The sequence below is a fragment of the Labilithrix sp. genome (genome assembly GCA_019637155.1).
Lineage (GTDB): Bacteria > Myxococcota_A > Polyangia > Polyangiales > Polyangiaceae > Labilithrix.
The window spans coordinates 225,554-340,896 of record JAHBWE010000007.1 but is presented as its reverse complement, the minus strand read 5'-3'; the positions used below and the strand labels follow the sequence as shown (position 1 = coordinate 340,896).

General features: G+C 71.1%; 103 protein-coding genes and 1 pseudogene (2 of these 104 running past the window's edge). 54 read left to right on the top strand and 50 right to left on the bottom strand.

Going from position 1 to position 115,343, the window contains the following annotated elements:
• The 3 genes in view from KF837_17240 to KF837_17230 are tightly spaced (at most 15 nt apart) and all read left to right on the top strand, a layout consistent with a single transcriptional unit that may run on beyond the window.
• A protein-coding gene (locus KF837_17240; GenBank protein ID MBX3229071.1) for a protein kinase crosses the window boundary here: on the top strand, positions 1-354 show its 3' end. It extends 1,110 nt beyond the left edge of the window; only the last 354 of its 1,464 coding nucleotides appear in the window; the start codon falls outside the window, past its left edge; the stop codon is at positions 352-354.
• On the top strand, positions 351-1,199 hold the full coding sequence (locus KF837_17235) for a PEGA domain-containing protein (protein ID MBX3229070.1): 849 nt from the start codon (positions 351-353) through the stop codon (positions 1,197-1,199). Before KF837_17240 ends, KF837_17235 begins: the two co-directional genes overlap by 4 nt.
• 15 nt (positions 1,200-1,214) lie before the next feature.
• Positions 1,215-3,155 carry a chitobiase/beta-hexosaminidase C-terminal domain-containing protein gene (locus KF837_17230; GenBank protein MBX3229069.1) on the top strand — a complete coding sequence of 647 codons (1,941 nt, stop codon included), beginning with the start codon at positions 1,215-1,217 and terminating at the stop codon, positions 3,153-3,155.
• On the opposite strand, the gene KF837_17225 is transcribed toward KF837_17230, so the two are convergent.
• Positions 3,152-3,955 carry a PhnD/SsuA/transferrin family substrate-binding protein gene (locus tag KF837_17225; protein MBX3229068.1) on the bottom strand — a complete coding sequence of 268 codons (804 nt, stop codon included), beginning with the start codon at positions 3,953-3,955 and terminating at the stop codon, positions 3,152-3,154. The two genes, KF837_17230 and KF837_17225, sit on opposite strands and share 4 nt — an antisense overlap.
• Positions 3,955-4,812: a fatty acid desaturase gene (locus KF837_17220; GenBank protein MBX3229067.1), complete on the bottom strand. Its 858-nt coding sequence runs from the start codon at positions 4,810-4,812 to the stop codon at positions 3,955-3,957. Before KF837_17220 ends, KF837_17225 begins: the two co-directional genes overlap by 1 nt.
• Before the next feature lie 136 nt (positions 4,813-4,948).
• Here KF837_17220 and KF837_17215 point away from each other — a divergent pair, with 136 nt between their 5' ends.
• Positions 4,949-5,830, top strand: coding sequence for a hypothetical protein (locus KF837_17215; protein MBX3229066.1), 882 nt, complete (start codon positions 4,949-4,951; stop codon positions 5,828-5,830).
• Positions 5,831-5,842: 12 nt separating this feature from the next.
• Here KF837_17215 and KF837_17210 read toward each other — a convergent pair whose 3' ends face one another.
• Positions 5,843-7,090: a hydroxymethylglutaryl-CoA synthase gene (locus tag KF837_17210; GenBank protein MBX3229065.1), complete on the bottom strand. Its 1,248-nt coding sequence runs from the start codon at positions 7,088-7,090 to the stop codon at positions 5,843-5,845.
• Between the two features lie 189 nt (positions 7,091-7,279).
• Between KF837_17210 and KF837_17205 the strand changes: the two genes are divergently transcribed.
• Together KF837_17205 and KF837_17200 are read left to right on the top strand one after the other, a co-directional pair.
• Positions 7,280-7,693: a response regulator gene (locus tag KF837_17205; protein ID MBX3229064.1), complete on the top strand. Its 414-nt coding sequence runs from the start codon at positions 7,280-7,282 to the stop codon at positions 7,691-7,693.
• A gap of 8 nt (positions 7,694-7,701) precedes the next feature.
• Entirely contained in the window at positions 7,702-9,492 is a 1,791-nt protein-coding gene (locus KF837_17200) for a response regulator (protein MBX3229063.1), read from the top strand.
• On the opposite strand, the gene KF837_17195 is transcribed toward KF837_17200, so the two are convergent.
• A complete protein-coding gene (locus tag KF837_17195) occupies positions 9,472-11,790 on the bottom strand; it encodes a response regulator (protein MBX3229062.1) in 2,319 nt (772 codons plus the stop codon). The genes KF837_17200 and KF837_17195 overlap by 21 nt on opposite strands.
• A gap of 69 nt (positions 11,791-11,859) precedes the next feature.
• The gene (locus KF837_17190; GenBank protein MBX3229061.1) at positions 11,860-13,020 is read right to left on the bottom strand and encodes a hypothetical protein; all 1,161 of its coding nucleotides are present in this window, start codon (positions 13,018-13,020) and stop codon (positions 11,860-11,862) included.
• 235 nt (positions 13,021-13,255) lie between these two features.
• Here KF837_17190 and KF837_17185 point away from each other — a divergent pair, with 235 nt between their 5' ends.
• On the top strand, positions 13,256-13,900 hold the full coding sequence (locus KF837_17185) for a hypothetical protein (GenBank protein ID MBX3229060.1): 645 nt from the start codon (positions 13,256-13,258) through the stop codon (positions 13,898-13,900).
• 17 nt (positions 13,901-13,917) lie between these two features.
• On the top strand, positions 13,918-14,325 hold the full coding sequence (locus KF837_17180) for a M23 family metallopeptidase (protein MBX3229059.1): 408 nt from the start codon (positions 13,918-13,920) through the stop codon (positions 14,323-14,325).
• Here KF837_17180 and KF837_17175 read toward each other — a convergent pair.
• The 5 genes from KF837_17175 to KF837_17155 form a co-directional block, all read right to left on the bottom strand.
• A complete protein-coding gene (locus KF837_17175; protein ID MBX3229058.1) occupies positions 14,276-15,304 on the bottom strand; it encodes a hypothetical protein in 1,029 nt (342 codons plus the stop codon). The genes KF837_17180 and KF837_17175 overlap by 50 nt on opposite strands.
• 614 nt (positions 15,305-15,918) lie before the next feature.
• Positions 15,919-17,220: a hypothetical protein gene (locus KF837_17170; GenBank protein MBX3229057.1), complete on the bottom strand. Its 1,302-nt coding sequence runs from the start codon at positions 17,218-17,220 to the stop codon at positions 15,919-15,921.
• Between the two features lie 13 nt (positions 17,221-17,233).
• A complete protein-coding gene (locus tag KF837_17165; protein MBX3229056.1) occupies positions 17,234-17,890 on the bottom strand; it encodes a hypothetical protein in 657 nt (218 codons plus the stop codon).
• A complete protein-coding gene (locus KF837_17160) occupies positions 17,887-19,131 on the bottom strand; it encodes an SUMF1/EgtB/PvdO family nonheme iron enzyme (GenBank protein ID MBX3229055.1) in 1,245 nt (414 codons plus the stop codon). The genes KF837_17165 and KF837_17160 overlap by 4 nt, the downstream gene beginning before the upstream one ends.
• A gap of 14 nt (positions 19,132-19,145) precedes the next feature.
• The gene (locus tag KF837_17155; protein MBX3229054.1) at positions 19,146-20,021 is read right to left on the bottom strand and encodes a hypothetical protein; all 876 of its coding nucleotides are present in this window, start codon (positions 20,019-20,021) and stop codon (positions 19,146-19,148) included.
• 130 nt (positions 20,022-20,151) lie between these two features.
• Between KF837_17155 and KF837_17150 the strand changes: the two genes are divergently transcribed.
• Positions 20,152-20,718, top strand: a complete 567-nt coding sequence (locus KF837_17150) for a hypothetical protein (protein MBX3229053.1) — start codon at positions 20,152-20,154, stop codon at positions 20,716-20,718.
• A 43-nt stretch (positions 20,719-20,761) separates the two neighbouring features.
• Positions 20,762-21,097, top strand: a complete 336-nt coding sequence (locus tag KF837_17145; protein ID MBX3229052.1) for a hypothetical protein — start codon at positions 20,762-20,764, stop codon at positions 21,095-21,097.
• Here the strand turns inward: KF837_17145 and KF837_17140 are convergent.
• Positions 21,091-22,446, bottom strand: a complete 1,356-nt coding sequence (locus tag KF837_17140; protein ID MBX3229051.1) for a hypothetical protein — start codon at positions 22,444-22,446, stop codon at positions 21,091-21,093. The two genes, KF837_17145 and KF837_17140, sit on opposite strands and share 7 nt — an antisense overlap.
• 140 nt (positions 22,447-22,586) lie before the next feature.
• Here KF837_17140 and KF837_17135 point away from each other — a divergent pair, with 140 nt between their 5' ends.
• Positions 22,587-23,528, top strand: a complete 942-nt coding sequence (locus KF837_17135) for a DUF2183 domain-containing protein (protein ID MBX3229050.1) — start codon at positions 22,587-22,589, stop codon at positions 23,526-23,528.
• Positions 23,525-23,941, top strand: a complete 417-nt coding sequence (locus KF837_17130; GenBank protein ID MBX3229049.1) for a pyridoxamine 5'-phosphate oxidase family protein — start codon at positions 23,525-23,527, stop codon at positions 23,939-23,941. The genes KF837_17135 and KF837_17130 overlap by 4 nt, the downstream gene beginning before the upstream one ends.
• Before the next feature lie 32 nt (positions 23,942-23,973).
• On the opposite strand, the gene KF837_17125 is transcribed toward KF837_17130, so the two are convergent.
• Genes KF837_17125 through KF837_17115 form a run of 3 tightly spaced genes read right to left on the bottom strand, consistent with a single transcriptional unit; the run spans position 23,974 to position 26,535 of the window.
• Complete coding sequence (locus KF837_17125) at positions 23,974-25,107, bottom strand: hypothetical protein (GenBank protein MBX3229048.1); 1,134 nt, start codon at positions 25,105-25,107, stop codon at positions 23,974-23,976.
• On the bottom strand, positions 25,107-25,922 hold the full coding sequence (locus KF837_17120) for a hypothetical protein (protein ID MBX3229047.1): 816 nt from the start codon (positions 25,920-25,922) through the stop codon (positions 25,107-25,109). The genes KF837_17125 and KF837_17120 overlap by 1 nt, the downstream gene beginning before the upstream one ends.
• A gap of 16 nt (positions 25,923-25,938) precedes the next feature.
• Entirely contained in the window at positions 25,939-26,535 is a 597-nt protein-coding gene (locus tag KF837_17115) for a hypothetical protein (protein MBX3229046.1), read from the bottom strand.
• Positions 26,536-26,824: 289 nt separating this feature from the next.
• On the opposite strand from KF837_17115, the gene KF837_17110 reads away from it, so the two are divergent.
• The gene (locus KF837_17110; protein MBX3229045.1) at positions 26,825-27,265 is read left to right on the top strand and encodes an Hsp20/alpha crystallin family protein; all 441 of its coding nucleotides are present in this window, start codon (positions 26,825-26,827) and stop codon (positions 27,263-27,265) included.
• 376 nt (positions 27,266-27,641) lie between these two features.
• Here KF837_17110 and KF837_17105 read toward each other — a convergent pair whose 3' ends face one another.
• Positions 27,642-29,465, bottom strand: a complete 1,824-nt coding sequence (locus KF837_17105; GenBank protein ID MBX3229044.1) for a hypothetical protein — start codon at positions 29,463-29,465, stop codon at positions 27,642-27,644.
• Positions 29,466-29,658: 193 nt separating this feature from the next.
• Between KF837_17105 and KF837_17100 the strand changes: the two genes are divergently transcribed.
• Complete coding sequence (locus tag KF837_17100) at positions 29,659-30,903, top strand: hypothetical protein (protein MBX3229043.1); 1,245 nt, start codon at positions 29,659-29,661, stop codon at positions 30,901-30,903.
• Positions 30,904-30,906: 3 nt separating this feature from the next.
• Here the strand turns inward: KF837_17100 and KF837_17095 are convergent, their stop codons facing one another.
• Entirely contained in the window at positions 30,907-31,749 is an 843-nt protein-coding gene (locus KF837_17095; protein ID MBX3229042.1) for an NAD(P)-dependent oxidoreductase, read from the bottom strand.
• A complete protein-coding gene (locus KF837_17090) occupies positions 31,746-34,442 on the bottom strand; it encodes an ERAP1-like C-terminal domain-containing protein (GenBank protein MBX3229041.1) in 2,697 nt (898 codons plus the stop codon). The genes KF837_17095 and KF837_17090 overlap by 4 nt, the downstream gene beginning before the upstream one ends.
• 82 nt (positions 34,443-34,524) lie before the next feature.
• On the opposite strand from KF837_17090, the gene KF837_17085 reads away from it, so the two are divergent.
• The 4 genes from KF837_17085 to KF837_17070 all read left to right on the top strand — a co-directional run bounded on the left by KF837_17085 (position 34,525) and on the right by KF837_17070 (position 40,021).
• Positions 34,525-35,673, top strand: a complete 1,149-nt coding sequence (locus KF837_17085) for a hypothetical protein (protein ID MBX3229040.1) — start codon at positions 34,525-34,527, stop codon at positions 35,671-35,673.
• The gene (locus KF837_17080) at positions 35,628-36,419 is read left to right on the top strand and encodes a cell surface protein (GenBank protein ID MBX3229039.1); all 792 of its coding nucleotides are present in this window, start codon (positions 35,628-35,630) and stop codon (positions 36,417-36,419) included. Before KF837_17085 ends, KF837_17080 begins: the two co-directional genes overlap by 46 nt.
• A 257-nt stretch (positions 36,420-36,676) precedes the next feature.
• A complete protein-coding gene (locus KF837_17075; GenBank protein ID MBX3229038.1) occupies positions 36,677-37,342 on the top strand; it encodes a hypothetical protein in 666 nt (221 codons plus the stop codon).
• Positions 37,343-37,528: 186 nt separating this feature from the next.
• Positions 37,529-40,021: a protein kinase gene (locus tag KF837_17070; GenBank protein MBX3229037.1), complete on the top strand. Its 2,493-nt coding sequence runs from the start codon at positions 37,529-37,531 to the stop codon at positions 40,019-40,021.
• 312 nt (positions 40,022-40,333) lie between these two features.
• Here KF837_17070 and KF837_17065 read toward each other — a convergent pair whose 3' ends face one another.
• Positions 40,334-40,573, bottom strand: a complete 240-nt coding sequence (locus KF837_17065; protein MBX3229036.1) for a hypothetical protein — start codon at positions 40,571-40,573, stop codon at positions 40,334-40,336.
• Between the two features lie 134 nt (positions 40,574-40,707).
• Complete coding sequence (locus KF837_17060; GenBank protein ID MBX3229035.1) at positions 40,708-41,598, bottom strand: hypothetical protein; 891 nt, start codon at positions 41,596-41,598, stop codon at positions 40,708-40,710.
• Between the two features lie 117 nt (positions 41,599-41,715).
• Here KF837_17060 and KF837_17055 point away from each other — a divergent pair, with 117 nt between their 5' ends.
• Both KF837_17055 and KF837_17050 read left to right on the top strand, forming a co-directional pair.
• Positions 41,716-42,387 carry an FHA domain-containing protein gene (locus KF837_17055; GenBank protein MBX3229034.1) on the top strand — a complete coding sequence of 224 codons (672 nt, stop codon included), beginning with the start codon at positions 41,716-41,718 and terminating at the stop codon, positions 42,385-42,387.
• Between the two features lie 78 nt (positions 42,388-42,465).
• Complete coding sequence (locus KF837_17050; GenBank protein MBX3229033.1) at positions 42,466-43,434, top strand: hypothetical protein; 969 nt, start codon at positions 42,466-42,468, stop codon at positions 43,432-43,434.
• A 9-nt stretch (positions 43,435-43,443) separates the two neighbouring features.
• Here KF837_17050 and KF837_17045 read toward each other — a convergent pair whose 3' ends face one another.
• The 6 genes from KF837_17045 to KF837_17020 all read right to left on the bottom strand — a co-directional run bounded on the left by KF837_17045 (position 43,444) and on the right by KF837_17020 (position 51,134).
• Complete coding sequence (locus KF837_17045) at positions 43,444-44,445, bottom strand: hypothetical protein (GenBank protein ID MBX3229032.1); 1,002 nt, start codon at positions 44,443-44,445, stop codon at positions 43,444-43,446.
• Positions 44,446-44,689: 244 nt separating this feature from the next.
• Entirely contained in the window at positions 44,690-46,555 is a 1,866-nt protein-coding gene (locus KF837_17040; protein MBX3229031.1) for a hypothetical protein, read from the bottom strand.
• 134 nt (positions 46,556-46,689) lie between these two features.
• A complete protein-coding gene (locus tag KF837_17035; protein MBX3229030.1) occupies positions 46,690-47,550 on the bottom strand; it encodes a hypothetical protein in 861 nt (286 codons plus the stop codon).
• An 18-nt stretch (positions 47,551-47,568) separates the two neighbouring features.
• On the bottom strand, positions 47,569-49,071 hold the full coding sequence (locus tag KF837_17030) for a serine/threonine protein kinase (GenBank protein MBX3229029.1): 1,503 nt from the start codon (positions 49,069-49,071) through the stop codon (positions 47,569-47,571).
• A gap of 3 nt (positions 49,072-49,074) precedes the next feature.
• Complete coding sequence (locus KF837_17025) at positions 49,075-49,755, bottom strand: C-type lectin domain-containing protein (protein ID MBX3229028.1); 681 nt, start codon at positions 49,753-49,755, stop codon at positions 49,075-49,077.
• Entirely contained in the window at positions 49,752-51,134 is a 1,383-nt protein-coding gene (locus KF837_17020; protein ID MBX3229027.1) for a sigma-54-dependent Fis family transcriptional regulator, read from the bottom strand. Before KF837_17020 ends, KF837_17025 begins: the two co-directional genes overlap by 4 nt.
• A gap of 162 nt (positions 51,135-51,296) precedes the next feature.
• Between KF837_17020 and KF837_17015 the strand changes: the two genes are divergently transcribed.
• The 4 genes from KF837_17015 to KF837_17000 are packed head-to-tail and all read left to right on the top strand — an operon-like array spanning position 51,297 to position 55,428.
• A complete protein-coding gene (locus tag KF837_17015; GenBank protein MBX3229026.1) occupies positions 51,297-51,596 on the top strand; it encodes a hypothetical protein in 300 nt (99 codons plus the stop codon).
• 10 nt (positions 51,597-51,606) lie between these two features.
• Positions 51,607-52,131 (top strand): DUF4136 domain-containing protein, encoded by a 525-nt coding sequence (locus KF837_17010; protein MBX3229025.1) that lies wholly within the window; start codon positions 51,607-51,609, stop codon positions 52,129-52,131.
• 12 nt (positions 52,132-52,143) lie between these two features.
• Positions 52,144-54,195 (top strand): NAD-dependent DNA ligase LigA, encoded by a 2,052-nt coding sequence (gene ligA / locus KF837_17005; GenBank protein MBX3229024.1) that lies wholly within the window; start codon positions 52,144-52,146, stop codon positions 54,193-54,195.
• 15 nt (positions 54,196-54,210) lie between these two features.
• Positions 54,211-55,428: an ATP-grasp domain-containing protein gene (locus KF837_17000; protein ID MBX3229023.1), complete on the top strand. Its 1,218-nt coding sequence runs from the start codon at positions 54,211-54,213 to the stop codon at positions 55,426-55,428.
• Between the two features lie 128 nt (positions 55,429-55,556).
• On the opposite strand, the gene KF837_16995 is transcribed toward KF837_17000, so the two are convergent.
• Complete coding sequence (locus tag KF837_16995; protein ID MBX3229022.1) at positions 55,557-55,763, bottom strand: hypothetical protein; 207 nt, start codon at positions 55,761-55,763, stop codon at positions 55,557-55,559.
• A gap of 322 nt (positions 55,764-56,085) precedes the next feature.
• On the opposite strand from KF837_16995, the gene KF837_16990 reads away from it, so the two are divergent.
• Positions 56,086-57,225 carry a beta-ketoacyl-ACP synthase III gene (locus KF837_16990; GenBank protein ID MBX3229021.1) on the top strand — a complete coding sequence of 380 codons (1,140 nt, stop codon included), beginning with the start codon at positions 56,086-56,088 and terminating at the stop codon, positions 57,223-57,225.
• A 127-nt stretch (positions 57,226-57,352) separates the two neighbouring features.
• On the opposite strand, the gene KF837_16985 is transcribed toward KF837_16990, so the two are convergent.
• The 4 genes from KF837_16985 to KF837_16970 are packed head-to-tail and all read right to left on the bottom strand — an operon-like array spanning position 57,353 to position 60,821.
• Positions 57,353-58,327 (bottom strand): matrixin family metalloprotease, encoded by a 975-nt coding sequence (locus KF837_16985; protein MBX3229020.1) that lies wholly within the window; start codon positions 58,325-58,327, stop codon positions 57,353-57,355.
• Positions 58,234-59,172: a matrixin family metalloprotease gene (locus KF837_16980; protein MBX3229019.1), complete on the bottom strand. Its 939-nt coding sequence runs from the start codon at positions 59,170-59,172 to the stop codon at positions 58,234-58,236. The genes KF837_16985 and KF837_16980 overlap by 94 nt, the downstream gene beginning before the upstream one ends.
• A 26-nt stretch (positions 59,173-59,198) precedes the next feature.
• A complete protein-coding gene (locus tag KF837_16975) occupies positions 59,199-60,203 on the bottom strand; it encodes a hypothetical protein (protein MBX3229018.1) in 1,005 nt (334 codons plus the stop codon).
• 12 nt (positions 60,204-60,215) lie between these two features.
• The gene (locus tag KF837_16970) at positions 60,216-60,821 is read right to left on the bottom strand and encodes a TetR/AcrR family transcriptional regulator (GenBank protein MBX3229017.1); all 606 of its coding nucleotides are present in this window, start codon (positions 60,819-60,821) and stop codon (positions 60,216-60,218) included.
• 258 nt (positions 60,822-61,079) lie between these two features.
• On the opposite strand from KF837_16970, the gene KF837_16965 reads away from it, so the two are divergent.
• Genes KF837_16965 through KF837_16955 form a run of 3 tightly spaced genes read left to right on the top strand, consistent with a single transcriptional unit; the run spans position 61,080 to position 62,609 of the window.
• Positions 61,080-61,523: a hypothetical protein gene (locus KF837_16965; protein ID MBX3229016.1), complete on the top strand. Its 444-nt coding sequence runs from the start codon at positions 61,080-61,082 to the stop codon at positions 61,521-61,523.
• A gap of 13 nt (positions 61,524-61,536) precedes the next feature.
• Positions 61,537-62,364, top strand: coding sequence for a YihY/virulence factor BrkB family protein (locus KF837_16960; GenBank protein ID MBX3229015.1), 828 nt, complete (start codon positions 61,537-61,539; stop codon positions 62,362-62,364).
• Positions 62,361-62,609, top strand: a complete 249-nt coding sequence (locus tag KF837_16955) for a hypothetical protein (protein MBX3229014.1) — start codon at positions 62,361-62,363, stop codon at positions 62,607-62,609. Before KF837_16960 ends, KF837_16955 begins: the two co-directional genes overlap by 4 nt.
• Here the strand turns inward: KF837_16955 and KF837_16950 are convergent.
• The 4 genes from KF837_16950 to KF837_16935 all read right to left on the bottom strand — a co-directional run bounded on the left by KF837_16950 (position 62,536) and on the right by KF837_16935 (position 65,985).
• Positions 62,536-63,567, bottom strand: coding sequence for an alpha/beta hydrolase (locus tag KF837_16950; protein MBX3229013.1), 1,032 nt, complete (start codon positions 63,565-63,567; stop codon positions 62,536-62,538). The genes KF837_16955 and KF837_16950 overlap by 74 nt on opposite strands.
• Positions 63,567-64,310 (bottom strand): hypothetical protein, encoded by a 744-nt coding sequence (locus tag KF837_16945; GenBank protein ID MBX3229012.1) that lies wholly within the window; start codon positions 64,308-64,310, stop codon positions 63,567-63,569. The genes KF837_16950 and KF837_16945 overlap by 1 nt, the downstream gene beginning before the upstream one ends.
• Positions 64,307-65,623: a hypothetical protein gene (locus KF837_16940; protein MBX3229011.1), complete on the bottom strand. Its 1,317-nt coding sequence runs from the start codon at positions 65,621-65,623 to the stop codon at positions 64,307-64,309. Before KF837_16940 ends, KF837_16945 begins: the two co-directional genes overlap by 4 nt.
• Positions 65,624-65,793: 170 nt before the next feature.
• Entirely contained in the window at positions 65,794-65,985 is a 192-nt protein-coding gene (locus tag KF837_16935; protein ID MBX3229010.1) for a hypothetical protein, read from the bottom strand.
• 202 nt (positions 65,986-66,187) lie between these two features.
• On the opposite strand from KF837_16935, the gene uvrA reads away from it, so the two are divergent.
• From uvrA to KF837_16920, 3 genes are all read left to right on the top strand, one after another.
• The gene (uvrA, locus tag KF837_16930; GenBank protein MBX3229009.1) at positions 66,188-69,136 is read left to right on the top strand and encodes an excinuclease ABC subunit UvrA; all 2,949 of its coding nucleotides are present in this window, start codon (positions 66,188-66,190) and stop codon (positions 69,134-69,136) included.
• Between the two features lie 42 nt (positions 69,137-69,178).
• Complete coding sequence (locus tag KF837_16925) at positions 69,179-69,691, top strand: hypothetical protein (GenBank protein ID MBX3229008.1); 513 nt, start codon at positions 69,179-69,181, stop codon at positions 69,689-69,691.
• A gap of 198 nt (positions 69,692-69,889) precedes the next feature.
• The gene (locus tag KF837_16920; protein ID MBX3229007.1) at positions 69,890-71,230 is read left to right on the top strand and encodes a prolyl oligopeptidase family serine peptidase; all 1,341 of its coding nucleotides are present in this window, start codon (positions 69,890-69,892) and stop codon (positions 71,228-71,230) included.
• A 2-nt stretch (positions 71,231-71,232) separates the two neighbouring features.
• Here KF837_16920 and KF837_16915 read toward each other — a convergent pair whose 3' ends face one another.
• A complete protein-coding gene (locus KF837_16915) occupies positions 71,233-72,066 on the bottom strand; it encodes an SDR family oxidoreductase (protein MBX3229006.1) in 834 nt (277 codons plus the stop codon).
• 29 nt (positions 72,067-72,095) lie between these two features.
• Between KF837_16915 and KF837_16910 the strand changes: the two genes are divergently transcribed.
• The 4 genes and pseudogenes from KF837_16910 (at position 72,096) to KF837_16895 (ending at position 76,118) form a co-directional block, all read left to right on the top strand.
• Positions 72,096-74,297: a M20/M25/M40 family metallo-hydrolase gene (locus KF837_16910; GenBank protein MBX3229005.1), complete on the top strand. Its 2,202-nt coding sequence runs from the start codon at positions 72,096-72,098 to the stop codon at positions 74,295-74,297.
• Between the two features lie 30 nt (positions 74,298-74,327).
• Positions 74,328-75,137 carry a hypothetical protein gene (locus tag KF837_16905; protein MBX3229004.1) on the top strand — a complete coding sequence of 270 codons (810 nt, stop codon included), beginning with the start codon at positions 74,328-74,330 and terminating at the stop codon, positions 75,135-75,137.
• A 52-nt stretch (positions 75,138-75,189) separates the two neighbouring features.
• Positions 75,190-75,642 (top strand): annotated as a pseudogene (locus tag KF837_16900) (hypothetical protein).
• Complete coding sequence (locus KF837_16895; GenBank protein MBX3229003.1) at positions 75,639-76,118, top strand: nucleotidyl transferase AbiEii/AbiGii toxin family protein; 480 nt, start codon at positions 75,639-75,641, stop codon at positions 76,116-76,118. Before KF837_16900 ends, KF837_16895 begins: the two are co-directional and overlap by 4 nt.
• Before the next feature lie 157 nt (positions 76,119-76,275).
• Here KF837_16895 and KF837_16890 read toward each other — a convergent pair whose 3' ends face one another.
• Positions 76,276-78,168, bottom strand: a complete 1,893-nt coding sequence (locus tag KF837_16890; protein ID MBX3229002.1) for a glycosyltransferase family 39 protein — start codon at positions 78,166-78,168, stop codon at positions 76,276-76,278.
• Entirely contained in the window at positions 78,165-79,094 is a 930-nt protein-coding gene (locus tag KF837_16885) for a hypothetical protein (GenBank protein MBX3229001.1), read from the bottom strand. The genes KF837_16890 and KF837_16885 overlap by 4 nt, the downstream gene beginning before the upstream one ends.
• A 57-nt stretch (positions 79,095-79,151) precedes the next feature.
• Between KF837_16885 and KF837_16880 the strand changes: the two genes are divergently transcribed.
• Genes KF837_16880 through pyrE form a run of 4 tightly spaced genes read left to right on the top strand, consistent with a single transcriptional unit; the run spans position 79,152 to position 80,965 of the window.
• Positions 79,152-79,481 (top strand): polymer-forming cytoskeletal protein, encoded by a 330-nt coding sequence (locus tag KF837_16880; GenBank protein ID MBX3229000.1) that lies wholly within the window; start codon positions 79,152-79,154, stop codon positions 79,479-79,481.
• Positions 79,482-79,525: 44 nt separating this feature from the next.
• The gene (locus KF837_16875) at positions 79,526-79,840 is read left to right on the top strand and encodes a polymer-forming cytoskeletal protein (GenBank protein MBX3228999.1); all 315 of its coding nucleotides are present in this window, start codon (positions 79,526-79,528) and stop codon (positions 79,838-79,840) included.
• 1 nt (position 79,841) lies between these two features.
• Entirely contained in the window at positions 79,842-80,414 is a 573-nt protein-coding gene (locus KF837_16870; GenBank protein MBX3228998.1) for a polymer-forming cytoskeletal protein, read from the top strand.
• A complete protein-coding gene (gene pyrE / locus KF837_16865) occupies positions 80,411-80,965 on the top strand; it encodes an orotate phosphoribosyltransferase (protein MBX3228997.1) in 555 nt (184 codons plus the stop codon). The genes KF837_16870 and pyrE overlap by 4 nt, the downstream gene beginning before the upstream one ends.
• A gap of 591 nt (positions 80,966-81,556) precedes the next feature.
• Here pyrE and KF837_16860 read toward each other — a convergent pair.
• Entirely contained in the window at positions 81,557-83,509 is a 1,953-nt protein-coding gene (locus tag KF837_16860; GenBank protein MBX3228996.1) for a hypothetical protein, read from the bottom strand.
• A 244-nt stretch (positions 83,510-83,753) separates the two neighbouring features.
• Between KF837_16860 and KF837_16855 the strand changes: the two genes are divergently transcribed.
• A complete protein-coding gene (locus KF837_16855; GenBank protein ID MBX3228995.1) occupies positions 83,754-84,602 on the top strand; it encodes a kinase/pyrophosphorylase in 849 nt (282 codons plus the stop codon).
• Between the two features lie 20 nt (positions 84,603-84,622).
• Here KF837_16855 and KF837_16850 read toward each other — a convergent pair whose 3' ends face one another.
• Positions 84,623-85,156 carry a hypothetical protein gene (locus tag KF837_16850; protein ID MBX3228994.1) on the bottom strand — a complete coding sequence of 178 codons (534 nt, stop codon included), beginning with the start codon at positions 85,154-85,156 and terminating at the stop codon, positions 84,623-84,625.
• 132 nt (positions 85,157-85,288) lie between these two features.
• Between KF837_16850 and KF837_16845 the strand changes: the two genes are divergently transcribed.
• The 4 genes from KF837_16845 to KF837_16830 all read left to right on the top strand — a co-directional run bounded on the left by KF837_16845 (position 85,289) and on the right by KF837_16830 (position 90,405).
• Positions 85,289-86,428 (top strand): hypothetical protein, encoded by a 1,140-nt coding sequence (locus KF837_16845; GenBank protein ID MBX3228993.1) that lies wholly within the window; start codon positions 85,289-85,291, stop codon positions 86,426-86,428.
• 6 nt (positions 86,429-86,434) lie between these two features.
• The gene (gene proC / locus KF837_16840) at positions 86,435-87,271 is read left to right on the top strand and encodes a pyrroline-5-carboxylate reductase (GenBank protein ID MBX3228992.1); all 837 of its coding nucleotides are present in this window, start codon (positions 86,435-86,437) and stop codon (positions 87,269-87,271) included.
• 67 nt (positions 87,272-87,338) lie between these two features.
• The gene (locus tag KF837_16835; protein ID MBX3228991.1) at positions 87,339-88,688 is read left to right on the top strand and encodes a hypothetical protein; all 1,350 of its coding nucleotides are present in this window, start codon (positions 87,339-87,341) and stop codon (positions 88,686-88,688) included.
• A complete protein-coding gene (locus KF837_16830) occupies positions 88,678-90,405 on the top strand; it encodes a hypothetical protein (protein MBX3228990.1) in 1,728 nt (575 codons plus the stop codon). The genes KF837_16835 and KF837_16830 overlap by 11 nt, the downstream gene beginning before the upstream one ends.
• Here KF837_16830 and KF837_16825 read toward each other — a convergent pair.
• A complete protein-coding gene (locus tag KF837_16825; GenBank protein MBX3228989.1) occupies positions 90,402-91,448 on the bottom strand; it encodes a site-2 protease family protein in 1,047 nt (348 codons plus the stop codon). The two genes, KF837_16830 and KF837_16825, sit on opposite strands and share 4 nt — an antisense overlap.
• Positions 91,449-91,513: 65 nt before the next feature.
• On the opposite strand from KF837_16825, the gene KF837_16820 reads away from it, so the two are divergent.
• The 5 genes from KF837_16820 (at position 91,514) to KF837_16800 (ending at position 99,584) form a co-directional block, all read left to right on the top strand.
• A complete protein-coding gene (locus KF837_16820) occupies positions 91,514-93,526 on the top strand; it encodes a TonB-dependent receptor (GenBank protein MBX3228988.1) in 2,013 nt (670 codons plus the stop codon).
• A gap of 328 nt (positions 93,527-93,854) precedes the next feature.
• Positions 93,855-94,952, top strand: coding sequence for a hypothetical protein (locus KF837_16815; GenBank protein ID MBX3228987.1), 1,098 nt, complete (start codon positions 93,855-93,857; stop codon positions 94,950-94,952).
• Between the two features lie 595 nt (positions 94,953-95,547).
• Positions 95,548-97,212, top strand: coding sequence for a serine/threonine protein kinase (locus KF837_16810; GenBank protein ID MBX3228986.1), 1,665 nt, complete (start codon positions 95,548-95,550; stop codon positions 97,210-97,212).
• A 49-nt stretch (positions 97,213-97,261) separates the two neighbouring features.
• Positions 97,262-98,164: a hypothetical protein gene (locus KF837_16805; protein ID MBX3228985.1), complete on the top strand. Its 903-nt coding sequence runs from the start codon at positions 97,262-97,264 to the stop codon at positions 98,162-98,164.
• Positions 98,165-98,267: 103 nt separating this feature from the next.
• A complete protein-coding gene (locus tag KF837_16800) occupies positions 98,268-99,584 on the top strand; it encodes a serine/threonine protein kinase (GenBank protein ID MBX3228984.1) in 1,317 nt (438 codons plus the stop codon).
• Here KF837_16800 and KF837_16795 read toward each other — a convergent pair.
• From KF837_16795 to KF837_16780, 4 genes are read right to left on the bottom strand one after another with little or no spacing between them, the layout of a single operon-like run.
• On the bottom strand, positions 99,572-100,558 hold the full coding sequence (locus KF837_16795) for an iron ABC transporter permease (GenBank protein ID MBX3228983.1): 987 nt from the start codon (positions 100,556-100,558) through the stop codon (positions 99,572-99,574). The two genes, KF837_16800 and KF837_16795, sit on opposite strands and share 13 nt — an antisense overlap.
• Positions 100,558-101,322: a type III pantothenate kinase gene (locus tag KF837_16790; GenBank protein ID MBX3228982.1), complete on the bottom strand. Its 765-nt coding sequence runs from the start codon at positions 101,320-101,322 to the stop codon at positions 100,558-100,560. The genes KF837_16795 and KF837_16790 overlap by 1 nt, the downstream gene beginning before the upstream one ends.
• A 14-nt stretch (positions 101,323-101,336) precedes the next feature.
• Positions 101,337-103,499, bottom strand: coding sequence for a peptidylprolyl isomerase (locus tag KF837_16785; protein ID MBX3228981.1), 2,163 nt, complete (start codon positions 103,497-103,499; stop codon positions 101,337-101,339).
• Positions 103,496-103,951 carry a YdcF family protein gene (locus KF837_16780; protein MBX3228980.1) on the bottom strand — a complete coding sequence of 152 codons (456 nt, stop codon included), beginning with the start codon at positions 103,949-103,951 and terminating at the stop codon, positions 103,496-103,498. The genes KF837_16785 and KF837_16780 overlap by 4 nt, the downstream gene beginning before the upstream one ends.
• Positions 103,952-104,008: 57 nt before the next feature.
• On the opposite strand from KF837_16780, the gene KF837_16775 reads away from it, so the two are divergent.
• The 3 genes from KF837_16775 to KF837_16765 all read left to right on the top strand — a co-directional run bounded on the left by KF837_16775 (position 104,009) and on the right by KF837_16765 (position 107,837).
• On the top strand, positions 104,009-104,848 hold the full coding sequence (locus KF837_16775) for an MBL fold metallo-hydrolase (protein ID MBX3228979.1): 840 nt from the start codon (positions 104,009-104,011) through the stop codon (positions 104,846-104,848).
• 225 nt (positions 104,849-105,073) lie between these two features.
• Positions 105,074-105,898 (top strand): sigma-70 family RNA polymerase sigma factor, encoded by an 825-nt coding sequence (locus KF837_16770; GenBank protein ID MBX3228978.1) that lies wholly within the window; start codon positions 105,074-105,076, stop codon positions 105,896-105,898.
• 70 nt (positions 105,899-105,968) lie between these two features.
• Positions 105,969-107,837, top strand: a complete 1,869-nt coding sequence (locus tag KF837_16765; protein ID MBX3228977.1) for a hypothetical protein — start codon at positions 105,969-105,971, stop codon at positions 107,835-107,837.
• A 6-nt stretch (positions 107,838-107,843) separates the two neighbouring features.
• On the opposite strand, the gene KF837_16760 is transcribed toward KF837_16765, so the two are convergent.
• Positions 107,844-108,593 (bottom strand): glycoside hydrolase family 104 protein, encoded by a 750-nt coding sequence (locus KF837_16760; protein MBX3228976.1) that lies wholly within the window; start codon positions 108,591-108,593, stop codon positions 107,844-107,846.
• Complete coding sequence (locus KF837_16755; protein MBX3228975.1) at positions 108,590-109,213, bottom strand: hypothetical protein; 624 nt, start codon at positions 109,211-109,213, stop codon at positions 108,590-108,592. The genes KF837_16760 and KF837_16755 overlap by 4 nt, the downstream gene beginning before the upstream one ends.
• A gap of 179 nt (positions 109,214-109,392) precedes the next feature.
• Here KF837_16755 and KF837_16750 point away from each other — a divergent pair, with 179 nt between their 5' ends.
• Positions 109,393-110,142 (top strand): hypothetical protein, encoded by a 750-nt coding sequence (locus KF837_16750; GenBank protein MBX3228974.1) that lies wholly within the window; start codon positions 109,393-109,395, stop codon positions 110,140-110,142.
• Positions 110,143-110,177: 35 nt separating this feature from the next.
• On the opposite strand, the gene KF837_16745 is transcribed toward KF837_16750, so the two are convergent.
• From KF837_16745 to KF837_16735, 3 genes are all read right to left on the bottom strand, one after another.
• On the bottom strand, positions 110,178-111,941 hold the full coding sequence (locus tag KF837_16745) for a protein kinase (protein MBX3228973.1): 1,764 nt from the start codon (positions 111,939-111,941) through the stop codon (positions 110,178-110,180).
• The gene (locus KF837_16740; GenBank protein ID MBX3228972.1) at positions 111,938-112,777 is read right to left on the bottom strand and encodes a hypothetical protein; all 840 of its coding nucleotides are present in this window, start codon (positions 112,775-112,777) and stop codon (positions 111,938-111,940) included. Before KF837_16740 ends, KF837_16745 begins: the two co-directional genes overlap by 4 nt.
• 69 nt (positions 112,778-112,846) lie before the next feature.
• The gene (locus KF837_16735) at positions 112,847-114,142 is read right to left on the bottom strand and encodes a sigma 54-interacting transcriptional regulator (GenBank protein MBX3228971.1); all 1,296 of its coding nucleotides are present in this window, start codon (positions 114,140-114,142) and stop codon (positions 112,847-112,849) included.
• Positions 114,143-114,337: 195 nt separating this feature from the next.
• Between KF837_16735 and KF837_16730 the strand changes: the two genes are divergently transcribed.
• Positions 114,338-114,976: a hypothetical protein gene (locus tag KF837_16730; protein ID MBX3228970.1), complete on the top strand. Its 639-nt coding sequence runs from the start codon at positions 114,338-114,340 to the stop codon at positions 114,974-114,976.
• 238 nt (positions 114,977-115,214) lie between these two features.
• Here the strand turns inward: KF837_16730 and KF837_16725 are convergent, their stop codons facing one another.
• Positions 115,215-115,343, bottom strand: the final stretch of a protein-coding gene (locus KF837_16725) for a hypothetical protein (GenBank protein ID MBX3228969.1). 1,128 nt of this gene lie beyond the right edge of the window; the window shows 129 of its 1,257 coding nt (coding positions 1,129-1,257); its start codon lies beyond the right edge, outside the window — the gene reads right to left on this strand; it ends in the stop codon at positions 115,215-115,217.

The window sequence follows — 115,343 nt, the reverse complement described above, 5'->3', positions numbered from 1 at the left end:
CTCGTCATCGCGCTCGTCGCGGCGGTCGCGGTGCTCACGACGATCGTCGTCATCTTCGTCGTCGTTCCGAAGCTCTCGCCGGCGCCCTCCGCGCACGACGCCGTCGCGTCGCCGAGCGTCGCGGTCGCGACCCCGCCGCCTCCCCCCGCCGCGCCGGTCGAGACCCCGACCGCGATCGCGAGCGCGTCCGCGCCGACCCCGGCGCCATCGCTCGCGCCGAAGCCGGCGGTGTCGGCGCGCCCTGCTCCGCCGCGCCCGCGCCCCGCCCCGGCGGCCGCCCAACCCGACTGCAACGTGCCTTACACCTACGACGCGAAGGGGAACAAGCGCTGGAAGCCGGAGTGTCTCAATTGAAGAAGCTGCTCGCGCTCGTCGTCGTCGTCGCCACGATCCTGCTCGTCGGCCGGTCGGCCCGCGCGGCCAACCCGACGAAGGCGCAGTGCATCTCCGCGAACGAAGAGGGCGACGCGCTGAAGAAGCGCGGCTCGCTGCGCGCTGCTCGCGCGTCGTTCCTCAAGTGCACGAACGCGGCGTGTCCGCGCCTCGTGCGCGACGACTGCAACCTGCGCGTCACCGAGCTCGAGGCCGCGATCCCCACCATCACGTTCACCGCTCGTGACGGCGCGCAGGACACGACCGCGGTGAGCGTGTCGATGGACGGCGAGTCGCTCGCGAAGGAGGTCGACGGCAAGCCGATCAGCGTCGACCCGGGCGAGCACACGTTCACGTTCGTCCTCGCCGGCTCTCCGCCGCAGACGGAGAAGCTCGTCTTGCGCGAGGGCGAGAAGAACCGCCAGGTCCTCATCCAGTTCGGTGAGGCGCCGAAGGCGGAGGGCGCGACGGGTCGCCTCGTCGTCGTGAGCGGCAGCGGCGCCGCGATCACGATCGACGGCAAGCCGACCGCGATCGGCCGCTTCGACGGCGCGGTCTCGGCCGGCAGCCACGAGGTGAAGGTCTCCGAGAGCGGCAAGATCACGTCGACGAGGACGGTCGAGGTGAAGAGCGGCGCGACCGAGACGCTCGACGTCACGCTCGAGCCGGAGAAGCGATCGATCGTGCCGTGGGTCGTCGGCGGCGCGGCCGTCGTCGTCGTCGCGGCGCTCGTCGTCGGCGGCGTCTTCCTGTTCTCGTCCGACGACAAGCAAGTGCCGCCGCCGCAAGGCACGCTCGGCGGCGTCCGGATGGCGACCTTTCGCTGAGGGAGGAGAAGAGAGATGCTGAAGCGCTTCGTCTTTCTCCTCGTGCTCTTGCTCACCGTGACGCTCGGGTTCTTCGCCTGCGGCGGCAGCACGACGAACGAGGGCGGGCTCGTCGTCATCATCACGACCGATCTCTCGATCGAGGACATGAACGCGTTCCGCGTCGAGATAAGCCAGGAGGTCACGCCGGGGACGTTCGGCGAGCCGCTGATCGCGAAGGACTACCGGATGCCGGCCGACGCCACGCTGCCGGCGACGATCACGATCGCGGCGGGCACCGCGCCGAGCCAGAACGCCCTCGTCCGCGTGATCGGGCGCAAGATCGACGCGGCGGGCGACACGCCGATCGTGCTGCGGGAGGCCGAGGTGCGCGTCCCCTCCGATCGCGTGCTCGCGCTGACGATGGTCCTCTCCGCGGCGTGCGCGTACCAGGTGGAGGTCGATCCGAGCGGCCGCTACGTCTCGACGTGCCCGCTCCCGCGCGAGAGCTGTCAGCCGGCGACGGGCCTGTGCGGCTCGTCGATCGTCGACGTCGACACCTTGCCGCCCTACGACCAGGTCGCGGGGCGCGACGCGGCGCTCCCGATCGTGCCGCTCGACGGATCGAGCGTGCCCGCCGGTCCGGGGGCGAAGGAGATCCTGTCCTTCGCCGTCGCCGGCGTCACGGGCACGATCGCGGGGAGCGACATCTTCGTGTCGCTCCCGCCGGGGACGAACGACAAAGGGCTCGTGCCGACGATCAAGTGGAGCGGCGCGAAGATCGAGCCCGACCCGTCCGTGGCGCAGGACTTCGACAAGAAGGTCCTGTACACGGTCACCGCCGCGGACGGCAGCGAGCGCGTCTACACCGTGCACGTGTCGATCGCGCTGCCGGACACGAAGCGGATCGAGTCGTTCGTCGTCCCCGGCGCCGTCACGCTCTACACCTTCGGCGCCGACGAGATCGACCTCGAGTTCCCGTACGGCGCCACCCCCGACCTCAAGAACCTCGTCCCGACGATCGCCTTCGTCGGAAAGAGCATCAGCCCCGCCAGCCTCCAGCCGCAAGACTTCACGAACCCGGTCACGTATACCGTCACCGCCTACGACGGCTCGACGCGCGACTACACGGTGACCGCGGTCATCGTCGACGCCGACGCGGCGGAGATCCGATCGTTCAAGATCAACGGCGTGGAGGGGATGGTCTCGACCTTGACGGAGTCCATCGACGTGAAGCTCGAGACCGGCGCCGATCTGACGAACCTCACCCCCGAGATCCAGTGGATCGGAAAGACGATCGATCCTCCGGCCGGCACGGCGCAGAACTTCACGAGCCCCGTCACGTACACCGTGACCTCGGGGGACGGCACGAAGACGGCCCGCTACGCCGTCACGGTGACGCGGCCGCGCGTGTCGAACGTCACCTTCAGCCCGCTCGGCGGGAACTACGGCCACACGATCGACGTCAAGCTCTCGTGCAAGACGCCGGGCGCGGAGGTCCGGTTCACGACCGACGCGAGCGAGCCGACGGCGTCGAGCACGCTCTACACGCCGGGCGCGATCAGCATCGGGGCCACCGTCATCAACCGCAACGTCAAGGCGCGCTGCTTCTCGTCGAGGTACGAGCCGGCCCAGATCACGCAGTTCCAGCTCTACAGCGTGACGGCGAACGCGTTCGACGGGCCGGACGAGGTCACGTTCGGCCCGACGAAGTGCGGGCAGCAGGCGGCGGCGAAGACGTTCTCGCTCTCGAACACGGGCGCGGCCACGACCTACTCGTCCGACACGCCGGCGAGCTTCACCGTCGCGCCCGCGAGCGGATCGATACAGGCCAACGCGACGATCACCGTCACCCCGAAGCCGGTGCCGGCGGCCCCGGACTCGCTCGACGACATCGCCGAGACCGTCAACTTCACCTTCGCTCCGAACAGCCTCGTCCGCACCGTCACGCTCCGCCAGACGATCACGTGCCCTTAGGCGTCGAAGACTCGGTCGGCGTTCGCGGCGACGGCGAGCGTGCCGTCGTAGGCGCTCGGGGCGAGGCGCTTCACGCCGACGAGCATGAGGGCGCGGCGGGCGTCGGCGGTGGACGGGTCGGCGAGGGCGTCGACGAGGGCGCGCGTGACGAGTGACGAGGCGACGTCGCCGCACGCGGAAGAGATGACGAAGGGCAGCGCCGGCGTTCGCCGCGTACGGTGGATGATCCGCGTCTCGGCGACCATCTCCGGGGCCGCGCGCGCGAGGTGAGCGAAGGAGACGCAGTCGATCGCCGCGACGTCGGCCGCGCACGCGGCGACCGACGCGAGGCTGCGCGCGTGACTCCCGCTCACCTCGACGCTCGCGAAGAAGCCGCGTGCGCCGCCCGCGGCGGCGATCGCGTCCCCGAGCAGGTGCCGCCCCGTCATCGACTCGACGTCGTTGATCACGGCGCGGGTCCCGCGGAGCGCGGAGAGGCTCCGCGCGGTGGAGCGGGCGTGGACGACGACGAAGGTCCGATGCCCGCTCTCGGTGCAGCCGGGCGCGGAGTATCGCGGGGTCGCGATCAGACGCAGCCGCCCGCGGAAGCGAGCGGCGAACGGGTAGCCGCAGGTCTGCCCCAACAGGAGGCGATCGCTCGACCAGACGTCGTCGAGCGCGCGATCGCGCTCGAGCCGGCGCGGGACCTCGCGCATGCCGAGGCGCTCGAGCCGGCGCGCGACGGCGCTCCAGAGCACGTCGTTCGCGGCGGCGAGCTCTCCGCCGTCGTACATCGCGAGGCTCGCGAGCCGCTCCGCCATCAGGCCGCCTCGTCCGTCCGTCGCAGCAGCCGCGCTCGGACGATCGCCGAGTATCCCGCGTGGATCAGGTCCGGCGCGCGGGCGGCGACCGAGGCTCGCTGCTCCGCCCAGAGGCGGGGGAGCTCGAACCAGGGCGCGCGCGGCGCGGCGTGGTGCGCGACGTGGAGGTTGTTGTTCAAGAAGAGCAGGCGGAAGAACAGGCCGGCTTCGACGACGGTCGTTCGCCGCTCGGGCACGACGTCGGCGCGATGCTCGGCGAAGGAACGCAGCAGCGTGAGCGACGCGCCGGGATAGACGAAGGCGAGCACGTACTTCCACAAGGGGAGACGCGCCACGACGACGAGCCAGAGGAGCACGAGGGCGACGGCGAGGGCGTGGAGGGCCCACGCCCTCCGGTGCCCCGGCTCTCCCCGGACGACGGCGCCGAGCTCGCTCCAGAGGAACGCCCCGATCGTCCGCGGTGGCCCGAGGACGAGGCGACCGAGCGCGCTCTGCTCCGTCGGAGCTTCGGGATCGTGAGCGGGATCCGCGAGCCGGTGCGTCGCGTGATGCCGTCGATGCGTGTCGCGATAGATCTCGTACGGCAGCCAGAGCGAGAGCGGCGGCGCGCCGAGCGCCCGGCCGAGCCAGCGCGGCCCCGACGGATGGCCGTGGATGGTCTCGTGCTGGAGCGAGCCGTGCCACGCGATCACGACGCCGCCGAGGACGGCGAGCATCGGCAGCGGCACGCGAGCGTGGGCGAGCGTGAGCCCGATCCAAGAGCCGTAGATCGTCACGGCCACGATCCAGGTCGGCCCATGCACGCGCATGAACCACGCGCCGAGCGCGCTCCTCGTCGTCGGCGATCGGCCTGTCATTATAATGGATATATATCTTGTTTAACGAAGTGCGCAACGATCGTAGCGGATGCAACGAGGTGTGGTGTTGATTGCGTGAAGTTGGCTTCACTATAGCGAACGATATGCGCGCGGCTCTTGCGCTACGCTGCGTCGGATGAGGAGGGTGCGGGGCGTCGTCGTCGTCGCGGTGGCTTCCACGATGGCGTGCGGGCTCTCGATCGTCGGCGCGTCGCCGGACGCGATCGACGCGGGGGAGGACGACGCCGCGGCGGCTTCGCTCCCCGACGCGCCGGCGTCGCCGGACGCGTTCGACGGCGACACCGCGGCGCCCTCCGTCCGCGACGCGGAGCCGGACGTCCGCGACGCGGGAGCCGACGTCCGCGACGCGGAGCCGGACGTCCGCGACGCGACGGGGCCGACGACGTTCTGCACCGGCTCGACCGCGACGTTCTGCGCGGACTTCGACGATCCGGCCGACGCGAGCGTGCCGGCAGGATGGGAGCCGCCGGCGCTCGGTTTGGGGGCGTCGGTCCTTCTCGTGAACGCGCCGCCGGCCCACTCGTCGCCGCGTTCGCTGCGCGCGGTGAGCACGATGGGCAATCCGGCGATCGTGCGGAAGAACGTGGTCGTGAACACGTCGCTGACGGTCGACTTCTGGGTTCGCTTCGACGGCCTCCCCAGCGCCGGCGGCAGCGTCGTCTCGCCGTTCCGGATCACGCCGCCGGATCCGCCGGGGGAGGACTTCTTCTTCTTCGTCTCGACGCAGCAGTCGTACTTTCAGGAGTACGGCAACATCTTCGAGCCGAGACGCGGCGCGCTCACGCAGAACGTCTGGCACCACGTCGTCATCAAGCTGACGACGACGACCTCTCGGATCGACGCTCGCGTCGACGGCGTCACGTACCTCTCGAACGTCGAGCTCCCCTATGCGTGGCCGCGGCCGACCACCGCGACGATCGAGCTCGGCGCCGCGCTCCTCTACCAGACCACCAGCGCGACGGTCTGGATCGACGACGTCGTCATCACCGCGGAGTGAGACCCGGTGACGTCACGCAGCGAAGCGACCCGAGGAGGCGTCGGGGGCAAAGCCCTCGACGTTGACCGAGTAAGCTCGCCGCTCCGCAGAATCGATCCCCAGGAACACCGCGCGCTCACCGAGGTTCACGTCCCTATCGCCGACCACGACCTCGTCGCTCTCCGCTCGGCGGATCGCCTCGTACTGCTCGATCGAGAGGCGCACGCGATCGCGGAGCGGGGCGCCGAGATCGAGCGCGCGGACCAACGCGCCGGCTCCTCGCGCGACGCGCGCGGCGAAGAACTCGGCGACGCACCCCGAGCCGTAGCTGAAGAGGCCGACGCGTTCGCCTTCGAGCGCGTCCGCCTCCGCGGAGAGGAGCGACGCGACGGCCATGTAGAGCGAGCCGGTGTAGACGTTGCCGACCTCGGCCGCGAACGCGAGCGACGGGCGCACCTCGCGCGCGAAGCGCCGCTCCGCCTCCTCCTCGCTCAGGCCCTCGATCGCGGCGCGATGGCGGTCCGCCTTCATCGCCATCTTCACGTACGGCACGTGATACGCGCAGCGGGCGAGCGGCGCGCCGCGGTCCTCCGTCGCGAACGCGCCGTACGCTCCCGCGAGCGCGTCGAGGTAGCAGGAGACGGAGAAGTGTCCGTCGACGAGCGCGTCGCGCCGGTTCAGCGGGCGCCAGAAGTCGTGCACGTCGCGCGCGTAGCTCCCGGTGTTGCCGATCTCGATCTCGAGCAGGCGCGGGCTCTCGGAGACGAGCATCGCGACCGCGCCGGCGCCTTGGGTCGGCTCCCCCGGCGAGCCGAGGGCGTAGCGCGCGATGTCGGAGCAGACGACGAGCGCGGTCCGTCCCTTCGCCGCGCCGCTCGCGATCCACTCGCACGCGGCGAGGAGCGCCGCGGTCCCCCCGAAGCACGCGTGCTTCGCGTCGTAGACCCGCGCCGCGCGCGGCAGCCCGAGGAGACCGTGCACGTACGAGGCGACCGGCTTCGAGTGGTCGACCGCCGTCTCCGTGCCCACCGCGCAGAACCCGACGCGCGCCGGATCCGCGCCGCTCCGCGCGAACATGCGGAGCGCCGCGTCGGCGGCGAGGGTCACCGGATCTTCGTGCCGATCCGCGATCGCCATCCGAACGGCGCCGAGGCCCTTCGTGTACTTCTCGGGGGCGACGCCGCGCGCCGCGGCGAGATCGGTCAGCTCGAGGAAGGTGCGGGGCGCGGCGATCGCGAGGGCGTCGATACCAACGGACGAACGGTTCATGAGGATGAACATGACGTGGCGCGCGAGCACGGCAACGCGGAGATCCCCGGCCGGTCCGGAACGCGCCGCGAACGGTCGGGGCGGCGCGGCGCGATAGTGCACCTCGTGCGCCAAGGTAGGACGACGGTACGAGGAAGCCGCGATGCTCGACGGCGAGCGCTTCCGCGCCGGGTGTCGTAACCTCTTTGGTCGGGCTACCGCATGCCTCCCAGGATCCTGCTCGTCGAAGACAACGAGATGAACCGTGACATGCTTGCGCGGCGGCTGTCGCGGCGAGGGTTCGAGGTGATCCTCGCGACGACGGGGACCGAAGGCGTCGCGAAGGCGCGCGCGGAGAAGCCCGACCTCGTGCTCATGGACATGAGCCTCCCCGAGATCGACGGGTGGGAGGCGACGCGGCAGCTCCGCGCGGACGCGAGCTGCGCGACGATGCGCATCATCGCGCTCACCGCGCACGCGATGGCCGAGGATCGGCGGAAGGCGACCGAGGCGGGTTGCGACGACTTCGACACCAAGCCGGTCGACATCGAGCGGCTCATCACCAAGATGACGGCCCTCCTCGCCCAGCCGCACGGCGGCTCCGCGATGCCCCAGCCACCGGCGAAGGGGGCGTGAAGAGGGCCATGAGCGAGCCCGTCGTGTCGTCGTCGAAGCCGTCGTCGGGGAAGCCCCCGTCGCAGCCGATGCGCTTGCTCGTCGTCGACGACAACGACGACAACTCGAACCTCCTCTCGCGCCGCCTCAAGAGCAAGGGCTACCAGGTCGACATCGCCTCCGACGGTCCGTCCGCGCTCGAGGCGTGCGCGAAGGTCACCTACGACGCGATCCTCCTCGACGTCATGATGCCGGGCATGAGCGGCATCGAGGTGCTCACCAAGCTGCGCGAGAAGCACGCGAAGACGCAGCTCGCCGTCATCATGGCGACGGCGAAGGACGACAGCTCCTCCGTCGTCGACGCGCTCAAGAAGGGCGCGAACGACTACGTCACGAAGCCGATCGACTTCCCGGTCCTCCTCGCGCGCCTCGAGACGCACCTCGCGATGAAGGCGGAGGCGGCGAAGGCGGCCGCCGCCGCGGCGACGAAGGTCGACGTGACGTTCGGCATCGCGCCCGGCACCGTGCTCTGCGGTCGTTACGAGATCCTCGAGAAGCGGGGCGAGGGCGGCTTCGCCGTCGTCTACAAGGCGCGCCAGATCTCGACGAACCGGGAGGTCGCGCTCAAGCACCTCCGCCCCGACGTGCTCGGCGCGCGGAGCGATCGCGTCCACCTCGAGCGCTTCGAGCGCGAGAGCAAGCTGATCGGCGAGCTCAATCACCCGAACGTCGTCCGCTTGATCGACTCCGGCAGCGTGTCGGTGCGTCCGAGCGCGCCGCCGAGCACGCCGCTCAAGGACGCCGCGGATGATCCCGCCGCGACGGCGTCGCAGACACGGAAGCGCCAGCCCGACGGCGATCCGATGAACGTCCCGTACATCGTGATGGAGCTCCTCGCCGGGGAGTCGCTCGCCGATCTCATCGATCGGGAAGCGCCGCTCGCGCCGTCGCGCGCGGTGGACCTCATCTTGCCGGTCCTCAGCGCGCTCCACGCCGCGCACGAGAAGGGCGTCGTGCATCGTGACGTGAAGCCGAGCAACATCATGCTCTCGGCCGACGACCGCGGCGGGATCGAGCCGAAGGTGCTCGACTTCGGCATCGCGAAGCTCACGACGCAGGACAAGAGCGACCTCACCGTCACCTCGTCGCTCATCGGCACGCCGCAGTACATGCCGCCCGAGCAGGCGTTCGGGAAGAAGGACCTCGACGCGCGCGCGGACCAGTTCTCCGCCGCCGCCGTCCTCTACCAGATGTTGACCGGGCGACCGCTCTACAGCGGTGAGAGCTTCCTCGAGCTCGTGAGCAACGTCCTCGCGGGCACGTTCACGCCGCTCGCCGACGCGAAGCCCGGCCTCGAGCCCGCCCTCGTCACGGTCGTCTCGCGCGCGCTCGCGGCCGAGCGCGAGAGCCGGCACTCGTCGGTGATGGCGTTCGGCCGCGCGCTCCTCCCGTTCGCGACCGATCGCGGGGCGCGCCGCTGGACCGATCAGTTCGCGAAGGTGTCGCTCGGGCCGCCGTCGAGCGACGACGTCCTCCACGTCAGCATCGAGCGCTCCGAGCGCGCGCCGCCGGTGGGGCCCGCGACGGTCGCGAACACCGAGGTCGGGCAGAAGCTCCTCGTCGCACCCGAGCCGGCCGTCGCCGTCTCCGGCACCGCCGCGACGGTGGAGTCGGTCGTCCCGCTCGAGCCGCCCCCGCCCGCGGCGCCCGCGCCCGCGAAGCCCGCCGCCGTCGCGCGCTACCGCCCGACGTGGGAGCGCATCGCGCTCCTCGCGATCGTGACCACGCTCGTCTCGTACCTACTCGCTCGTTACCTCTGACTCCGAGAGCGGGGCGCCCTCTCCGATCCGCGCGCGGATCTCGTCGGCGATGAGCGAGAGCAGCTCGGAGCGGCTGTGCGCCTTCTTCTCGATGATCTGCTGCGCGCTCGCCGCGAGCTGGGCGCGGTCGGCGTCGGTGAGGATCTGCGCGGTCGCGACGATGACGGGGACGTTCGCGTACGCCTCCATCGCGCGGAGGTGGTGGAGGAACATCATGCCGTCCATGACCGGCATCATGAGGTCGAGCACGATCACCTGCGGGGCGGCCTCGGCGAGGCGATCGAGCGCGATCTTCCCGTTCTCCGCCTCGACGACGACGTGGCCGGCGGAGCGGAGCGTGCGCGTCATCAGCTCGCGCGTGGGCTCGTCGTCCTCGACGACGAGGACGCGCCCGGTGTCGGTCGGGACGTGGCGGCGCAGGACCTCGACGAGCGCGCGGGGCTGGAGCGGCTTGATCAGGTAGTCCACCGCGCCGAGCGCGCGCCCGATCTCCTCCTGGTGCATCACCGTGAGCATGACGACGGGGATCGACGACGTCTTCTCCGAGAGCTTGAGCGCGGAGAGGACGTCCCAGCCGCTCATGCGCGGCATGTTCACGTCGAGGACGATCGCGGCGGGCTTGAGGCGCGCGGCGAGCTCGATCCCGGCCTGCCCGCTCGAGGCGACCTCGACGTGGAAGCCGCGCTTCGCGAGGACGCGCGCGACGAGCTCGCGATCGTTCTCTTCGTCGTCGATGACGAGGACCACCGGCGCGTGGCCGGCGTCGTCGTCGCGCATCGGCGCTTCGGAGTCCGGCTTCGTGTCCCCGGGCGGGATGCAGACGCGGATCGTGGTGCCGCGTCCCTTCTCGCTCTCGAGCTCGATCGAGCCGCCCATCATCTCGGTGAGGCGCTTGCAGATGACGAGGCCGAGGCCGGTGCCGCCGTACTCGCGCGTCGTCGACGAGTCGGCCTGGACGAAGGGCTGGAAGAGCTTCGCCTGCTGCTCCTTCGTGATGCCGATGCCGGTGTCGGTGACGTCGAGCTCGACCCAGCGCGCGCCGTCCTTCTCGATGCTGCGGGCGGTGAGCGAGACGGTGCCGCCCTTCGTGAACTTGTTCGCGTTGCTCACGAGGTTGAAGAGGACCTGGCGGAGGCGCGTGCGGTCGGCGCGCACGAGGGTGACGCCTTCTTCGATCGTCGCCACGAACTGGTTCTTGTTCGCCTCCGCGAGCGGCCGGATCGTCTCCTCGACGCTGCCGACGAGATCGGAGACGGCGATGTTCTCGGTCAGGATGTCGACGCGATCGGCCTCGATCTTCGAGATGTCGAGGACGTCGTCGATGAGGGTGAGGAGGTGCCCGCCCGCGCTGCGGATGCGCTTCAGGTCCTCGTGCATCTGGGAGGTGGGGTCGCCCAGGTCGTCCATCAGCATCTCGCTGTAGCCGATGATCGCGTTGAGCGGCGTGCGCAGCTCGTGGCTCATGTTCGCGAGGAACTCGCTCTTCGCGCGGCTCGCGGCGAGCGCGGCGTCGCGCGCCTTCTCGAGCGCGCGGTTCGCCTGCAGCATCGCCTCCGCGCGCTCGAGGCGCTCGGTGATGTCGCGCTTCACGCCGACGTGGTGGGTGAAGCGCCCGCGCCGGTCCGCGATCGGGGTGATGGTGGTGTCGAGGTGGACCTGGCGTCCGGCGCGCGATCGCGAGACGAGCGTGCCTTGGTAGGTCTCGCCGCGCTGGAGCGTCTCGTCGAGCTTCTTCCAGAACTCGGGCGGGTGGTAGTCGCTGCGGACGAGCTCGGCGGGCGTCTTGCCGATCGCCTCGCTGCGGGGGATGCCGAGCGTGCGCTCGTAGGCCGGGTTCACGTACTGGAAGCGCGCCTGCGGATCGGTCACCTCGATGACGTCGCTCGTGCGCTCGATCGCGAGGGCGAAGAGGCGATGCATCGTGCGCTCGCGCCACGTCGGCTGGACGGCGAGGTGGGTGACGCGCGCGGCGACCTCGTCGTGGCGCGTGGGCTTGAGGACGAAGTCCGAGGGCAGGCGCACGAAGTCGAGGAAGCGGCTCGTCTCGCTCGCGTCGAGCAGCGCGAGGAGGTGACACTGCGCTTGGCTCGCCGCTTCGATCCCGGCGAGGCCGTCGACGATCGCGACGGCCGCCTGCGGCGGCACCGGCTCGTCGGGCTGCCAGTTGCGGACGACGTGCCCCGCGGCGACGAGCTCGGCGGTGAGCGGACCGCGGCTCTCCTCGGGCACGGCGAGCAGCACGAGGACGCTGCGCGGAAGCATGGCGTGGGACGCCTTGAAGGACTTCATGGAGCTCACGGGGCCCCATCGTAGGAGCACGCGGCGGTGGAAGGCTACTTCCCCCGGCGCCGCGGGCTACGCTTCGCGTCAGCGATTGATCTCGGCCTGCTTGGCGCGGCAGGTGTCCCAGTTGCCGGTCGCGATCTTCTCGAGCTCGCGGACCTCTCCCGCCGGCGTGATCGAGAAGCGGCGAACCTCGGCGTTGCCGCCGCAGACGGCGATGAGGCTCGTGCTGCTGATGAGGGCGCGGGTCTCGCCGAGCTTCGTCGCGACGGAGCGGCAGGTGTCCCAGTTGCCGGTCGCGATGCTCAATGACTTCTCCGTGCCGTCGGGGGCCAAGAACTGCGCGAGCACCTCGGCGTTCCCGGTGCAGGCGAACGAGCCGCGTACGCCCGTGCCGCTCGCGCTCGACTGGTTGATCTCGGTCTGCTTCGCGCGGCAGGTGTCCCAGTTGCCGGTCGCGATCTTCTGGAGCTCGCGCACGTCGCCGTTCGGAGTGACGGAGTAGCGAATGACCTCGGCGTTGCCGCCGCAGACGGCGATGAGGCTCGTGCCGCTGATGACGGCGCGCGTCTCGCCGAGCTTCGCCGCGACGGAGCGGCAGGTGTCCCAGTTGCCGGTCGCGATCTTGAACGACTTCTCCGTGCCGTCGGGGATCAAGAAGTGAGCGATCAGCTCGGCGTTCCCTCCGCAGAGGAACGAGCCGCGCACGCCCGCGCCGATCGCGCTCGCCTGGTTGATCTCGTTCTGCATCGCGCGGCAGGTGTCCCAGTTGCCGGTCGCGATCTTCTGGAGCGCGCGCACGTCGCCGTTCGGGGTGACGGAGTAGCGAATGACCTCGGCGTTGCCGCCGCAGACGGCGATGAGGCTCGTACCGCTGATGAGGGCGCGCGTCTCGGCGAGCTTCGCCGCGACGGAGCGGCAGGTGTCCCAGTTGCCGGTCGCGATCCGGAACGACTTCTCCGTGCCGTCGGCGCCCAAGAACTGCGCGATCACCTCGGCGTTGCCAGCGCAGGTGAACGTGCCGCGCGCCGCCGGCGTCGCGGCGGACGGGCTGCGCTTGCAGACGGCGTCGTTCCTGATCTCGTCGCCGGTGACCCTCTCTTCGACGTACGGTTGACCGGTCGCGGAGTCGAGGCACCGAACGCGGTACGTCCCGTCGTCGTTGCGGTCCATCGAGAGGATGTCCGTGACGACGGGGTCTTCGGTGCTCGAGGTGTCCGGCGGGCTCGCCTCCGTGCATGCCACGCCGAGCGCAGCGAGAGACGAAACCAGGAGACAGACCGTTCGCTTGGCGACCATGCCGACTTGTAAGTGCAGGTAGGAGGCCGTCGTATGATCCAGCGCCAACCCATTGAATTAACAGGGTGTGGGGGGACGAAGGGCCTCGCGGCGGGGTGATGACGCAAGGCATCGATGATCCATCCTCATGGTCCATGGGTGATCCCGGACATCATGGTCGGCTGGTATCGTCGCTCGCCTCATGAAGACACGTGTGCCCGTGCTTGCCTGCTTGCTCGTCGCGTGCGCGAGCGACCCGCCGCCGCCTGCGGCGCAGCCTGTTCAGATCGCGCCCGCGCCGGCACCCGGCGCTCCGATGCAAGCCGCGCCGTCGCCGCAAGGAGGAGCGGCGCCGCAAGCGACGCTCTCGGGGACGATGGGCGGAGCGGCGTTCGTCGCGCGCTCCGCGTTCCTCGTTCGCCCGAACCGGCCGTTCCGCAAGTGCTCGTCCGCGTTGACCGGGACGGGGGAGTGCTCGACCGATCGCGACGGCTTCGACGTGACGCAGTCGACGATCAAGATCTACGAGCGCGCCGCGACGTGCGCGGAGGCGTCGCAGATGATCCCGCGCGGCAACGATCGCGTCGTCGAGATCGAGCTTCAGGCTCGCTGGCCGGTCCCGCCCGGCTCGTCGTACCGCACCGACGTGCCCGATCCACGGCAAGACGCGATCACCGCGAGCTTCCGGCAAAGCTTCTCCTCCGCCGCGATCGCGAAGGGCACCGCGCAGTTCGTCCACGCGACGCCGGCGGACGGCGCCGTCTCGCTCGACCTCACGACGTCGAACCCGAACCTCCCCGAGTCCGGCTCCGTCCGCGGCGTCGCGCCGTTCACCGTGTGTCCCTGATCGCGAGGGCTGCATCTATGATCGCGGACGGCGTCGTCGTCGAGACGAAGGACGGGATCGCGGAGAACACGCCGGGGCGCACGGCCGAAGCGGTGACGCTGGAGACGGTCGCGGGCAACCACGTCGTCCTCGATTTCGGAAAGAAGCGCTTCGCGCTCTACGCGCACTTCAAGCCGGGCAGCGTGAGGGTGAAGGTCGGTGACCGCGTGAAGAGAGGGCAAGTGCTCGGGCTCGTCGGCAACACCGGCAACTCGACCGAGCCGCACCTCCACGTCCACGTGAGCGACGCCGCCTCGCCGCTCGGCGCGGAGGGCGTGCCGTGGGCGATCGATACGTTCGAGGTGCAGCCCGCGAAGGAGACGAGCTTCAAGAAGGTCACGCGCGAGCTGCCCTTGGAGGACGCGCTCGTACGCTTCGCGCCGTGAGCGGGAGTGGAATGCGGCGCGGTACTGGGCGACCGGGTTGTCTCACGTGTTCCTCGAAGGCGCCCTCCAGCGCGCGCTGGACGCGACCACGAGCGCGAGCGCGAGCGCGACCTGAGGGAAGCCGATGAAGAACGGGAGGTAGCGCGCGGGTTGCGGCGGGAGCGGGAAGCCGAGCGGCCAGCCGTACACGAAGACGTGGCCGAGGTTCGTGACGAGCACGAGGACGAGCGCGGTGACGAGGCGGTGCGCGAGCGTGCTGCCGCGCACGGCGCGGTGGAGCAGACACGCCGCGCCGACGGCGACGACCGCGGCCGCGGACGCCTTGCGCATGAAGATCATCTTGCGGTTGATGACGGTGTAGTCGAAGTCGCCGAGCACGGCGTGATGCGCGAGCCACACCGCGAGCGCGAGGACGGCGAGGAAGACGACGTCGCGCGGGTGACGTCGCGCGCGGAACGCGACGAACGCGATCGCGGCGGCGGCGAGCACGCCGATGCGGAGCCACTGCCCGTGGCGCTCGCGCGCGTAGAGCCGCGACCACGTGCCGGGCCCGCCGCCGAGCCACGCCGTGAGCTGCTCCTCGTTCGCGGCGCGGAAGCGCGCGATCGCGGCGCGGCGGTCGGCCTCGAACGCTGGGTCGAGCTCGACGATCTCCCAGAGGTCGTCGAGGTGGTCTTCGCCCGCGCGCATCTGGGCGGGGAAGGGGACGCCGGCGAGGAGGGAGAGGAGCGGCGCGGTGAGGCGCCCGTCGAAGGGGCGGCGGTCTTCGCGGTGGCGGACGCGCGGGCCCGCGAAGCACGCGAGCACCTCGCGGATCTCGGGCTGGTCGCCGCCGTGGCCGCCCATCGGCGCGATGGCCGTGGTCGGCGGTGAGGATCACGTCGTCGTGATCGAGGTCGACGCGCTCGAGGAGGCCCGCGATCTCGGCGTCGGCGCGCGCGACGGCGGCGGCGTACTCGGCGGAGCGTGCGCCGTGCATGTGGCCGGCCTCGTCGACGTAGAGCGGGTGAAAGAGGTCGACGTCGAAGCGCACGTCTTCGATCGGCGTCGACGCGAACACGTCGCGCTCATGCTCGGGGAAGTGCCGCAGCTCGTCGAAGCCGCGCGGGAAGAGCTGCGCGAACCACGGGAGATGGCTCGAGGCGCGGACGCGGAGGCCCGCGCGGCGCGCGACCTCCCAGAACGACTCGGCCGCGAGCGGCGCGGTGAGGTCGTTGTTCCGGGCGCCGCTGCGATCGGACTCGATGCCGGTCGAGAGCAGCGCATAGACGGGGCGCGAGACGGTGTAGCTCCCCTGATCGGAGATCCGGCACTGGCCGCGCGCGGCGAGGCGCTGAGCGCTCTTCGTCGCCTCGGCCGCGTCGCGCCGCAGCCCGTCGACGAGGATCACGACGATGCGGCGCGCGCGCTCGGGCGGCGGCGACGCGACGTGGTCCTCGACGTGAACGAGCCGGTACCCCGCGTGGTTCGGGAGTCGTCCGATGTAGCTTTCGCCGAGCACGAACGCAGCGACGATCGCGAACAGAGCGAGGAGCAACGCGCCACGCACCGCGCCAGCCTACACGTGTCGTCGTCGAGAGCGACGGCTGCGGGTCAGGAGCCCCTCATCACCATGCGGTGCTTCTCCGGCTCCTCGGGGAGCTCTTGGTCGTCGAGCACCTCTTCGATGCGCGCGCGGACGGAGGGATCGGCGCAGTGCTCCGCCGCGACGCGGAGGCGGGTGAGCTCCTCCGTCGTGCCGTCCTTCGCGAGCGCGGAGGCGGCGGCCTTGCGGCCCGCCGCGTCGACGGCGGGGCTCTCGAGGAGGTCCCACAGCTTGTCGCGCGTCGGCGCCGACTCGCGGTACGTCGAAGAGCCGCCCGCCGCGCGACCGACCTCCTCCGTCGACGCGCTCCGCAGGAAGTCGACCGCGGGCTCGCGGCGCTGGGCCTCCGCCGCGGCGATGGCGGCGCGGATGCGATCGGCGAGGGCGTCGCGTCGCGTCGCGTCCTCGCCGTGGAGCTGGAGGCGGAGCACGACGCGCTCACCGCGGAGCAGCTCGAGGCCGAGCTGGCTCGCGCGCACGCCGTCGACGTCGGCGAACGACACGAAGCGGCGGCGCGCGCTGCCGCTGATGAAGATGCCGTCGAAGCCGACGTCGATGCGTGACGTCCGACGGAAGAGCGCGGCGCCGCCGAGCGCGAGCGCGAGGTACGCGAGGAGCGCGGTGCGGAAGAGAGGATGATGAACGAGGGTGGAGACCGAGAGCGTGAAGGCGGCGGTGACCATCGCGACCGACAACGCGGCGAGCCCGCCGACCGCGGCGAGCGTCTCCGTCGTCACCGCGACCGCGTCGAAGGTGAAGCCCTCCGCCGTCGCCCTCTCGCCGCGCGTCTCCGCGTCCGGGAGCGTCGGCGCGAGGAGCGCGCGCCAGCCGCGACGCGCGAGCGCGGCCTGCGCCGCGACGACGATCGCGGCAGGCAGGACGGCGCCCGGCAGGATCCGGTCCCAGCCGCCGCCGTCGGCGACCCTCGTGGCGATGAACCAGGCCCACGCGACCGCCGGCAGCGCGAGGAGCGCGGTCACGATGCGGGGGTGCCGCTGGGAGAAGGCGCGCACCGGGTCGAGTCGATCGCGGTATCCCGCGCGCACCGCCGCCCGCAAGAGCACGCGGCCGGCGAAGCCCGCCGGCGCGAGCACGGTCGCGAGCGCGAGCGATACGATGTACGAGACGCCGAAGACGGTCGCCGCCATGTAGTAGAGCCGCGCGAGCGCGAACCGCAGGTCGTCGTCGTCGGTGAGCGCGCGCAAGAGCGACCAGAGGTGGCTGCTCGGCTCGAGCGCGCTGACGCCGAACGCGACGACGTACGCGCCGGCGAACCACAGAACGGTGCGGAGGACGCCGCCCTTCTTCACTGCACCATCGCGCTCAACCGCCGTCGCCGCTCGTGACCGGAGGCGGAGCTTGTGCGTCGCCGACGAGGGTGTACTTGTCCGACTCGCAGGCGGCCTCGACCTTGCCGGGGGTCGGCGACACGGCGAAGACGACGCGGCCCTTCACCGAGCCGATGCTGCAGCCGACGTTCTCCCAGTCGATCTCGACCGCGATGCGACGGTAGAAGTCGCCGTCGACCGTCTTCGCCGTCGCGTCGATGGTGCCGCGCGCGGCGAGGACCTGCGACTTCGTCGTCGTGACCGTCGCGTTCTGGGAGCACCCCGCCGCGTAGACGAAGGCGCGGAGGCTCCCGGCGGTGAGGTAGTCGCCGACGTTCGTCGCGAGCAGCTGCGGGCCGGCCGGGAACTCGACGAACACGTAGCGCTCGCTCGCGGGGTCGGCGCCCGCGCTCGACAGCGGGATGCGGACGCTCTGGACGTTCGAGCTCTTCTCGAACGACACGCGCACGACCGGCGCGCCGCTCACCGCGATCGGCACGTTCTTGTCGTCGACGATCGTGAGCTGCGGGCTCGGCTCGACGTCGCCGGCGAAGATGACGCGCGCGTCGTCGCACGAGGACTGCGGGTTGCTGCAGTGAACGAGCGCGGCGGCGAGCGGCGAGGCGAGCGCGACGATGCGTCGGACCGTCATCGCTCGAAGGTAGCAGGCAAAACACGCGAGGAGCGCCTTCGACGCCGGACGAGCACGACGAGGATAGCGAGCAGCGGCCACCACGAGCCGGCGCCGCCGGCCGTCGCGCAGCCGCGCGCGCGCTCGTTCTGGATCGCGACGAGCTCGTCGTCGTCCGGCGCGGGCGGCTCGTCCGGCGGCGCGGCGAGCTGCGCGACCGCTGCGTCGGGCTCCGCCCCCGCGTCCGGGTCTGCGCCGGCGTCGGCCTCCGCGCCCGCTTCGGGCTCGTCCGGGACCGCGCGCGTCTCCGCGCAGCAGCGGACGCCTTGCTGGTACGCGACGAAGTCCTCGTTGTGCGCGCGCGTGGCGGGGCGGCAGCGCGCGCGGACGGGACCCCAGTAGCCGCCCTTCAGGATCGAGCGATAGCCGGTCGGGTTCACGCTCCGCGTCCACTCGTCGACGTTCCCGGTCATGTCGTAGACGCCGAACGGGCTCCGGCACGTGGGGCGCGAGCCCGACGGCTCGCCCTGCCACAGGTGATCGAGCTCGTCCCGCGCCTTGTTGCCGTCGCGCGGCTGGAGGGCGCCTTCGGTGAACGCGCGCCAGGGTCGATCGATCACGCACGCCGTGTCGTCGCGCGTGTGTCCGTACGGATACGGACGGACCTCCTCGCCTTCGCACGCGAAGGTCCACTCGTTCTCGGTGCAGAGGCGCTTGTCGTCCTTCTTGCAGATCGCCTCTGCCTCGCGGAACGTCGCGACGATCATCGGATACTGGCCGCGCACGTTCGGGTACTCGAACCGATCCATGCAGAAGTCGAGCGGCTCGACCGGGATCGCGGCGACGGCGGTCGCGATCTTCTCCGCGTCGAACGTGCGGCAGCGGGCGGGGAACTCCTTGCTGATCCAGTCGGTGCACGTGCCGTCCTGCAAGCGCTCGATCGCGCCCGTCGACTGGCCCCGCGCCTCCTGCCGGAAGCCGCCGCGGACGCGGACCATGCCGGCCGGGCAGCCGCGCCCCGTTCCTTCGCGCGCGTCGGTCTCGGCGGTGGTCTCCTCCGCGCCGGTCGCGATCGCCTGCCAGTGCTTCCGGTCGATGCTCTTCCACTGGAAGCGCGGCTCGTCGCGCGAGAGCTCCGTCGCGAACTCCATCGCGGTGAGGCCGTGCGCGCGAAGCCACGCGCTCGCGCGGAGACCTCCGAGCGTCGCGAGGACCGCGAAGCAGCCGAAGACGGCGAGGAAACGTTTTCGTCCGCGCCGCATTCCGTCCGAGGATACTACTCGGAGTAGCCCATCTGCATCCCCCACAGTTGATCGTGCTCGTCGAGCACGACGAGGATGTTCGTGCTGCCGCTCGCGTCGTAGGCCTGGAAGAGCCAGCGCTTCTTGATCGCGTCGCTCTCGAGGAAGGTCGCGAGTGGAGCGAAGGCGGGCGTGCCGTTCGGGCCCTCGTGGGCCTCGCCGAACTCCGCGACCGCGGTGTTGCCCCAGCTCTCGAAGTGCGCGTCGAACGGGACGCGCATCGCCTTCCGGATCTCGGTGAGCGAAGGCTCGGCGGAGACCCTCTGCGGGCGCAGCCACGAAGAGTCGAGCGTATTGCGTGCGCTCTGCACGTTGCGCCAGAGCGCGCGGATCTCGGTGAAGCTCTTGCCGCCCGGCGCCGTCGCGAGCGCGTGCGCCTTGGCTTCGCGAGCGTGGAGCTCGGCGTAGTAGAACTGGAGCTGCCCTTCGCGCGGCGGCGCGTAGAAGCCGTCGCCGTCGACGTGCGCGCCGAGCTCGCGGAGCGCGAGCGGCTCGAGCAGGGTCGGCACCTCGCCCGGCGCGATCGCGTCGAGGCCGCGCTCGTCGAGGAGCGCCTCGATCGCCTCGCTCACGTCGAAGTACGAGACGTTGCCGACGCGGGCGAAGACGCGGAGGTTGTCGCGGTCGACCTCTGCGATCGACGGATGCGCGGCGCGGCAGGTCTCGAGGTGGGCGCTCACGTCCTCTGCGTAAGCGGCGGCGACCTCGGCCGGCGTGACGCGATCGAGCGGCGTGAAGGTCGTGAGGGCGACCTCGCTCGAGGCGGCGGGGGCGTCGGCGTCGTTCGGCGCGGCGCAGCCGGCGAGAGCGGCGGTCACGGAGAGGGCGGCGAGCACGGCGGCGAGCTTCATGGGACGCCTCCGTGACACATCGCGGCGGGACCTCAAGTGACGATCGCGCGTCGGTCCTGAAATGTGGTGGAAGGACGAGCGCTTGGCGAGGATCTGAAAGTCGCGTTCGCGGTACGATCGCGCGTCGTCGATGCATCGAGCCTCCTTCGCGGCGACGCTCCTCGCCTCTCTCGTCGTCGCGCGGGTCGCGGCGGCGAACTGCGCGCGTCCGGTCGGCTACGAAGCGCGCGTGACCGACGGCGGCGCGGTGGTCGTCACGCCGGTCAACTTCGATCGCCGTGGCTGCTCGCCTTCGGAGGCGCTCCTTCGCCAGGACGTGGGGAGCGGCGAGGTCGTCCGCATCGACACGTGCGCCGAAGCCGAAGCCGGCGCTGACGACGACGGACGCGCCTACGTCGACGCGTGCGTGAAGCCGGGGACGTACCGCTACGGCTTCGAGCGTCCTTACGAGTGCGTCTCCTCCGCGTGCTCGACGAGCTACTTCGAGGAGATCAAGGTGACGACCGCGCCGGGCAGTCCGTGCGTCGCGCCGGTCCGCGCCAAGGTCGCGTCGGTCCCGTGGGGCTCAAGCCCGACGATCTGCTCGTACACCGGCGGCCTCGCGAAGCTCGGCGCCGCCGCGCTCGCGGTGATCGTCCTGTTCGTCGCGGCGCTCGTGTACGGCGTCCGCCGCCTGCTGAAGCGCAAGACCCGATGAGCGGGCCGACGACGACGAAGCTCGCGCCGAAACGCGAGGCCCGATGAGCGGGGCGACGGCGGCGCTCCTCGTCACGCTCGTCGTCGAGGCGCCGATCGTGATCGCGTTCCATCCTCGCGTTCGCGGGCGAGCGGCCGTGCTCGCGCTCGTCGCGAACGCGGTCACGAACACGCTCCTCAACCGCGTGTGGCTCGATATCCTCCCCTGGCCCGCCGTCGCGCTCGTGAGCGGTGAAGCGCTCTCGTTCGCGGCGGAGGCCTTCGTCTACGCGCGCCTCCTCGATCCGCGAGGCGATGGCGGCCGCGCGATCGCGGCCTCCGCGGCCGCGAACCTCGCGAGCTTCCTCGCCGGTCCCGTCCTCCTCGGCGCGCTTCAGTAAAAGAGGTACGGCCACCAGTTCCGCTGCGACTTCCCCTTCGCGTCCTTCGCGACGTTGTCGAGCCCGGGGAAGCTCTGGCGCCAGTACACCTGCCAGGCGCCGCCGCAGTCGGGCGCGAGCTCCTTGTACTGTGCATACGTCGCGCGCGAGAAGAGCTCCGCCGCGTCCTTGCCGTTCGCGCCGTCGCGGAGGCCGAAGTGCGCGCAGCTCGAGAGCACCTGGGTGTCGTTCTCGTCGTAGTCCTTGCGCGCGTTGGGCGCGAAGTGGACGTTGCCGCACGGCTGGTCGTACGGCTCGACGTGACCGCGCTTGCTCCCGACCTGCCAGTCGACGCCGTTCGGTCCCGTGAACGTGCGGCACGAGTCGTCCGCGTTGCACGCGTACCAGCTGTCGAACGGGAGGCGATGGCGCTCGCGGAGATCGAGCCCCGCGAACGCGGCGAAGCGCGGCTTCAGCTCGGGGACCGCGCCGCTGTTGGCCATCCGCTCGTAGCCGTGGCCCGCGCTGTGGAGCGCGCAGCCGGGGCCGCGCGAGGAATTTATGTAAAGTACACGCACCGTGCGGCCGCACGCCTCGAAGGCGGCGAAGTCGCGGTCGCCGAGGCAGCCGTTGCCGGCGCAGCGCTCGAAGCGGCCGGTCGCGCGTCCGTTCGCGTAGATCGGCTTCGACTCGAGGATCTCGGCCGCGCCCATGTCGGGGAGGACGGTGCCGTCGGGGCACGTGTACGGCTCGGGATCGCCGTTGGCGTAGAGCCACACCTCGTGGACGTCGCCGCGGGCGAAGAGGTCGCAGAGCGGCGCGCCGAACGCCGCCGTCATCTCGGGCTTCTCGAAGAGCGCGGCGTAGTCGAACTTGTAGAACGCGTCGCCGGCGCAGCGGACGGGGTACTTCGTCGAGACCGCGTGCTTCCATCCCTCGACCGGCGCGGGGTCCGAGAGGTCGACCCACTTCGCGACCTCGTAGCGGAGGAACGGCGTCGCGCGGTCGTCGTCGTAGCCGTGGTAGCGCGAGCCCTCCGCGAGGCCGGCGATGACCTCCTCGACGCGCGTCCGCCAGCGCGCCTTCGACGTGGCGTCGTTGTCGAAGTTGATCGTGAGCACCTTCGGCCGCATCTCGCGCAGGCGGTCATGGTTCGCGACGAGCCACGGATCGCTCGTCGCGCGGCTCTTCGCGTTCGGCCAGATCGTCGGCTCCGCGCTCGGCGTGGGCGTGGGCGTGGGCGTCGGCGTCGGACGTGGGGTCGGCGCCGCGGCCAGCTGGGCGTCGGCGTCCGCCTCCGCGTCGTCGACGTCGATGGAGGAGCCGCAGGCGACGAGGACGGTGACGAGAAGGAAACAAATGGTCCGCACGCTCCGCCATGGAGCAGCGAACGGGCCGGGTTGTAACGGCTGTAATTTCAAGGAGATCACGCGGATCGAAGGCGGCCCTTGGGTCCCCGAGGGTTCTGAAACGGCCTGGCGCCTCTGCGCAGATCGCGCATAACTCCTACATGTCGCGAAGCCTCCTACCCATCGTCGTTCTGACGGCTCTCCTCGGCGCGTGCGCGGCGAACGCGGGCTCGGACGCCTCCGCGGAGAGCGCGGCGACCGCGTTCGAAGCGCCGGCGGAGGGGAGCTGCGAAGCGGGGGCGATGCTCGCGGTCGCGAACGACCTCTCGCTCGAGGTGCTCGACGACGAGGTGGGGTTGAGCCGCGCGGCGGCGAAGTCGATCGTCGATCATCGTCCGCTCGCGAGCCTCGAGGCGCTCGACGCGGTCCCGCAGGTCGGGCCCGCCGCGCTCTCCACCATCCTTGCGTACGCGAAGACGACGCGCTGCGCCCCGACGAGCGGCGACGCGGAGATCGGGCTCATCTCGGACCTCGACGACACGCTGATCCCGAAGGCCAACCCGGAGCTGTCGAAGCCCGCGGTCCCGGGCATCGCGGCGCTGTACCAGCTGCTCGAGCATCGCAACGGCGGACGCGAAGGCGACGTGTACTACGTGACCGCGCGGAAGCCGGATCGCATCCTCGAGGTCCCGGCGTACCTCGAGGCGCACGGCGTCCCGACCGGACCGATCGAGACCGGCACCTCGGGCGCGCCGTTCATCGCGCGGCCGGAGAAGGTGCGCGACATGGAGAAGATCTTCGCGCGCACCGGCACGCAGCGCTTCATCCTCTTCGGCGACTCGACGCACGTCGACGCCGACGTGCAGCGCGACGTCATCGCGAAGCACCCCGACCGCGTCGTCGCGGGGTTCATCCTCAAGGTCGACGAGATCGACCCCGCGCGCGTGAGCGGCCTTCACCTCGTGAACGACTACGCGGAGGCGGCCGCAATCCTCGTGAAGCTCGGCGTGATCGAGGAGGCGGAGGCCCGCTCCGTCATGCGCGCGGCGCGCGAGCAGGGCCTCGCGATCACCGAGGCGCGCATGTCCGAGCTCCTGCAGTGAATCGGCGTGAGCTCGTCGAGTTCCTCCGCGCGCAGAAATGGGCGGTAGAAGCCTCGGTGACGACCGCCGGCGCGCCGCAAGCCGCGGTGATCGGCGTCGCGGTCACGGACGATCTCGAGCTCGTCTTCGACACGGTGACGGACACGCGCAAGGCGGTGAACCTCCGCGCGGACCCGCGCATCGCGCTCGTGATGGGCTGGGACGAGGGCAAGACCGCGCAGATCGAGGGCGTCGCCGACGAGCCCGCGGGCGAGGACCTGAAGCGCTTGAAGCACGTCTACCTCACGAAGTTCCCCGACGGCCTCGAGCGCGAGCAATGGCCGAACATCACCTACTTCCGCGTGCGCCCGACGTGGATCCGCTTCAGCGACTTCACGGTAGAACCACCGGCGATCGAGCTCCTCGCGCTCTGACGGACCCTCCCGCGCCGGCGCCCGCGGGAAGGTCATGGAGCTCGGACGAGGGCGGTGAACCAGGGCTCGCTCATCACGGCGGTGAAGTCGGCGTCGGCGAGGGCGCGCTTCTTCACCGGTTCGCCGCCGAGGGCGATCGCGTGGCGGAGGGCGTGCTCGGCGCGGGGGTCCTTCTGTTGCGACAGCGCGCACGCGAGGTTGTAGGCGAAGAGCTCCTTCGTCGGATCGGCGTAGACCGCGCGCGTGAAGAGCTCCGCCGCGCGTGGCCACTCCTTCTTCTTGTGATGCGTCATCGCGGTGTCGTTGAACACGCTCGCGGCGAAGCTCGACGCGCTCACGCGCAGATGGGTGAAGGTCGAGCCGTGGCTCGGGTTCCGGATGTACACGACGAACGCGAGGTCCTCGCCCGACGGCGACACCGCGAGGGCGTTCAGCTGCGCCCCGAAACAGACGTCGGCGTACGTGGCGCAGAACGGCGGCGTCGGCGGGAACGCCACGAACACGGGCTGCTCGCCCGCGAGCTTGCCGCCGATGCGCACGGAGCCGGCGATGGTGGTGGCGCCGTCCTTCTCCGTCGGCGCGATCTCGCGGACGACGAGCGTAATCTCGTCGCCGTAGAGGAGCTCGCCCTTCGGCGGCGGCGGCTTCTGCGTCATCTCGATCGGCGGGCCGAGCGACGTCAGCCCTTCCTTCTTCGGGAACGCCTTCAGCTCGCCCACCGTTCGCCGCTCGTTCTTCGATCCGGGCTCGAAGATACGCGGCGACACGAGCGCGCGGACCGCGCCGCTCTCGTCGACGAGGTTGCACCAGTGGGCGTCTTCGACGCAGCACTGATCGAACTGGCAATACGCGAACGTCTTGCCGTCGCTCATGAACCCGAACGCCTGCGCGGCGTCGCTCATCCCGACGTTCAGCGGCGTCGGGTATGCGCCCTCGACCTTGATCGGACCGCGCCCCGGCGCGCGCGCGAGCGGGACGTCACGAAGCGCGAAGGACGCGGCCGGAGCGGCGGCGTCGATCGACGGCGGCGTCGCGCTCGCGGCGGTGGCGGCGGAGCTGGTCGCCGGCGGCGCGGCCGACGACGCGGCGGGGGTGGGCGCGCGCTTCGGCGTCGAGCACGCGGCGATCGAGACGATCGAGACGAGGATCGAGAGGAGAGCGCGCATCAGAACCGAAGCCCTCCCACCGCGAAGAGGCACAGCGACGGATCGCGACTGTCCGGGGCACCGGCGATGAAGAGCACGCGACTGTCTACGCCGAGGAAGGCGCCCGTATTCGCGATTTGATAGTCGAGCGACAGCGCGGGGTAGATCGAGAACCAACCCCCGCCGGTCTCCGTCTCGCCGACGCCGGAGGTTCGGGCGAAGAACAGGCCGAGCCCCACGTACGGCCGCAGGGTGAAGCTCTGGAAGTGCCAGTCGTAGCCGCCTTCGGCGGCGGGGTAGAAGCCCGCGTACTTGATGCCGGCGACGATGACGCCGAGCTGATAGGTGAACGCGGCGCCGACGTAGAACGTGTCCTGGATCGCGTAGCCGGCGCGCGCGCCGAAGCCGATGCGGTAGTTCTCGGACGCGTACCCGCCGTACGCGCCGACGAGGACCGGACGCGATACCCAGTCGCTCGCGCGCTTCGGCGCGTCCGCTCCCTTGTCCGCCGCCCCCGCCTCCGCGTCGCGCGGCCTCGCGGTGCCCGACGCGACCCACGGGTTCGTCTCGCGCGGTGCGTCTCGTTCCTCGAGATCGGTGTCGATCCGCGCCGGCGCGCGGTCCGGAGCATCCGCGTGGCTGGGGATGCCCTCGTCGTCCGGCTTCTCACGCGGCGCATGCGGCGCATGCGGCGCACGCGGCGCACGCGGCGGCTTCTCGCGCGGCCTCGGCTGCTCCGTCCGCGGCTTCTTCGGTCGCTTCGGCTTCTTCTTCTGGGCGTGGGCCGTCGCCGGCAGCGCCGTGAGGAGCGCGAGCACGACGGCGGCGAGGCGCATCGCGTCGATTCTAGGATCAGTCGCAGCGCTCCGGCGCGTCGAACCACGCCGCCGGCGTCGTCGCGAGCGCGTCGAGGACGACTGTGTCCGAGGTCGGCTCGAACGGCGCGTTCGTGATCTCCGTCGTCGGGTCTTCATCGCCGATCCAGATCGCGCGCGAGACCTCCCAGATCCGGTGGCCAGCGGCGTCGTTGTAGACGCGGAGCTCGGACTGGTTGCCGTGCACGTCGGCGTGCGTGAGGAACGCGAAGCGGAGCGTGCCCGCCGCGTCGTAGTAGTAGCTGTCGGTCTGCGCGCTGTCCTCGGAGCCCGAGCCGATGACGAGCTCGCGCACGACGCCGTGCGCGTCGGTCAGCTTCGTGCGTTCGAGCTCGCCGTGCGTCGAGCCCTCGCAGAGCTCCTTCGTCACGGTCGCGAAGCTCGCGACGTCGATCTCCTCCACGATGCGGCGCACCTCGACGATCTTCGGATGCGAGATCCAGTTCGCCATCGTGATCTCCGCGTCGGCGTTCACCTCGCCGACGGAGACGCCGGCGTTGTCCGCGTCCGACGAGCTCCCCGCGCAAGCGGCGAGGGCGAGGCCAAGAGCGACGACGGCGAGCGAGAGCTTCATGGTACGGAGCAATAGAGCACATGTCGGTCCATGACCTACACCGATGCAAGTACCTATAATCACATGAATAGAGCACCGCGCCCGGATCCTGGGCCCCTCGGTTTTGGTTCGCGCGAGTGACATCTGATCGATTGGATCAGGCTTCGCCGTGTCGGGCCCCCTTGATCGGTCGAGAGGCGGTCTTATCTAGGTTGGCACGAAATCGCTGATGTTCGTCAAACGCCCGTAATTACGGGCGATTGGCAGAGCTCGGCTTCATGTCCGACAACCCTAAGCAAGAGGTATCTCCATGCTCAGCTCGTATGCGTTTCCGATGCTCGACCGCCTCCTCGACGACGTCATGACCGGCGCGAGCGGCACGGCTTCCACCGTCCGCAGCTTCACGCCCGCGGTCGACGTCCGCGCGAACGAAGACGAGATCGTCTTCACCGCCGACGTCCCGGGCCTCAAGCAGGACGACCTCGAGATCACGCTCGACGACGGCGTCCTCACGATCAAGGGACAGCGCCGCTACGAGGGCAACGACAAGGACAAGGTGTGGCTCGGCCGTGCATACGGCGCGTTCACGAAGTCCTTCACCCTCCCCGACACCGTCGACCCCGAGAAGCTCACCGCCGATCTCGCCGACGGCGTCCTCACCGTCCGCATCGCCCAACTGCCAAAGGCAAAGCCGCGCAAGATCAGCATCTCCCCGCGCACTCCGCAGCTCACCACCGAAGAGAAGAAGTAACCGCCCACGAGCTGCCCCCGGGGCCCCAGAAAGCACCCGCGCTCATGGACGCGAGCTGCTTCCGGGGCCCCAGAAGGCACCTGCGCTCGCGGACGCGAGCTGCTTCCGGGGCCCCAGAAAGATCGGGCTCCAGAAAGCGCCGCGCTCACGCATGCGGTTGCTGCCCGGCCTCCAAAAGCGCCCGCGGCAAGTCGCGGTCGTGAGGTTGCTGCCCAGCCTCCAAAGCGCCCGCGCCCGTCGGGCCCACGAACCCAAGGGCTGCCCGGGGCCCCAGAAAGCGGCCGCGCCAGCGGTCGCGAAGCGACCCGCCGCTTCGGCGGGCCGTGTTCTGGGGCGGGGGTGTCGGGGGCAGAGCCCCCGACGCTGAGAGAGAGACTCAGCGCGCGACGAGGTTGCCCTGCACGAGCACGCGCGAGGCGTTCGGGTCGAACTGGATCGCGCCGTCGAAGCGGCCCTCGCGGCCGGCGAAGGCGGGCGAGATGATGCCGAGGTCGACGCCCGGGATCGCGATCGGCGGGAGGTCGATGTCGTTCGAGATCAGCGTCTGGAGGTACGGCGTGAAGAGGTCGAGCATGCCCGAGAGCTCGTCGGCCGCCGCCTGCTTGCCCTCTTCCACGCCGATGAGGCGCGCGGAGAGCTGCGTCGCCGTCTCGTCGCCGGCGGGGAGGATCTTCAGGAACTCGCCGCCGTTCTCGATCGAGAGCTTCGCCTTCGTGACGAGCGAGACCGCGAGGCGGACGCGCGCCTGGCCGCCGGCCTGTGCATGATACACGGTGTCGAGCTGGAGCTCGCCGAGGTTGATGTTCACGCCCGAGCCGTCCTCCGCCGCGAGGAGGACCGGCGGGAGCTTCGCGTCGAGCACGATCGCGTCGGTCTTGATGCCCAGCATCTCGACGTGATCGATGAGCTGGCGGTTGAGGAGCCCCTGCCGCCAGACCGAGAACAGCGCCTGGTTGACGTAGTCGACCGAGAGCGACGCGCCGAACTGCTTGTCCGTCTCCCACGTCGGCGCGCTCGCCGGGTGCGTGAGCCAGCCCGGAGCAGAGAGCGTCTTCTTCGCGTTCGCCGGCGCGAGCACCGCGGCCGCCAGCGAGAGCTCGGAGCCGACCGACTTGAACGCGGCGCCGTCGAGGTCCTGCTTCAGCTCGACCTGACCGCCGAGGAACGGAACGTCGACGCGCTCGGGGAGGCGGAACTGGTTCAGGCTGAACGAGAGATCGGGGAGGACCTGGTCCTTCACCATCGCGACCAGCGGATCGGCGAAGCGGTTGATGAGCCACTCCGCGCCGGCCGCGACCGCGTCCTCGAGGTGGTCGCCGATGAGCGGGATGTTGCCGAGGCCGGTGTCGTCGAGGTCGACGCCCTCGACCTTGGTCTCGGTCGCGCCGAGCGTCGCCACGAGCGACTTCGTCGCGGCGTCGAAGCGGACGTTCACGTCGGCGACGACGCGGATGCGGTCGACCGAGGTGTAGAGCTGATCGCTCGCCTCGATGCCGAACGGCGCCCACGCGCGCCACGTCATCGTGCTCTCGACGTTCGTGATGATCGCCTCGAGGCGAAGGCCGCCCTCGCGCGCCGAGAGGCGGATCGTCGCCGACTTCGGGTTGTAGCTCGAGCGGTCGAGGGTGATGCTCGCGCCGAAGCCGGCGCCGCTCACGTCCTTGCCCATGCCGTCGAGACGCGCGAGGAGGTTGCCCTGATCGCGGAGGACCTGCGTGCCGATCTGCGAGAGCGTCACGTTCGTGGGGCCGACCGGGAGCGGGAGGACCGGGAGGCCCGGCGCGCTCATGCCGTTCGCGCCGATGCGCACCGACACGGCCTTGTTCGTGACGAGGCGGGGATCGGCGAACGTACCGAAGAGGAACGAGACCTCGTTCGCCTTCGTGACGCCCTTCGCGTCCACCGTCTCGACGTGAATGAGGTTCACGCCCTCCTTCGGCTTCACCGAGAACGACTGCGACTGGCCCTGGATCGGCTGGCCGTTGAAGAGGACGTTGAACGTGCCCGGGCAGGAGACAGAGAGCTCGCCGTCCGCGTTCGTCTCGCTCCGCGCGACGAAGGCGCCGCGCGCGATGTTGCACGTGATGTCGTTGACGACCGCGAGCTCCGACGTCGCGGAGTCGTCTTTCGTATCCGAGCAACCGACCGCCATCATGACGAGGACGGCAGAGGAGAAGAGCGCGCAGTTCCGAACGGCCATTCGTGATCTCCTGGATGCTCTGACCACCAGGTGGGCAGAGGTGGGCGTGCGTCAGGTAGCTCGATCCAGGGACAGGCGCCATCCGATTTCTAACTATGCGCAATTCGAGCAGAACACTTCCTAAGCTGGAGTGCCGATAGCTGCGCGAAACCACACGTTGATTTGCGCGTTTATACCGATACGCTTTTCAAGCATGAGGTCCTTCCGATCCACCCTCGCGGCCGGTCTCGCTCTCGTCTCAACCGCTCTCGCCTGCGGGACAAGCTCCGACGGCGGGGCAGGAGATGGAGCGAACACAGGGACAGGGAACATCGGCGGCGGCGACGGAGGAACGGGCACCTCCGGCAACATCGGCGACGGCACGAGCGGCGGAACCAGCGGCACCAGCGGAGGAACGAGCGGCGATCCCTCTCCGGTCCCGGACGGCGGCGCGTGCGCGGCGGACAGCGCCGACACGCAGCGGAAGCCGGCGTACCTGTTCTTCATCCTCGATCAGTCGTTGAGTATGAGCTTCCCGGAGGCGGAGAGAGCGAAGCGGTGGGTGCCCATCACGGAGGCGTTGAAGGCGTTCGTCACGGATCCGCTCTCGAAGGGCATCACCGCGGGGCTTGAGCTCTTTCCGTCCCAGAGCGACGGAGGCGGTGGCGGTGGAGGAGGAGGCGGCGGCGGAGGAGGAGGCGGTGGCGGGACGCCGTCCTTCTGCGACGTGTCCACCTACGCATCCTCCGCGGAGACCCTGGACGTTCCGATGACCGCGCTCCCGGTGACGAGCTCGACCACGTTCTCGTCGAAATGGCCCGCCACGACGACCATTCCCGGTACGCCGACGCGCGCGGTCTTCAAGGCGATGGGGCCGATCGTGAAGAAGTGGGCCGAGGACCACGCCGACGGCAAGACGGCCATCGTCCTCCTCACCGACGGCTACCCGCAGGGATGCACCGCCGCCGACGACAACATCACGAACGTCGCCGCCGAGGTCGCCGCGATCAAGGACGTCGTGCCGACCTACGTCATCGGCGTCTCCGACGTGAAGTCGAACCTCGACGATCTCGAGGCGCTCTCGACCGCGGGCGGCACCACGCTCACGCGCGTCGACACGAGCGATCCCGTCCAGACGCAGAAGGAGTTCCTCGACCGCATCAACGAGATCCGGAAGAGCACGTTCTCCTGCGACGTCGCGATCCCCCCGCCGCCGGCGGGGCAGACGCTCGACCTCTCCAAGGTCAACGTCCACTTCACGACCGGCAAGGGCGTGGTGGAGCCGCTCGGCTACGACGCGGCGTGCGCGAACACGAAGGGCTGGCGCTTCGACTCGACGACCGACCCGAAGAAGATCGAGCTCTGCGCCGCGACGTGCACCGCGTTCGAGCTCGATCCCGAGGGCAAGCTCGGCGTCGAGTTCGGCTGCGCGCGCCGCAGCGTCGACGACGTGAAGTAGAGATCAACGCTCCTCGATCGCGTCCTTCGCGATGACGGTCCAGTCCGAGCGCCCGTGGCCCTCGGCGATGAGCGCGTCCATCTGCGCGACGATCGCCGGGAGCATCGGGAGCGGGCGGCCGCCGCGCGCGGCCTCTTCGAGCATGAGGCGCGCGTCCTTCCGCGCCATCGCGAGCTCCCACGACGCCTTCGACCAGTCGGCGCCGAGCATGCGGTCGATGCGCCCGCCGATCGTGAGGCCGGGGTTGAAGTGCTCGAAGAGCGACGCCGCCGCGCGAGGCTCGACGTCGAGCGCGCGCGCGAGGGTGAAGACCTCGGAGAGGCCCGAGGTGAAGAACATGAGGAACAGGTTCCCGAACAGCTTGAACGCAGCGGCCGCGTCGGGGCGCTCGCCGAGGTCGAGCACCTTCCCCGTCATCTTCTCGAGGTGGGGGCGGACGGGATCGACGCGCGCTCGCTCGCCCGACACCAGGATCATGCCCGTCGACTCGTGCGCGTTCTGCGGACCCATGAACACCGGCGCGTGGACGAAGCGCGACCAGCGCGCGACGCGCTCCTTCGTCCCCGTCGCCGTCGTCGTCGTGTGATCGACGATGACCGCGTCGGCGGCGAGCTCGGCGCGCGCGAGCACGTCGTCGACCGCCGCGTCGTCGGAGAGCGAGAGGTGGACGCGATCCGCGCCGCGCGCGGCGGCGGCGGGATCGTCGAACACGATCGCGCCGTCCGCTTCGAGCACGCGCGCCTTCTCCGGCGTGCGGTTCCACACGTGCACGGCCTCGCCGCGCCGCCGCAACGCGCGGACGAAGCCGGTGCCGAGGAGCCCGGTCCCGAAGAACGCGACCGTCACTTCAGCCCGCCGAGGAACGCGGCGACGCTCTTTTCGCGCGCCGGTCGCTGCGCGATGCAGAGCGACATCTGCTCGAGCACCTGCGCCAGCGTGCGCGGGCCGCCGTTGGCGCGGGTCGCCCGCTCGGCGAAGAACGCCTCCGCCTCGGCACGATGCTGCGCGTCGCAGTAGTTACCCGCGACGTACGTGAGGCCGGCGCCGGAGCGCGGCGGCAGCGGCGCGATGAGCTCGTCGTAGTGCGCCTTCACGAAGTCCCACGCGAGCTGCCGGTTCTTCGGCACCGACGCGACGCCGAAGACGAGGGTGATCGACTCGCGCCGATCGAAGTCGTCCGCGAGCGCGAGCTTCAGGTTCTCCTCCGCGAGCTTCGGGTCCTCCGCCCGCGCGAGCGCCTCGAGGAGGCGCGTCCGCTCGATGCGGTCGTTCGTCTTCTTCGCCTCCGCGCGGAGCTTGTCCCAGTGCGCGCGATCGCCGGTCCGCATCCCGGCGTCGAGGACGGTCGGGACGAGGTCGTAGTCGATCGCCTTCCGGTCCTTGAGCCACGCGTCGGTGAGCTTCCGCGCCTCGACCGCGAGCGCCTCCTCGTGGCGCGCCGCGAGCGCGACGATGGTGGGGCGGAGCATGCGCGTGCCGTCGTCCTCGCCCTTCTTCGGGAGCCAGCCGAGCTTCTGCGCGCGCGGGAGGAAGGTGCTCCGCACGAACGCGCGGTACTTCGGCGCGAGCTCCGCGCTCACGAGGTGGCCCTCGAGCCCGCGGACGTACCCCGCGAGCATCGCGAGGAGATGGCGGTCGCCCTCCTGCGCGATCGCGCTCGCCTGTCCGAGGATGCTGGCGTCTTCGCGCTGCCCGCTGCGCACGAGCGCGAGGAGATCGCCGAAGACGGCGACGCGCTCGTTCGGCGGGAGCTTCTTGTTGGCGAGGAGCTTCGCCTGCGCGTTCGCGTCCTTGACGAAGAGGTTGCGGTAGTAGCCGGCCGCCTTCGCGTTCGGGTTCACCCACGCCGGGCACGTCTTCGTGTCGAGCTTCAGCGTGCCGGTCTTGCCGTCGAGGAGCGTGCACGACGTGCCGCCCGGATACGACGCGCAGACGGGGATCTTCCAGAGCTGGTCGTTCGCGCCCGCCGAGCCGGAGGGCAGGTAGCGCTCCTGCGCGAGCGACAGCGACGGGCCTTCCTTCGCGCACGAGAGCTCCGTGCTCACGAGCGGCGTCCCGGCCTGATCGAGGAAGGAGGAGAAGGCGGGCGCGAAGGCGGCCTTCGTCTTCTCGTCGAGCGACGCGGCCATGTCGGCGAGGAACTCGGCCGACGTCGCGACGCCGTAGGCGTGGCGCTGGAGGTAGCCGTGGACCGCCTTCTTGAACTCGGCCTCGCCGATCCACGACTCCATCATCGCGATGACGGCGCCGCCCTTCTGGTAGGTGATGCCGTCGAACGAGTTGACGATGTCGTGCCGCGACTCGATCGGCTGCCGGATCTTGCGCGCCGAGACGAGCGCGTCGTTCGACATCACGCCGTTCTTCGAGTGCGCGCGGTTGACGGCGCCGTCCCACTCGGGGTGGAGCTGCTCCACGATCTTCGACGCGATCCACGTCGCGAACGCCTCGTTGAGCCAGATGTCGTCCCACCACGAGGTCGTGACGTAGTCGCCGAACCAGATGTGACCGAGCTCGTGCGCCGCGATCGAGAGGTAGCCGCGCTCGAGGCGGAGGCTGCGCTCGTCCGGCTTCCCGAGGATCGTCGCGGTGCCGTACGTGATGAGGCCGGGGTTCTCCATCGCGCCGCCCTTCTGCGGGACCGCGATGTGATCGAGCTTCTCGAACGGGTAGGGGATGTCGAAGTACTCCTCGAGCTTCGTGAGGACCTGCCCCGTCGTCGCCGCGGCGTACTTCGCGTCCGCGCTCCGATCCTTCGGCGTGATGATGCGGATCGGGGTGTTGTTCCTCCCCGCCTTGCCCGCGTCGACGACCTCGAACGGTCCGACCGCGAACGCGACGAGGTACGTCGGCAGCGGCTTCGACGGCGCGAAGGTCACCGTCTTCCAGCCGTCGGCGTTCTTCCGCGTCGCCACCTCGGGCGTGTTCGCGAACGCGAGCTGATCGCCCGGCACCTCGAGCTGGAGCGTGAACGGCGTCTTGTACGTCGGCTCGTCGAAGCACGGGAACGCGCGCCGCGCGTCGGTCGACTCGAACTGCGTGTAGATGTACCAGTCGCCACGCTCCTCCTGCCGGTAGGCGCCGCGTCCGTCGCGCGACGGGAGGCGCCCGCGGTACGAGACGTCGAGCGCGTAGCTGCCCGGCGCGAGCGGCGCGTCGAGCACGAGGCCGACGAAGTCCTCGCTGTCCTTCGCGCGCTCGATGCGCGCGGAGCCTCGTCCCGCGATCACGGCGGTGACGAGCTCGAGGTTGTCGCCGGCGTGGATCCAGAGCACGTTCGTCGGCTCGGTCACGTCGATCGCGACGTCGACCTTGCCGACGATGCTCTCGCTCTTCGGCGACATCCGCATGAGCACGTCGTAGCTCTTCGGCCGCACGTTCCCGGGGAGGCGCAGCTTCGGCGCGGGCGGCAGCGGCGCCGCGACGGTGGCCTTCGTGTTCGGCACCGGCGGCGGCGCGGGCGGAGGCGGCGGTGGCGCCGACCCGGCGCAGGCGCAGAGCGAAATGAGAATGACGGCGAGCGCAGGATTCCGGGAGATCACGGGCCCGTTCCTACCACGGGCCCCCGCGGGCGATAGCGGCTCCTTGACGAGCCGAGCTTCTGCGGTATGGACCGCGACCCCCATGCTTATCGGACGCCCGTCTTCGCTCCCCCTCCTCGCTCTGGTCTCCGCCGTCTCGTTCGGGATGATCGCGTGCAGCCAATCGGACGAGGAAGTCGCTGGAGATGCACAGGAAATCAGCGCGGACCACCTCCTCACGCTCGACCCGAGCCTGCCGTTCGAGGTCACGCGCGTCCACGTCGCCAACGGCCCCGTCCTCGGCGCGCGGTGGGGCTCGCACAACGGCCCAGTGACGACGACGCAGAACTTCCAGGATCCGAGCGCGGCGCCGCTCGTCACCCGCTGGTTCGTCCCCGCCACCGTGGGCGCGCCGATGAGCCAGCAGCCGTGGTCGGCGCGGACGCCGGAGGGCCTGCCGACCGCCGCGTTCTGGGGCGCGGACGGCTTCGTCGATCTCCCGTTCGGCAACGTCACGCTGCAGGGGTACACCGTGACGAACGAGCATTCGTCCGGCGAGGTCTTCCTCTTCTCGCGCAACTACGACTCCGTCATCGCGCGCGCGCACGCGAACGGCTTCTACTCCGGCGTCGGCGTGACCGACGGCACGAAGACGCGCATCGTCTACAGCGGCCTCTCGGGCTTCACCGCCGATCCGTCGACGACGAGCGAGAACGCGCTCTGGGCGAGTGACGTCACCGCGAGCGACCTCGTCCCCGCCGGCGGGAGCACGAAGCTCTTCGCGTGGGAGGGCTACTCGGGCCCGGTGTCGCTCGACAACGGCGGCAACCTCTTCGTCGCCGCGAGCCGCATCGACGCGGAGCACAAGATCGCGATCTACGCGCTCACGAAGGGCCAGACCTTCGCGTCGGAGACGACGGAGCCGGCGACGATCGCGGAGGCCGACACCACCGGCACCGCGTCGCTGGCGGTCGCGAGCGTGCCCGGCAGCGGGACGGGCTGGATCTTCGCGAAGGGTTACGACACGACGACGGCCCCCGCGCCGATCTACGCGCGCGCGTACACCGCGTCCGCCGACGAGATCGCGGGTGAGGGCGACGTGATCGCCGAGGCGATCAAGCCCGCGAGCCCCAACACCTCGCTCTCCGCGTTCGCCGATCCGAACGGCAACCTCTGGGTCTCGGTCGAGATCGACAACGTGGGCGCGTGGCTCGTCCAGCTCTCGCCGAGGGCGGCGACGCCGACGCCGTGAGCCGCGCGCTGGCGGTCCTGACCGCGGGCGGTCTCCTCGTCTTCGCGTGCTCGAGCGGCGACGGCGACGCGCCCGCCGTCCCTGCCGACGCCGGTCCGGCGATCGACTTCGGCGCGCCCACCGTGAAGAAGGACGGCGGCGCTTCCTCGTCGTCGTCGACTTCGTCGTCGGGATCGGCGGACGCTTCGTTCGAAGACGGCGGCGTCCTCGACGACGTGCCGCCGTTCATCACGAAGGTCGTCTCGTTCACGCCCGGCAGGTGCTCCGGCTTCGGCGCGACCCAGATGCCCGGGATCGTGATGGGGCCGCCGAAAGGCGCCGGGACCGCGGCGGGCAGCTTCGACGTCGTGTCGCTCGGGAAGGGCGGCGAGATCGTCGTCTCGCTCGAGCCGAACGCGATCGTCGACGGCGAGGGCGCCGACTTCGTCGTGTTCGAGAACGCCTTCATCGCCGCGGGCTCGACGGAGGTGTTCGTCGAGCCGGGCGAGGTGAGCGTCAGCGACGACGGCGAGACGTGGAAGACGTTCCCTTGCACCGCGACGCAGGCGCCGTGGGGTGCGTGCGCGGGATCGCATCCCGTGATGGAGGACGGCACGGGCGGCGATCCGTACGACCTCGCGGACGTCGGGCTCACGCGCGCGAGGTTCGTCCGCATCGTCGACAAGACGGTGAGCGGCATCTGCAACAGCCAGGGGCCGAACAACTACGGCTTCGACCTCGACGCCATCCAGGCGCTCCACTTCTAGTTTCGAGAGGGCTCTGCCCTCTCGAGCTCTCCCGCCGGGGCCTCTCGCGCGAAGACGCGCTCGCCGCCCCGGACCCCGCAGAGGGTCTCAGTTTTCCCAGAGGCTCGTTGTTCCGTCCTTGCGCAATCCGCGCGACGGGTTGCCGGCGTCGATGCACGAAGGACTCATGCGGATCGGGTAGGTGCCTGACGCCTATCTTGTATCACATTGAAATCATTGTGTGCGAGGCCGGCACGTCGGTTGCGATGATGTAGGGCATGGTCAGCTCGCTCCGCCTCGCTCTCGCTCTCGTCGGGTGCCTCTCTCTCGTCGGCTGCGCCGCCGAGCCGGTGACGCGGGCGGAGACGCCGGTGCCGGACAGCGAGACCGAGACCGAGACGCCGGGGAGCACCTCGCGCTCGGACGACTCGCGCGACGAGGGCGACGGAACGCTCCCGGTCACGCCGGTCTTCGACGGCGACGACGACGACGTGTCGACGACGGAGGACCGCCTCCCGCCGGCGCAGGGCGGCGAGCAGCCGGCGAAGCCGCCGAAGAGCCCGGGCACCGGTACGACCCCCGCGCCGCAGGCGCCGGTCGAGAGGACCGAGACGTGCCCGTCCACGGCGGAGGGCCACACGTCGCTCGCGACGATCTCCTGGAAGGTCACGGACGGGCTCGTCACGATCACGAAGATGACGATCCTCGTGACCAACAAGGACGGCCGCGATCAGAACGACGCGGACATCTTCTTCAAGCCGTCGGGCGGCGGCGAGCAGAAGATGTTCTGGACCGGCGACACGCTGGCGAGCGGCAAGACGGTCGATCTCGCCGAGGCGCGCAAGCTGACGCCGAAGGCGGGCACCGTCCTCCGCGTCGAGACGAACTTCGACAAGCGCCTCCTGGCCGACCCGTCCGCGAGCTGCACCGTGACGCTTCTTTGAGTCGAGAGGGCTCCGCCCTCTCGAGCTCTCCCGCCGGGGGCCGTCGCGCGAAGACGCGCTCCGCGCCCCCGGACCCCCCGAGAGGGGGGCCGTGCGTCGGTGCGTGCGCGATTTGGATGCCCTCGTGTTTGGTGGGGGGCGCCATCCTTCTTCGTCAGCTGTGGGAGGCGTTGTAGCCTTGTTTGGGTGGAGCACCCGCCGAGCACCGAGAAGACCGGGCCGCACGCGGGTGACGTCGTCATCGACGGGACCGTCGAGGTCGAAGGTCTCATCGCGGAGGGGATGACGAGCACCGTCGTCGCCGGTCGCGATCGGCGCACCGGCGAGCGGGTCGCGGTGAAGATCGCGCGCGGGACGGACCTAGAGAGCACGGAGCGGTTCCGGCGCGCGGCGCGCGGGATGATGAAGCTCACGAGCAAGTACGCCGTGCGCATCATCGCGGTGGGCGAGACGAAGATAGGGCAGCCGTGCATGAGCATGGAGTACCTCGAGGGGAAGACCCTCGCGGCGCGGCTCCTCCAGCAGGGCCCGCTCCCGCTCGACGAGACGGTCCGCCTGATGATCCACGCGTGCGAGGCGGTCGCGGAGGGGCACGCGAAGGGGCTCCTCCATCGCGACATCGACGCGGAGAACCTGTTCCTCGCGCTCCCGCCGAAGGGGGCGGCCGGCCCGTCGACGATCCGCGTGCTCGACTTCGGGCTCGCGCCGATCTGGCGGCTCACGCGCGGAGACGGCAAGGTCAAGCCGGGCGACGCGGCCGGCACCTCGTTCGCGCTCGCGCCCGAGCTCGCGCGCGGGGGCGACGTCGACGATCGCGTCGACATCTGGGGGGCGGGGGCGTGCCTCTTCCGGCTCCTCACGAACCGCTATCCGTTCAACGCGCGCAACCTCGCCGAGCTGTGCACGCGCGTGCTCGCGGAGCGTCCGCCCGATCTCTCGAAGCTGCGGCCGCAGGTGACGACGCAGCTCGCGGGCGTGGTGCGGCGCTGCCTCGAGCGTGAGCCGGGCGATCGCTACCCGTCGATGCTCGCGCTCATCGACGCGCTCCGCGACACGCTCGACGACGCGCCGAACACGCCGCACGTCCACACCGCCGGCGTGATGCTCGAGGAGCTCCGCGACGGCAACGCGATGACGTTGCGCGACACGCCGCGCGTGATGAAGGCGGCGGACAGCGACGCGATGAACAGCGCCGACGTGCTGAGCGACGAGGACGAGACGTCGCTCTTCAACCGCGCGCGGCTCTCGTCCGGTCCGTTCACCGTGCGCACGAACCCGCCGTCGTTCGGCGCGCTCGCGGCGCAGCTCGAGCCGCATCAGAAGCGCCTCGAGCGTTTGGGCGAGGACGGTCCGTCGACGCAGCCGCTCGGTCGCCTCTCGCCGTTCGCGGAGCTGCCGAAGCCGCTCGAGCCGCCGCCGCCGTCGTCGCAGGAGGAGTCGATCGTCCCGCAGCTGGTCCCGCACTCCGATCCGTTCGCGCCGCCGAAGATCGCGGCCGGCCGCGCGATCCCGCTCAAGGCGCCGATGCTCCCGAAGCCGTCGGCCGCGGTGCAGGCGATGGAGACCGCACCGCCGCCGCCGCTCCCGTCGCCCGCACCGCCTCCGCCGCCGCTTCCGAAGCCCTCGCCGGAGCGCGCCTCGGCGGAGACGGTGCAGGGCCCGGGCGCGCCGCCGCAGCTCGTCTTCACCGCCGCGCCGAAGACGCTCGCGATGCCGGGCACCGACGCGTCGTCGCCGTCGCCGCCGATGTTCCCCGCGCCGCAACCCGTCATCGCGACGGGCCCGCCGCCCCCCGTCGCCGCCGCCTTCGCGCCCACCATGCCGCAACCCGCGGTGCCCATGATGACGGGCCCGCCCCCGCCGGTCGCGTCGTCGCCGAGCCTGTTCGGCTCGGGCGCGCCGCCGGCGATGGGCTCGTCGAGCCCGAGTCTGTTCGGCTCGGGCGCGCCGCCGGCGATGGGGTCGTCGCCGTCGAACCCGAGTCTGTTCGGCTCGGGAGCGCCGCCGGCGATGGGCTCCTCGAACCCGAGTCTGTTTGGCTCGGGAGCGCCGCCGGCGATGGGCTCGTCGCCGTCGAATCCGGTGTTCGGCTCGGGCGCGCCTCCCGCGATGCCTTCGGACTCGATCACGGCGGCGCCGATCTCCGCGCCGGAGCTCGCGGTCCGCACGGCGCCATCACTGCGCAAGAAGAAGAAGAGGGGCGTCATCATCCCGCTCCTCTTCGCGCTCGCGCTCGTGAGCTCGATCGCGATCGGCCTCTACGTCGCGAAGGTGCTCCCCATCGCGCGCCCGGGCGCCCCCGGTTCGAGCTCGGCTTCGGTCAGCGTCGCAACGAATTCGCCGTCAGCACCAAATTCGCCGTCTTCCCCGACCCCACAAGAGCCGGGCAGCGTCGCGGTCGATACGACGACACCTCCTCCGACGCTCCCCGACGCTCCTCCGGACCCGAAGGAGCCAGACTCGAAGGAGCCAGACCCGAAAGAGCCGACCGACACGAAGCCGACCGACACGAAGACGGCGGACAACAAGAAGCCGGTCGACGACAAGCAGACCAGCCCGGCGCCGCATCACAAGCCCCCGGTGCACCATCCCGCTCCACAGCCCAAGCCGCAACCGCAACCCAAGCCGCAACCGTCCCCCGCAAAGACCGGCAACGTCTACGACCCCAGCCAGTACTGAGCCCGAAGCGGCCAGAAGTGCCGCCCCGACCTCGTCGGTTGTGATGCGCACTCGGGCGCGGTGCGCACGGCGAGCTCCGTGCGCCGCGGTGCAGCTCACCCGCTCGATGCGGGCGCGGTGCGCGGCGCACTCGATGCGATACGGGCGCCGCTGAGCGCGGTACCGGGTGAGCACGAACCCCGCCGCGGTCGTATGGTCGCCGCGGTCGTATGGTCAGCACGGATGGTGCGGCCGCGTGAGCCGCGGAACTGCCGGGCCTGTTGGTGTGGGCGTGAGCTTTCCAGGCGGTAGCTGCGAAGGGCGCGCGAAACCCTACTTCTTCGCCTGGAGCTTCTCGCCCGAGACGCCGCGGTTCGGCTCCTGGAGCTTGCGGGCGCGGGGGGCCTTCTTGGCCTTTACCTCGGGGTCGGCGCCGATCTGGAGGTCGCCCTGGCCGGGCGGGATGAACGCCGGATCGTCCGACGGGTCGAGCACCGCGTGCTGTTCACTTGCGCAACCGACGAGCGAAGCAAGAGCAGCAGCAAGGGCGACACCGAGGAGGACAGAGCGCATGTCCACCCAGAGTGCAGCCCGAATGCCAGGGAATCTGAAACGTCAACTGCCCGGAATTATGAAGAAATGATCTGTGATCCAGGCGGTGTCGCTTGGGCCGCAACGAACGGATGATCCAACGGATCGAGACGCGATCAGGACGCGCGCCTTACACGTCGCACAGCGCCCTCCAGGAGCGGCTGGAGCTGCGATGCGTCCACGTCCTCGCTCCACACGACGAGGAGCGCGTCGGCTTCGATCGCGAGCTTGTTCAAGCCGGCGCGGTCGAAGCTGTAGATGTCGTCGGTCACGACGATCGCCGCCGGCCGCACGTCCTTCACCTTCTCCGCCGCATCCATCAGCGTGCCCTGGCCGAGCGTCGCGCCGACCGAGCGCGCCGCGAGCTTGCACTGCTCGTGGAAGCGATCGGGCGCGTTGAGCACGAGGACGGTAGGGATGCGCGCGGTCTCCGCCGACGCGGTCGTGGGAGGCTTCTTCTGCGGGACCGGCGGCGGCGGCTTCGGCGGCGCCGGCTTCTGATGCGGAGCCGGCGGAGCCGGCGGCTTGAACGCGATCGGCGCGGTCGTGAGCGAAGGCGCGGGCGCGCCGTAGTAGCGCGTGAGCGCCTGACGGATCTCGAACGTGATCGCGACCATCGGGCGGACGGGCATCTTCACCGCGTCGGCGACGGCCGCGAGCGCGACCTCGTCGGTCGGATCGTGCGTCGCGACGTAGAGGAAGGTCGTGCCGTTCTTCTCGCGGAGGTGGACCGGCACGAGCGTGTGCTCGATCGCGAGGTCGCGCGGGACGAGCTCGAGGAGCGCCTTCGGCAGATCCACGTTCGTGAGCGAGAGCCAGGGACAGCTCAGCTGGTACGAGAGGATCTGCGCGAGCCGCCGCGGCTCGACGAGGTTCCGCTCCGCGAGGAGATCGCCGAGCCGCCGGCGGTCGGCCTTCTGCCGCTCCAGCACGTCGGCGAGGGCCGCCTCCGTGAGCACTCCGCTCTGGACCAGGAGCTCACCGATACGAAGGGGCTTCTTGCTCATCAATGATGCGTTCTCGCGCGACGATCGAACGGCGGACTATACGGCGCTGAGCATGGACCGCAAGACCGACGGAAATTGGCGGACGCTGCCTTTCGGCGCTTAGATCCGCAGAGGTCCGTGTCGCTCCATCTCCAACTCCTGCTCGGCCGTGAGCGCGGGCGCGTCATCCCGCTCGCCGGCGGCACGTATGTCTTCGGCCGCGGTGAGGACGGCGACATCGTGCTGCAGAGTGACCTCGTGAGCCGCACTCACGCGCGCATCACCGCGAGCGCGAGCGATCTCCTCATCACCGATCTCGAGAGCAGCAACGGCACGTTCCTCAACGGCTCGCGCATCGTCGGCGAGACGAAGGTGGCGATCGGCGACGTCATCAGCATCGGCGACGTCGTCGCGCGCGTGTACGGCAACTCTCCCGCCGGCCTCCTCCCCGGCGCCGCGCCGGGCATGATCGCGGGGAGCCTCACCGAGGTGCCGCCCGCGAGCGTGATCCGCGCGATCGGCGTCCTCAAGCGCACCGGCTTCCTGAACCTGACGTCGCCGCCGCTCAACGGCCGCATCGCGTTCATGCGCGGGCACGTCGGCGAGGTCGTCGTCGACACGCGGAAGACGCGCGATCCCATCCAGGCGATCACCTCCATCCTCCGGTGGCGCGGCACGTTCGATTTCGAGCCCTCCACCGACGTCAACGACGGCACCCCGCTCCTCGGCCTCGACGCCATCATCCCGCCGACCGGCAGCGCCGCCCGGCCGTCGATGCTCCCGAAGCCGCCCCGGCCGTCGCGCCCATAGAATAATCCACGAAATCCGCACCTTAAAAAGGTGGTGGATCGCGTTGCACTCACCCGAGCGCATGCTACCCCGACGCACATGCGCTTCCTCGGACCCGCCCTCGCCGCCTCGCTCCTCGCCCTCGCCGCCTGCTCGGCCAACACGACGGAGGAGCCGTCCGGCGACGCGAAGCTCGATCTGAGCGCGGAGGACTTCGACACCGCCGCGTCGAAGCTCGGGGCGCTCCCGTACCTGCCGTGGACGTACACCACCGACGGCTGCTACGCGCGCGCCCTCTACTACTCCATGCTCCTCGCCGAGAACGGCATCGCGACGAAGCACGTCTACGTGAACGCGAAGTGGGGCGCGCCCCCGCTCTACGGGATCTGGTCGTGGCACGTCGCACCGATCGCGACGAAGGACGGCGAGGACCAGCTCTACGTCTTCGACCCGGCGCTCTTCCCGACGCGCGTCCCCACCGTCCGCGAGTGGGTCGCGATCCAGGGCTACAACGATCCGTCCGCCGCGAACTACCCGAAGCTCTCCATCTCCGACGGCACGTCCTACGCGCAGAGCACGGGCGAGACGATCCTCCCGAACGTGATCAACCCGAGCGCCGCGCTCTACGGCGAGCCCACGTTCGCGGCGATGCCGAAGTTCCGCATCGGCGACGTCAACGCCGCGTGCGACGTCATGCACAACTACCTCGAGCGCGAGCCCAACGCGACGGCGGCCTCGAAGTTCGAGAAGCACAAGGGCCTCTCGGAGGCGACCGCGAGCCTCGTTCGCAGCATGATCGCGAAGGACAAGCTGATCGGCGCGGAGGCGCAGCTCTCGCCGCGCTGCGTGGTCCCGAGCATGCTCGACACCTCGACCTGCGCGGCGGACTCGCCGACCACGAAGCCGAACCGCCCCGCGTGCTGCGTCGCCTCCCGCCACTGGTGCTGGAGCAACAAGGCGAACGACGGCGCGGGCGACTGCCTCGCCGAGGGCACGGTCGAGGACGGCCTCCTCTGCAGCGCGAACCAGTGGGTCGAGGCGAACCCGACGCCGGCCGTGACGCACTGACGGCGCGCGCTACTCGTACATGATGTACTCCGGCTGCGGCGTGAGCTTCATCACGTCGTCCGGGGTCATCAGCTTGTTGTTGTTCGCGGTGTCCTCGTCGAAGAACAGCTTGAAGCCGGCGTGCGTCGTCGAGGGCATGTTCTTGACGAGGTAGTTGTAGGTTACAACCTTCGTCGGGGCGGGGCCGAGGCCGTCGACGCCCTTGATGAGGGCGATGCCCTCGTGCGGGACGATGTCCTTCTCGTCCTTCACGACCGTGCCGTTGACCTGGTGGAAGACGAGCGCCTTCTCCGGGAGGTCGCCCTCCTTGATGATGCCGGCCATGAACTCGGCGACCTCGTTGATCGCGGTGCCCGTCGTCTGGCCGTAGAAGACGCCCGGCTTCTGCTTGCCGTGCATCTGCCACTCCGGGTCGAGCGCGACGCCGACCTCCGGCTCGCGGAGGTACTTCTCGTAGTGCTTCACCTCGGTGATGAAGTCCGAGTGGCCGGGCTGGATGTTGAGGAGGAGGAGCGCCTTCGCCGCGCGCGCCTCCTTCAGGTACTGGTCGATGACGGAGTCCGGGACGCGGCGCCGCCACTTGCCGTCGGCGCCCGGTAAGCCGAGGACGATGGTGGCGATGAGCTCGAAGACGGGGAGGAGCTCGCGCTCGCGGGCGTACTGCGCGCCGAGCTTCTCGATCGCCTTCGCCTTCTTCGCCAGGTCTCCGGCGAGGCGTCCCATCGCCGGCTCGCCGCCGGGGGTGCCGCAGTAGCCCATCAGGCGGAAGCGCGGGAAGATCTCGCGGCCGCCGCGCGGGAGCTCGATCTTCTTCTTCTCCGGCTCCTTCTCTTTCTTCTCCGGCTCCTTCACCGGCTCCTCCGTCGCGGCGGCGGACGTGGCCGGCGCGGACGCCGCGGTCGACGTCGTCGCCGGCGCCGCCGGCGCCGTCTTCGCGGGAGGTGCGGCGGCCGGCGCGCAACACGCGAGCGCGATCAAGGCGAGGGGACCGAGAGAACGATGAAGCTTCACGCACGCCCAGTATCGCCGCCGCGCCGCGCGGGCGCCGAGAAATCTTCAACGTCGGGGGCTTCGCCCCCGACACCCCCACCCCGCGAACACGACCCGACGCGCGTTGCGCGTCGGGTTGCTTTGCAACCGCTGTGGCGGTTGCGTTCGCGGGGCCCCCAGCGCCAGCGGCGCGGTGGGTGGGGCGGGGGCGGGCGCGGTGGGCGCGGCGGGCGCGGTGGGTGGGGCGGGTGGGGGCGCGGCGGGTTTACTGGATCTCGGTGTCGTTGCCGCGGAGGCCCATTAGGGTGTCGTTGCCGCCGAGGCCGTGGAGGATGTCGTCGCCTTCGCGGCCCCAGATCGTGTTGGGGCGGTCGTTGCCCCAGAGGTCGTCGTTGCCGTCGGCGGCTTCGAGGATTTCCAGGTCGTCGGCGACGAACCTCGTCGCTGCCTCCACGCCGCAGAGCTGCGGGTTGAACGCCTTGCCCCAGAACTTCGTCTTCACCGAGGCCGGGCCGTTGAGCTGCGCGTGGATGTCGAAGCGGCCGCTGCGCGCGAAGCCCGCGACGTCGTTGCCGCCGCCGCCCGAGAAGGTGTGCCTGCCGCACGGGTAGTCCGCGACGAGCTGATCGTCGCCCGGGCCGCCGACGAGCTCGTCGGCGCCGTCCGTGTATTGTGCAGCTCTCGGCTTGTCCTCCGTGCAGCGCGGGTCCCTCTTCTTGTCGGCCTCGGTGCAGCCTTCGCGCGCGGGCCACTTGCGGCTCTCGGAGAGGAGCGCGTCGTCGCCGCCGTTGCCGAAGAGGTGGTCCTCGCCCGTGACGCCGGAGAACAGGATGTCCTCCTCGTCGCCGCCCTCGAGGCGGTCGTCGCCCTTGCCGCCGCTGACGTGCGCGGTCATGTCGGCGGGGAAGCGGCGCGACTCGCGCTTTCGCGCCGCCCGCGCGAGGCGCACCGTGTCGTCGCCGTCGTCCATGTACGCGGCGATCCAGCGGAGCACGTGCCGCGGCGTGCAGCTGACGCCCATCGCGTCGGCGACGCAGTTCGGTCCCGCGAAGAGCGGCGTGCCGCGCGGCGAGCTCACCTTGAACGCGTCGCCCTGCTGGACGATCTCGAGGTCGTCGTCGCCCTCGGACCCGATCACGACGAGGCCCACGTCCCGCGCCTGCGCGATGTCGAGGGTGACGAACACCTTGCCCGCGGCGTCGTCCGGGAGCGCCTTCCCGCACGGCGCGCCGTCGCACGTGTCGGCGCCGTAGCCGCCGATGAACTGGACCGCGCGGCCGCCGGAGACGAACTGATCGGTGTACGGCGAGCCGATGATGATCTCCACGCCGTCGAGGGGCTCGTTCCCGCCGTCGCCGTTCGCGCAGCCTTCGTGCCGCTTGCCGTCGGGCGACTTGATGCAGTCGTTCGTGAAGTCGACGCGCATGCCGTCGTACGGCGACTTGGGGCGGCCCTCGAGGTCGGGTTGGCCCGGCGGCATCGCGGTGATGAAGCTCACGACGTCGGTGCCCGGTCCACCGTCGAAGGTGTCGTTGCCGGTGTCGCCGCGCATGTAGTCGTTGCCGGGGCCGCCGTAGATGAAGTCCGTGCCGTGACCTCCGACGATGAGGTCGTCGCCGGCGTCGCCCCACAGCTTGTCGTCGAGGATGTCGCCGTAGACCTGATCGTCGCCGTCGCCGCCGTGGATCTCGTCGCCGCCGCCGCGTCCGTGGATGATGTCGTTCCCCGCGTCGCCGAACAGCTTGTCGTTGTCGCTCCCGCCGTCGATCCAGTCGTTGCCTTCGTCGCCGTGCACGACGTCCTCGCCCGCGCCGGCGCAGATGACGTCGTCGCCCTTGCCTCCGCGGATGATGTCGTCTCCGTCGGTTCCAACGATGAAGTCGGCTTTGTCCGTACCGACGATGACGCGCTGGCCCGGCCGCGCGACGATCAGGTTCAGCCCGTGCTCGCGCGCGAACGCGGCGGGGTGCTCGCACGGATCGACCTCGAAGCGAGCGGGCCCCGCGCCCGCGCCGTTGTCGACCGCGGTCCGGACCTCCGCGCTCGATTCGGCGATCGGCTCGGTCTCCCCCGCCGTGCACGCCATCAGCCCGAGAACCCCCATCACCGCCGCGAATCGCCAGGTCACCATACCCGCCCTTCCGCAACGTACGTGCCTGTCCCACCCACCCTCGATCGCGCAACTCGCGCACCAAGATCTGCGGAGAAAATAGGCCTTTGCGCGACTCGCGCGCCGGGACAAGAGAGTGGGGAAGTGCCCCCCGCTCAGTCGCGCACGTATCCGAAATAGACGATGCCGGCCGTCGCGAGCGCCGCCGCGATCGCCGCGGTGAAGGAGATGTTCGCGACCAGCGACATCGTCTCGGCGCGGTCGGCGGTGCCGCGCAGCGACGAGGGGCATCGGTCGCGCGCGGGGCCGCAGGCGGCGTCGAGGTCGTCGATCGCGCTCGCACGCGAGAGGACGCCGAACACGCCGACGCCCGCGCTCGCGACCGCGAGGCCGCCGGTCACGTACGCGAGGACGGGGAAGGTCTTCGCCGGCGGAGGCGGCGGCAGCGGCGGAGCGGGCGGCGGCGGCGCGGCGGGCTCCGGCACCGCGATCGTGATCTTCCCGCTCGCGGCGGGCGCCTCGAACGTCGTCCTCGCCGAGTCCTTTCCGCGCTGCGCGACGATCTCGTGCGGGCCGGGATCGATCGCGACCGCGACGCCGAGCGTCGCCGGCGAGCCGTCGAGCGTGACGCGGAGGTCGCCCGCGCCTTCGAGGACGACCTCCGGGATCTTCGACGCGAGCTCCTTCCGCCGCGCGGTCGCGAGCTTCGCGAGGTCGGGGGCGTTGCCCTTCTCGACGCGTGCATAGTGCACGTCTGCCGACGACGTCATGCCGAGCCGCTCGTAGCAGAGCGCCATGTTGTAGAGGACCTGCGGCGTGACGCGGATCTCCGCGACGCGCTTGAACCGCTCGAGCGCGCCCTTCCAGTCCTTCGCGTCCTCGCGCGCGACGCCCTCCTCGAAGAGCGCGCGCGCGGTGGCGAGCTCGGCCGCGTCGAGGCTCGGGTCGGCTCGTGCGATCGACGCCGCGGAGACGATCGCGGCGACGACGAGAGCTCGAACCGAACGGCCCACCACCGCCCGCGAGGATACGCGTCAGAAGCCGGGCCGTCGCCACGGATCCACGCTCGGCGCGGCGGACGGCTTCGGGCGCGGCCGCGGTCGCGCGGGCCGCGCGCTCGGACGCGCGGTCGAAGAGTGCGCGCTCACCAGCGTGTCGAGCTCCTCGATCTCGTCTTCTTCCGCGGACGCCGACGCCGGCGGCGACGGCGCCGGGGTGACGACGATCGACGCCGGCGGAGGCGGCACCTCCGGCGCGGCCGGCGTCGCGGCGCGCAGGCGATAGATCGATCCGGCGATCACGACGATGCCGATCCCGACGACGATCGCCCCCGCCTTCGCGACCCACGCCGGTGACGCCGGCGGACGGCGCGGCGCTGGCGGAGCCGCCGGCAGCGGCGACGCGGTGTCGATCGCGAAGCCCGCCGGCGCCGTCGCGGACGTGACCGGCCCGCGCTCCGCGCCGGGCGACGCGGGTGTCAGAGGCGGCAGCGACGCGGGCGACGCCGTGTCGATCGCGTCGACGACGAAGCCCGTCGGCGCGGTCGCGGAGGTGGCCGGCTCGCGCTCCGCGCCCGGGGGCGCCGCGATGACCGTCGCGCGTGACGACGCGGGGCGCAGCAGGTCGTCGATGTCGGGCGTCCGCGCGCGCGCGATCTCGAGCTTGAGCGCGGCGCGGAGCTCGGGCTCGAGCTCGATCGCCGACGCGACGCGCTCCTCGCGCTTCTTCCGCAGGCACCGCCGCACGATCTCCGCCGCCGCGGGCGGGATGCGCGGATGACGGAGCGCGCTCAGATCGAGCTCCTTCGGCGAGCCGAGCGCGACCATCACCTCCTGCTGTCCGCCGGCGGGCAGCGGGTGCTCCCCCGTGAGCATGCGATAGAGCATCACCCCGAGCGACCAGACGTCGGTCCGCGGGTCCACGTTGTACCCGCCCGCCGCTTGCTCCGGGCTCATGTAGAGCGCAGAGCCGACGACGGCGCCGGTCGACGTGAGCCCGCCGTCCATCGCCGGATCGACGTACTTCGAGATCCCGAAGTCGAGCACCTTCGCGACGATGCCCTCCTCCGTCTGCTGGAGGAACACGTTGCCCGGCTTGATGTCGCGATGGACGATCCCCTTCGCGTGGGCGGCGGCGATGCCGGCCGTGACGTCGGCGAGGATCGCGAGCGCGTCGACCGCCTCCACCCGGCCGCGGAGGCGGAGCGCGTCGCCGAGCGGCCTGCCGTCGAGGAGCTCCATCGCGAGCCACGGAGCGGGATCGCCGTGCGGCTCGCTCGCCTCGACGAACCCCTGCGCGATGACACGCACGACGTTCGGATGCTCGATCTCCATCCCCGCGCGCGCCTCGAGGAGGAACCGCTGCACGAGGAGCGGATCCGACGCGAGCTGCGAATGCAAGAACTTCACCGCCGCCCGCTCGTCGGAGCCCTCGACCGCGGCGCTCCACACCGCGCCCATGCCGCCGGTGCCGATCATGAGCTCGAGCCGGAAGCGCTCGCCGATGAGGTCCCCGGGCTGCGGACCGCGCGCGGGCATGACCTACTCGTCGACCTCGCAAAGGAAGCCCTTCGTCGTGGCGCAGTCGAGGTCCTCCCACTCCGCCTTCGGGTTCGCCTCCGGCGGCTGCGGCGAGATCCAGTGCGCGCAGCTCGCGCCGGCGGGCGCGCCGCTGCGGAAGCCGTCGTAGCCGTACGCCTCGCCCGAGACCCACGTCCATTGCTGCCGATCGAGCGCGTCGGCGCCGGGCGGCACCTCGAGGCCGATCCACGGCGACATGTTCTTCGGGAACTGCGCCTTCACCCGATCGGCCTTGTCCTGACCGCGGAACGACGCGAGCGCGCCGACCTTCGCGCCGTGCGTGAGCTCTGCGCACGAGGCCTTCGCGTCGGCGTAGCTCCGGCCCCACGGGTTGTTGAAGAAGAAGATCGTGCAGCGGCGCGTGCCGTCGGACGGACCGACCACGAGCTGCACGTTCGCCGACGGGATCGTCGCCGCCGCGCAGTCGTCCGCGAAGTCGCCGGTCGTGGGGATCGCGATCGGGAACCCTTCGAGCGGCGCGGCGTCCGGCGGCGCCGCCTCGGCGTCGGGGCTCGGTCCCGCTTCGGCGGGCACGACGATGACGACCGTCGTCGCCGCGTCGTCCGGCGCGAACTTGTAGTCCGGCGTCGTGCAGGCCGCGCCCGCGAGGAGCGCCGAGACGACGAGCCGGACGTGCATCACGTCCCGCGGAGGCCGTGCTTCCGCAGGAGGTCGCGGAGGTGATGCCGCTCGATCCCCGAGATCGCGGACGCGCGCGTGAGGTTGTCGCCGCTGCGCTCGAGCAGCGAGGCGAGGTACCCGCGCTCGAAGTCGTCGACGAGCGATCGCTTCGCCTGCTTGAAGTCGGGGAGGTCCTCGTTCTCCGCCGCCGCGCTCGCGGCCGCCGCGCCCGGCGACGCCGCCTTCGTGCGCTCGACCGAGATGAGGCGCTCGAAGCCGAGGTCGGCCGGCGTGATCGCGGCGCCCTGCGCGAGCATCGCCGCGCGCTCGACCGTGCTCCGGAGCTCGCGCACGTTGCCGGGCCACGGTCGCGTCTTCAGGTCCTCGAGCGCCTCGCGGGTGATCATGCGCGCGCCCGGGGCCTTCGGCGGGAGCGTCTGGAGGAAGTGATAGACGAGGGCAGGGATGTCATCGATGCGCTCGCCGAGCGGCGGGATGCCGACGCGCGCCTGCGCGATCCGGAAGTAGAGGTCCTCGCGGAAGGTGCCGGCGTTGACCATCTTGCGGAGGTCGCGCCACGTCGCGGCGAGCACGCGCACGTTGACGGGGCGCGCGTACGACTGACCCACGCGCGCCACCTCGCGCTTCTCGAGGACGCGGAGCAGCTTCGGCTGGAGGTCGAGCGGGAGCTCGCCGATCTCGTCGATGAAGACGGTGCCGCCCTCGGCCGCCTCGAAGACGCCGGGGCGCGCGTCGTCGGCGCCGGTGAACGCGCCGCGCTCGTGACCGAAGAGGACCGACTCGGCGAGGGCGCGCGGGACCGACGTGCAGTCGAGGATGATGAACGGCCCCTTCGCGCGCGGGCTCGCGTGATGGATCGCCTCCGCGACGAGCTCCTTGCCGGTGCCGGTCTGTCCCTCGATCAGGATCGAGAGCTCCGTCGGCGCGACGCGCGCGAGGACGGCGAACAGCGAGCGCATGATCGCGCTCGACGCGCGCATACGGCCGAAGCTCGCGAGCTCGGGCGCGGCGGTGCGCGGTCCGCCGTCGACGCGATCGACCCGCAGCGTGGTGGTGCCGACGACGATGACGGAGCCCGGCGGCACGACCGCCTCGATCACGCGGATGCCGCCGCCGACGAAGGTGCCGTTGCTGCTGCCGGCGTCCTTGATCGCGATGCCGGCCGGCGTGCTCGTCAGCTCGACGTGGAACGCGGAGACGGCGGGATCGTCGAGCCACACGTCCGCCGCCGCGGTGCGACCGACCGTGAGCGAGGGGCCGTTCGAGGTGAACGTCGCCGCGTTGGCGCCGCGTCCTTCCAGCACGGTGACGCGAAGCTCGGAGGGGAGCGACGTCGCTGCTGCGCCGCCGAGCCGTAGGGTAAGGCCGCCGTCACTCACGCCTGCGAGGATAACGCGGGAGCCGTCCCGATGTCGCACGCTCTCTACCTCGTGCGTGGCGCATCGGTGGGTGAGGCGAGAAGCGTCGCGGGGCGCGCGCGATCCGAGCGGAAAACGTCGAGCCCGCGTCCTGGTACGCGTGCTGCTTCGAACCTCGTCGTGATGTCCGCGCTCCGTCTCACCGCCCTCGTCCTCGCTCTCGTGGCGTGCGGCGACACCGACGAGCCGGCGGCATCCGATCAGCAGCACACGTTGAGCGTCGCCGGCGACGGCATGCCGGCGCCGCCCGATCCGCTCGGCGCGCCGATCCCGGCGCCGCGCGATCTGCCCGCGCCGCGGCCGTTCGACGGCGACCTCCGCGATCCGCTCGGACCCGAGGGCGTCTGTGAGGTCGGCTACCTGAAGATCTACGACCCCGTGCGCGCGCGTCCGATCGACGTGCCGATCGTGGTCTGCAACTGAGGTGCAAGTCATGCGTTTGCCGCGAATCGTCTGCGTCGTTCTCGTCTTCGTGCTCGCCGCGTGCGCGCCGAGCAAGGACCGCGTCGGGACGATGCAGGTGACGACGCACTCCGCCGTCATCTCGTCCGTCTCCGGACACAAGACCTACGCCTTCGAGGCGACCGCGCCGACGCCGGACGGCACCGTGCAGTGGGCGGACGCGCCGCAGACGCTCGCGATCATCCGCGAGCGCATCGAAGGCGAGATGCGGGCGCGCGGCTACGTGCTCGATCCCGATCCCGAGCTCCTCGTCCGGATCTCGCTCGGCGTGAAGAAGGTGCTCGAGGAGCCGAAGGGCATGGCGGCGCAGCACGGCGCGCCGTCGATGACGAACGACGTCACCGAGCTCCACATCGACGTGTTCGATCGCTCGAACGGCGGGCACCTCTTCCACGGCTCCGCCTCCGACGAGCTCCATCACCGCGAGCCCGATCCCGATCGCATCGCGAAGCAGGTGCGTCTCATCATGGAGCCGGTCCCGCCGACGTCGCGCTAAGCTGCGGCGTGCATGGCCGCCGCGAACGACCGGGTGACGGAGCTCGAGGGGCTCGTCAAGAAGTACAAGGACGCCTACTACAACGGGCAGCCGCTCGTCTCGGACGCCGCGTACGACGAGCTCGAGGACGAGCTTCGCCGCCTCGCGCCCGACAGCGCGGCGCTGAAGAGCATCGGCGCGCCGGCGCCGGCGGGCGGCGAGTGGCCGAAGGCGCGCCACGCGATCCCGATGGGCTCGCTCAACAAGGCGGTCAACGAGGCGGAGCTCCGGCAATGGGCCGAGCGATGCGACAAGCTCGGCGCGGAGGCGGGGCTCGCGCCGATCACGACCTCGCTCCTCGTCACCGAGAAGCTCGACGGCCTCTCCCTCGCGGTGAACTACGTCGACGGCCGCATCGCGGAGGCGATCACGCGCGGCGACGGCCACGTCGGCGAGAACATCACGCCCAACGCGCGGCGGATGCAGGGCGTGCCTTCGCGCTTGCCCGAGAAGCTCACCGTGTCGATCCGCGGCGAGATCATCCTGAAGCTCTCCGACGTGAAGCGCGGGTTCCCCGGCTACGTCGCGACGCCGCGCAACAAGGCGGCGGGCACGTCGAAGCGCTTCGACGGCGAGGGCTGCCAGTACCTCACGGTGATGTTCTACGACCTCGAAGGCGGACCGAAGGAGTACGCGACGGAAGAGGAGAAGTACGAGGCGCTCTCGGCGCTCGGGCTCATCGTGCCGTGGTTCACGGTGACGGACCTCGAGGGCGCGCTCAGGGTGCATCAGGACTACGTCGCGTCGAAGCGCGGCGCGCTCGACTACGAGATCGACGGCCTCGTCGTGCGCGCGAACGACCTCCGCTCGCAGCACCTCCTCGGCGAGCTCGGCGATCGCCCGCGCGCGGCGGTGGCGTTCAAGTTCCCGTCGCTGGCGAAGAACAGCAAGGTCGTCGCGATCACGTGGGAGACGGGGCCCTCCGGCCGCGTCACGCCGATCGCGCAGGTCGAGCCGGTCGACATCGGCGGCGCGATCGTGCAGAACGTGTCCTTGCATAATACATCCAACGTCGAGCGCCTCGGGGTCGGGGTCGGCGACGAGGTCCTCGTCTCGCGCCGCAACGACGTGATCCCCTACCTCGAGGAGGTCGTCGTCAAGCACGGCACCGTCGCGACGCCGCCGGAAGCGTGCGTCTCCTGCAAGCAGCCGCTCACCCGCCGCGGCGAGTACCTGCAATGCACGAACAAGGAGTGCTTCGCGATCGTCACCGGCCGTCTCCGGCGCTGGGTCGGCGTGCAGGACATCCTCGAGTGGGGCGAGAAGCTGATCGTCCAGCTCGTGGAGGCGGGCCTGGTGAAGGAGCCGGCCGATCTGTACCGCCTCACGGTGGAGCAGATCGCGGGCCTCGAGCGGCGCGGCGAGCTCTCGGCGAAGAAGATCGTCGCGAACCTCCACGCGCGGCTGCCGCTCACGCTCCCGGTGTTCCTCGCGTCGCTCGGGATGGAGGACTTCGCGTTCGAGACGGCGAAGCTCCTCGTCGCGAACGGCTACGACACGCTCGAGAAGCTCTTCGAGGCGAAGGAGGAGGAGATCGCGGGTCTGAAGGGGATGGGCGAGATCAAGGCGAAGAGCGTGGTCGCCGGCCTCGCGGCGCGTCGCGACGAGATCGGGCGCCTGCGCGCGGCGGGCATCGAGCCGGTGCCGCCGAAGACGGGCGGCGGCCTCTACGGCCGGAGCTTCTGCTTCACCGGCACGCTGCCGCGTCCGCGCAAGGAGTACGAGGAGCTCGTCGAGAAGCACGGCGGCACGCTGCTCGCCGGCGTCACGAAGGACCTCGATTTCCTCGTCCTCGCCGATCCGGGCTCGGGGTCGACGAAGGCGGAGAAGGCGAAGAAGTACGGCACCGCCTGCATCGACGCGGATCAGTTCATGGCGCTCGTCGCGCGCGCGGAGGCGGGCGAGCACATCGAGAGCCCGCGCGCCGCGGCGGCGGCAGCGGCGGCCGCCGAGCCGGCCGAGCCCAAACCGAAGAAGGCGCGGGCGAAGAAGAAGACCGTCTCGGCCCCCGAGGAGGAGCCGTGATAAGACTCGGTCGTCATGCGCGTCGTTCTTCTGTCGCCGTCGTACCCCGCCGAGATGATCAATTTTTCGCGCGGCCTCGCCGAGGTCGGCGCGGCGGTCTATGGCGTGGGCGACACCCCGCGCGACTCGCTCCCGCAGCGCGTGAAGCCGTACCTCGCGGACTACCTGCAGGTGCCGCGCATCATGGACGAGCAGGACGTGATCCAGCGCGTGACCGACTGGATGCGGGGGCGGCACGTCGATCGGGTGCTCACGAACTGGGAGCCGCTCGTCATGCTCGCCGCGCGCATGCGCGAGCGCTGGGGCATCGCGGGCATGAGCGCCGACGTGGTGCGCGGCTTCCGCGACAAGCAGCTGATGAAGGAGCGCATCGCGGCGGCGGGCCTTCGCGTGCCGAAGTCACGCCGCGTCCACACCGCGAAGGACGTCTTCGAGACGGTCGAGGAGCTCGGCTACCCGATCATCCTGAAGCCGATCGCGGGCGCGGGATGCGCGGACACGTTCCACATCCGCGACAAGTCCGAGCTCGACGCGGCGCTCCGCGCGATGGGCGGCCGCAACGAGGCGAGCTGCGAGGAGTACATCGACGGCGAGGAGTTCACCTACGACACGCTCTGCATCGACGGCCGCCCGATGATGGAGAACGTGACGCAGTACATCCCGAAGCCGCTCGTCGCGCGCACGGTGGAGTGGATCAGCCCGATCGGCATCTCGATCCGCGACACGAAGCAGGAGAAGCTCGCGGGCGGCATCGAGCTCGGTCGCGGCGTCCTCAAGGCGCTCCAGATGGGCGACGGCTTCACGCACATGGAGTGGTACCTGACGCCGAAGGGCGAGGCGGTCTTCGGCGAGATCGCGTGCCGTCCCGGCGGCGCGGGCCTGGTCGATCAGATGAACTACACCTACGACGCGGACTTCTTCCGCGAGTGGGCGCGCATCGCGTGCTGGCACCACTACGAGGGCCCGTTCGAGCGGAAGTACAACGTCGGCCTCATCTTCAAGCGCGCGCAGGGCTGGGGCACGATCCAGCGCATCGAGGGCTTGCGGAAGTGGCTCCACGACTGCCGCGGCTGGGTCGTCGAGGACAAGCTCCTCCGCCCCGGCACCCCGCGCCGCGACTGGAAGCAGACGCAGGTGAGCGACGGCCACCTGATGGTCCGTCACCCGGACTTCGACACCGCCCTCGGCATGGCGCGCGACGCCGCCGCGAACATCAAGATGTACGCGTCCTGACCCGCGCGCCGGGTCAGCGGCACTTCGGGATCGAGACGGCGAAGAGCTCGGTGCCGTCGCCCTGTTGGCCGCCGGTCCTCGTTGCCTTCGTCGCGGAAGGCGTGCGCTTCGTGTTGCTCATGCGCGGCTCAGGGGTTCGACGGCGGCGGCGTCATGCCTTCGCCCGAAGAGCGCTCGAGGTCGAGGCGGTCCTGGCGCGACGGCGTCGGGCGCGGCGCCGAAGGCTGCGGCGGCGTCGCGATGCTCGGGTTCACGGTCGACGGCGCGTCCTCCGGGACTCCCGTAAGGCCCGCCTCTTCGGTCTTCTGCGCGTCGCGCTTCGGGTTCGTGTGCATGGCCCCCGTCGAAGCATGCGACGTGCCCACATCCGCGCGTCGCCGCGATCGACCGGAAACGCGAGCAGAAGCACGAACGCGGACGGCGCCGCGCCCCTCGAGCCGCTCCTCGAGCCGCACGACCTTGGGTGACACTTTTGCACGCTGTGCGGCGCGCGTGCTCGCACGCGTTCGGGCCCCCGAACCCCTCGAGCTCGTCTGCGACGGCCTGCCCGGGCGCAAGGATTGCCGGCGTATCACGGCGGCCCCGACACTCGACGCAGCGCATCAGCCGGATCGTTTGCGGCTCCGCGGCGCCCTGGGCTACGAAGGGCGCTCGTCTATGCGCATCGCCATCACGGGCACCGGCCTCTTCACCCCTCCGCACTCGATCTCGAACGACGAGCTCGTCGCCGCGTTCAACACCTGGGTCGACGCCGAGAACGCGAAGCACGCGGACGCGATCGCGAACGGCGACAAGAAGGCGCTCGAGAGATCCTCCGCCGAGTTCATCACGAGCGCGTCCGGCATCGGCCGCCGCTACGCGATGGACCGCACCGGCATCCTCGACCCGAACGTGATGCGCCCCCACATCGCGGAGCGCTCGAACGACGCGCAGTCGATCCAGTGCGAGATGTCCGTCGCCGCGGCGAAGGACGCGATGGCGCAAGCCGGCGTCGGCCCCGAGGACGTCGGCGCCGTCATCGTCGCGTGCTCGAACCAGCAGCGCGCCTACCCCGCGATCAGCGTCGAGGTCCAGGAGGCGCTCGGCACGAAGGGCTTCGCGTTCGACATGAACGTCGCGTGCTCCTCCGCCACCTTCGGCATCAACGTCGCGCACGACCTCGTGAAGGCGGGCAGCGTGAAGCGCGCGCTCGTCGTCTCCCCAGAGATCTGCACCGGCCACCTCAACTTCCGCGACCGCGAGAGCCACTTCATCTTCGGTGACGCGTGCACCGCCGTCGTCGTCGAGGACCTCGAAGCGTCGAGCGCGAAGGAGGCCTGGGAGATCGTCGGCACGCGCCTCGCGACGAAGTACTCGAACAACATCCGCAACAACGCGGGCTTCCTCGGCCGCTGCGCGCCGGAGCACCGCGACGACGCGGACAAGCTCTTCGTCCAGCGCGGCCGCGCGGTGTTCAAGGAGGTCTCCCCCATGGTCGCCGACCTCATCGCGAGCCACCTCGAGAGCACCGGCATCGCGCCGACCGCGATCCGCCGCATGTGGCTCCACCAGGCGAACGGCACGATGAACCAGTGGATCGCGCGCAAGATCCTCGGCCGCGACGCGACCGCGGAAGAGTCCCCCTCCGTCCTCGAGGAGTACGCGAACACGAGCTCCTGCGGCTCGATCATCACCTTCCACAAACACCGCGCCGGCCTCGCCGCCGGCGACGTCGGCGTCATCTGCTCGTTCGGCGCCGGCTACTCCGTCGGCAGCGTCATCGTGAAGAAGACACGAGGCGCACACGCCGCGACCTGAGGACAGCGTTCTTCTTTTTAGGTGCCCATCCCCCGTCCGTGCTCGGCCTTCGGCCTGCGCGCGGGCGGCCCTTCCCAAAGCCTCGCTTCGCTCGGCAGGGAAGGGACATCGGGTGCGGCTCCGCCCTCTACCGCCGCCCCTGCATCCGGTTCCGCGATCCGAAGCGTGACCGGCGTGCGAGATGGAGCAGCGCGGTCAGGCCCACGAGCCATGCGGTGTCGGCGCGGCGTGGCGGGCCCGGAGCCGCCGCGCAGCTCGGCTCCTCGCACTGCGTGCTGTAGCCGCCGCGCGGGGTCGGGTCGCACTGGCCGCCGGCGAGGACCTGCTGGTCGAGCACCGTGCGGACGCCGTCGGGGCGGTAGATCGTGCAGATGCCTTCGATGTCGTCGGGGCGGAGGATGCGCTGCTGCGTCTGGCCTCGCCCGTAGTAGGCGTACATCGTCGAATCCACCACGTCGGAGTGGTTCAAGCCGAGGAAGTGCCCCGCCTCGTGCGTCGCGACGGAGAGGAAGTCGTACTCGTTCGGCGCGACGGGATCGCGGACCGCGAGCGGATCCATGTCGAACATGTTCAGCTCCATGTCCGCGCCGTAGAGCTCGCCGGTCTTGGCGTCGAAGCGCGTCGTCACGAGGCCGTAGGTCGTCTTCGCGTGCGGCCACGACTCGTCGCGGAAGATGATGACGTTCTGGTTCGCCGCCCCCGACACGTACTCGACGCGCGCGCAGTCGACGGGACCGAGATCGCGCACGTCGATGCTCGGACGCGTGCGGCCGTTCGCGTCGGCGGGGCACGTCGCGCCCGTCCAGCGCGTGAAGGCTTGCGACATCCCGTTCGCCGCCTCCTCGTAGGAGATCCGCTTCGAGCCGCTCCCCTGGATGCTGTACCCGACGCAGGTGTTCTTCCAGAAGAGCGGGACCCCGTCGAGCTTGCACCCGAGCTTCGTCGCGTCGTGATCGGCCGCGACCTTCTCCGTGCGCGTGCGGCAGAACGCGTGCGCGCCGCCGCTCGTCAGGACGAGCGAGAGGCCGAACGAGAGGCCGAGCGCCGCCGCCAGAAGAGCGCCGCGCCGAGCGCGCCCGCGATGAGACCGCCGCCCCGCCATCGAGGTACGCCGAACGCTACCACGGCGCAGCTCGGCTCCTCGCATTGCGTGCTGTAGCCGCCGCGCGGGGTCGGGTCACACTGCGGCGCGACGAGCACCTGCGTGTTGAGCACCGTGCGCTGGCCGTCGGGGCGGTAGACGCTGCACACCGCGTCGATGTCGTCGGGCGTGAGGTTCCGCTGCACGGTCTGGCCCGGGAGGTAGCGCGCGAACATCGTCGAGCTTCGCTGATCGGAGTGGCCCATGCCGAGGAAGTGCCCCGCCTCGTGCGTCGCGACGGAGAGGAAGTCGTACTCGTTCGGCGCGACGGGATCGCGGACCGCGAGCGGGTCCATGTCGAACGTGTTGAGCTCCATGTCCGCGCCGAAGATCTCGCCGTTCTCGCGGTTGAAGCGCACGGTGGTGAGGCCGAGCACCTGCTTGCCGTGCCTCCACTCCTCGTCGCGGAAGAGGACCACGTTCTGGTTCGCGGCGCCGGAGACGTACTCGATCTTCGAGCAGTCGACGGGACCGAGGTCGCGCACGTCGATGCTCGGGCGCGTGCGGCCGGTCACCGGATCGGCCGGGCAGGTCGCGCCCGTCCAGCGCGTGAACGCCTGCGAGAGGCCGTTCGCCGCCTCCTCGTAGGCGATCTTCTTCGAGCCCGCGCGGAAGATGCTGTAGCCGACGCACGCGTTCTGCCAGAAGAGCGGGACGCCATCGAGCTTGCAGCCGAAGGTCGCCGCGTCGTAGTCGGCCGCGACCGCGACGGTGCGCGTCCGGCAGAACGCCGAGGCGTCGCGCGTCATCGCCCCGAACGCAGCGACCGCGCCGAGGAAGGCGAAGGAACGAGAGCGAAGAGGCAAGCGCCCCGTATCCTAGCGCACGGACCTCACGGGGGAGGGACGATCAGGCGGATGCCCTGCTTCACGACGTCGATGCGGACGGTGGGGCTCGCGGGCCACTCTTCGCCGTCGAGCTGGGTCGCGAGGGGGGCGCCGCCGGGGGGATCGATGAGCGTGAGCTCCATCGACGAGCCGCGGAGGAGGGGGGAGTGCTCGACGCCGATCTCGTTCAGCATCTTCTCCGTGATCGGGTTGCCCTCCAGATCGATGATCGCCTTCGAGGCCCAGTCGCGCTTTCCCTGGAACGGGACGAGCTCGAAGACGCCGTCGTCGTGCTGGCTCGTGTCGTCGAGGACCCAGGCGCCGGCGTAGACGCGCGTGTTCTTGACGATGAGATCGGTGAGCCCGTCGATCGCGATCCGCTTCCCGTCGATGATGCCCTCGACCCGGAGCTTGTCGTCGATGACGTACGACTCGAGGAACGTCTTCAGGAACGCGCCCGCGTACACCGCGTGATCGCGATAGAGCTCCTTCAGCGGACCGAGCGTCTCCACCACCGCGCGGTCCTTGTTCCGCTGCGCGAGCACGCGCGCAGAGAGGCCCCAGCCGCAGGAGTCGAAGAAGTAGTCGGGCGGACCCCCGCCCGCGCGGTACACCCCGACGTCGAGGCGCGTCTCGTGGCCGGCGCGGATGACCTCGACGTTCCGCTCGAGCGCCTCCGCGGTCGCCTCGAGGCCGAAGCTCTTCCCCTGATCGTTCGCCGTCCCGGTCGGCATCATCCCGAGCGCGACGCGCTCCTTCGCGGCGCTCGTGTAGAGGCCGGCCGCGACCTCGCGGAACGTGCCGTCGCCGCCCATCGCGATGACGACGCGGACGCCGGGGGCGGCCTCGAGCGCGGCGCGCACCGCCGCGACGGTGCCGCCCTTCGGGAGCGTCGGGAGGAGGCGCGCCGCGAGGCCGGCGCGCTTCAGGAGATCGAGCGCCTCGTCGATGCGCTCCTGGTTCTTGCCGCTCTGCGCGGTGGGGTTGCCGACCAAGAGGTGCGTCGTCATTCTCGGGCGATCTTACTTCGCGAGGTAGCGGCGGACCATGCGCGCGACCTCGGCCGGGTAGCGGCCCGACGCGACGAGGTCGGCGTACTCCTGCGCGCCGACGCGGGCGAGGAACACGACCGTGCGCACGACGAGGAGCGCCGCGACGTCGAGGTCGACCTCGGCGAGCTCGGCCGATCGCCGCTCGAGCGCGCCGCGCACGACCGCGACCGCGGCGGTGACGAGCTCGGCGTTGACCTGCACGACGTGGCCGAGCTCGATCTGCATCTTGCCGAAGGTGGCGACGCGCGTCGCGACCATGTCGAACGCGTGCTTCACGACCTCCTCGACGACGACGTCGAAGCGCTCCTCGCGGAGGAGCGCGACGCGGCCGCCGAAGTCGTGCACCCCCGCCTCCCATTGCCGCCGCACGAGCGCGTTGAGCAGCACCTCCTTCGACGGGTAGTAGCGATAGAGCGTGCCCGCGCTCACGCCGGCGACGCGCGCGATCTCCTTCGTCGTCGCGGCCTGGAAGCCGACCCGCGCGGCGACCTGCTCCGTCGCGTCGAGGAGCGCCTTCACCGTCTCGTGCGCGCGCTCCTGCGTCGGGAGCGCGCGGGCCGCCTTCGATCGCGCCACTCGCGGAGCCTATGCCGAGAGCGGAACGATGCAGCGCGGAAACTGAGCCCCAGGGTCTCCGATCCGGTGATCGATTCGCTGCAACGAGTCGACTCGAAAGCGCTTTCGGGAGCGCGCCCGAAGTCGAGACCCCGCCGCCGGTCAGCGCGCCCCCGGCGCGGACGTGCGAGATCGCCGCTGATCCGTACGGTCGTTCAGATTCCGGTCTCGGCACGAAGGCTGCGTTGGCGCGCGCGTCTTCGACAGGAGCAGCCCATCATGACCCGAACCTCTCTCTTCGTTCCCTTCGCCGTCCTGCTCGCCGCGTGCGCGTCTCCCTCCGACGAGCCCGCCGCGGCGGAGTCCTTCGTCTCGAGCGACGAGCCCGGCGGCCCGAACGTGGCGCGCGTCTACATCCAGTACAACAGCAACTGGGCCTACCAGCAGGTCCTCCTCCATCGCGACGGCACGTACCACGTGATCCGCGGGCAGGAGGTCTTCACCGGCACGTGGGCCTTCGATCTCCCCACGAGCAAGGTCACGATGACGCCGGCGTCGGACTCCGCCGCGCCGCCCGAGCTCGAGTACCCCGTGAAGCGCGTCGACTGCGAGCCGCAAGGTTGGTACCCCGTCCTCATGCGCGGGCAGCGGAAGATGATCCCGTACGGCATCGACCCGCAGTTCGACGCGCAGTACTGCAGGCTCTGGGCGCCGTCGCCCTGATAGAGTCGCGTGCGTGCGCGCGCTGTCGGTCCTCAAGCACGCTTACGAGCTGTTCTCGGGGAAAGGTGCGCGTTTCCTCGGCGCCGCGATCGCGTTCTACGCGCTGCTCTCGGCCGCGCCGCTCTTCCTCCTCGTGCTCATGATCGTCGGCGCCGTGTTCGGACGCGGGCGGGCGGAGGAGGCGCTCTGGGGCGGGCTCGAGCGGTGGGTCGCGCCGGAGGGGCTCGCGACGGTCCGGCAGCTGACCGAGCGCTTCGAGCAGGTCGAGGGATCGCGGCGCGTCATCGGCCTGCTCGTCGTCGTCTACGGCAGCACGCGGCTCTTCCGCGCGCTGCGCCGCGCGCTCAACCAGCTCTGGGGGATCGACCTCGAGGCGATCGAGAGCCAGCGCAAGACGCACGTGAAGTACGGGCGGCGCTACGGCATCGGCCTCGCGCTCGCGCTCTTCGTCGCGCTCATGGTCGCCACGATCGTCGTGGAGAAATCGGCGTTCGCGTTCTTCGCGGTGCCGGCCGGCGTGGTGTGGGCGGTCGATCTCCTCACGTCGGGGCTCGGCACCTTCGTCCTCTTCACCGTGCTCTTCCGCGTGTTGCCGGAGACGGACGTGACGATGCGCGAGGCGCTCACGAGCGCGTTCGTGAGCACGTTGCTGTTCACGCTCGGCTCCACCCTCGTGACCACGTACGTCCGCCACAAGCACATGAACGACCTCTACGCCGGGGCGAGCGCGCTCGTGCTCGTGGTGGTGTGGGTCTACTACTCCGCGCAGGTCTTCTTCTTCGGCGCGTGCGTCGGCGCAGCATTGCGCCAGGAGCAGAGGTCGGCGATGCTCGCGCCATGAGCATCGACGTTCAGGTCACGGCGGGCGGCACGGTCAAGAACGGCGCGGCGAGCGTCGACCCGACGACGGTCGCGCGCTGCTCGCTCTGTTCGAAGGACGTGGAGGCGTCGGTCGGCATCGGCGCCGACCGCACCGCGTGCGCGCCGTGCCTGCGCGATCGCCTCGACGCGCTCAGCGTGGCGAGGTTCCGGCTCCACTCGGAGTCGGGTCCGCGCTCGATCCCTTGGGGGAAGGTGACGGGCTGACGTACCGGTCGAGGAACGAGAACGTGTCCCGCCAGCACTGCCGCGCGCTCTCCCGCATCACGAAGGCGTGGAACGCGTGGAGCTCGCCCGGGTAGTAGCGGGTCTCGTTCGGCACGCCCAGCACGTCGAGCGCCTCGCTCAAGCGACGCGTGTCCGGCAGGAGCGGGTCCTTCGTCCCGACCGGCAAGAAGAACGGCGGGATCGGGCGGGCCGGCTCCTCGCCGCGCTCGAAGAACACGACCGGATCGGCGAGGTCGAGGCCGTGCGGCCACGGGCCCGGGCCGAGGTACGCCTGCTCGACCTCGTGGAGGCGGTCCGCGATGAAGGGCGACATCTTCGGCTTCCGCCGCTTGAGGCGCTGGAGGTCGCTCACCTGGAAGACGCCGCACGCGGGCACGACCGCGCGCGGGACGACGCCGGTCGCGAAGGCCCGCCGCGCGAAGGGCTCCTCCCGCTCGTACGCGAGCGCGATCGCGAGGCTCGTGACGAGGTTCGCGCCCGCCGACTCCCCCGCGAGGACGACGCGGCTCGTGTCGCCGCCGTAGCGCGCGGCGTTCGCGGTCATCCACGCGAACGCGGCGCACACGTCGTCGATCGCGGCGGGGAAGCGGTGGCTCGGCGCGAGGCGGTAGCTGATGCTGAACACGATGAAGCCGCGGCGCGCGAAGCCGAGGCCCATCACCCAGTGCGTGTCCTTCGAGAGGATGCGGAAGCCGCCGCCGTGCACGTAGAACACGATCGGCCACGGGCCCTCGCCTTGCCGATCCGGCAGCGGACGCCAGACGTCGAGGAGGTGCTCGCGCGCGCTCGAGCCCGGGACGTAGGCGACGTCGGCGACGTGCTCGACGCCGTGATGGGAGGGCTTCGACTTGGGGTGCAGCTTGGCGAGGCGCGCCGCGCCGTTGAAGAAGCCGTCGACGACCGCCGCCCCGACGCGGCGGCGCACGTTCGTGATCATCAGAACTCGAATACCATGCCCGCCGCCCACGTGCTCGTGCCCACGCGGAAGGAGTCTCCGCCGAAGCCGTTGAGCGAGAGCCAGTAGTACTCGAGGTAGATCGACGTCGTGTTGATGCCGGTCGTCGCGTCCATCGTGCGCGACGCGCCGCGATCGAAGAAGTCGAGCGGGAGCGCGACGCCGACCGCGGCGTGCGTTCCGGTCGACGCGCCGCTGCCCTTCACGCCGCCGAAGCGCGCGGTGCCGGTCGCGTCGGAGGCCTCCCAAAGCCCGACGCCGACGCCGGCCTTGCCGTAGGGCATCAGCGGGAAGCCGAAGCTCCGCCACAGCGTGTCGATGCGGAGCACGGCGGCGAGGTACAGCGGGTAGATCGAGAGCCCGTACTCGTCGCCCGACTCGCGCCCGGACACCGTGCGCGCGGTCCGGCTCATCGAGACGAAGCCGACGCCGAGGCCGGGTCCGATCGTCCCGACGCCGGGGATGCGCCAGAACTGCCAGTCGAGCTCGAGCCCGAGGAACATGCGCGGGCTGGCGCCGAAGCTCGTCTTGAAGGGCTGCCCCTGGAGACCAGGTTCTTCGTCGATCTGGGGATAATAGGGAGAGACGCGGATTTCGAGCGCGAAGTTCTGCGCGGAGCGGTAGGGGCTCTTCGTCTCGGGCGTGCCGAGCTCGAACGCGTGCGCGTCTCGCGTGAAGAAGAGGAGCCCTACGACAGCGGCGACGGCGACGGCCGCACGCTTCACTTGCTCGTCCTCCGCGTCTTGATGCGGCGCCGGACGAGCGACGCGCCGAGCACGGCCGCGCCGGCGAGGACACCGACGCTGCCGACCGGCGTCTCGCTCGTAGCCCTGCACCCGCCGCCGCCCTGGCCGCCGGAGCTCCGGTAGTTCTGCCAGAAGTCGTTCGTCTCCTCGGGGAAGTCGCAGATGACGCTCGAGAGCGGCCCGACGTTGTTGAACGCGTCGGTCGCCGCGACCGCGAGCGCGTAGGTCGTTCCGTTCTGGAGCTTCGCGCCGCGGAGGGACTCGGCCGCGACGGTGGTGCCGCTGTTGCCGGTGATCGATCCGCAGGCGAAGCACCCGTCGAACGCGGCGCTCGGGATGACGCTCGCGCCGAAGTTGGAGCTGCTGCACGTGGCTTCGGCGGGCGGCGCGCCGGAGTCCTCTTCTTCCGCCCCCGCGTCGTCGCAGAGCTCGAACGTGCCGCCGTCGCCGGCGTCTTCGGTCGTGCACGCGGGCGAGATGGTCGTCGTCGTCCCGGCGTCTTCGGTGCCGGTGACGGTCGTCCCCGCGTCGGCGGTCGCGCCGCTGACCGCGGCGCGCTCCTCCGCGAGCCTCTTGCAGCTCTCGTTGTCGGTCGGCAGCGTCGTGTTGCCGTTCGTGTCGCAATAGATCTTCACGCCGGTGAGGACGCTCACGCCGCCCTCGCCGCTGATGTTGTTCCACTCCATCGTGAGGCGGCCGTTGCCGGGCTTCGCGGTGAGGCCGGTCGGCGCGGCGGGGCCGATCGTGTCGACCTGCACGCTGAGGTTCTTCGTCGACGCCGGGGTGCCGACCTGACCGGGCGCGAAGTAGAGGAAGTGGATCGTGATCGTCGTGAGGTCGACCCTCCCGCAGATCGCGGCCGAGTCGTCCGGCGTCTGCTGGTTGAGCGCGCCGGCCATGATCTTGCGCACCGGGATGCGCACGCGCGGCGTGAGCTCGAGGGGGATGCCGCTCACGAGCTGCCAGCACGTGCGCGCGACGCCGGTCCGGTTCTGCTGGGGTCCGCAGTCGCCGCCCGAGACCGAGGCCCACGCCTCGAGGGTCGCGTTGCCGACGAAGCCGCCGAGCTGGAGCATGAAGAGGATCTGCTGATCCTCGACGCAGTCCTGGTAGCTGACGCCCTCCGGCGTGTACTGGAGCGGCCGCTTGTTGATCTGGTCGCCGTTGGCGTCCAGGCGCGGGAGCGACTGCTCCTGGAACACGGCGATCGTCGCCTGCGCGTGCGCGAGGCGCGGCGCGATCACGACGAACATGGCGGCGAGGAAGCTCGTGAGGAGCAGGCGCCGGAGCAAGCGGGCACACATAGACGACGTACCGAGCCGCGCAGCATAGCGCGTGCCACCGCTCGATGGTCGGAATCCTTGCGGTCACGTGGGGTTGGCCCGCCTCCGCGCCCGCCAACCTGGCAGCGATCGCGGCCGCTCCGCGCGCGGCCTGCCATTCTGGCAACGCCCGCTCGCGCTCAGTGGAGGCGGTGGCGGCGAAGCGCGTCCCACACCGCCGCGTCGGGATCGACGTCGACGAGCGGCTCGGGCGGCTGGAAGAGCGGAGGACGCTCGGGTGCGCGCGCCGGCTTGGGCGCGGTGACCTCGCGCTCGGGGACGGTCGACACCTCCGAAGGCGGCGGCAGGCGTTGGCTGGAGACGGGGCGCATGGTCCGGCGTGCGGGAGCAAGCGTGGTGCCGCCGCTCGAGCGCAGCGAAGTGCGCGGAAGCTGGCGCCGCGGAGAGGACCGGCGGACTCAGCGATCCCGCGCCGGGGACACCAGCAATGCTGACAATGGAGCGTCAGGTATCGCGCAATCGGACCGCGCGCCCGCGGCGTGCGCGCGGTCCGTCTGCTACGAACGGGGCCCCATGCGCGCGCTCGTCTCGTCCGCTCGTCCCGTCCCCGCCCTTCGCCGCGGGAAGGAGCCGGACGCGATCGAGGTGCGCGGCGCGCGCGAGCACAACCTCGACGTCCCGTTCCTCACGATCCCGAAGCGCGCGCTCGTCGTGTTCACCGGACCGTCCGGCTCCGGCAAGTCGAGCCTCGCGTTCGACACGCTCTACGCCGAGGGCCAGCGCCGCTACCTCGAGACGCTCTCCGCCTACGCGCGCCAGTTCCTCGGCCAGCTCGAGCGCCCCCACGTCGAGAAGATCCGCGGCCTCTCGCCGACGATCGCGATCGAGCAGAAGAGCGCCGCGTCGAACCCGCGCTCCACCGTCGGCACGATCACCGAGGTCATGGACTACCTCCGCGTGCTCTACGCGCGCGCCGGCCAGCAGCGCTGCACGCAGTGCGGGAAGCAGGTGAAGGCGCGGAGCGCGCAGGAGCTCGCGCAGGAGATCGCCGAGCTCCCGAAGGGCTCGAAGGTCCGCGTCCTCGCGCGCCTCGTCACCCATCGCAAGGGCGAGCACAAGGAGCTCTTCACCGACCTCAAGGCGCGCGGCTTCCTCCGCGTCGAGGTCGGCGGCGCGAGCCATTCGCTCGACGATCCGCCCGCGCTCCAGAAGCACGTGAAGCACACGATCGACCTCGTGATCGATCGCGTCATCATCGGCAGCGTCGCGCCGGCGCGCCTCGCCGAGGCGGTGGAGTCCGCGCTGCGGGAGGGCAAGGGCGAGCTCATCGCCGGCATCGACGACCGGCGCGTCGAGTACAGCGCGAACCGCGCCTGCTGCGGGCGGAGCTACCCCGAGCTGTCGCCGCAGAGCTTCTCCTTCAACTCGCCGCTCGGCATGTGCCCCGATTGCAACGGCCTCGGCACGCGCGCGGAGATCGATCCCGAGCTCGTCGTCGTCGACAAGTCGCTCTCGCTCAAGGACGGCGCGATCGCGCCGTGGGCGAGCGCGATGGCGCGCGGCGACGGCTGGGTGTTCCGCATCGCGTCCGCCGCGGCGAAGGCGTGCGGCGTGCGCCTCGACACGGCGTGGAAGGACATCCCGAAGGACAAGCAGAAGAAGCTCCTCTTCGGCCTCGGCGGGGAGAAGCTCGGCGTGAAGTGGGGGAGCCAATCGACCTCGAGCCACGGCACCTTCGAGGTGAAGTTCGCCGGCGTCATCCCCACGCTCGAGCGCCTCTACAAGGACACGTCGAGCGACATGATGCGCGACTGGTACGGTCGCTTCTTCCGCGATCGTCCGTGCAAGGCGTGCGGCGGCTCGCGGCTCCGCAAGGAGAGCCTCGCGGTCTACGTCGGCTCGAAGAACCTCGCCGAGGTCACGTCGCTCACGGTCGGCGCGGCGCTCGAGCACTCGCGCACGCTCTCGCTCACGAAGGCGCAGCGCACGATCGCGGAGGGCGCGCTCGTGGAGATCGACGCGCGGCTCCGCTTCCTCCTCGACGTCGGGCTCGACTACCTCACGCTCGATCGCTCCGGCCCCACGCTCTCGGGCGGCGAGGCGCAGCGCATCCGCCTCGCGAGCCAGCTCGGGAGCGAGCTCTCCGGCGTGATGTACGTCCTCGACGAGCCGTCGATCGGGCTCCACCCGCGCGACAACGCGCGCCTCATCGCGACGCTCCGTCACCTCCGCGATCTCGGCAACACCGTCCTCGTGGTCGAGCACGACGAGGAGACGATCCGCGCGGCCGATCACGTCGTCGACTTCGGTCCCGGCGCGGGGCACCTCGGCGGCAAGGTCGTCTCGGAGGGCACGCCCGACATGATCATGTCGGATCCGAACAGCCTGACCGGCGCGTTCCTGGTGGGGTACAAGCGCATCGAGGTGCCGGCGTCGCGACGCGCGGCGAAGGGGAAGATCGAGATCAAGGGCGCGCGCGAGCACAACCTCCGCCGGGTCGACGTGAGCATCCCGCTCGGCGTCCTCTGCTGCGTCACCGGCGTGAGCGGCGCGGGGAAGAGCTCGCTCGTGAACGGCATCCTGCTCCCGGCGCTGGGTCGTCACCTCCACGGCTCGCAGGACGCGGTCGGCGCGCACGACAAGCTCACCGGCATCGACGCGCTCGACAAGGTGATCGCGATCGATCAGAAGCCGATCGGCCGCACGCCGCGCTCGAACCCCGGCACGTACACGAAGGCGTTCGATTGCATCCGCGACGTGTTCGCGCAGCTCCCCGACGCGCGCGCGCGCGGCTACGACGCGGGTCGCTTCTCGTTCAACGTGAAGGGCGGGCGCTGCGAGGCGTGCAGCGGCGACGGCGAGGTGAAGGTGGAGATGCACTTCCTCGCCGACGTGCGCGTGCCGTGCGAGGTCTGCGGCGGCACGCGCTTCAACGAGGCGACGCGCGAGATCCGCTTCAAGGGCAAGAACGTCGCGGACGTCCTCGACACGAGCGTCGACGAGTGCCGCGAGCTGTTCTCCGCGTTCCCGCAGCTCAAGCGCATCCTCGACACGCTCGTCTCGGTCGGCCTCGGCTACATGAAGATCGGGCAGCCGGCGCCGACGCTGTCGGGCGGCGAGGCGCAGCGCGTGAAGCTCTCGCGCGAGCTCGGCAAGACGCAGACGGGCAAGACGCTCTACGTCCTCGACGAGCCGACGACGGGCCTCCACTTCGAGGACATCCAGCGCCTCCTCTCGGTGCTCCAGCGCCTCGTCGACGCGGGCAACACGGTCGTCGTCATCGAGCACAACCTCGACGTCGTGAAGTGCGCGGACTGGATCGTCGACCTCGGCCCCGAGGGCGGCGCGGGCGGCGGCCTCGTCGTCGCGGAGGGCACGCCGGAGGACGTCGTCCGCGGCGCGAAGACGAGCGGCTCGCACACGGGCCGCTTCCTCGCGGAGCTCCTCAAGCCGCCGGCGCGGACCTCACGACGCCGCGCGTCCGACTCGAGAGGGCCTCGCCTGGCAACCTCGGCTCGATAGGAATACCCTACGGGCGTGCGTATCGCTGTCTCATGCGTTTTGTTGGTCGCCATGCTCGGGGCATGCAAATCGAAGGAGCGCGGCGCGAAGGAGGAGTTCGCGCGGGCGCACAGCTGCCCCGAGGGGCGGGTCACCGTGAAGGCCCGGCCCGATCTCAACTGGCAAACCGTGGTCGTTGGTGACCTCAAGCCTCCCGCCGAGGTCGCCGCCGATCCCGATCGCCTGGCCAAGTGGCAGGCTGACCGCGCGAACGCCGGCGGCGACCTCGAGGTCTTCGAAGCAGAGGGATGCGAGCACCATGATTATCTGGGGTGCACGCACCCAAAGAGGCCAGGTCGGAATGGGGGCACAACGACCGTGCTCAGCGAGGTGACCTGTATGCGCCGCGGGGTCGGCGAGCCGAGCGCGGCCGACGTGTCGGCCCAGGCAACGGCCAAGGCCAACGAGGCGCTGCAAAAAGCGGAGGAGGCGCGGCAGAAGGCCGCCGAGAAGCAAGCCGAGCGCGCCGAAAAAGAAGCCGAGCGCGCCGCCAAGAAGGCTGCAAAAGGAAAGTAGCGGGCTGGGTGGTGGACGCGGGGAGGGGGCCTTGGCGGGGGCGCGGGCGCGATGCGTAGCGAAAGGCAGATCCTCGCGACGCCGCATACCGAAGGCGTCGCAGCGTGCTGGAGAGTCGTGCACGCCTAAATAAAGAAGATAGGAGGTCGCTGTCCGTCTGCCGCTTGCGCGCGGGCTTGCGCATGCTACGCCCCCGCCGTGCGGAAGCTCTTCGTGGCGGCTGGCGTCGTTTTGTTCGCGTGCTCGGCGCCGGCGGAGAGGGAGCTGGCGCAAGACGTCGGCGCGAACGAGCCGGTCGGTGAGAGCAGCGCCGCGGCGACGGACAGCGCGTGCCCGACGTTCCGCGCCGGCGCGCACGAGGGCTTCGTCGTCTCCGGGCAGGCGCGGAGCTTCCAGGTGCTGCTCCCGCCCGCGTCGTTCGCGGGGCCGCGGCCGATCCTCTTCGCGTACCACGGCACGTCGGAGAGCGGCGCTCGCTTCGTGAGCCGCGCGCGGCTCGCCGAGTTCGCGGCGCGCGGGTTCGTCGTCATCGCGCCGGACGCGAAGGGCAACGGGAGCTTCTGGCCGGTCTGGGACGCGATGCACCTTCCGAGCGCGAGCGCGCCGCGGAACCTCGACGTCGACTTGTTCGATCGCCTCCTCTCGTGCGCGACGTCGAAGCTCTCGATCGATCGCACCCGCGTCTTCGCGACCGGCCACTCCGCGGGCGGCATCTTCACGAACCACCTGCTCCGCGCGCGGTCGTCGGTGCTCGCCGGCGGCATCCCGGCGTCGGGCGTCTTCGACCTCACCGGGCCCGCCGGGCCTCCGCCCTCGCTCGACGGCATGCTCGTCATCGTCACGTGGGGCGGCGACAACGATCGCTACTCCGGCTCCACGCCGAGCGGCGTCCACGTGCCGGAGTTCAGCTTCGTCGAGCAGGCCTCGCTCGCGTCGAAGTACTACTCCGCGCAGTCGGGCGTCGATCACGTGCGCTGCCGCGGCAACGACGTCGGGCACGCGTGGATCCCCGCGAACGACTGGTTCATCGACCTGATGCTCGCGCACCCGAAGGGAACCCCCGCCGGCAGCCTGCAGCTGCCGCCGCTGCCGCCGGGCGCGCGCGCCTCGTGCTCGACGCAGCCGTACGAGCTCGCGCCGCTCCCGCAGATGACGTGTCCGTCGACGCCGCGCTCGGGCTGCACCGAGACGTGCCAGCTCGTCGCCGACTGCGCGGTCGAGAACCGGACCGTGGGCCCGTCGCTCGCGAGCGCGCTCCGCAACATGGGCTTCACGACGTCGAGCTGCGGCGGGTGCGTCCAGCGATGCCAGGCCGGCGCGACGAGCGCGGCCGATCAGCGCGTGCTCGCGTGCATCTCCGACTGGGCGCAAGGCGAGACCTGCGAGGCGGGCGGCATCGAGGGCGCGTTCCCGTTCTTCCTCATCGTGAACCAGTGCTGCTCGAACGCGGCGGGCTCGGCGATGTGCCGTCAGGTCTGCAGCGCGCTCGACAGTAACCCCGCCGCGAAGGCGTTCTTCCCGGTCTGCCAGAGCTTCTAGCTCTAGCGCGTCCACTCCTCGCAGCGTCGCCAGAGCTCGTCCTGCAGCGCGACGTCGTTCGCGATCGGGTTCGGCGCCTTGAGCTCGCAGTCGGTCCAGTAGTCGCCGTCGTGCGCCGGCACGTCGGGATCGGTCGCGCAGTGGAGCGTCGTCTTCGCGCCGTCCTCGAGCGGCATCATGAAGAGGCGCAGGACGGGGCGCGCGAAGGAGGGGACCGTGCGCCAGATGTCCGTCGCGATCATCGTGCCGGGATGGAGCGACGAGCTCGTCACGCCCTCGCCGGCCTCGCCGCGCGCGAGGCTCTTCGTGAAGAGCACCTGACACAGCTTGCTGACGTTGTACTCGGGGATGCCGGTGAGGCTCCGCGTCGATTCGCGCAGCTGCGCCCACGGGATCGCGTGCGCGCCGTAGTGGGAGCCGCTCGACACGTTGACGACGCGCGCGGGCCTGGACTCGCGGAGGCGCGGCAAGAGGAGGCGCGTGAACAGGAACGGACCGAGGTGGTTCGTGCCGAAGGTGAGCTCGAAGCCGTCCTTCGTCTGCCCGCGCTTTCCGGCGAGGCCGGCGTTGTTGACGAGGACGTGGATCGGCTCGTCCTTCGCGAGGAGCCGCTCCGCCGAGCGGCGCGTCGCGGCGAGGTCGGCGAGATCGAGCGCGTGGAACGCGGCGTCGCCGCCGGCGGCGACGATCGCGTCGACGACGGGGCGCGCCTTGTCCTCCGAGCGGCAGGCGAGGATGACCTTGCCGCCGCGCTTCGCGAGCGCCTCCGCGGTCACGCGTCCGATGCCGGTGTTCGCGCCGGTGACGACGAAGGTCCGTCCGTCGAGATCGCCCATGCGCCGACATCTACAGTAGAGTCCTCGCCGTGGCGATCCTCACGCCTCTGCGTCTGACGCTCGCGCTCTTCGCGCTCGCCGCGGCGCTCGTCGCGTGGCGCTATTCGCCGCCCGCGTCGGCGGCGGCCGACGCGCCGGCGGATCGGTTCTCCGCCGCGCGCGCGCGCGAGGTGCAGAGCGCGCTCGCCGGCGACGGCGCGACGCGGTGGGCGGGGACGGAGGGCAACCGGCGCGGGCGCGAGGCGATGGCGGCCGCGCTCGAGAAGAGCGGCTGGAAGGTGGCGACGCAGCGCGAGCGATCGTGCACGCGCTACGGCGTCTGCGTGCCGGTCGTGAACGTCGTCGCGGAGCTCGAGGGCAAGGAGCCCGCGCTGCCGGGCGTGCTCGTGAGCGCGCATCACGACTCCGTCCTCGCGGGGCCCGGCGCGAGCGACGACGGGGTCGGGACCGCGGCGGTGGTCGAGGCCGCGCGCGCGATCGCGGCGGGGCCGCGGCCGCGGCGGAACGTAGTCGTGCTCCTCTCCGACGGCGAGGAGCTCGGCCTCGCGGGGGCGGAGGCGTTCGTGCGCGCGCATCCGCTCGCGGAGAAGGTCCGCGCCACCGTGAACGTCGACGCGCGCGGGAGCGGGGGCCCTTCGCAGATGTTCGAGACGAGCCGCGGCAACGCCGCGATCGTGTCGCTGATGGCGGAGCACCTCGAGCGGCCGGTGACGACCTCGCTCTTCTACGAGGTCTACCGCCGGATGCCGAACGACACCGACTTCAGCGTCACGAAGACGATCGCCGCGGGCGTCAACTTCGCGAACACGGCGCGGGTCGAGCACTACCACACGCCGCTCGACGACGTGGCGCACGCGGACCTCGGCACGCTCCAGCACCACGGCGATCACGTCCTCGCGATGACGCGCGCGTTCGCGAACGGCGACGTCGCGGCGCGCGGCGACGACGACGCGGTGTGGTTCGACGTCCTCGCGCTCGCGATCGTGCGCTGGCCCGAGGGCTGGTCGCTCTTGCTCGCCCTCCTCTCCGTCGCGTTCGTCCTCCGCCACACGATCCGCGCGCGTATCTTCGATCGAGGTTTGGCTGTATTTCCGGCTATGCTCGCTTTTGGTGGAAGTGCCGCTACCGCGCTCGACGCGGTGATGAGCGGCCTGAAGGCGTACCCGTCGCCGTGGATCGCGCAGCCGTGGGCGGCGATCGCGGCGATCGAGCTCGGCGCGATCGGGGCGGGGCTCTTCGTCGCGCGGTGGCTCGCGGACAAGGCGTCGCCGCGGACGCTGTGGTCGGGCGTGTGGCTCGGCTGGGCGCTCCTCGGTTGTGTCGTCGCGAAGGTCGCGCCGGGCGGGTCGTACTTGTTCGTCGTGCCCGCGCTCGCGGCTGGCGTCCTTGGCTCCGCGCCGTTCGGGGTCGCGTGCGTCGCGCCGGCGGTGGTCGCGGCGGTGCTCGTGCTCGCGCTCCGCGTCGGGCTCTACGACGCGCTCGGGTTCACCGTCGCGCCGCTGCTCGCGCTCCCGCCGCTCCTCCTCGCGACGACGCTCGCGCCGCTCCTCCCCGCGACGACGAAGCGCGCGGCCCCGGCGCTGGGCGCGCTCGCGGTCGCGGGGGCCCTCGTCGCGGCGCTCCTCCCGAAGTATTCGGCGGAGCATCCGCAGCGCGTGAACGTGGAGCTCCGGCAGGACGAGGGCGGCGCGCGCGTGTTCGTCGACACGGGGTGGGGGGCGGCGCTGTGGGGACCGCCGCCCGCGGCGATGCTCGCCGCCGCGAACGCGACCGGCGCGACGGCGCAGGCGCTGCCGTGGATGCGCGCCGCGCCGTACGCCGACCATCCGCGCGTCGAGGCGGCGCCGCCGGTCTTCGAGGTCGCGTCGGCGGTCGACGACGGCGGGCATCATCGCATCAAGGGCCGCGTGCGCTCCGCGCGCGGCGCGCCGCTCGTGGCGTTCTTCTTCCCGAAGGAGCGACACGTGGAGGTGAAGGTCGACGGCCGCTATGCGTACACGCGCGCCTTCGGCACCGGCAGCCTGCTCGCGGTCGTGCTCGCGGAGGGGGAGAGCGTCGCGGTGGAGCTCGACGTGAGCGGCAGCGGCGCGGTCGCGTTCGAGCTCTTCGATCGCACCGCGGGCCTGCCGGCGGGCTCGAAGGCCGAGGCGGTCGCGCGGGCGCGGCAGCCCGCGCAGACCCCCTCGCAGGACGGCGACGTCACGGTCCTCTCGACGAAGCTCACGCTCTGACGCTACGTTCGTGGGGCGGAGGTCCTTATCATGCTCAAGAAGTCTTTCACGCTCGCCAGCGCCGTGAGCCTCGCGGGAATGGCGGTATGGGTCTCCACCTCGGCGTGCGGTGGCTCGGACGACGGCGGCAACAACAACGCCAGCTCCACGTCCACGTCGTCGTCGGGCGGCGACGACGGCGGGAGCACGACGTCGTCGACGTCTTCTTCCACGAGCTCCACGAGCGGGTCGATCGACGTTCCGGACGGGGGCAAGGACCCCAGCACGGTGCCCGGCGTCGAGATCAAGTTCGGCAAGTGCGCCGCGTTCAACAAGTGTGACGGTCCGATCGCGGGCGACTGGGAGGTCTCCGGCGGCTGCCTCCCGGACGACACGTTCGACGCGTACAAGGACCCGTGCCCCGGCTTCTCCGTGAAGAACGCGATCATCAAGGGAAGCGGCACGGTCAAGGCGGACACGACGAAGGTCGCGCGCGAGTCGAGCATCTTCGTCAGCGCGGAGTTCGACGTCGTGAAGGCGCAGTGCCCGGTCCTCGCCGCGGTCGGCGGCTGCGGCTTCATCGCGACGGCGCTCAAGTCGGGCGCCAACGGCCCGAAGTTCGAGACCGCGGAGTGCAACGAGACGACGGAGCGGTGCCTCTGCATCGGTCAGGCCACGATCGAAGACAAGACCGACGACACGTACACGACCGACGGCACCGGCACCCTCACGACGAAGGGCGGCGGCAAGGACCGCACGTTCGACTACTGCCCCAACGGCGACAACACGAGCATCACGTACAAAGAGACGACCGACAAGAACCCCACCTTCGGGATGTTCATCGAGATCAAGAAGAAGTAGCCAGCGTGAGTCTGATGCGAAGAGTCTCCGGTGGGCGCCGGGCGGACGGCGCAAGGCGCTCGATCTCTTCGTCTCGGGGTTCGCGACGACGCTCTTCCCGAGCGTGCTGCGAGGTCGGTACAGAGCGCGGGAGCGCCAGCTCGAGGCGCTCGAGAGCGAGCTCGCGGCGCGGCTCGGCGGCGAGTCGACGACATGGCGCTGGGGCGGCGGCGCCGCGTGCGCTCGTCTGACGGGCTTCTACCGCGGCGAGTCGACGGTTCTCTACGTCACGGACGACGCGCCGTCGCCGGCAGCGTTGAAGCTCGTCCCGGACCGCGACGGCCCGTTGGCCATCGCGGCATCCCCCGCTCGCGTCGCATTCGCGAGCCCGCGGCCCGACACGGTCCACCCGCTCCTCGTATATGCGGACCTACTCGCAGAAGGAAACGACCGCGCGACCGAAGCCGCGGGTGAGCTCTACCGTCGCTACCTTCACGACCTCATCGACGACGACGACCACGAATGACGCTCGCGATATCGAGCGCACACGCGGACCTGCTCGTCGCGTTGCGGCGCACGGACGAGGCTCCGCGCGTCGTGGTGATCGGCGCGACCGCGCTCGGCCATCACGTCGCGCTGCGACCAACGGCCGACGTCGATCTCGCGATCGCTGCTGACCCGGGCCGGATTTCCGAGCTTCTGCAGAGACAGGGGTGGAAGGCGGACCGGCGTCTCCCTCAACGTTGGTGGTTCGGAGACGCGTTGGTCGACGTCCTTCCAGCGACGCAGGCTGCGATCGACGCTGGTCACGTGATGCTGGGCGACGGTCACAAGCTCAGCACGGTGGGGTTCGACATCGCGCTGGCCCACGCCGCACCGGTGCCGATTCCAGGAACGGACATCAGCGTCGACGTGGCGAGCCTCGCGTCGATCGTGCTGCTCAAGATGGTGGCGTTCCTCGATCGTCCGCATGAGCGGCTGAAAGATGCAGGTCGGCGCTGAAGTCACGGCCCGTCATCGGCCTGCGGTCGACGAGTTCCTGCGCGAGATCGCGCGTCGAGGTTGGGAAGGTGCGATCGGCGCTGGTGGTCTCAGCTGCGACGATCCCGCAGCGGTCGCGAAGCGGCGGCTCGAGGTCTTCGGGCGCGCGCTGGGGTGATCAGCGGCGGCGTGGGGGGCGGCGGTAGACGGAGATGATGGGGACGCCGTCGTGGGTGAGGACGTACGCGGGGGCGGTGGTGCCGTATTCCGTCCAGATGTTGAAGTCGACCTCGTTGATGTGCTGTTCGTGGTGCACGATCGAGATCGTCGCTTCGGCGGGGCTGCCGACGCCGCGGAGCCACTTCGGGACGCGGTCCTCGTCGACCATGCGCGTCCATGACGGCCACGCCGTGTCCATGATGTAGACCGTGTCGCCTGGCTTCGTGTGCTCGCGGAACCATGGGTCGAGGCTCGTCGTCGTGAAGCCCCAGAACTGGCGGTTCAAGCCGAGGTCCGCGCCGCCGGCGGTGCCGCCGAAGAACGGGACGTAGGCCGAGAGGCCGAAGGGGTGCGAGTGGCGCGTCACCGCGAACGGCGCCAGGAGCGTGAGCGCGCCGATGACGGCGAGCGCCCAGCGCTGCTGCTGCTCCGCGAGCTTCGTGCGCTCGCGGAGCAGCCGCTCGATGCGCGTCGCGACCATGTCGAAGCCGCGGCCGGCGAAGATCGCGAGCGAGGGATACGCCGTGATCCAGTGCTTCGTGCCGCCGAACACCGGCGTCGTCGGGAGGAAGAAGACCGCGAGCGGGACCGCGAGGCCGAGGAGGAGGAGCGCGTCGGTCTGGACCGGATCGAAGTCGTCGGGCATCGCCTGCTTGCGGACCCAGCCGATCCAGGTGCGCGCGAGCGCGACGATGCGATCGCCCGCGCCGACGAGGAAGAGGAGCACCGTGACGGTGGGCACCGTCGCGAGGAGCATCACCGGCATGTACGCCTTCGGCGAGGGCGGGCCGAAGTACGTCCGGTGGAGGAACTCGATGTTGTAGTACTCGTGATGGACGTGGAAGTTCACGTACTCCTGGAGGCGGGGGAGCGTGTCGTTCCAGAGCCACGGCCAGAGCAAGAGGAAGAGCGCGGGGCCGATCGTCGCCATCATCAGGAGCGACGCGGGGAGCCCGACGCGGCCCGTCTCTTGTGTCTCCTTCGCCGCGGTGCGCCAGTGGATCAGGATCGCGTGCGGGACGAACACGCCGGGCAGCATCCACGCGTTGTGCTTCGTCTCGAGCGTGAGGCCGTAGACGACGCCGGCGAGGACGGCCGCGCCGAGGCCGGGGTGCTTCTCCGCGCGCCAGTAGGCGAAGATGCACGCGATCCACATCGCCATGATCGGCACGTCGAAGCATGCGAGGTGCGCGTGGTAGAAGACGTTGGGCATCAGCCCGAGCGCGAGCGCGGCGACGACGCCGGCGCGGCGCGAGAAGCGGCGCGCGGCGAAGAGGTACGTGACGTAGAGCGCGAGCCCCATCATCAACATGCCGGGGAAGCGGAACGCCGTGCTCTGATCGGTGAAGAGCTTCCACTTCTCGTAGAAGAAGTAGTGCGAGAGCGCGAAGGCGCTCTTCATGAGCGACGGGTGCTCGTGGTTCGCGGTCCAGATCGAGTCGATGATCGGGCGCTCGAACGCCTTCGACGGCGTCGTGAAGAGGACCTTGAACCAGCGCTCGTAGTCGGTCGCGGCCGAGAAGTAGAAGCCCTCGTCGCGCGAGAAGCCGAGCGACCGCGCGGTCGCGAGGAGCCAGACGACGTAGACGAGCGCGATGCCGCCGCCGATGAGGTGGTCGGCGTTGCGCAGCGCCCACGCCTTCGGATCGAACTTCTCGGGCGCGGGCTCCTTCTTCGGCGCGTCGGGCGGCGTCGCGTCGGGCGGCGTCGCGTCGGGCGGCGTCGCGTCGGGCTTTGCCTCCGCGACGGCGGGCGCCTTCGGGGTCTTGTCGGCCTCGGCGTCGTCGGCCTTCGCCTTCTGCGCGAGCAGCGCCGGCTCGAGCTTCGCGGTGTCCTCGTCCTCTGTGCTCATTTTGCCGCTCGACGCGTGGTCGCCTCGAAGCAGAATTGGCGCTGGGCCGACGGCTGGATCTCGGCGACGAGGTCGCCCTTCTTTCCGTCGATGTCGGGGGTCGGCAGCTCGAAGCCGGTCCAGCCCGCTCCGACCTTGTGGAACACCGTCGCGATCGGGCGGTTGAACGCGGAGAACGCGATCATCAGCTTCTCCGCGGCGGGCGTGCGCTCCACGACCCACTGGATGCCGGAGTGGCCGTGGAGGCTCGGTCCGAACGTGACGTCCTTGAAGCGGAGGCGCAGGACCGCGTCCTTCATCGGCGTCGCGTAGAGGCAGAGGTGCGGGTGGTGATCGAGCGCGTGGAGCACCGCGACGCCGACGTGGCCGCCGCTGCACACGAACTTGTCGGCGGGGACGAGCAGGCCCTGCGGGACGACGGTGCTGCCGCCGCTCGTGTTGCCGCGCGTGAAGGTGCACGGCGTCTCGTTCGCGCCGTCGACGCGGGCGACGCTCATGCGCTCCGGCGTGACGAGGTCGACGACGTCGTCGATGACGGGCGTGTGGCTCGGGTTCTCGAAGAGCGAGACCGTCACCGCGCCCGCCTGCTCCTCCTTCACCTTCTTCCAGCCGGAGAGCTCGCCGTCGTGGAAGCCGCGGATCGACACCTCGTAGACGCGCGCGAAGCGGCGAAGGTCGGAGTAGCCCTCGCGCTTCATCGTCGCGATCGCGTCGCCGAAGCTGCGGCGCCCGAGCGGATCGGTCCAGTACGGCTCGAAGAGGACGAGGTCGTCGGGTCTGAGGTCCGCCTTCACGACGTCGCGCGCGCGCGACCAATCGCTCTCCGGCACCACGTCGGGCCCCGTCTGCTTCACGTGCAGCGCGAGCTCGAGGAGGCCGACGAGCGGCACCGCGCACAAGAGCCAACCGGCGCTTTCCCACCTCACGACGGCGCACTCTATAGCAAGTGACAGCTTTCGCGGGCTGTACTATCACGCCCGTCGATGGCGAGAGCGAGGACGACCAGCGGGGGCGAGGCGGTCATCGGCCGGTCGACGCGCGTGCGCGGCCGCGTTTCGGGCGACGGCGATCTCCGGCTCGAAGGGACGATCGAGGGCGACGTCACGCTCCGCGGTGGGCTCACGATCGCAGGCGAGCTCGACGGCGAGGTGCGCGCCGACGGCGTCGTGCACCTCGAGGCCGGGGCGAAGGTCCGCGGCGACATCCACGGCGAGTCCGTCGCGATCGACGAGGGCGCGGAGTACGTCGGCCGCCTCGACGCCCAGTTCGAGCTGCCGCCCGAGCTGGGCGGAGCCCCTGCACGCCGGCGCTGAGCGCGGGCGATCGAGAACGTAGAGAGAGCGCGAGAGAGGATCCCATGGCGAGCACGGTCATCGGCGCAGGCATCACGATCGAAGGCGAAATCACGAGCGACGACGACGTGGTCGTCCAGGGCACGCTGCGCGGCAAGCTCGTGACGAAGGACGCGGTCAGCGTCGAGCAGGGCGGCGCGGTGGAGGCCGACATCACCGGTGGTCCCGTCGCGATCGCCGGCACGGTGACCGGCAACATCACGTCGAGCGATCGCGTCGATCTCCAGAACGGAGCGAAGGTGATCGGCAACGTGAAGGCGACGCGCATCACGATCGCGGACGGCGCCCAGTTCAAGGGCAACGTCGACATGGACGTGTGACATGGCGGACAGCGCCATCATCAGCTCGTCGTCGTTCGTCCGCGGCAAGATCACGGGAAGCGGCGACATCGAGATCGCGGGTCGCGTCGAGGGCGACGTCGCGGTCACGGGCGACGTCACCGTGAGCGAGAGCGGCCTCGTCGCCGCGAACGTCACCGCCGCGCGCGTCGTCGTGCGCGGCGCGGTGAAGGGCGACATCACCGCGTCGGAGGCGCTCGTCGTCGAGGCCGGCGCGAAGATCGTCGGCGACCTGCGCGCGCCGCGGATCGCGATCCAGCCCGGCGGCCTCGTGCGCGGTCACGTGCAGACGAGCGGCGCCGGCCCCGCGAAGCCGCGCGCCGCGTCCGCCGCCTCCGGGCTCGGAGTGTCGGCGTCGAAGGCCTCGTCTCCGCAGGCGGTCGCGAAGAAGCCCGCCGCGCGCGAGCCGGAGCGCGCCGGCGCGCGTGAGCCGGAGCGCGCCGCCGCGAACAACAAGCCGCCGCGCGGCGCGACGCTCGCAGGTGCACGTCCCGCGCCGCCGCCGGTCGTCCCCGTCCTCAAGAAGGGCACGAAGGCCGTCGCGAAGAAGCGATGAGCGGCGCGCGGGAACGTCTCCTCGAGCTCCTCAAGGAGCGATCGTTCGCGCGGAAGAAGGTCGTCCTCGCGTCGGGCCGCGAGAGCGACTTCTTCATCGACTGCAAGCAGACGGTGCTCGGCGCCGAGGGCCACGCGCTCGCGGGCGCGCTGATGCTCGACGCCGCGCTCGCGGACAGCACCTTCGACGCCATCGCGGGCGTCGAGCTCGGCGGCTGCCCGCTCGCGAGCGCGGCATCCCTCATCAGCTTCCAACGCGGCACCCCGAAGGACGCGATCTACGTCCGCAAGGACGCAAAGGATCATGGAAGCAAGCGCCTGCTCGAGGGAGACACGCGCCTCCCTCCCGGCGCGACGATCGTCATCCTCGAGGACGTGACGACGACCGGCGGCTCCACCCTCAAGGCCGTCGCCAAGCTCCGCGACGCCGGCTACGCCGTAAAGCGCGTGGTCACCCTCGTCGACCGCCTCGAAGGCGGCCGCGAAGCCATCGAAGCCGCCGCCCTCGAGCTCCGCGCAATCTACACCCGCCAAGACTTCATCCCAGACTGAGACCGTCGGCTCGAGTGCGAAGAAGGGCCCGTCGTGTCGAGACCACACGTCCCATCGCGTCGGGTTGAGTGCAGGGCGAAGAGGGTTGAGTGCCGAGTGAAGGACGGCCGCGTCCGAGCAAAGCTGACCCGCGAAGACGTGTCCGCATCGGATTGAGTGCGGGGAAAGGACCGCGTTGGGTTGAGCGCCCGGGCAAAGAAGGGGCGGCCGAAGCGACACGCCCGCGAAGACACATCCCGTCGCGTCGAGTTGAGCGGGCAAAAGAGCGCCGGCCCGAAGGGGCCCCAGAAGCGGCCGCGAAAGCGGGCGCGAAGCGCCCCGAGCGCGAAGCGCGAGGGCCGTGTCTGGGGTGGGGTGTCGGGGCGAAGCCCCGACGTTGAAAGCGGGCCCCAGAAGCGGCCGCGCAAGCGGGCGCGAAGCGCCCCGAGCGCGAAGCGCGAGGGCCGTGTCTGGGGTGGGGGTGTCGGGGGCGAAGCCCCGACGTTGAAAGCGGGCCCCAAAAGCGGCCGCGCAAGCGGGCGCGAAGCGCCCCGAGCGCGAAGCGCGAGGGCCGTGTCTGGGGTGGGGGTGTCGGGGGCGAAGCCCCCGACGTTAAAGCGCCGCGTTGAGAATATCGCTCGCGTCGTTGTTGCCCTTGTCGCCGCCGCCGCCGCGGGGCCGCGGCGCCGGGGCGGCGGGGCGGACGCGGACGGTGCCCTGGTTCGCGGCGGGGCGCGGCGCGGGCGGCGCCGGCTGCGCGAACGGAGCGGGCGGGGGGGGCTGAACGACGAAGCCGGGCGGCGAGATGACGCCGCCGGCCGCGGGTGCGAACGGCTGCGCGGCCTGGGGCGCGGCCTGAACGTCCTGCGGAGCCTGCGGAGCCACCTGCGGCGCGGGCAGGAACACGGGAGCGACCGGCTGCTGCTGCGGCGCGACGGGCGCGACCTGCACCGGCTGCACCGGCTGCGGAGGCGGCGCCGGCGGGGCGGTCTGCGTCGCGGCCGGGATCTGCGCCGGCGGCGGGAAGGTTGCAGTCTGCACGTCGTCGCTCTTGCCGAAGCCGAAGCCCGTCGCGAAGAACGCGAAGAAGATGCCGAACGCGGCGCCGAAGACGAACCACGCGAAGCGGCCGATCTTCGAGCCCTGACGCGCCTCCTCGACCTCCGTCGGCTGCGGGACGTGACCGCCCGGGCGGAAGCTCGTGTGCGGGCGGACGCCCCCCATCGTGTTGCCGACCGGCACCATCGCCGGCGTCACTGGAGGCAGCACCGGGTTCATGATGGGCATGCCCATCTGCCCGAACGACTGGCCGCCGTACGACGGCTGCGCCGGCGGCATCATCATCGCGTTCGGCGTCGCGCCCATCGTCGGAGCAGGCGGGTAGCCCGACGCGCCGTAGCCCTGCATCGAGGCCGCCGGCGCGATCACCGCCTGCGGGCCCATGCTCGGCGTGGCGCCCGAGCGGATCGGCTGGACGCCGACGACGAAGCCGTCAGGAACGCGCGGCGACGGCGGGATGTGCGGATCGCCGAAGCTGTCCGGCGCTTCGTGCTCGCGGTTGCGGTTGCCGGTCCCCTCCGCGCGCGTCTCGTCGTTGCGCGGCGGCTGGTAGCTGGAGCGGCGATCGTCGCGGTAGCTTCGCCCGTTGTCGCGATCGCGATCACGGTCCCGATCCCGATCGCGGTCTCGATCTCGATCTCGATCGCGGTCTCGATCCCGATCCCGATCCCGATCACGGTCTCGATCGCGGTAGCTCGCGTTGCGGTCGTCGCGGTAGCTGTCGCGATCGCGGTACTCGTCGCGCGCGTACTCGTTGCTGCGCGGCGCGCTGCTGCGGTAGCGGCCGTCGTCGCTCGGGCTCTTGCCCATGTAGCTCGGCTCGTGGCGCGGCGACTTCGGGTAGTTCGCCTCGTACGCGGCCGGGTCGTAGCTGTTGGCGCTGTTCGCGATCGATTCGGTCGCGGGCGCGTAAGGATCGCGGCCGCCGCGGCTCGTGCCGCGCTCGTACTTGCCCGAGCTGTCGTCGTGCGGGACCGGACGATCGCTGCGGTACTCGTTGTTGCGGTACGCGTTCTGTTCGTGACGCTCGAGCGCCTCGTCGTACGCGGGGCGCATCGCCGTCATCGGCTCGTGCGCGTGCCCGTAGGCGTCGGAGTCGGAAGGCACGCCGAGGGAAGGGAGCGCGTCGTACGCGTCCTGCGGCGGCGGCTCGTACGACGGCGCGCGGTGCGCGTAGGGATCGGGCGCCTCGATCCGACCCTGCGTCTCGTCTTCGAAGCGCGCGGGCGGACCACCGAAGCGGTTCTCCGCCGGAAGCTCGCGCGCGATCTCGTGGATGCGCGCGCGCGCGGCGGCCATGATGCCCGCCTGCGTCGGCTGCTGCTGCTGGAAGTTCGTCGTCCCCGGCTCCAAGTCGTCGGGGTTGTTGCGGATACCGGACGAAGGCTTGCGCGGCGGTGCGGGCGCCGGCGGCGGAGCCGTCGGTCGAACCGGGCGGATCTGGGGCCGCGAGCCTCCCAGGGTCGCCGGTCGAAACTTCGGGAGCATGCTCCGCTGGTTCGCCATGTCGCAGGTTTGTCTACTCGCAGGAGTAGACGTTGTTCTTCTCGCAACGTCCGTGCCCGGTCCCGGACATGAGCAGCCGGATCGGACCACCCTCATACCTCATGGAAACGTGCAGTGACCAGCAAGCCCGGGATCGACCGAGATCCACCCCTGGGTCCATCGAGACCGTGCTCCATCGCGTCAATTTGTCGAGATTTCCCGCGGTTATCGCACACGGTGCCCGCCGCTCGCGGGCGTGATAGGAATCGAAGTCGTGGACGCGAAGCGCATCGATGTCCTCTCCGATTCGACCGGAGAGACAGCGGAGAAAGTCGTTCGAGCAGCGATGCTCCAGTTCCCGCACTCGGGCGCGCAGATCCGTCTGCACACGCGCGTGCGAACGAAGGAGGCGGCGCGTCCGATCCTCGAGCGCGCAGCGCGTGAAGGCGCGCTCGTCGTGTTCACGGTCGTGAGCCCCGAGCTCCGCGAGTTCATCCACGCGTCGAGCTACGAGCTCCGCGTCGAAGCGCTCGACCTCATCGGCTCGCTCATCGGCAAGCTCACCGTCTACCTCGATCGCCAGCCGATCAATCAGCCGAGCGCAGCGATGCCGCTCAGCGACGAATACTTCCGTCGCATCGAGGCGGTCGAGTTCACGGTGAAGAGCGACGACGGCAAGGAGCCGCGCAACTTCAAGAAGGCCGACCTCGTCCTCGTCGGCGTGAGCCGCACGTCGAAGACGCCGCTCTCCACGCTCCTCGCGCAACGCGGCCTCAAGGTCGCGAACCTCCCGCTCGTGCTCGGCGTCCCCACGCCGCCCGAGCTCGAAGAGGCGAACCAGGAGCGCTGCGTCGGCCTCACGATCGGGCTCGATCCGCTCGTCGAGATCCGCAAGGCGCGCCTCAAGCAGCTCGGCATGAGCGTCGACGCGAACTACGGCCTGAAGGATCAGGTGAAGGCCGAGCTCGAGTACGCGCAGACCATCTTCGCGAAGCACCCCGGCTGGCCCGTCATCGACGTCACCGGCCGCGCGATCGAAGAGACCGCCGTCATCATCCTCGAGTCGCTCAAAGAGCGCGACGAGGCGAAGCAGATCGCGAAGCAGATCGTCTGAGCTCCCCGAAGCGCAACCATTCAGTTGCAGTTGCACACGGACGCGCACGCCGCGCCGCCGCCGCAGTCCTTCACGCACTGGCGGTCGCACGGGTCGGGCGCACCCGAGGTCGAGGACGAGGACGTCGTCGTCTCGACCGGAGGCTCTGCCGGCGCGTTCGGCGTGACCGGAGCCTCGAGGCAGCGGCCCTCCGCGACCTGCGCGCAGACCGCCGCCTCGCTCTGGTTCTCGAGCAGGTTCCCCGCCTGCGCGCACGTGTTGAACACGCCCATCGAGCAGAGCGACGCGCCGCAGGCGCAGAGCAGATCGACCGCGCCGCCGCGGACGCGGAACCCGCAGTGAGGCATCGCATGAACGTCGACGACGAGGCTCGGGCACATCGACGTCGCGACGCAGAGCTGCTGCCCCGTCGTCTGCTCGATGCCGCATCCGCCGCCGACGTAGCCCGCGTCGCTCGTCGCGCCGGCGTCGGCGGTCGCCGCCGACGTGTCCTCCTCCGGCGACGTGATCCCAGGGATGTCGAGGCACGCGACGAGCGCCACCGACAAAGCCACCGCCGACCCGAGAGCGCGCATGCCCGGACGCTGCCGGACGCGCGAACGCAGGGCCAACTTCTCGGCGCTCGCCGCGCGCGTCGAGCTCGCCGGCGCGCGTCGAAGCTGGTTTTCGGGTAGCGTTCTCGGGCGATGACGCTCGCTCCGTACGGTCCTCCGCCTGGTCCTGCCGGCACCGATCCGAAGACGGCCGCGCTCGGCCGCCTCATCGCGACGCTCGCCGAAGACGCGATCTTCGGGCTCGCGTCCGGCGGCGGGGCGGGGGTGCTCGAAGGGCTCGGGAAGCGGCGCGGCGAGGCGTACCAGGCCGTGCTCGGCGGCCATCGCCTCAACACGATGTCGGGAGAGCTCGATCACTGGGTCGTCGAGATGACGCGCGCGATCGTGCCGATCTTCCCCCCCGCGCTCATGCCGATGGGGGACGTCATCCGCGAGCGAGTGACGCTCGAGGCGGGCGCGCGCGGGCTCCGTTCGTTCTTCTCGTCGAAGCCGAGCGAGAAGGACGTGCTCCGCGTGAAGCGCCTCGGCACGCTCGCGACGCGCATCCTCCGCGCCGTCTTCGTCGCCGACGGGCCGATCGACGACGAGGAGAACCGCGCGATCGCGACCGTGGTCGCGGCGCTCGGGCTGCCCGACGAAGACGCGAAGCCCCTCTTCGCGGAGGCGCCGATCCCGGTCGAGCAGCTCGACGTGTACGGCGACGTCGACGCCGCGGTCGCGAAGGGGCTCCTCCGCGGCGCGTGGCTCGCGTCGGCGTGGGACACGATCGACCCGCGCGAGGAGCACGTCATCCGCGTGGTGTCGAACAAGCTGAACTTCGCGGCGATGGAGCTCGAGGTGCTGCGGAACGAGGTCGTGAAGCTGATCGACGTGCGGCGGAACGTCGGGTCCGCGTGCGTCGACGCGATCCGGTTCTTGCTCTCGGACCGCATGCCGGGACACGGCGTGACGCTCGCGGCGAAGACGGGGCAGCTCATGATCCCGAAGCGCTACCGCGACGAGGTCATGGCGCAGGTCGGTCACGGCGCGAAGGTCACGCTCGCGAAGCGGTACACCGCGCTCGGGAACGAGGACAAGGAGACCGTGCTCGGCATCGCGTGGGCGGCGTCGCTCTACGAGGACCCGTCGCTCGGACGGCGGGCGCTCCTCCGCGCGCGGCACGATCGCGTCGCGGCGGACCTCGGCGCCGACGGCGTGAAGGCGCGTCACGCGATCGACGAGTGGGTCGCGGACGTGCTCGCCCCCGCCGCGTTCCCGATGGGAGGAGACTGAGTGGACCTGAAAGAGAAGCGTCTCGGCTTCATCGGCGGCGGCAACATGGCGTCGGCGCTGGTGAAGGGCCTCATCCACTCCGGCTTCGCCGCGCAACGGATCGTCGTCTCCGACGTCGACGCGGATCGTCTCTCCGCCCTCGCGACCAAACACGGCGTCCGCACCACGACCGACAACCTCGCGCTCGTGAAGGAGACCGACGTCGTCGTGCTCTCGGTGAAGCCGCAGGTGATCGATCGCGTGCTCGGCGCGATCGGCAAGGACGTGCGCGCCGATCAGCTCGTCGTGTCGGTCGCGGCCGGCGTCCCGATCGGAGCGATGGAGGCGCGCTTCCCCGCCGGCACGCGCGTCATCCGCACGATGCCGAACACGCCCGCGACGGTGGACGCCGGCGCGACCGCGATCGCGGCGGGCAGCGCGGCGACGCCGGACGACGTCGCGATCGCGAAGGCGATGTTCTCCGCCGTCGGCCGCGTCGTCACGCTCGACGAGTCCCTCATCGACGCGGTGACCGGCCTCTCCGGCAGCGGCCCCGCGTACGTGATGCTCATGATCGAGGCGCTCGCCGACGGCGGGGTGAAGGTCGGGCTCCATCGCGACACCGCGCTCCTCCTCGCGGCGCAGACGGTGTACGGCTCGGCGAAGCTGCTCCTCGAGACCGGAGAGCACCCCGGCCGCCTCAAGGACATGGTGACGAGCCCGGGCGGGACCGCGATCGCGGGCCTCCACACCCTCGAGTCCGGCGGCCTCCGGCGCACGCTCATCGACGCGGTCGAAGCGGCGACGAACCGCGCGGCGACGCTCGGCGAGCAGATGGCGCAGAAGCTGAAGCCGACGACCTGATCCGCGCGTCGTACGGGCCAAAACGTCACAGCGTCGTTCGCGCGAAATGCGCGATAGTGCGTACGCCGTGCAGCCTTGGCTCCGACGCATCGCGTGCGCCGTCGTCGTGCTCGTCGCCGCGACGTCCGCGACCGCCGCGCTCGCGGAGGAGAAGCGCCCGGAGCAGGACTACGGGCGGCCGAAGGAGAAGACCGACGTCGGCGACGTGCTCGCGTGGCCCGCGCGCGTCGTCCTCTTTCCGCTGTACCTCGTCAACGAATTCGTCCTCCGGCGGCCGCTCGGCTTGCTCGTCGTCGCGGTCGAGAAGCACCGCGTGGTCGAGACGGTGCGCGACTTCTTCACGTTCGGATCGCGCGATCAGATCACGATCTACCCGTCGGCCCTCTTCGACTTCGGTCTCCTCCCGAGCGTCGGCTTCAACCTCTCGTGGGACTACTTCCTCGCGGAGAAGAACGCCCTCGACGTCCACTTCGGCACGTGGGGCCTCGACTGGATCGCGATCAAAGCGTCGAGCAAATACGAGATCGCGAAGGGCGAGCACCTCGGGCTCTCGACCCAGTTCTGGCGTCGCCGCGACAACCCGTATTTCGGCACCGGCCCGCGCGCGAGCCACGACGACTACACCCGCTACGGATCGCAGACCTTCGAGATCGCGCCGAAGTACACGCGCAACTTCGGGAGCGCGAGCTACTTCGACACCGTCGCGGGCGGACGCGGCCTCGATTTCTTCGTCGGCACTTGCTGCGGGGAGCCCGAGCTGAGCCGGTCGCTCGCGAACGGGCTCCTTCCGTCGCCGGCCGGGTTCGGGCGCGGCTACTACGGCGGCTTCCAGCGTTCGCGCCTCGTCCTCGACTCCCGCAAGCCGCGGCCCGCGGAGGGGAGCGGCGTCCGGATGGATGTCCACGAGGAGACGATGTTCGATCTCTCCGGCAAGAACGCGGGGGAGTCGGCGCGGAGCTGGATCCGCTACGGCGGCTCGCTCGGCGCCGCGCTCGATCTGAACGGCAAGAACCGCGTCGTCGGCCTCACCGTGGACGCGGAGCTCGTCGATCCGATCCAGGGTCAGGTCCCGTTCACGGACCAGGTCACGATCGGCGGCAAGGGCGGCCTCATGCCGGGCTACATCCGGAACCGCCTCGTCGATCGCAGCGCGGTCGTCGCGACGCTGCAGTACAGCTGGCCGGTCTGGGTCTACCTCGACGGCATCATCCAGCTCGCGACCGGCAACGTCTGGGGCGAGCACTTCGCCGGGTTCGAGCCGAAGGCGTCGCGCCTCAGCGGCAGCGTCGGCGTCCGCTCGAACGCGGAGCGCGACACCGCCTTCGAGCTCACCGCCGGCGTCGGCACCGATCCGCTCGACCAGGGCTTCGCCGTCAGCTCCTTCCGTTTCCTCATCGGGTCGAACCATGGTCTCTAGGGACGCGCTCTTGCTCCTCGCCGCGCTCGGCCTCGCCGCGTGCGCGCACTCGGATCCGCGTCGCTACGGCCTGCGCGCGCCGGTCACGCGCGACCAGGACCTCGACGACGTCACCCTCGACTGCAAGGGCAAGGACGCGAAGAACGCGCCGTGCCTCGAGGAGTACGTCTCGAGCTTCGCGTGGGACGCCGCCGACAACACGCTCTTCCGCCCGATCTCGGAGGCGCTGATCCTCAAGCCGAGGGGCCCGGCGCGCAACGTCAACGCGTTCGACGAGGTGCCCGACTCGAGCTGGTTCGTGAACCGCATCGGCGTGCGCGCGATGACGGAGCAAGAGGTCTTCGACGGCTACTGCAAGCCGGGGAAGACGCTGAACGCCGATCTCCCCGACGGCTCGTGGCTCATCGATCACGGCAAGGACAACGGCGCGAACCCGGGCTTCCGCGTCAAGTCCGAGGGCGTGAAGTACATGCTCAAGCTCGACGCGATCGACGACAAGCAGGGCGAGCGCGGGACGGCCGCGACCGCGATCGCGGCGCGCCTCTACTACGCGGCGGGCTGGTGGGCGCCGTGCGACGCGATCGTCTGGTTCCGCCGCGCGCTCCTCGCGCTGAAGCCGGGGCTCGAGATCCAGGCGAACGTCGGCAAGGCGAAGGACTTCGACGAGAAGCTGCTCCAGGAGCTCCTCGACAACACGTCGAAGCGCGGCGACCTCTATCGCGCGGCGGCGTCGCGCTGGCTGCCGGGCAAGTCGCTCGGACCCTTCACCTACGACGGCACGCGCGCGGACGATCCGTCGGACGTGATCCCGCACGAGCACCGGCGCGATCTCCGCGGCGCGCGCGTGATCGCGGCGTGGCTCAATCACTTCGACGCGCGTGAGCAAAACTCGATGGCGACGTGGATGAGCGCGGGCGCGGACGAGAACAAGGGCCACGTGCGCCACTGGTACATCGACCTCGGCGACTCGTTCGGCAGCGAGTGGACGGTGGAGGGCTTCTCGAAGAGCCACGGCCACGCGTACGTCCTCGACTTCCCGTACCTCTTCGAGGACTTCTTCACGCTCGGGATCCCGCGCCGGCCGTGGGACTACAACACGCGGAGCCCGGAGGCGCCGATCTTCGGCTTCTTCAGCGAGAAGGACTTCGACCCCGACGTCTGGCGCAACGAGTACCCGAACGCGGCGTTCTCGAACCTCACCGAAGGCGACGGCGCGTGGGCGACGCGCATCATCGCGCGCTTCTCGCCGGAGCAGATCCGGGCCGCGGTGCGCGCGGGCGACTTCACCGATCCGGCGCACAGCGCCTTCCTCGTCCGCGTGCTCCTCGCGCGGCAGCGCACGCTGGAGCTGCGCTACTTCCAGAAGCTGTCGCCGATCACGGACGTCGTCGTGAGCGGCGACAAGGTCTGCGGCGTCGACCTCGCGCGCCGGAAGGAGACGTGGCCGGAGGCGGCGTTCCGCTACCAGGCGTCGATCGTGCGAGGCGCCGCGGACAAGCCGCTCCCGCACCCCGCCTTCGCGGAGGAGGACGGCCGCGTCTGCGTCGACCTCCCCTCGAAGCAGCCGGACGGCGGCGCGCCCGACGACGACGCGAGCCGCTACGTCGTCCTCCGCATCGCGAACGGCGTCGCGAAGACCCCGCTCGAGCTGCACCTCTACGACCGCGGCCCGAAGAAGGGCCACACCCTCGTCGGCATCGAGCGCCGCGAGCCTTAGTGCTTCGGGATGATCTCCGTGTACGTCACGAAGGCGATCAACGTGAGGAACATGAGGAGGCCGATCGCGTGGACCTTCGCCTCGACCTTCGCGTCGGCCTTGCGGCGCGAGAAGGCCTCGAAGAGGAGGAAGATGAGGCGGCCGCCGTCGAGCGCGGGGATCGGGAGCAGGTTGAAGCCGCCGAGGTAGGCGCTGAGGCTGCCGAGGAGCTTCAGGTAGTCCGCCGCGCCGCTGCGCGCCGCCGTCGCCATCTCCTTGCCGATGCCGACCGGACCCGCGAGCTCGGGCTTCTCCTTGCCGCCGATCATGCGCGCGAGGCCCTTCACCAAGTTGTAGACGACCTTCGGCGGCTCCGTGACGGAGAGGACCGCGGCCTGGCCCGCGCTCACCGGCTGCCACGACGTGTAGGGCGTGACCATGATCTTGCCCTTGTTGTCGCCGTCGGTCTCGAGCGGCGTGGGGTGCACGTGGAGCCGCTCGCCGTTGCGCTCGATCTCGACGTCGATCGGCTGGCCGGGGTGCGAGCCCACGAGCTGCTTCAGCTGATCCCAGTCCTTCACCGCGAGGCCCTCGACCGTCACGATGCGGTCGCCGGCCTGGACGCCGGCCACGGCGGCGGGGCCGTCGGGACGGACGCCGACGCGCATGCTCGTCTCGTCGAACACGGTGCGCCCGCCGAGCCAGAAGCCGAAGAACATGAGGACGGACGCGAACAGGTAGTTCGCGAGCGGGCCGGCCGCGATCGTCGTGATGCGCGCGAAGAGGGAGGCGTTCGCGTAGCTCTCGGGATCCTTCGGATCGATCTCCTCGTACGGGTTGAGCCCCGCGATCTGGACGTAGGCGAGGAAGGGGATGATCGCGACCTGGAACGTGGTCGGGCTGCCCTTCGGGCGGAGCTTCCAGAGCGTGGGGCCGAAGCCGATCGAGAACTTCGTCACGCGCATGCCGAAGCGACGCGCGGCGAGGTAGTGGCCTCCTTCGTGGACCACCATCAGCACGGCGAGCCCGAGGATGGCGATCAAGTAGTAAGGGAGACCGGACATCTCTCTCAGCGTAGCGTGCTTTTGCGAGTCCGTCTCGCCCGCGCCCGACGTGTTAGACGGGGACCATGCCGCGGCCCGCGTCCGCCCTCGTGCTTGGGCTCGTCTTCGCGGCGCGCGTGGCGGCGGCGGAAGAGGCGGCCGAGGAGGCAGACGAGGTGCGCGTCCGCGGCGCGGCCGGGAATTTTGCGTCGCGCGCGACGATCGAGGACTCGCCGCGCACCGTGACCGACGCGGCGAGCCTCGTCGAGCCGCTCCCCGGCGTGCACGTCCGGCGGCTCGGCGCGGACGACTCGTTCGCGACGCTCTCGATCCGCGGATCGACCTCCACCCAAGTCGCGGTGTACCTTGCCGGCGTGCCGCTGTCGGGCGGGGCCGATCCCACGCTCGACCTCGCCACGCTCCCGCTCTGGCCGGGCGCGCGCGCCACCGTGCATCGCACGTTCGCGCCGGCCGCGCTCGGTCGCGGCTCGCTCGGCGGCACGCTCGTGCTCGACGCGCCCTCCGCGCGCGCGCCGGAAGAGACCGAGGTCTGGGCCGCCGCGGGCGCGTTCGGGTCGCGGCGCCTCCGGCTCGGGAACGTCGCGCGCGGGCCGGGCGGCGTTCGCGTCGCGACGGGGCTCAGCGCGTCGCGCTCCGACGACGACTTCTCGTACCTCGACGCGGGCGCGACCGACGCCGCGGGGCGCGACGTGCTCCGCGCGCGCGAGAACGCCGGGCACGCGGCGGCGGCGGGGCTCGCGTCGATCGCGCTGCCGCTCCACTTCGACGGCGGCGACGGGGCCGTCACGCTCACGACGCTCGCGCAGGCGCGACGGCAACGGATCCCCGGGCCCGCGTCGCGCCTCACGCCGGGGCAGGAGCTCGCGTCGACGCGGCTCGTCCAGGCGCTCGAGCTCACGCTGCCGCGCGGCCTCGGCGCGCGCGCGTGGGGACGTCGCGAGGGGCTCGCGCTCCGCGACGATCCTCGCTACGGGCCGCTCTTCGGACCTCGGCGCACCGACGACGCGATCGTCGCCGCGGGCGGGAGCGTCGGGTGGCGAGGAAGGCCGTTCGAAGGGGCGCGCACGGAGGTGCGGATCGACGGGAGCGCCGAGCGCTTCGCGCCGGGCGCGTGGGTCGACGGCGTCGCGCCGCCCGCCGCGCGGCGCACGAACACCGGCGTCGCCCTCGACGCGAGCGCGCTCGTCTTCGATCGGGTCACCGTGAGCGCGAGCGGCCGCGGCGATCTCTGGTTCGACGCGGCGGACGGGACCCTGTCGACGACGGAGCTCCGACCCACCGGGCACGCGGGGATCGAGGTGCCCGTCGGACCGATCAGCCTCGCGTCGCACGCGGGATGGGTCACGCGGCCCGCGAGCTTCGTCGAGCGCTACGGCAACCGCGGCGCGTTCCTCCCGAGCCCGAACCTGCGACCGGAGTCGGCCTTCACCGCCGACGCGGGCGCGACGTTCGCGCGGCGCGTCGGGCGGCTCCGCGTGCGCGCGGAGGCGGCGGGGTTCGCGACGTGGGCGGAGGACCTCATCACGCTGCAGTACGCCGGCGCGCAGCGGCTCGCGCGCGCGGTGAACGTCGGCGAGGCGCGGCTCCTCGGCGTCGAGTCGGAGGTGCGCGCGTCGGCCTACGGCCTCGATATGCGTGTATCTTACACGGGACTCGCGAGCCGCAACGAGTCGCGCTGCAACGCGGGAGGATGCCCGCCGCTCTCGGGGCGTCCGAGCCACGACTTCGTCGCCGACCTCGCCTACGAGCGCGGGCCCGTGCGCGTGCGCTACGGCGTCGACTACGTCAGCGGCATCACCGCCGACGCGAGCGGCGCGATCGAGGTGCCGGCGCGTTTGCTCCACGACGCCTCGGTGCGCGTCGCGGTCCCGGCCGTGCGCGGCCTCACGCTCACGCTCGACGTCCGCAACCTCTTCGACCTCCGCGCGGCGGAGTACGCCGCGTTCTTCGGCGGCACGAACCGCGAGCCGATCGGCGATCTCTACGACTACCCGCTCCCCGGCCGCCGCCTGCTCCTCAGCGTGCGATGGTCTTCAACGCAGGGGGCTCTGCCCCCTGCACCCCGCTCGCAGCCGTAGGACGCGCGCGAAGACGCGCGCATCCTCCGCTGCTCGCCGATGCAGGCCCCAAGGGGGTGGCGAGCATGCGGGCGTCTCACGCTTCAGCGGGTGACCCAGGGTTCTTCCTTCATCTCGAAGGGCGTTCAACCACCGGAGCGGCGATCGCGCCCGTCTCGGGATAGTCTCACATGTGCCCACATTGTAACTTTATGCGTTTCCGCGTGCTTGGCGTGCATGTCCGCGGCGCGGGGCCCGTGCTAGGAGACGGGCCCTCATGACGCAAGGCACCCCGAACGCACCCGCTGGCAATGGCTCTGCACCCGAGGGCGGCGATCCCGCCGTCGCCATCCAGGGCGGCGCCGCGATCCTCGCGCCGATCACCGCGTTCCCGAACGGGGTGCCCGGCAACGCGATGGTGCTGATCCCGCTCGGCCCGAACGGCCAGCCCGTCGACAAGCAGGTCGTCGACGGCCCCGTCGCGATCACGATGGAGCAGGTCTGGAAGCTCCTCGGCTTCAACGGCCCCGCGGTGCAGGTGCAGGACGAGCAGGGCCGCCCGATCGCGATCGGCCTCGAGGACCTCCTCGGCGGCCTCGAGAAGCACTGGAAGGACAGCCAGGACGACCTCGATCGCGGCCGCATCTACGCGCAGGAGCTGATGAAGCACAACCGCCACGACAAGGCGGAGGCGGTGCTCGCGAAGATCGTCGCGCGCGGCGGCGACGGCAACGACTGGCTCGGCCTCGGCGTCGCGCAGCTCTCGCAGGAGAAGCTCGACAAGGCCGAGGGCACGCTCAAGGGCGCGCAGAACCTGATGAAGGACAACCCGTACCCGAGCCTCCACCTCGCCAAGCTCTACAAGTCGAAGAAGGACGCGAAGTCGGAGCGCGACGCGGTCGAGCGCGCGATCCAGATCCAGCCCGGCAACGTCGACGCGTGGGCGTACCTCTTCAACGCGATCAAGGAGAACGAGAACGAGGACGCCGCGATCAAGACGATCGAGGACCTCGCGAACGCGCCCGTCAACGCGAAGACGGCCGCTCCGTACGTCGCGCTCCAGGGCTTCTACGCGAACGACGAGAAGACGCGCGACAAGGCCATCACGTACGCGAAGAAGGCGGTCGACCGCAACCCGACCGACCCGATCCCGCTCATCGTCCTCTCCGCGCTTTACGGACAAAGCGGAAAAATCGACGAGGTCGTCAAGCTCCTCGCGCCGCACGAGGCGCTGATGAAGGACGACGTCCGCCTCGCGCACAACTACTTCGAGGCGCTCTTCCAGTCGAAGGACATGCCGAAGATCACGGCGCTCCTGAACAAGCTCGCGACCTCGTCGAACAAGGAAGTGAAGCAGTTCGCGATCGAGCGCAGCCGCGCCATCGCACAAATGCTCCAGCAGCAACAGGCCGCCCTCCAAGCCGCCGCCGGCCAAGGCAACAGCTAACCCCCGCCCCGCTGCGGCGTGGGTTGGCCGCGCCTTCTCGCAGCAGCGACCCCCGGGCCCCGCCCCGCCGGCCCCGCCGCGGCGTGGGTTGAGCGCGCCGTCACGCAACAGCGAACACCGGGGCCCCAGAAGCGGCCGCGCTGCGGCGTGGGTTGAGCGCACCGTCACGCAGCAGCGGGCCCCGCGCCGCCGGCCCCGCGCCGTCTCGCAGCAGTGACCACCCCGGAGCTGCGGCGTAAGTTGAGCGCGCCGCCTCGCAGCAGCGACCCCCGGGCCTGCGTAAGTTGAGCGCGCCGCCTCGCAGCAGCGACCCCGGGGCCCCAGAAGCGGCCGCTCCAGCGGGCGCGAAGCGCCCCGAGCGCGCAGCGCGAGGGCCGTGTCTGGGGCGGGGGTGTCGGGGGCGGAGCCCCCGACGTTGGGTAGGACTGTCGGGGGCGAAGCCCCCGACGTTGGGTAAGTGTGCGCCGCAAAAAGCGGCGCGCGGAGCTTTTATTCCATCGCGGGTGGCGCGTAGCATTCTGGGTAGCTCGTGTCGGACCCGAACGTGCGCGTCGTTGGGCGGTACGCCCTGTACAACGCCATCGCTGCCGGTGGCATGGCTACCGTCCATCTCGGGCGGCTGCTGGGACCGGTCGGGTTCTCGCGTACGGTCGCGATCAAACGGCTGCACGCGCAGTTCGCGTCGGACCCCGAGTTCGTCTCGATGTTCCTCGACGAGGCGCGGCTCGCGGCGCGCATCCGGCACCCCAACGTCGTGCCGACGATCGACGTCGTCGCGACGAGCGGCGAGCTCTTCCTCGTCATGGACTACGTCCCCGGCGAGTCCATCGCGCGGCTCATGCGCGTGCTGCGCGAGCGGCAGCAGACCATCCCGCTCCGCATCTTGAGCGCGGTGATGGCGGGCGCGCTCCACGGCCTCCACGCCGCGCACGAGGCGAAGGACGAGCGCGGTCATCCGCTCGGCATCGTCCATCGCGACGTCTCCCCGCAGAACGTGCTCCTCGGCACCGACGGCTCGCCGCGCGTGCTCGACTTCGGCGTCGCGAAGGCGGCCGGTCGCGTGCAGACGACGCGCGAGGGACAGATCAAAGGCAAGCTCTCGTACATGCCGCCGGAGCAGCTCCGCGGCTCGGCCGTGAGCCGGCAGACGGACATCTACGCCGCCGGCGTCATGCTCTGGGAGCTCCTCACCGGACAGCGCCTCTTCACCGGCGACAACGAAGGCGTCGTCGTCGCGAAGGTGCTCGAAGGTCGCGTCGACGCGCCGAGCCAGGTGCTGATGCGGAACCGCCGCATGACCGTCGCCGACCAGACGATGCGTCAGCTCGAGGCCCTCGACGCGACGATCCTGAAGGCGCTCGCGATGCAGCCGGAGAGCCGGCACACGACCGCGCGCGAGATGGCGATCGAGATCGAGCGGAAGCTCCCGCCCGCGACCGCGTCGGAGTGCGCGGACTGGCTCGAGAGCATCGCGCGCGACGTCCTCGCGTCGCGCGCGGCGATGATCGCGGAGATCGAGAGCAGCGGCTCCCACGTCGTCGACGAGAGCCACGTGATGTCGGTGCTCAACGCGAAGGCGACGCTCGGTCCGTCGAGCGCGCGCTTCCGCGACGTCGCGGCGGCGGCGCAGGTCGCGGTCGGCGCGAACCGCCAGTCGTCGTCGAGCCTCGCGACGCAGTCGTCGCCGGTCATCCACGCGCATACGCTCCAGATGCCGACGGGCCCCTATCCGGTGGCGGTCGAGGGCCCGCCCGTCACGAACCCGTCCTCGATCTCGGTGTCGAGCGGCAGCCCCCTCCCCGCGTACGAGTCGAGCCACGGGACGCGGAACGCCATCGCCGCCATCGTCGGCGTGCTGATCGGCGCGACCTTCCTCGGCAGCGCGCTCATCTATCGGGCTCGCCGCGTCGCCGCCGTCGACGAGCCGCCGCCCGCCGTCGCGGCCGCCGTCCCGAGCTCGACCGCGGAGCCTCCGCCCGAGATCGAGCCCGTGCCCGTGCCCGAGCCGCCCGAGCCGGCGCCGACCGCGACCGTCGCCCCCACGCCGACCATCGAGATCGAGCTCACCACGCCCGACGCGGGGCGCGTGACGAGGCCCGTCGCGCCTGCGCCGGCGCCCGGCCCGCGGAAGAACCCGACCCCACCCGCGCCGCAACCGCCGCCGCAGCCGCCGAAGAACGGCCAGGAGGGTTGCGATCCGCCCTTCTGGTACGACAACCAAGGCGTGAAGCACTACAAACCGCACTGCTTCTCGCGATAACGGCTAGGATGGCCGGCATGTCCCGGCGGCAAGGGAGAGCCTCGTTCTGATGCCGTTCGCTCCGCGCCTCGCCGCCGGCGTCCTCGCCGCGTCGGCTCTCCTCGGCTCGTCGGGGGTCGCCTCCGCCGACGTCCAAGCCTGCCTCAACGCCTCCGAGAAAGGCCAGAAGCTCCGCGCCGCCGGGAAGCTCCGCGAGGCGCGCGAGAGCTTCGTCGTGTGCGGCGCCGAAGGTTGCCCCGCGATGGTCCGCCACGACTGCACGCAGTGGAACCAGGACCTAGCTTCGGTCCTCCCCACCGTCGTGTTCGGCGCGAAGGACAAGAGCGGGCGCGACCTCTTCGACGTCACCGTCTCGATGGACGGCGAGAAGCTCGTGAGCAAGCTCGACGGCAAGTCCGTCATCGTCGATCCCGGCAAGCACACCTTCAAGTTCGAGAGCGGCGGCCTCAGCGCGACCGAGACGGCGCTGGTGAAGGAGGGCGAGAAGTCGCGCGTCATCACGGTCACGCTCGACACGGGCGACTCGGCCGGCGGCGCGACCGCGGCGGGCGGGCTCGGCGCGGGCGGGACGGCGCCGCCCGGCGCGGACGGCGGCGGTCACTCGATCGTGCCGTGGGTCGTCGTCGGTGTCGGCGGCGCGGCGCTGGTCGCGGGGATCGTCATCTTCGCGACGACCCCCGATCGCCCCTCGAACTGCCGCGAGGACACGAAGCGGTGCGAGCGGCGCCCGGGCCAGGACGACGCCAGCCTCGCGGCGGACAAGGAGCAAGCCGGCACCGCCGACTCGCAGCCCGTCCTCGGCGCGATCGTCGGCGCAGCCGGGCTCGCGCTCGTCGCCGGCGGCCTCGTCTGGCACTTCCTCGAGCCGGTCGGCGGGAAGTCCGCGGGGCTGCGCGTCCTGCCGTGGACCACCGGCAAGAGCAGCGGCCTCTCCCTCGGCGCTACGTTCTAAATCGCCCCGCTGCGCGCCGTCGCCTCGACGCTCGAGCGCGAGCGCGAGCACGAAGGCAACGGGTTCCATCGGCGTGGACCGGTAGAGGTCCCTGGCATGGACGGTGCGTGAGGCCTGGCCGTTCGCGATGGCGCTCGTGGAAGGTCAGGTGCTCGACGGCAAGTACGTCATCCGTCGTCGTATCGCCGACGGCGGCATGAGCACGGTGTACCTCGGCGTCAACGAGCGCATCGACAAGGAGGTCGCGGTCAAGGTGCTGCACCCGACCGTCGCGCGCGAGGACGACGTGGTGCATCGCTTCGAGCGCGAGGCGCGCATCGTGTCGCGGATCCGATCGCCGTACGTCGCGGACGTCTACGACTTCGGATCGCTCGAGAGCGGCGAGCGCTTCATGGTCATGGAGTACCTCGAGGGCGAGAGCCTCGCGTCGACGATCGAGCGCGAGCGCACGATCGCGGTGCGCACGCTCGCGAAGATGGCGCTCCAGATCCTCGAGGGCCTCTCCGCCGCCCACGCCGCCGGCATCGTCCACCGCGACCTGAAGCCCGAGAACGTGATCGTGACGCGCCCGCGCGGGAAGAGCGGCGACGTCGTCGTGAAGCTCGTCGACTTCGGCATCTCGAAGGTCGTCGCCGCGCGCGAGACCTCCGCGCGCGAGACCTCCGCCATCTTCCCGGAGGCGCGCGCGACCGCGGCCGGCGCGGTGCTCGGCACGCCGCTCTACATGTCCCCCGAGCAGGCGCGCGGCTACACGAACCTCATCGACCAGCGCACCGATCTCTACTCCCTCGGCGTGATCCTCTACGAGGCGATCGCGGGCGAGCCGCCGCTGATGGGAGAGAACGTGAACGACCTCCTCTTCCGCGTCGCGCTCGACGAGCCGACGCCGCTCGTCGAGCGCGTCCCCACCGTCGACCCCGGCTTCGCCGCGATCGTCGCGAAGGCGATGACGAAGAAGGTGACCGAGCGCTACCAGACCGCCGACGAGATGCACGAGGCGATCGCGGCGTGGAAGAGCCAGTTCGAGTCGGGCTCGCAGGCGGTCGTGCCGATCGCTCCCGCGGCGACCAACGTGCGCGCCGCGCCGGAGCCGAAGCAGCTCGCGACGCCGATGACGCTGAGCGCGCCGCAGCGGCGCGAGGAGGCGCGCACGCTCCGCCGGAGCGGCTTCTTCACGAAGGCGCGGAAGGTGGTCTACGTGCTGCCGGCCGTCGCGGCGGTCGCCTTCCTCGTCGGCCGCCGCAGCGAGCCCGCGCTCGACCTCGCCGCCGCGACGACGATCGAGACCGCGCCGCTCGAGGTGTCCCCCTCCACCGTGCTCATGCCGATCGCGATCGTGGACGCCGGGACGATAGCGATCGACGACGCCACGACACGACAACAGGAGGAAGAGGAGCCCGTCCCCGATCAAGAAGACTGAGCGCGCCGGCTCCGGATGAACAGGAAGAGGAAGAGCGAGCCGCCGAGGAGCGCCGTCACCGCGCCGACGGGCGGCTCACGGTAGAGGAACCGGAACGACGCGCGGCTCACGAGGTCGCACGCGACGAGCACCGCGCCGCCGAAGCCGAGCGAGGCGGGCATGAGCACGCGCGCGTCGGGGCCGACCACGCGCCGGAGCGCGTGCGGGACGAGGAGCCCGACGAAGCCGATGAGGCCGGTCACGCTCACGATCGCGCCGACGACGAGCGCGCTCGCGAGGTAGATGCGCCGCTCGACCGCGCGCACGCTCACGCCGAGGTGCTCGGCCGCGGAGTCGCCGAGCGCGAGCACGTTCAGGCGCGCCGCGTCGCGCAGCAAGATCGCGGCGCCGATCGCGACGTAGACGGCGATCGCGACGAGGGAGGAGCGCGGCGGCACGTCGAGGAAGCCGGTGAGCCAGAAGAGGAGCTCCTGCGCCTTCGTCTGCGTGACGAGCGTCTTCACGAACGTGATCACGGCGGAGGCCATCGCGTTCACGACGATGCCGGCGAGGAGCACCGTCATGCCGCGATCGGTCGGCGCCGCCGCCGCGATCGCGTGGACGACCGCGGTCGCGGCGAGGCCGCCGCCGAGCGCGAAGAGCGGGACGACGGAGACGCTCGAGATGCCGATCATGATCGCGAGCGTGGCGCCGACCGCGGAGCCGCCGGAGACGCCGAGCACGTACGGCTCCGCGAGCGGGTTCCTGAGGAGCGCCTGGAGCGCGACGCCGACGATCGAGAGCCCCGCGCCCGCGAGCGCGCCGAGGAGGACGCGCGGGAGGCGCACCTCGACGACGATCGCGCGATCGAGCGACGACGCGTCGTCGAGCGCGCGCGTGAGGGAGATCGGCTCCGTACCGAACGACACCGCGAACGCGATCGCGCCGAGGAGGACCGCGAGCGAGAGGAGGACGACGCCGAGCGCGCGGGGCACTACTGGTTGCGCTCGTGGAGGATGCGGAGCCCCGTCAGCGTGAGCTCGTCGTCGACGTCCTCGATCTTCCGCGACAGCGGCGCGATGAGGCGCGCGAGGCCGCCCGTCGCGATGACGGCGCAGGGGAAGCCCATCTCGTCGACGAGGCGATCGACGAGCCCGTCGACGAGGCCGACGTAGCCGTAGACGATCCCGGACTGCATCGAGTTCTGCGTGTTGCGGCCCACCACCTTCGGCGGGCGCGCGATCTCGACGCGGGGGAGCTTCGCCGCGCGCGCGAACAGAGCGTCGGCGCTGATCTGGATCCCGGGCGCGATGACGCCGCCCATGTACTCGCCCTTCGGCGTGACGCAGTCGAAGGTCGTCGCGGTCCCGAAGTCGACGACGATGAGCCCGCCCTTGTAGCGCTCGTACGCCGCGACCGCGTTGACGATCCGATCGGCGCCGACCTCGCGCGGGTTCTCGTAGAGGATCGACATCCCGGTCTTGATCCCGGGGCCGACGACGAGCGCCTCGAGCCCGAAGCCGCGGCGCACGAGATCGAGCATCGGCTCCGTGAGCGCGGGGACGACGCTCGCGATGATCGCCGCCTTCACGTCCGACGCCGCGACCTCCCGCATCGAGAGGAGCTGGCGCACGACGACCGCGTACTCGTCGGCGGTGCGGTTCCGGTTCGTCTCCACCCGGAACTGATGCACCAGCTTCGTCCCGTCGATGAGGCCGTAGACGATGTTCGTGTTCCCGACGTCGATCGCGAGGAGCATCGACTCGCAAGCTATCACTCCTCCACGCGTACATCTTTGATCACGTCGCCGGGGGCGACCTTGTCCCAGTCGCCTTCGGCGTGGCCGACGCGCGTGTACTCGCCGTCGAGGTGCGGCGTGCGCGCGAGCGTGACGAAGAGCTGGCTCGAGCCGGTGTCGCGGCCCGCGAGCGCCATCCCGACGTCGAGCTGGCGGAACGGCACCGGCGAGGTCTCGCAGCGGAGCGAGGTGCCGCTCCCGCCGTAGCCGTCGCCGTCGGGATCGCCGAACTGCGCGACGAAGCCGGGGACGACGCGGTGGACGACGACGTCCTTGTAGAAGCCCGCCTTCGCGAGGGCCGCGATGCGCGTCGCCGTGATCGGCGAGAGCTCGGGCTCGAGGACGATCGTGAGCTTCAGGTCGTGCACGTCGAAGACGACGCGCGCCGGCGCTCCGATCGTCTTGCCGATCTCCGCCGCGGGGGCGACCGGTTTGTCGGGCGCGTCGCACGCCTTCACGTCCGCGCCGAGGGTGCGGAGCGCCTTCAACGCGCGTTCACGCACGACCGGGTTCGCGTCGTTGCAGGCCTTCGTCGCCGCCTCCTTCGCGCCGACCACCTTCACGCTCGCGGCCGCCTCGAACAGCGCGATGCGCGTCTCGAACCGGTCCTCCGGCCACGCGTGCGCGAGCGCGGCCCTAAGGGCGCGCCCGACCGCGGGGGAGACCTCCTGCGCCGGGTTCGCGGTCGGCGGCGGCGACTTCGGATCGAGCGCGGCGCGCTTCTCGCTCTCGGCGAGGACGAGCGCGAGGTCGGGGTGCGCGTGGATCGTCTCCGCCGTCGCGGCGACGAGCCCGGCGTGCTTCGAGAGGAGCGCGTCGGCGAGGATCGCCGGCGCGGCGTCGTCGAGCTCCGGATGCGAGCCCATGCCCTCGATCGCCTCCTCGCGCACGCGGAGGTGATCGCTCTTCGCGAGCGCGCGGAAGGCGGCGAGGCGGTCCTTCGTGATCGGGCGGCGCAAGACGGCGGTGAGGCGCGCCTTCTCCCACGGCTCGCTCCCCTCCGCGTCGCACTTCTTCAAGATGTCCGCGTCGTAGGCGCCGCGCGCGAGGGCGAGCGCGGCGGGACAGCGGATCATCGCGATGCGGGCGTCGTTCGAGGAGAGCGTCGCTAGCACCTGGAGCGCGGGCTCGGCCTTCTTCGGTGCTTCCACCGCGAGCTGGCTCAGAAGTGTGTATACCGCATGAAAATCGCTCGTCGCGACGCGCTGGATGCCGATCGGGTCCTTCGAGTCGGGCGTCAACGCGGAGAGCACGTCCGCGATCGCGAGCTGGCCCGGATCGCCGAGCGTGCCGAGCGCGCGCCCCGCCTCCGCGCGCTCGCCGGCGCCGTACGTCTTCGCGTCGCCGGCGACCTTCGCGAGATCGGGCGCGACCTCCTTCGCGCTCTCCTTGCCCGCGCGGGCGAGCGCGCGGATCGCGAGGACACGTCCTTCGCCGGGCTTCGCGAGCGCCGCGCGCGCGGTGTCGACGATGCGGCGCGCGAACCCCTCCGTCGCCTCCGCCCGCGCGAGCGCGTAGAACGCGATGTCGTTGCCGGCGGCGGCGTCGAGGAGCACGGTGAGCGCCGGCGCGCCGAGCTGCTTGCGCCTCGTCGCGAGATCGCCGAGCCCGGTCAGCGCGGGGCGGAGCCAGTCGGGGCCCGACGTCGCGATCGCGACGAGCACCTCCTCCGAGAGCGGCCCCGCGCAGCGGCCGATCGCGCGCGCGATCGACATGCGCGGATCGAGCTCGTCGCTCCCGCGCTGCGGCGGATGGCCTTCGAGGACGGGGACCACGATCGACGCCGCGCGCGCGGAGAGCGCACGCACGGTCGCGTCCTCGCGTCCCTTGCACGCGTAGCCGAGGCCGTACGCCGCCCACGCCACCGTCTGCGCGTCTTCGTCCGCGAGGTGCACGGTGAGACCCTCGACGCTCGCCGCGTCCGCGATCCGCGCGAGGGCGCGCGCGCTGCGCCGACGCGCCATGACGTCGTGGCTCGTCCGCACCTCGGGCGGGACCTCCTTCGCGACGCGCGTGTCCTCCGCGCGCGCGATCGCGACGGGATCGAAGCCGCTCGCCGCGGGCGCGCCCGCCTCGGGCGGAGGAGGAGCCGGCTTCGAGCACGCCGCGATCAGCGCGACGAGCAGGAGTCGCCTCATCGCAGCATGTCCTTCCACGTCGCGACCTGCTCCCGGCCGCGACGGTACATCGCGGTGAGGAGCCCGCCGTCCGGCGCGGGCACGCCGACCGCGCCGACGACACGCAGCCCCACCCGCTCGAACACGCGCCGCGCGCGCGGGAGGTGCCACGCGCAGGTGACCACGATGACGGGTTTGTCGGCGAGGAGCCGCGCCGCTTCGCGCGCGTTGCCGACCGTGTCGAGCGACCGCCGCTCGCGGAGGATCGCCGCCTCCGGGACGCCCGCGCCGGCCAGGATCCGCGCGATGTCGTCCGCCTCGACGACGCCGCTCCAGCGCCTCCCGCCGCACGCGACGACCGTGTCGGCCCCCTCGTCGGCGAACGTCCTCGCCCCGGCCCGCGCGCGGCGGACCAGGGCCGCGCTGCCGGAGCGGCAGCCCAGCACACACACGGCCGGCCGACCCTGCGGCATATGGTCTTGACCGTCCGAAGCGCTCACCGTAGTCCATGGTGAACGAAACGGAGGGAGATGCGCATCACCTTTTGGGGTGTCCGCGGGAGCATTCCCTCCCCCGGACCCGACACGGTCGGCGTCGGCGGGAATACGAGCTGCGTCGAGGTACGCGCCGGGAGCGCGTTCCTCGTATTCGACGGGGGCACCGGGCTGCGCCTCCTCGGCAAGCGTGCGCTCAAGGAGATGCCGTTCACCGCGCACATCTTCTTCAGCCACGTCCACTGGGATCACATCCAGGGCTTCCCGTTCTTCGATCCCGCGTTCGTGCCCGGCAACGTCATCCACCTCTACGGCGGCAACAACGTCTCGCGCACGCTCGAAGAGACCCTCGCCGGCCAGATGGACCATCCGAGCTTCCCGGTCCACCTGACCGAGATGGGCGCGGAGATGCATTTTCACAGCGTCGACGGGCGCAAGGGGATCGAGGTCGACGCCGGCGGTGGGACGAAGGCGCTCGTCCGTGCGGCGCCGGGCAACCATCCCAACGGCGTGTGGGCCTACCGCGTCGACTACAACGGCAAGTCGGTCATGTACGCGACCGACACGGAGCACTACGCCGTCGTCGACCACAAGCTCCTCAAGCTCGCGCAAGGCTCCGACGTCCTCATCTACGACTCGCAGTATTTGCCGGAGGAGTACTCCGGAGCGAACGGCGGGATGCCCAAGCTCGGCTGGGGTCACAGCACCTACGAAGAAGCGGTGAAGCTCGCCAAGGCCGCGAACGTGAAGCAGCTCGTGCTCTATCACCACGATCCGACGCAGAACGACGCAGCGGTCGCGGAGAAGGAGAAGCGCGCACGTGCGCTCTTCCCCGACTGCCAGGCCGCGCGCGAGGGACTGGTCATCGAGCTCTGAGTTTCAACGCAGGGGCTTCGCCCCTGCACCCCGCTCGCCTTGAGGTCGCGCAAAGGTTGCGCGGGCAAGCGGCGGTTCGGTCGGCGTTGCGCGTTAATGGTGCGCTCTGCCGTGACGATGGCGTGAAATCACGCGCCTTCGTGCGTGGCACCGAGCCTGCATTCCGGAGGGCCGGGGCGAGAGAGGCAGCGGGTGCCTCACGCCGCTCCCGAACAGGAGGCAGCGATGGGCACGAGCGGGGCTCGCAGGCTCGAAGGCGACTCTTTGCATGCGTACCGGCGGAGCCTGGCGAGCGTCCAGGTCCTCTCCCGCGAGGCGGAGCGCGATCTCGCGCTGCGCTGGGCGGCGGGAGAGCAGCGCGCGGGTACGAAGCTCGTCGAGGCCTGTCTCCCGTTCGTCGTCGCGATCGCCTACGAGTACCGGCGCTGGGGCGTCCCGATGGAGGACATCATCCAGCAAGGCAACCTCGGCCTCCTGAAGGCCGCCGCGAAGTTCGATCCCGCGCGCGAGTGCCGCCTCGCGACGTACGCCGCGTACTGGATCCGCGCCGAGATCCGCGAGTACGTGCTGCGCGCCTTCCGCGTCGTGCGGCTCGGCACCACGAAGGCAGAGCGCCGCGCGCTCCGCGCCTACCGCCGCACGAAGGTCAGCGATCCGGCCGAGCTCGCGAAGGTCTCCGGCCTCTCGGAGGAGCGCGTGCGCACGTTGCTCCCGCTCCTCGCCGCGCGCGAGACGAGCCTCGACGCGACGATGCACGACGGCGGACCTGCGAGCGAGCGCCTCCCCGGGAACGGCCCGAGCCCGGAGGAAGAGGCGGTGCGCTCCGAGGCCGCGCGGCAGGCCGGCAGCGCGGTGAACACGGCGGTCGACCACCTCGACGCGCGCGAGCGCATGATCGTCCGCGAGCGCTTCATGAAGGAGGAGCCGCCCACGCTGCAGGAGCTCGGCGCGCGCCTCGGCGTGAGCAAGGAGCGCGTGCGGCAGCTCGAAGAGCGGGCGCGCACGAAGCTCCGCGGAGAGCTCGCGGAGCTCGCCGACCTCGTGGCGTGACCGGGGCCCGGGGGGCCGGTAACCCGTTTCTTCTCGGGTTTTCGCGGGCCTGCTAGTCTCGAGGGCTCTCGTGAACCGCAAGCGTGCAGGGGTCCTGGCGGCGGCGATCGTGCCGACCGCGGTGCTCGCGTGGGCGTTGCTCCGCACGCCGACCGCGCGCGCTCCCTTTACGCCGCTCGCGCTCCCGGACGCCTCCGCGGCGACGATCGACGACGGGGACGACGGGCACGACGACGATCGTTCGTACGTCTTCCGCATCCCCTCCGGCGAGCCCACCGCGCTGACCTGCGAGGAGGCGCGGACCATCGTCGAGCAGGTGCGCCTCGGCCTCGCGTACATCCCCGAAGGGGTCCGCCCCGGTCCGTTCGCCGCGTCGGCGGCGGACTGGCTCGATCCGCACGGCCTCCTCAGCCTCTCGAAGGACGCGCCCTCCGCGCAGGCGCTGGCGAAGGCCGCGCCGGAGCTCCTCGCCGACATCGAGGGCAAGCGCCGTCGCGGCTGCGCGTCCGCGCTCGCGCCGGGCGCGGTGCTCGAGGCGTGGACGAAGGAGCTCCGCGCCGCGTTCGATCGCGGGCGGGCCGCCCCCGGCGACACGCCCGCGACGGAGGCGCTCGAGCCGATCCCGGTCGCGACCGCCGCGCGCGAGACGGCGGAGGAGCTCGGGCGGCGCGCGGGGGCGTTCGAGATCGCGCACGGGTCGGACGCGAAGGTCTTCGTCGACGAGGCGCGGCGGCGCTTCTTCCCGCCGCTCGACAAGACGGGCTGGGCGAAGGTCGTCATCGCTTCGTCGGTGCGCGCGTACGTGCCGCTCGTCGATCCGCACGGCGAGTGGGCTCCGTTCGACGAGGAGTCCCGCATCTACGAGGTCGACCTCGCGTCGCGTCCGCCGTCGCGGCTCTGGAGCCGCGCGGTGCTCACCGCGGTCGGTGTGAAGATCACGGAGGCCGCCGCGCCGCCGCTGCTCGAGAACGACGTCGTGCTGTCGGTCGCGAGCATCGCGACCGCCGGGTTGCCTCTCGAGCAGGTCGATCAGCTCGGGTTCGCGTCGAGCGACGCGCGGACGCCGCTCTCCGCCGTCGTCGTGCGGGACGGCAAGCTGATGAAGCTCGAGCTCGGGAAGCCCGTCCTCGAAGCGGCGGCCCCCGTCCACGTGGCGACGGACCTCCCGGTGGAGCGCATCGCGTTCGGCGACGTCGACGCGATCGTCGTCCCGGTCAAGGACGTGCGCGACGAGCTCGGCGACGACCTCGCGACGATCATCGCGGAGCAGCGCGAGAAGGGGCCGCGCAAGCTCGGCGGCGTCGTCCTCGATCTCCGCGGCAACGGCGGCGGCTCGACCGACGGCGCGCTCGGCGCGCTCTCGCTCTTCCTCCCCGGCGCGCCGCTCTTCGCGATGAAGCGGCGCGACGGGACGGTGGAGATCGATCGCGCGTCGGTCCCGCGCGATCACGATCGCTACAACGGCCCGATCGCGACGCTGGTCGACGGCGCGACCGCGAGCGCGGCGGAGATGATCGCGGGCGCGCTCGCGGCGTACCGGCGCGGCCCCACCATCGGCGCGACCACCTTCGGCAAGGGCTGCGCGCAGGAGTACGTCGACGACGACGCGCACGCCGGTGTGCTCCGCATGACGACGCTCGTCTACGCGCTCCCGGACGGCACGCCGGTGCAGCGCGTCGGCCTCGTCCCGCAGATCCGCTTCCCGTTCGTCGCGCAGGGCGATCCGCAGACGGTGGAGGAGCGCGAGTCGAAGCTCGCGCACTCCGCGCCGGCGTGGTCGGGGCCCGACGTGCGCGATCAAGCGATCCTCAACGCGAAGAACGACGACGCGGTCTGGCCGGCGCACAACGGGAACGTCGGCCCGTGCCAGGAGGTCGACGTCTGCAAGGCGCTCCGCCTCATCGGCGGCTCGAAGCGCGTGCCGACCGCGAAGCATTGACGGGGATCACTTGCAGCTGTCGTCGTCGCCCGGGTTGATCTTGCACCCGTTCGCGCACTTCTCGACGACGGTGCCGGTCGTGCCGCTCGTGCATTTGTAGAGGGTGTCCTTGTCGCCGGTGACCTTGTTGCCGCCGCAGTAGTCGCTGCCGGCGACGCACGCGGCGGCGGAGGCGGCGCAGTTGGCGAAGCCGCAGTACTTCGCGCGGGTGGCGGCGAGCGTCTTCACCGGCTGGCCGTACGGGGAGAAGGGGAGGGAGGCCCACTCGTAGGAGAGCTTCTTCATCGCGTTCGAGAACTCGGTCGCGGTGAGCGCGCGATCGGTCGGGAGCTTCACGCCGCGCCGCGCGACGAGCTTCATGCCGCCGATGTCCTGGTTCTTCGGCGTGAACGAGCCGAGGCCGAGGCCGGCCCACGTCGTGTTGAGGAACTGGTAGCGCCCCGCCGCGCTAGAGCGATAGCCGCCCGCGGACCACACGATGTTGGGGTGCTTCGCGCACGACGAGAAGCACTTGTACGAGAAGCCGGTGTTGTAGCCGTCCTGGCCGCAGGAGCCGGCGGTGCCCTCCGTGAAGGCGATCGTGTCGAGCATCGCGCGGTGCTTCGCCGGCACCGCGCCCGCCGCGCCCGAAGGCGCGCACGTCGGCGCGGTGAGCTCGTCCGCGGTCGTGCCGACGTCTTCGTCGTCGTCGCTCTCGGTCGCGCAGGCGGCGAGGAGCAGGGCGGTGAGGGCGACGATCGTGATGCTGGTCTTCATGGTGTCCTCCGGAGGTGAGCGAGGCGGCCGCTGTCGTCGGCCGCGGTGAGGGCTTCGTCGCGCAGCTCGACCTCGAGGTCGTCGCGCGCGGGCGCGTTCGCGGCGCGCGCCGCGAAGCGCGCGAGCGAGGCGCGCGGGATCTCGGCGCCGAGCTGCTGCACGATCAGCGTCTGGAGCGCGAGGTCGTACGAGCGATCTTCGAGCGCGAGGGCGAGCGCGGCGTTCGCGACGTCGCCGCCGAGCTCGCCGAGCGCCTCGATCAGGTTCGGGACGTTGCCGCGCGCGTCGGCGGTGTCGCGCGCGGACTCCTGCGCGAGCCAGCGCGCGAGCGTGCGCGCGGCGGCGTCGCGATCGGGCAGCGCGAGCTCCGCGACGGCGCGGATGAGCGCGGGCGCGGTGTCGGGGTGCGCGTGGAGATCGAGGGGCGGCGCTTCGATGCGCGGCGGCGGTTCCGTGTCGGCGGCGGTTGGTTCGGTCGCTGTTGCTGTCGCTGTTGCTGTTGCTGTCGTTGTCGTTGTCGCCGTCTCCGTCTCCGTTGCCGTCGTGGCTTCGGGCTTCGTCGGTCGGCGGGCGAGGAGGAGGAGCGGGAGGAGCGCGAGGGGGAGCCAGCGTCGTCGCATCGAACGGCCATGAGGCAGAGGTCGTGCCGTGTGGGCGGTCGTGGACTTAGGGCGTTCCGCGCGCGGCCGAGCGGCCGATCGGCCGCAACGCGCCGGTGCCCATCGGCCGCAAGCCGAACGCGCATCCGCGTGGTTGCTCGTGCGCGGCGGCGGGCACCGCGCTTGCGACGAGGGACGTCATGATCAGGAAGCCCCTCGGAGCCGTGCTCTTCGCGTTCGCGATCGCTTGCTATGGAACGGCGTGCGCCGAGATCGAGGACCACGACGAGGACGAAGAGGTGGAGACGTCGACCGACGCGTTGGGGCGGACCTGTTACTGCGCCGGCAAGGCGGCGTGCACGTCCTCGAAGAATGCGATCTACATGTATCCGGGCGCCCGCGCCGCGCTCGCCGCGGCGGGTGTCCCCGAGAGCGCGCTCACGCAGACGTTCGGTGACGCGGCGGCGTCGGTCGGCACGCACTGCCCCGAGCCGGGCAAGAGCTACTCCGCCGCGAGCGACCTCGTTCAGGGACCGGACCCTTGCGGCCGCGTGCGCAAGATGCGGATGCAGGGCTTCGCCGCGTGGTTCCGCACCGCGCCGGAGTTCCCGGGCAACCTGCACATCCACGCGGTCTACGCGGGCACGCCGGCGATGAAGGCCTCGCTCGAGCGGCAGGTCGCGTCGTTCCTCGCGGGCCGCGACGGTCTCGCCCGCAACGAGATCGACGGCCACTGCCCGATCACGGAGGCGGAGAAGGCGGCGGTGCGACGCGTCCAGAGCGGCGGCGCGAGCGCGTGCGTCGCGGGCGGCACCTACTGCGGCGGCGGCAAGGTGAAGGGCGATCCGAGCACGCTCTATCGCTGCAACGCCACCGGCGCTCCCACCGTCGTCGAGGTCTGCACGAACGGCTGCACGGTGAACCCCGGCCGCAACGACAGCTGCATGTGACGGAGGACGCTCGAGGCCGAGCGGTGCGGGTCGACTCAAGGACCGTACGGGTTCGGCGGCGCCTTTCGCGGCATCCACGTCGGCGTCGGAGCGGGGTAGGTCCGTCGATGCGCCGGCCGAGCGGGGGTGCGCGGCATGCCGGCGTCCATCTCCGCGGCGATGACGGCCGGCGTCGGGGTGAGGAGCGCGCTCGCGTCGAGGCCCGCGCTCGGCGGCGGAATGGAGGCGATCGGCGTCGCGCTCGCCGCGCTCGACTCCGCGGGTGCAGGCGCAGGCGAGTCGGCGTCGAGGGCTGGCGTCGTGGTGAGCGCCGGCGCGAGCGTGTCGGCGTCGAGGGCCGGCGTCGCGGGGGCGATCACGATCGGGTCCGGCGGCTCGTTCTTCATGCGGACGACGAGGCCGGTCACGGCGAGGACGAGGAGCACGAGCGCGGCGGCGAGGCCGAGCTTTTCGAGGTTCCGGCTCGGTCGCTCCTCCGCGCGGAAGCCGGTCGAGAGCGGCTCTCCCACCGCGCGTTGCGAGAGCGGCGCACCCGCGACCGGCTCGATGATCGCGGCCTCGGCCACGCGAACCGAACCGGGCGCCGCAGGGCGCTCCACACGCGAGAGCGACGGCGGCGTCGTACGCGCACGCGTCACCGCCTCGTCGACCGCGCGCGTCGCCGCGGCATCGTGCGCGCGCGTCACCGCGCCGGCGGATGCGAGCGTCAGCGCGTCGTCGGACATACGCGGCACCGCCCCGGCAGACGCGCGCGTCACCGCGCCGGCGGAGGCGAGTGTCGGGGCGTCGGTTTCGAGCGTGAGGGTGGTGGGGTCGGGGGCTAGGAGTGGGACGTCGCCGACGAACGAAGGAGCTAGGCGCGCGAGATCGCGGCGGCGTGTCTCGAGCTCGTCCTTCGCGAGGCGCTCCACCAGCGTGCCGACCTCGAGGTGCGACGCGAGGAGATCGTGCGTGCGCGCGGCGTCGGCGAGGGCGGCGCCGAAGTCGTCGACCGACGGCCAGCGATCCTCCGGCAGGCGCGCGAGCGCGCGTAGCACGATCGGATCGAACGGCGCGAGCGCGCGGTCGCGCTCCGCCATCGGGGAGACCTGCGCGCTGACGATGCGGTTCAACGTGTCGATCTCGTTCGGGCCCTTGAAGAGGCGCGCGGTGGTGAGCGACTCCCACGCGACGATGCCGAGCGAGAAGAGATCGCTCGCGGCGTCGGCGCGCTGATGCAGCACGTACTCCGGCGCCATGTACGCGGCCTTGCCCTTGAGGAGGCCGGTCTCGGTCCGATCGCGATCGCCGAAGAGCGCCTTCGCGATGCCGAAGTCGGAGACCCGCGCGACGCCGTCGACGCCGACGAGCACGTTGCCGGGGGAGACGTCGCGATGCACGACGCCGAGGAGGCGCCCGTGCTCGTCGACGGCGCGGTGCGCGTGATGGAGGCCGGCGCACACGTCGACGAGCACGCGCAATATCTCGCGCGGGTGCTTCTCGCCGAGCACGCTCATCCGCGCGAGCAAGCCGCTCAGCGTGCAACCTTCGACGTAGTCGAGGACGAGGACGAGATCGCCTTCGTCTTCCTCCACGTCGAGGATGCTGACGACGTTCGTGTGATGGAGGCGCGACGCGAGCCGCGCCTCGCTCCGCAGGCTGTCGGAGAGCGCGGCGTCCTCCTTGACGTGGGCGTGCGCGCGCTTGAGCGCGACGAGCCGCGAGAAGCCCTCCGCGCCGCGGAGGCGCCCGACGTGAACGGAGGCCATCCCTCCCGTCCCGATCATGAGGAGCGACTCGTAGCGAGAGCGCTCGCTCACCGCTTGCCGCCGCCGAAGTCGGTCAGGATCGCGATGATGACGGTCGCGACGAGGAGGCCGCCGGTCGCGACCCACGCGACGGTGGAGCGCGTCTGCGCCGCCTCGCCCGCCGCGGCCGTCTCCGGGCTCCGGTTCGCGACGAAGTCGTCGTGGCGCTGCCCCGAGACGATCGTGAGCACGGTCGACGTCGCGGCCGCCGCGCCCGTCACGCCGGCGCTCGTCCAGAAGACCCACGGCCGGAGCCCGTGCCGCTCCTCGGCCGCGGGCTCCGGCGGCGCGACGACCGGCGCGCGCGCGGGCGGAGGCGGAGGAGGAGGCGGCGGCACGACGACCTCGACGTCGGCGCCGCCGGTCAGCTTGAGCTCCTTCTCGAAGCCGGCCGCCTCGACGCGGTGCGCGCCCGGCGCGAGCCAGTGCGTCGACGGCGCCGCGATCTCGTGGCCGTCGAGGCTCGGCTTGCACTCGCTCTTGCAGAGTACACGTAGTCGGGCGGCGTCCTTCGCGAAGCGCTGGCGCAAGCGGCGCGCGAGCTCGGCGAGGCTTCCGTCCACCGCGCGTGCCTCCGCCCGCTCGACGAGGCTCATCGCGAGCGCCGCGTCGGTGAGGTGGAGCGCGGACGCCATCGCGAGCTGCAGCGCGCGCGGGTTCGGGACGCGCTCGTCGGCGCGGCTGAACCGCACCGCGGCGGTGCCCCAGTCCTTCTTGTCGTACGCGGCGGCGCCGGCCTCGTAGTCGACGCGCGCTTCGGCGACCGCGTCGGCGGAGGCCGCGCCGGCGACGAAGTACGCCGCGAACGCCACGCGGCTCGCCCACCTCCTCGCCTCGACCACCGCCACGATCGGAGCATACGATCATCGCTCGCGGATGGGACGTTCGCGCTGAAATTGCGGCCGATCGGCCGCAGCTCAGCGCCGCCCGAGCTTCGCGAGGAGGCGGCCGAAGTAGGTCCGATCGAGGCCGGCGAGCTTCGCCGCGGCGGTCTGGTTCCCGTTCGTGCGCTCGAGCAGCGCGGACACGTAGCGCTGCGTGAAGCGGTCGACGAGCGCGTCGCGCTGCGCGAGGTACGGCGCGTCGAAGCTCACCGGCGGCTCCATCGTCGGCACGATCATGCTCGATCGCGGCGCGCGATCGTCGAGGACGCCGATCGCCGCGTACGCGCGCACCGCGTTGCGCAGCTCGCGCACGTTGCCGGGGAAGGCGCGCTGCTCGAGCTCCGCGACGACGTCGGCGGGGAGCCCCGGCAGCCCTTCCTGCCGCGCGAAGTAGTCGGCGAGCGGCGCCACGTCCTCGGGGCGCTCTCGCAGCGCGGGGATGCGCAGCGTCACGACCGCGAGCCGGAAGTAGAGGTCCTCGCGGAAGCGTCCCGCGCGCACCTCGGCCTCGAGGTCGCGGTTCGTCGCGGCGACGACGCGCACGTTCACGCGCTGCGGGGTGTCCTCCCCGATAGGTGTAATTTCCCCGCATTCGAGCGCCCGCAGCAGCGCGGGCTGGATCTCGAGCGGGAGCTCGCCGAGCTCGTCGAGGAAGAGCGTCCCGCCTTGCGCCGCCGCGAACGCGCCGCGCCGCGCGTCGGTCGCGCCGGTGAACGCGCCGCGCCGGTGACCGAACAACGTGCTCGCGACGAGCTCGCGCGCGAGCGCTCCGCAGTTCACGGCGACGAACGGCCCGTCCGCGACGCGCGAGCCCTCGTGGATGGCGCGCGCGACGACCTCCTTGCCGACGCCGGTCTCGCCGAGCACGAGCGCCGGCACGAGCGATCCGTCGAGCCGCGCGAGCGCGCCGAAGAGGCGGTGCATCGCGTCCGACGACCCGACCATCCCGCGGAAGCCGGGCCGGCGGAGCGGCTCCGCCCCGGCGTCGGGGTCGATCTCGATCGCGAGCGTCGTCCCGCCGATGCGGAGGAGCGTCGGCGGGCTCGCGATCATGCGCTCGACGCGCTGCCCGAGGTACCACGTGCCGTTGCGGCTCTCGAGGTCGCGGACGATGACGCCTTCGGGCGCGATCTCGAGCTCGACATGCCGCCGCGACACGCTCGCGTCCTCGATCACGAGGTCGCAGCCGGCCGACGAGCCGACGACGATCGAGCCGCGGTCGAGGCGCGCGACGCGGCGACCGGCGCGCACGCGGAGCGGCAACGGAGGCACGACCGCGGAGCGAGCGTGGAGGGTGCGGGTGAAGGGGATGGCTTTGGCGGCTTGCACGACGTGCTTGCCTAACAACATCCACGCCAGGGCTGGGCCTGCGCCCGTTCGGGGCTGGATGTGGGTGAGTGCACTGTCAAACTGAAATCGTTCGCTCGTGCCGAAGCTGCCTGCCAAGCAACCGGCGAACGCTTCTCGGAACGCGAGGGATTTCGCGTCCCCGCCGCGGTACGCGCCTTGCTCGATGGGCCGTCGATGCGTCGTGCCGTCTTCGCTCTCCTGACGATCGCGGGCCTGTACGGCTGCTACGACTACACTCTTCCAGCCGAGGAGAACCCCACCGCGGAGGCGACGCCGGGGACGAGCGGCGGCGGCAGCGGCGAGGCCGGCGGGAGCTCCGACCCGCTCACGCCGAATTCACGCGGCGACGACGACGCGGTCGGCGCGCCCGAGCCCTCGTCGGAGACGACCTCGTCTTCATCGTCTTCGTCTTCTTCCGGAGATCCGACGACTCCGCCCGCCGACGCGACGCCCGACGCCGGGTCGCCTGCGCCGCCGCCGGCGGGGTGCATGTTCGGCCAGACGTATTGTGGCGGCGGCAGGGTCGCCGGCGATCGCGCGTCGCTGTATCGCTGCATGCCCGACGGCAAGACGGGCGAGCTCGTGGCGAAGTGCGCGAGCTCGTGCACCACGAACCAGCCCGCCGCGCAGGACGCGTGCGGCGCGCCGACGAAGTGCGTGGTCAACGGCACCTACTGCGGCGGCGACAAGGTGAACGGCGATCCGAACGTGCTGTACCGCTGCGTCGGCGACGGATTCACCGCCATCATCCAGACACGCTGCACCCGCGGCTGCGTCGTCGCCCCTCCAGGCAACGACGACTACTGCAACTGACCCGTTGCGCATCGGATCGGATCGATCTCATCGGACCGATCCCGTGGGCGAGGCCGACCGACCTCACGCGAACGAGGTGTGGAGGCGCCACAGGTCCGGCGGCGGGGTTGTTCGTTGCGGCTGCTCGAGCGCGGGAGTGGGCCGCGTCGCGAGGACGACGCCGAGCTTCGACCAGAGCCATGCGGCTGCGTTCTTCATCCCACGATCATGGCTGACCGGCGTGTCAGCATTATGTCAGTTATGTCGGGGGCGGGTTCAGGCTCGACCAGTCGGGCTCGCGATCGCCGTCTGGGGCCGGCGTCAGGCGGAGCCAGGGCACGCCCGCGAGCGGCTCCGCGGCGAGCAGCGCCGCGGTCGCCGCGCTCCC

Coding starts and splice junctions, on each gene's coding strand:
- KF837_16860 (MBX3228996.1), bottom strand. CDS start 83,509: ATGGCGAACCAGCGGAGCATGCTCCCGAAGTTTCGACCGGCGACCCTG.
- KF837_17165 (MBX3229056.1), bottom strand. CDS start 17,890: ATGACGGTCCGACGCATCGTCGCGCTCGCCTCGCCGCTCGCCGCCGCG.
- KF837_16820 (MBX3228988.1), top strand. CDS start 91,514: ATGCCGCGGCCCGCGTCCGCCCTCGTGCTTGGGCTCGTCTTCGCGGCG.
- KF837_16915 (MBX3229006.1), bottom strand. CDS start 72,066: ATGGGCGATCTCGACGGACGGACCTTCGTCGTCACCGGCGCGAACACC.
- KF837_16890 (MBX3229002.1), bottom strand. CDS start 78,168: ATGAGCACAGAGGACGAGGACACCGCGAAGCTCGAGCCGGCGCTGCTC.
- KF837_16730 (MBX3228970.1), top strand. CDS start 114,338: ATGCGTCGTGCCGTCTTCGCTCTCCTGACGATCGCGGGCCTGTACGGC.
- KF837_17200 (MBX3229063.1), top strand. CDS start 7,702: ATGAGCGAGCCCGTCGTGTCGTCGTCGAAGCCGTCGTCGGGGAAGCCC.
- KF837_17105 (MBX3229044.1), bottom strand. CDS start 29,465: ATGGCCGTTCGGAACTGCGCGCTCTTCTCCTCTGCCGTCCTCGTCATG.
- KF837_17110 (MBX3229045.1), top strand. CDS start 26,825: ATGCTCAGCTCGTATGCGTTTCCGATGCTCGACCGCCTCCTCGACGAC.
- KF837_16880 (MBX3229000.1), top strand. CDS start 79,152: ATGGCGAGAGCGAGGACGACCAGCGGGGGCGAGGCGGTCATCGGCCGG.
- KF837_17040 (MBX3229031.1), bottom strand. CDS start 46,555: ATGGTGACCTGGCGATTCGCGGCGGTGATGGGGGTTCTCGGGCTGATG.
- KF837_16995 (MBX3229022.1), bottom strand. CDS start 55,763: ATGCACACGAACCCGAAGCGCGACGCGCAGAAGACCGAAGAGGCGGGC.
- KF837_16780 (MBX3228980.1), bottom strand. CDS start 103,951: ATGCCGCAGGGTCGGCCGGCCGTGTGTGTGCTGGGCTGCCGCTCCGGC.
- KF837_16790 (MBX3228982.1), bottom strand. CDS start 101,322: ATGCTCCTCGCGATCGACGTCGGGAACACGAACATCGTCTACGGCCTC.
- KF837_17210 (MBX3229065.1), bottom strand. CDS start 7,090: ATGTTCATCCTCATGAACCGTTCGTCCGTTGGTATCGACGCCCTCGCG.
- KF837_17220 (MBX3229067.1), bottom strand. CDS start 4,812: ATGACAGGCCGATCGCCGACGACGAGGAGCGCGCTCGGCGCGTGGTTC.
- KF837_16775 (MBX3228979.1), top strand. CDS start 104,009: ATGCGCATCACCTTTTGGGGTGTCCGCGGGAGCATTCCCTCCCCCGGA.
- KF837_17135 (MBX3229050.1), top strand. CDS start 22,587: ATGTCGCGAAGCCTCCTACCCATCGTCGTTCTGACGGCTCTCCTCGGC.
- KF837_17160 (MBX3229055.1), bottom strand. CDS start 19,131: ATGCGGCGCGGACGAAAACGTTTCCTCGCCGTCTTCGGCTGCTTCGCG.
- KF837_16810 (MBX3228986.1), top strand. CDS start 95,548: ATGGCTACCGTCCATCTCGGGCGGCTGCTGGGACCGGTCGGGTTCTCG.
- KF837_17180 (MBX3229059.1), top strand. CDS start 13,918: ATGATCGCGGACGGCGTCGTCGTCGAGACGAAGGACGGGATCGCGGAG.
- KF837_17125 (MBX3229048.1), bottom strand. CDS start 25,107: ATGCGCGCTCTCCTCTCGATCCTCGTCTCGATCGTCTCGATCGCCGCG.
- KF837_16760 (MBX3228976.1), bottom strand. CDS start 108,593: ATGAAGACCAGCATCACGATCGTCGCCCTCACCGCCCTGCTCCTCGCC.
- KF837_16750 (MBX3228974.1), top strand. CDS start 109,393: ATGATCAGGAAGCCCCTCGGAGCCGTGCTCTTCGCGTTCGCGATCGCT.
- KF837_17010 (MBX3229025.1), top strand. CDS start 51,607: ATGCGTTTGCCGCGAATCGTCTGCGTCGTTCTCGTCTTCGTGCTCGCC.
- KF837_17215 (MBX3229066.1), top strand. CDS start 4,949: ATGAGGAGGGTGCGGGGCGTCGTCGTCGTCGCGGTGGCTTCCACGATG.
- KF837_16895 (MBX3229003.1), top strand. CDS start 75,639: ATGACGCTCGCGATATCGAGCGCACACGCGGACCTGCTCGTCGCGTTG.
- KF837_16825 (MBX3228989.1), bottom strand. CDS start 91,448: ATGTCCGGTCTCCCTTACTACTTGATCGCCATCCTCGGGCTCGCCGTG.
- pyrE (MBX3228997.1), top strand. CDS start 80,411: ATGAGCGGCGCGCGGGAACGTCTCCTCGAGCTCCTCAAGGAGCGATCG.
- KF837_16975 (MBX3229018.1), bottom strand. CDS start 60,203: ATGACGACGCACCTCTTGGTCGGCAACCCCACCGCGCAGAGCGGCAAG.
- KF837_16985 (MBX3229020.1), bottom strand. CDS start 58,327: ATGGCGGGGCGGCGGTCTCATCGCGGGCGCGCTCGGCGCGGCGCTCTT.
- KF837_17060 (MBX3229035.1), bottom strand. CDS start 41,598: ATGAGCAAGAAGCCCCTTCGTATCGGTGAGCTCCTGGTCCAGAGCGGA.
- KF837_17150 (MBX3229053.1), top strand. CDS start 20,152: ATGCATCGAGCCTCCTTCGCGGCGACGCTCCTCGCCTCTCTCGTCGTC.
- KF837_17205 (MBX3229064.1), top strand. CDS start 7,280: ATGCCTCCCAGGATCCTGCTCGTCGAAGACAACGAGATGAACCGTGAC.
- KF837_16805 (MBX3228985.1), top strand. CDS start 97,262: ATGCCGTTCGCTCCGCGCCTCGCCGCCGGCGTCCTCGCCGCGTCGGCT.
- KF837_16950 (MBX3229013.1), bottom strand. CDS start 63,567: ATGATCACGAACGTGCGCCGCCGCGTCGGGGCGGCGGTCGTCGACGGC.
- KF837_16755 (MBX3228975.1), bottom strand. CDS start 109,213: ATGCGACGACGCTGGCTCCCCCTCGCGCTCCTCCCGCTCCTCCTCCTC.
- KF837_16875 (MBX3228999.1), top strand. CDS start 79,526: ATGGCGAGCACGGTCATCGGCGCAGGCATCACGATCGAAGGCGAAATC.
- KF837_17115 (MBX3229046.1), bottom strand. CDS start 26,535: ATGAAGCTCTCGCTCGCCGTCGTCGCTCTTGGCCTCGCCCTCGCCGCT.
- KF837_16845 (MBX3228993.1), top strand. CDS start 85,289: ATGACGCTCGCTCCGTACGGTCCTCCGCCTGGTCCTGCCGGCACCGAT.
- KF837_16770 (MBX3228978.1), top strand. CDS start 105,074: ATGGGCACGAGCGGGGCTCGCAGGCTCGAAGGCGACTCTTTGCATGCG.
- KF837_16990 (MBX3229021.1), top strand. CDS start 56,086: ATGCGCATCGCCATCACGGGCACCGGCCTCTTCACCCCTCCGCACTCG.
- KF837_17075 (MBX3229038.1), top strand. CDS start 36,677: ATGGTCAGCTCGCTCCGCCTCGCTCTCGCTCTCGTCGGGTGCCTCTCT.
- KF837_17100 (MBX3229043.1), top strand. CDS start 29,659: ATGAGGTCCTTCCGATCCACCCTCGCGGCCGGTCTCGCTCTCGTCTCA.
- KF837_16870 (MBX3228998.1), top strand. CDS start 79,842: ATGGCGGACAGCGCCATCATCAGCTCGTCGTCGTTCGTCCGCGGCAAG.
- KF837_17145 (MBX3229052.1), top strand. CDS start 20,762: ATGAGCGGGGCGACGGCGGCGCTCCTCGTCACGCTCGTCGTCGAGGCG.
- KF837_17000 (MBX3229023.1), top strand. CDS start 54,211: ATGCGCGTCGTTCTTCTGTCGCCGTCGTACCCCGCCGAGATGATCAAT.
- KF837_16965 (MBX3229016.1), top strand. CDS start 61,080: ATGACCCGAACCTCTCTCTTCGTTCCCTTCGCCGTCCTGCTCGCCGCG.
- KF837_17015 (MBX3229026.1), top strand. CDS start 51,297: ATGTCCGCGCTCCGTCTCACCGCCCTCGTCCTCGCTCTCGTGGCGTGC.
- KF837_17185 (MBX3229060.1), top strand. CDS start 13,256: ATGAAGACACGTGTGCCCGTGCTTGCCTGCTTGCTCGTCGCGTGCGCG.
- KF837_17175 (MBX3229058.1), bottom strand. CDS start 15,304: ATGCACGGCGCACGCTCCGCCGAGTACGCCGCCGCCGTCGCGCGCGCC.
- ligA (MBX3229024.1), top strand. CDS start 52,144: ATGGCCGCCGCGAACGACCGGGTGACGGAGCTCGAGGGGCTCGTCAAG.
- KF837_16830 (MBX3228990.1), top strand. CDS start 88,678: ATGGTCTCTAGGGACGCGCTCTTGCTCCTCGCCGCGCTCGGCCTCGCC.
- KF837_17120 (MBX3229047.1), bottom strand. CDS start 25,922: ATGCGCCTCGCCGCCGTCGTGCTCGCGCTCCTCACGGCGCTGCCGGCG.
- KF837_17065 (MBX3229036.1), bottom strand. CDS start 40,573: ATGCGCTCTGTCCTCCTCGGTGTCGCCCTTGCTGCTGCTCTTGCTTCG.
- KF837_16955 (MBX3229014.1), top strand. CDS start 62,361: ATGAGCATCGACGTTCAGGTCACGGCGGGCGGCACGGTCAAGAACGGC.
- uvrA (MBX3229009.1), top strand. CDS start 66,188: ATGCGCGCGCTCGTCTCGTCCGCTCGTCCCGTCCCCGCCCTTCGCCGC.
- KF837_16905 (MBX3229004.1), top strand. CDS start 74,328: ATGCTCAAGAAGTCTTTCACGCTCGCCAGCGCCGTGAGCCTCGCGGGA.
- KF837_17030 (MBX3229029.1), bottom strand. CDS start 49,071: ATGCCCGCGCGCGGTCCGCAGCCCGGGGACCTCATCGGCGAGCGCTTC.
- KF837_16935 (MBX3229010.1), bottom strand. CDS start 65,985: ATGCGCCCCGTCTCCAGCCAACGCCTGCCGCCGCCTTCGGAGGTGTCG.
- KF837_16785 (MBX3228981.1), bottom strand. CDS start 103,499: ATGAGGCGACTCCTGCTCGTCGCGCTGATCGCGGCGTGCTCGAAGCCG.
- KF837_17225 (MBX3229068.1), bottom strand. CDS start 3,955: ATGGCGGAGCGGCTCGCGAGCCTCGCGATGTACGACGGCGGAGAGCTC.
- KF837_17085 (MBX3229040.1), top strand. CDS start 34,525: ATGCTTATCGGACGCCCGTCTTCGCTCCCCCTCCTCGCTCTGGTCTCC.
- KF837_17230 (MBX3229069.1), top strand. CDS start 1,215: ATGCTGAAGCGCTTCGTCTTTCTCCTCGTGCTCTTGCTCACCGTGACG.
- KF837_17155 (MBX3229054.1), bottom strand. CDS start 20,021: ATGAAGCTCGCCGCCGTGCTCGCCGCCCTCTCCGTGACCGCCGCTCTC.
- KF837_17050 (MBX3229033.1), top strand. CDS start 42,466: ATGCGCTTCCTCGGACCCGCCCTCGCCGCCTCGCTCCTCGCCCTCGCC.